Below are 96,855 nucleotides of genomic sequence, written 5' to 3'. Positions count from 1 at the left end.
GCGACCGCCGCTTGCTCCTTCGTCGCGGACGCGGCGGCCGCGCAAACGCGAGCCGGGCCGCGAACGGCGGATGCTCGGTCTCGCTTCGCTCGAAAGACGTGGTTGGGGTGCGCTGGGCGCGTCGGTGTAGGAACTCGCTACCAGGTGCACGCGGTTGTAGTGCTGGCTGCGGGTCCGGCGGTCTGTTTCTCCTTTCGTCGTGTACGCGGCGGCCGCGCAAACGCGAGCCGGGCCGCGAACGGCGGATGCTCGGTCTCGCTTCGCTTCGAAGGCGTGGGTGCGTCGGGGTCGAGGCTTGCTACCGGGTGCGCGCGGTTGGTGGTAGCTCTGGTGTCGGCTCGATCGGTTCGGCGAGTTGTCGGGTACGAGTCGGCTGTGTTGGCCGCCGGCGCGTGTGACTCGGCCGGGACTGCCCGGAGGGGCAGGCGTGTTGGCCGTTCGGGCTGTGGCGGGGCGCGTGCGACTCGTGGGGCGAATTCGAGACGTTGTGCATGAGGCCGCAGTAGTTGCCGGTCCGCCGGGGTGTTTTGCCCTGCCTGGGCGGCTGCTCGGTCTCGGTTCGGTCGCAATTGTGCTGGGTCTGATGAGGCGATCCGGTCGTTGTGGCGGCGGGGTTGTGAGTGCGGGAGTGTGCTGTTGTGTGGCTCACTGGGCGGTGGGGACGGGTCGCCGCTCGGCTAGGGTTGGGATTGTTACCGACGAGTAGGACGGGGCGACACGGGCCGGGGCGCGGGCGGTCGATTCGCGGCGGTTCGCCTAGCCTGGATCTGAACGCTCGATCGGACACATCCGCTGGAGGAGTCGAGCATGGCGAAGAAACCGGAATCGCAGCTTCTCGGGCCAGAGCAGCGCAGTGCGGCCTGGGAGCGCTTCGGCAAAGATCATTTCGATGTGGTCGTCGTCGGTGGGGGCGTGGTCGGGGCCGGCATCGCGTTGGACGCGGCGACCAGGGGCTTACAGGTCGCTTTGGTCGAAGCCCGCGATTTCGCGTCCGGGACGTCCAGCCGGTCGTCGAAGATGTTCCACGGCGGACTGCGCTACCTCGAGCAGCTGGAGTTCGGATTGGTGCGCGAGGCGCTGCGCGAGCGCGAACTCGCGCTGTCCATGCTGGCGCCGCACCTGGTCAAGCCGCTGCGCTTCCTGTACCCGCTGACCAACCGCGTGTGGGAGCGTCCGTACGTGGCGGCGGGCCTGGTCCTGTACGACACCATGGGCGGGGCGAAATCCGTTCCCGGGCAACGGCATCTCACGCGCGCGGGCGCGTTGCGGCTGGCGCCCGGGTTGCGGCGCGATTCGCTGATCGGCGGTGTCAGCTACTACGACACGGTCGTCGACGACGCACGCCACACCATGATGGTGGCGCGCACGGCCGCGCACTACGGTGCGGTGATCCGCACGTCCACCCAGGTCGTCGGATTCCTGCGGGAAGCCGATCGGGTGGTCGGTGTGAAGGTGCGCGACACCGAGGACGGCCGCGCGGGCGAGGTCCGTGGACATGTGGTGATCAACGCGACCGGCGTGTGGACCGACGAAGTCCAAGCTCTGTCGCATCAGCGCGGCCGGTTCCATGTGCGGGCCTCCAAAGGCGTGCACATCGTGGTCCCACGCGACCGGATCGTGAGCGACACCGCGATCATCCTGCGCACCGCCACATCGGTGCTGTTCGTCATTCCCTGGGGCGCGCATTGGATCATCGGCACGACCGACACCGAGTGGAATCTCGACCTCGCGCATCCGGCCGCGACCAAGGCCGATATCGACTATCTGCTGGAACGGGTGAACCAAGTACTGGTTCAGCCACTCACGCCGGACGACATCGACGGCGTGTACGCGGGCCTTCGCCCGTTGCTGGCCGGGGAGAGCGACGAGACCTCCAAGCTCTCACGTGAACATGCCGTCGCCCGGGTCGCACCCGGTCTGGTCGGCATCGCGGGTGGCAAGTACACCACCTATCGTGTGATGGCTCTCGACGCGGTGGACGAAGCGGCGCAGGACATACCGGCCCGGGTCTCACCGTCGATCACGGCGAAGGTGCCGCTGCTCGGCGCCGACGGCTATTTCGCGCTGGTCAACCAGACGGTGCAGCTGGCCGAGACCTACGGGGTGCATCCGTACCGGATCAAGCACCTGCTGGATCGGTACGGCTCGCTGATCGCCGATGTGATGGCCTTCGCCGAGGACCAACCCGAACTGCTGCAACCGATCACGGACGCGCCGTCCTATCTCCAGGTGGAGGCGGTCTACGCGGCGGCGGCCGAGGGCGCCCTGCATCTCGACGACATCCTGGCCCGGCGGACCCGGATCTCGATCGAGTACCCGCACCGCGGAGCCAATTGCGCAGAGCAGGTGGCCCGGCTGGTCGCGCCCGTCCTGGGCTGGGACGACGAGGAGATCGACCGGGAGGTACGCACTTATCAGGCGCGGGTCGAGGCGGAGATCCAATCGCAGACCCAACCGGACGACGCCTCCGCCGATGCCCTGCGGATCGCCGCGCCCGAGCCGCGCCCGCAGATCCTGGAGCCGGTGCCGTCGGAGGGCTGAGTGTGGTCAGTCGGGCGCTTCCATCGCCATGGCCCAGCCGACCAGCGAGCGCAGGTAGCGCAGCACCAGTTCGTCCGGATACGCGCTCGGGTCGGTGAGGTGCAGCCGGGCCAGTTCCTCCATGGCGGCCAACAGGATTCGCTCTGTCGGACCATTCGGATCCACGGTGACCCCGAGGTATCTGGACAGATGACGCGCGCCGATCGCCCGCGCGTATGCGCGACCGAGCGCGAGTCGCTCGCGCAGCTCCGGCGGCCCGCCGTCGAACGGGCTGAGCATGATCCGCCAACTGGTCGGCGCGGCGCGCAGGTAGGCGAGGATGCCGCGACCGACCCGGTCCACGTCACCGTGGTCCCAGTCCACGCTGCGCACACCGGCGAAGGCGATGGCCGACTCGCGGTCCAGCAGCGCCGACGTCAGCCCGGACAGGTCGGTGAACTGCTGGTACACCAGCGCACGGGCGACCCGCGCTTCGCGGGCCACCCGGTCGATGCTCACCGCGCCGAAGCCTTCGGTGGCGACGATGTCGCGCGCCACGTTCAGCAGCTGGGTACGGCGGTCGGCGGCGGACATCCGGCGCTTCGGCCGCGCCTCGCTGGTACCGCGCTCGGCCGTGGAGCGGTCGGTGGTCACGCCGTCGAAGGTAGCTCGAGCAGCAGCTCGACCGCCCGCGCCGCGCTCTGCGCCGCGCTTTCCATCGTCGCCGACCAGTCGGTGGCGGTCCAGTCACCCGCGAGGGTCAAAGTGGGCACCGAGGTGCGCTGGCTCGGGCGCAACGCGTGGTTGCCGACGACTTGGGAGAAGGTGGCTTTCGGCATGCGGACGACTTGGGCCTGTACCACGTTCGCCGCTCGCGCCGCCGGATAGTAGCGGCGCAGCAGCGCCATCTGCTCGGCGACGATCTCGTCGCCGGACTTGTGGATCTGTTCGTAGGCGCCACTGGTGGTCAGGCAGTACAGCCAGGCCTTCGCGGTACTGCGCCCGGTCATCCGCTGGCGATCGAAGACCTCGTCGATGACGCCGGTGCCGCCGATCAGCGCCTCGAACTCGGCCGTGGTCCCCAGTGGGCGATCGAGATAGAGGTTGGTGCTGACGATCGGCGTGTAGCCGAGTTTGTCGGCCGCCGCGTAGATCTCGGCGTGCTCGGGTAGATCGTCGAGCAGGCCGCCGATGTTCGAGTTGGGCACGGCGCACACCACCGCGTCGGCCGGGATCGTGCTGCCGTCCGCCAACGCGACGCCGCTGGCCTTCCCGTCCACGATGTGGATCCGGCGCGCCACGGCTCGATAGCGCACCTGCACGCCGTGCTTCTCGAAGACACGCAACGCCCCGGTGACATACAACGTGTCCAGATCGGTGGTCGGATAACCGATGTCGACGGCCTGCCGGTGCCGCAGGCCCAGCCGGATGCCCGTGGCCATCACATCGGCGAACACCTTCGCCGACTCCCGCTGGACCGGCTCCGCCGCGATGCCGAGCGCCAGCCAATCCCACAGTGCTTCCCGGGCTTTGGCGGGCATGCCGACCCGGTCGAACCATTGCTCGGTGGTGAGGCCGGGCAGGTCGGCGGGCTGACGCAGGCACTGCCAGCCGAGCCGGAGCGTGGCGATCGTCGCGCGCACGCGCTCCAGCGGGTTCGCATCGGGATGCGCGCCGGAGAGCGTGCGCAGCGCGGCGATTCCTTTGGTGCGCATGGTGACGCTGCGGCCGTCGGGCCAGCGCAGTGTGCCGCCATGTGGGAAAGCGACGTACTGCCGTGTGCCGACGCTGTTCAGATAGCGGAACAGGTGGTCGTATCCGCTGGCGATCACGTGCTGGCCGTTGTCCGGTGGATCGTCCACCGCCGCGGCGCGCATGGCGTGGGTGCGTCCGCCGAGCCTGCCTCTGCGTTCGAGCAGGGTGACCTGCTTGCCCGCTTCCGCCAGCCAGACCGCCGAGGCGAGTCCGGCCAGGCCGCCCCCGATCACCACGTATCGCCGTGGGTCGCCCATGCTGCCTCCCGCCATAACTGACAAATTGTAAGTTAGGTGGGCGGGAAGTGCTCGTCAAGAGTTGTCGGCCGATATCGGCTGTAAGGCAGCGAATTAGCGCGCGGCGTGGCGGATCGCCGTGTCGGAAACCGGGACTCGCGGCATCGGATCAATCGGCCGGGATGGGCTGACATCGAGGGCAGAAGAAGATGCCCCGCTCTCGCTGCACCACGCGGTCGTGATCCGGTGCGGTGTCACCGAGTAGGTCGGCGACGAGTGGGGTGCCGCAGCGCTGGCACGGACGGTGTGTTCGGCCGTAGGCCAGAGCGCGCCGCGGCGGCTTGGCCACCGATTCGGCGAGGATGCGGTGTGCTTCGTTGACCATGGCCAACAGGTCCGGGACGTCGCCGACCCTGGTCGCGGGGTGGACGCGGCGCAGGAAACACACCTCGCTGCGGAAGATGTTCCCGATACCGGCGAGATTGCGCTGATCCAGCAGCGCGACGCCGATGGGTTGATCCGGATACCGCGCCAATCGCCGGACGGCTTCCGCCGCATCCCAATCCGGGCCCAGCAGATCGGGTCCGAGATGGTCGACGATGCGGTGCTCGTCGCCCACCCGCACGACCTCGACGGTGCCCAAGGAGAACCCGACGGCTTCGACGTCCGCGGTGCTCAAGACGACTCGTGCGGCGACGCGCGGTTTCGTCCAGCGCTGTCCGCAGTGGAACACGCGCCAGCTGCCCTCCATCTTCAGGTGGGTGTGAACGCTCACGGTGGGCGTGCGGATGAACAGGTGTTTTCCGTAACTGCCGACGCTTTCGATCACCTGTCCGCGCAGATCCACCGTCGCGTATCGCGGTACGCGGAAGTCGCTGCGCGTCAGTTCTTTGCCCTCCAGCGCGGTGCGAAGCCGTTTCGCGGCGAGAAAGACGGTGTCCCCCTCAGGCATACGACAGCTCCGCCGAGTCGGCGCGGAATCGCGGGCTCACGGGCGGCTCCGGAGGCGCAGGCCGCGTGGGGTGGCGGAGAAGCCGGCTTCGGTGAGGAACCCGGCGAACGTGTTGCCATGCACGGTGTCTCCGTTGACCCGGTCGATGACCAGCGAGTCCACCCGGCGGCGGTGGACCAGGTCGGCGAGCGCCGCGGCGGCGGCGCGGCGGGCGCCGGGGTCCTCGGTGAAGGTGAGCAGGGTCTTGCCGCCCCGCTCCAGATACAGCACCAGTTCACCGTCGACGAGCACGACGAGCGCTCCGGCTTTACGTCCGGGGCGATGCCCGCCCTCCACGTCGCTCTTCGGCCAGGCCAGAGCGGCGCCGTATGGGTTCGCCGGATCGGACGCGGCCAGTGCCAGTACCGTGCCGGTCGGCTCCCTGGACTCGGGACGGGCCCGTTCCGGATCGAAGGAGCGCAGCCGGTCCACCACGTCGGTGGTGGAGAACTGCGCGCCGCCCAGCGAATCGACGAAATAACCGCGGCGGCAGCGTCCTCGGTCCTCGAACTCGGTGAGCACCCGGTACATCAGCGCGAACCCGCCCGGCACGCCCTCGTTCTGCACCGAGCCCCTGGTCAGCACGCCGTACCGCTCCAGGAGCAGATCCGCGGTCGCGTGGGCGCGCAGCGTGTTGTCCGAGACCCGCTCCGGGAGCAAAGACCATCTCCCGGCGACCGAGGGCGGGCCGGAACGGGTGGGCATGCTCGGCCGGGGCAGGTAGGCCCGTCCTCGCGGGGCGCGGCGGGGCGTGCGGTGGGCCGTCGTGGTCCGGGCCGTGCCGGAAAGCAACGCCCGTACCGGCGCGAACGTGTCACCGGAAACCATTCCGGCCCAAACCAATTCCCACAGCGCTGCGGCCGCAGCGGTGTCGTCGAGCAGGCCGGTGGCATCCGAGAGTTGCCGGAAGAAGTACGCGCCGCCGCCCTGCGGCACGGGTATCAGTCGTTCCGCGGGAGCGCCGGAGATCGAATGTCCCGCACCGGCTGCGTCTTCCGAGCCGACCGGTGATCGTCGGCCACGTCGGCCGTTGTCCGACTCGTTCGGTGTGGCGCCACCGGCCGTCTCGGCGGATCGCCTGCGCGCGCCGTGACCGTCGGACGCACTGCCGGTCGGCGGATCCGGCTCGTCCAACGGCACGGGCGGTCGATCCGGCACGGTTTCCGCGGGGCCGGGTGGCGTCCATGGCACGAAGGTCGCGCCGAGCGCGGCGAGCAGGCGTAATTGGACATCGGTGAGATCGACCTCGTCCGGCGGCGCGAGGGTGAACGGCGCCTGCTCGGCCGGATGCAGGGCGATCCAGCCGTCCTTGGCGGTGATGGCGCCGTGCCCGGACCAGATCACCTCACCCGTCGCCATGAGCTCGTCGAGCATGGCCGGGGTGTAATCACGCACCCGCGCGGGCAGGACGAGCGATTCCCAGGCGGACGCCGGGATCGGCACGCCCGCGAGCTGTTCCACGACGGCCGCCACGCCGTCGACGCCGCGCAGTTCGCCGCTGCCGACGTGCTGCCAGGACGGGAGAAAGCGCCCGAACGCTGCGGTCGAGACCGGCTCGACCTCGTGCCTGGCGGCGGCGAGCGATCTGCGGCGCAGCCGGCGCAGCACCTGCGCGTCGCACCACTCCGCCCCGGCGGCTCCGGGCGTGAACTCCCCCTCGACCACCCGTTTTTCGATGGCGAGCCGGTGTAGTGCGGTGGCGGCGACCGCGGTGCCGAGCCCGAACCGGGCTGCCACCGCCTCCGTGCCGAACGGGCCGTGTGTGCGGGCGTAGCGGCCGACCAGATCGCCGAGCGGATCGGCCACCGGCTCGATGAACGCCGATGGTGTGCCGATCGGCAGCGGAACCCCGAGCGCGTCGCGCAGCCGGGCCGCGTCCTCCACCGCGACCCACCAGCTGCGCCCCGCGAAGGAGACCTCCAGCGCACGGCGTGCGGACACGAGGCTCTCGAACCAGGCGACGGGATCCTCGTCGGAGCGCTCGGCGGCTTCGGCGGCGGTGAGCGGCCCGAGCAGCCGCAACAGATCCGCCAAGCCCTCGGCGTCGCGCGCGTGCCGCTCCGGAGTGAGCCGCTGCAGTTCTCGCTCGGTTTGCTCGATGACCGCGGCGTCGAGCAGTTCGCGCAGCTCGACCCGGCCGAGCAACTCGGCGAGCAGACCGGAATCGAGCGAGAGCGCGGCGGCGCGCCGCTCGGCCAGCGGGCTGTCGCCGTCGTACATGAACTGCCCGATGTAGTCGAACAGCAGGGCGTTGGCGAACGGTGACGGCGTCGCGGTCTCCACCTCGACCAGCCGTATCCGGCGCCGCCCCACCTGTCCGAGCAGGTCGCGCAGCGACGGCAGGTCGTAGACGTCGCGCAGGCATTCGCGCACCGTCTCCAACAGAATCGGGAATTCGGGGAACTTGCGCGCCACGTCCAGCAACTGGGCCGAGCGCTGCCGCTGCTGCCACAGCGGCGCTCGCTTGCCCGGGTCGCGGCGCGGCAGCAACAATGCGCGGGCGGCGCATTCGCGGAACCTCGAGGCGAACAGCGCCGAGCCGCCCACCTGCTCGGTGACGATGTCATCGATCTCGTCGGACTCGAAGACGAACAGTTCGGCGCCGGGCGGATCGTCGGTGGTATCGGGCAGCCGCACGACGATGCCGTCGTCGGAGGCGTTCGGCGCGGCGTCCACACCGAACCGTTCGCGCAGCCGCGCCCCGATGGCCAGCGCCCAGGGAGCGTGGACCGGAAGACCGTAGGGGGAGTGCAGCACCAGCCGCCAGTCGCCTAGTTCGTCGCGGAACCGCTCCACCACCAGCGTGCGGTCGGTGGGCAGATGTCCGGTCGCGGTGCGCTGTTCGTCCAGGAGTGTGAGCAGGTTGGCGGTCGCGTTGTCGTCGAGACCGGCGGAAAGCATGATATCCGCGACGCGCTCCGGTACCGCGGGCGCGCGACCCGTGCCGTTGGGTATCGAATCCGCCTGCGCGCGAGTCTGTTTCGATGCCTTCGGAGGTGTGCCCGCATCGCGCCGTGCGGTCTTCCCGGCACCCGTGGACGCCTCGGCGGCGAGGTCCTGCGCGACCGTGCGCACGAATTCACCGAGCGCAGCGCCGAGTTCGGCGGGCCGACCGAGCCCGTCGCCGTGCCAGAACGGCAACCGCCCCGGCTGTCCGAACGCGGGCGTGACCAGCACCCGATCGAAGGTGATCTCCTCGATCCGCCAGCTCGTCGCCCCGAGCGCGAACACGTCGCCGACCCGGGACTCGTAGACCATCTCCTCGTCGAGTTCCCCCACCCGGGAGGCCTTCTCGCCCACCATGTACACCGCGAACATGCCGCGATCGGGGATCGCTCCGCCCGAGGTCACGGCCAGCCGTTGCGCGCCGGGCCGCCCGGTGAGCGTGCCCGCGTCGCGATCCCAGACCAGCCGGGGACGCAGTTCGGCGAACTCGTCGGACGGATACCGCCCCGAGAGCAGGTCCAGCACCGATTCGTAGGCCGAGCGCGGCAGCGACGCGTAGCTGCCGGTGCCGCGCACGACGTCGAACCACGCGTCGACGTCGATCGGGTCCAGCGCGCACGCGGCGACGGTCTGCTGCGCGAGGATGTCCAACGGATGCGCCGGGATCTGGATCGCCTCGATCTGTCCGGCCGTCATCCGCCGCGACGCCACCGCGCAATGGATGACGTCGGTGCGGTGTTTGGGGAAGATCACCCCGCGGGAGATCTCGCCGACCTGGTGCCCGGCCCGCCCGATCCGCTGCAATCCGCTGGCCACCGAGGGCGGCGCCTCCACCTGGACCACCAGGTCGACCGCGCCCATGTCGATGCCGAGTTCCAGGCTGCTGGTCGCGACGACGCAGCGCAGCCGCCCGCTCTTGAGATCGTCTTCGATCAGCGCTCGCTGCTCCTTGCTGACCGAACCGTGGTGCGCGCGCGCCAGCAGGGGCCCGGCGCCGTGGATCACCTCGGTGGACGGGCCGAGCTGGGCGGGCGGCTTGTGCTCGGTCTCCACCGGCTCGCCCAGCCGCGCCGCGTAGGCCTCGTTCAGCCGGGCGGTGAGCCGCTCGGCCAGCCTGCGGGAGTTCGCGAACACGATCGAGGACCGGTGCTCCAGCACGAGTTCGACGATCGCCTCGTCCACGTGGGGCCAGATCGATCCAGGCTGGTCGGAGTCGCCGGGCTCGGTCATGTCCGCCACCGGCACGCGCACCGACAGGTCGAACGTCTTGGGCGCGGGCGGCGCGACCAGGGTGATCGGCGCGTTGCCGACCAGGAACCGGCCGACTTCCTCCGGCGGCCGGACGGTCGCCGACAGCCCGATGCGCTGGGCGGCCCGCTCGGTCAGCAGATCCAGCCGGGCCAGCGACAGCGCCAGGTGCGAACCGCGCTTGGAACCGGCGATCGCGTGCACCTCGTCCACGATCACCGTGCGCACGTCCCGCAGCGTCTCGCGGGCCGCCGAGGTGAGCATGAGGAACAGCGACTCCGGCGTGGTGATCAGGATGTCCGGCGGGGTGCGCAGCATGGACCGCCGATCGGACGCGCTGGTGTCGCCGGAACGGACCCCGACGGTGATCTCCGGCGGCTCCAGTCCCAGGCGTTTCGCCGTCTGCGTGACGCCGACCAGCGGCGCTCGCAGATTGCGTTCCACGTCCACCGCCAGCGCCTTCAGCGGGGACACGTACAGCACGGAAGTGCCTGCCCGCTCCGGCCGCCGTTCCCGGCCGGCCAGCTGGTCTATCGCCCACAGGAACGCCGAGAGCGTCTTGCCGGACCCCGTGGGCGCGACGACCAGAGTGTGCTCGCCCGCCGCGATCGCCTTCCACGCGCCCAGCTGAGCGGAGGTCGGCGCGGGGAACGCGCCGTCGAACCACTCCTGGGTCGCGCGGGAGAACGGGGCCATGGATTCAAGTGTGCACCGGCCCACCGACAAGCACGCCCGTACCGTTTCACGAGCGAAGCGGGAGCAATCGAACAACGGCCGTCGACGCCGGGCCGTACGCTTCGACAGGTGCAAAAAGTGCTCAGACTCGACCTGGTCAGCCATGGGATGACCGAGGCGATGCGGAAGGCACGGTTCCCGGTGGACGAATCGCTTACCGAGGCGGGCAGGCGGGCGGTGGCCGGATGCGGGCCGCTCACCGCCGCGCGCGTGCTCACCGGCCCGGAACGCCGGACGGTGGAGACCGCCGCGTTGCTGGGGCTGCTGCCGGATGAGGAGGACAACCGGCTGCGCGACCTGGACGCGGGCGCGTGGCGCGGCGGCGAACTTATGTCGGTGCCCCAGGATGAGCTGTACGCCTGGTTGACCGACCCGGCGTTCCGCGGGCACGGCGGCGAGTCCGTGCTGGACGTGATCGAACGGACCAGGCTCTGGATGGCCGAGGTCGCCGCGCGGTCGGTGTCCACGATCGCGGTCACCCACCCGGCGGTCGTCCGGGCCGCGCTGCTGGTGACGCTGGACGCTCCACCGAAGTCGTTCTGGCGCATCGATATCCCGCCCGGCAGCGTCACCCGCCTGCACTATCGCGGCGAATGGACGCTGCACTTCACGGCCTGAGCCGGGATACCGACCGCTCGAGGGGGTGGCTTTCGGGCCGAGCCGGGCTAGTGTCTGAGACTATGAGTAACAACAAAGGGTCGCAGCGGCGCGGCCTGGCCATCGGATGCGGTGGCACCGTGGGGGCGGCCTGGATCGTCGCCGCCCTCGTCGCCGCCCGGGACGTGCTCGACTGGGATCCGCGCGAGGCGGACGTGCTGCTCGGCACGTCGGCGGGTGCGGAGACGGTGACGATGCTCGGCAGTGGCGTTTCGGTGGACGACCTGGTCGCGTTGCAGCGCGGCACCGCGACCGACCCGATCCTGCGCGAGCACCGCGCCGCCGAGCCAGGCCGGTTTCCGCCGCTGCCGCGCCCGCGGCTCGGCTCGCCCCGACTGCCGCTGCGTCGCCAGGAGCCGGGCCAGGCGCTGTTGGCCGCGGGCAGCGGACTGCTGCCGGTCGGCGGTGGCGACCCGGGCTGGCTGCAACGGCTGGCCGAACGACTGAACCCCGGCCGCGACTGGGTGCCGCATCCGGCGACCCGGCTGGTGGCGATGGACTACGCGACGGGCGAGCGCGTCGCGTTCGGCGCGCCCGGTGCGCCCGCCGCGACCATCGGCGCGGCACTGCGGGCATCGTGGGCTGTGCCCGGCTGGTTCCCTCCGGTCACCATCGGGGGCCGCCGCTTCGTCGACGGCGGCGCGGGCTCCACGGCCTCGGTGGACCTGCTCGTCGCCGAGAACTTGGACGAACTCCTCGTGCTGGCTCCGATGGCCTCCGCGGCCCGGATCCCGGCGACCGGCCCTGGGCACCTGCTGGAACGGCAGCTGCGCAACCGGATGAGCGACAAGCTCCGCACCGAGATCGCACGACTGCGCGCCGCGGGCACGAAGGTGCTGTTCGTTGGCGCGACCGCCGATGACCTCGCGGTGACGGGACCGAACTTCATGGACGGCCGCCGCCGTCTCGCCACCTTCGAACACGGCCTGCGCAGTACCCGTCGCACGCTCGAACAAGGAGCATTCGTATGAGAATCCTCGGATCCGGTTACCCCGCGATCGACCTGCGCGAGGCGACAGTCCTGATCACCGGAGGCGGGCGGGGAATCGGCCGGGCCACCGCGGAATTATTCGCCGCGAAAGGATCCCGGGTCGTAATCGCCGACGTGGACAAACCCGCCGCCGAGGAGACGGCCGCCGCGATCGGGGCGAGCGCGTTCGAACTCGACGTGCGTTCGCGCGGGCAATGGGACGCGGTGACCGCTGCGGTCGGCGGAATCGACGTGCTGGTCAACAACGCCGGTGTCATGCCTGCGGGCGCGTTCCTGGACGAACCGGACGTGGTCGGTCAGGCCACGCTGGATATCAACGTCTGGGGTCTCATCCACGGCATGCGCGCCGTCGCGCCGGGCATGATCGAGCGTGGTCGCGGCCATGTCGTCAACGTCGCCTCGCTGGCGGGCAAGGTCCCGATTCCGGGGCTGGCCGTGTACAACGCGAGCAAGTTCGCCGCGGTCGGTCTCTCGGCGGCGACCCGCCTGGAATTCGCCGGGCATGGCGTCAGTGTCAGCTGCGTCCTGCCGTCGGCCGTGCGAACCCGCCTTTCCTCGGGATTGACACTCGGCCACGGCATGCCGACCGTCGACCCGGAAGACGTCGCCGGCGCGATCGTGCGCACCTGCGTCACCCGCAAAGCCGAGGTGGCCGTGCCGAATTACCTCGGCCCGCTCGACATCGCATTGGCGGCCGCGCCGGAACGCGCGGTGCGCCTGATCCGGGGCCTGTTCGACGGGGATCGCGCGTTGCACCCGGCCGACGAGAAGGTCCGCGCGCAGTACGAGAAAGAGGTGCGTTCCATCAGCTGATGCAACGAAAAGCGGCCCGGGAGAAGCACTCCCGGGCCCGCTTGTCTTCTGGGTTCAGCAGCTGGTCGGTGCGGGTTCGCCGCGGAACCTGGCCTCGACGTAGTTCCACGCGTCCGCGAATCCGGCGGCGGCCGCGGTCAGGTGCTCGGAGATGTCGACGGTATGGAACGTCAACCGCGCACCCGCCTTGCAGTACCGGTCGGCGACCTCGGCGACCGGGTTGTAGAAGGTGAGGGTGTCGAAGCGGCCCTGCCACATGTAGGTCGGCACAGTCGGAACGCCGTCGAAGTACTTCAGGCTGTTCTCCCGCAGGACGGCGTGCGCCTCCGGGCTGTCCATCAGGCTCTTGGACGCCGCCATCTGCTCCGCGCTGCGGAAGGCGCCGTGGAAGAGCAGGAATCGGCGGCAGGCGTCGTGGGTGAATTCCCGGAACCACAAACCGTTCTCGTTGAGCTGATCGGAGATCGGCAGCCGGTCCGGGTACTCCCGCTCCAGCCCCATGGCGGCGGCGAATGCGAGGCCGAATCCGGGGTGCGGCTCGAAGCCGAGCGCCATCGCCATCTCCTCCAGGTCGGCGGGGATGCCACCGGCCACGGCGGTGGTGAGTTTCAGATCCGGCGCGTAGGTGGGTTGCATGGCGGCAGCCCACGCGGTGGCCATGCCGCCGCCGGAGTAGCCCGCGATGGCGACGGGGGAGTCGGACAGCCCCAGTTCGGCGACCTTGCGGACGGCCTTCACGCTGTCGAGGGTCATCATTCCGGCCAGGCGCGCGGCGCCGTAGGCGGAGGTGGGGCCCAGATAGTCCGGCAGCGAGATCGCCCATCCGCGTCCGATGGGCAACATCGCGCCGACCGCGTCCTGTAGTTCGCCGTTGAACAGCGAGCGCGACGGATTGCACTGGGTGCCGAGGGAATTGATCAGCGCCTGGTAGGAGACCAGCGGCGGATTCTTCACCCCGGCGGGCATCAGGACCGTTGTGATGCCCATGACGGGCTTGCCCTGCGAATTGGTGGAGCGGAACGCGACTTGCCAGCCCTCGGTCCCGACATACATACCGGTGTCGATCCTGCGGCTCCGTACGACGTCGCCCGGGGTGAGCGCCCCCAGGTCGGGCGGCGCGGTGTAGAAGGGATCGGGATCGGGAGTGGGATAGAGGGGTTGCGCAGTAGCGGGCAGGCCGAGCAGGCCGAGCGAGACGATGCTCACCAGCAAGATCGCGATCCTGAACGGAACTCTGGACACGGGTTTCCTTCGAAAGTCAGCCGTCACCGACCCACCGCCCCGCGGGCACGCCGCGACGTCGGTGCTTCGGACGCACCGGCACTACACGAGAACCGCAGCGAACCTTCACTGCGGGGCGGAGCAGAAGGAACCGCCGCCGTGGGCACCCTGAGTCGATCATGGCGGACTGCCGCACCTCCTTCGACTCCGGGACCGCCGGTAGCCGCGAAGGCGGCACCATCCGCTGCGAAGATAGCGCCCGACATTCTCCGGACGCCGCTCCGGAACAGGCGAACCGGACAAGTCACAAAGCCCGCGGCCCGCCATTCGACAAGATCACTAACGGAGGTGGCCTACCCGGTCGCGCGCTGATCCGGCTCATGTGAAGCTGAGCACCGCCCGTCCGCCCAGCGGGCGTTGCAGGTCGACGACGACCACGCCGTACTCGCGCTTCTGCTCCGGGTTCGCGCCCTGACACGGCGGCATGCCGCGATGCAGGCCATGGATCAATCGCACGCTCACCAGGTCGGCCGATTCCTCCACCCGCGCGGTGAATCCTATGCTCGGGCAGCCGACCGGGCCGGGGATGTGGATCCCGAGCTTGTCCGTCCCGTCCTCGACGTCGTACTCCGAGAAGGGTAAGGCGGAACTGGATTCCAGGTCCGCGGCATGCGGGATGACGACCATCGTCCCGCCCGCGTATCGCCGGGGACCCGGATCGGCCCGCATCCCCGCCGCCGCTTCCGCGGTGCGCTCCGGAGTGGCGGGCACGGCCGGGTCCGCCTGCTGCCCGCACGCGGTCAGCGTTCCGAACGTGATGGCGGCGACGATCGCCGTACCCATCCTGCGCAGTGCCACCTCTCCACCTTCACACAGGTAGGCGCGGGCGCGGCGGAGGATGCGCGGTGTGGCACCGGTGCGGCTCGCGGAAATGACCGGACGCCTCGACGCGAGAGTGTGCGCGTCGTCACAGCGACCTCGCACAGTGCTTAGCCGGTGCCCATCTATGACACGTCGAATTGAGCAGATTGCTCAACCTAGTATTCAAAGGTTGTGCGTTCAGATCTTCGGAGACACGATATCGGCACCAAGTGCTCAACAATGCGAAGCGCCGGATCGGCGCCGAGCGGACGGGTGGATCCGGATGACCGAGCTCGCCGACCGCGATCTGATCGCAGCTCCCTACGACCTCGCCGACCGTTACCGCGTCGGCTCGGGGACCGTTGTCCTCACCGGCGTGCAGGCCATCGCGCGGCAGCTGGTGGAGCAGCATGTGCGTGATCTGCGCGCCGGGCGGCGAGTGGGCACGTTCGTGTCCGGGTATCAGGGCAGTCCGCTCGGCGGCGTCGACAAGATGCTGTCCGGCATGCCGGAGGTGCTCGCCGAGCACGACATCTCGTTCGTCCCTGGATTGAACGAGGAACTGGCCGCGACCTCCGTGTGGGGCAGCCAGGCGGAGCTGCCCGCGGGCGCGGCGACCCACGACGGCGTCGTCGGTGTCTGGTACGGCAAAGGCCCCGGCCTGGACCGCGCGACCGACGCGCTGCGCCACGCCAACATGTACGGCGTGCATCCGCGCGGCGGCGTCCTGCTGCTGGTCGGCGACGATCCGGGGGCCAAGTCCTCCACCGTGCCCGCGGTGAGCGAGCGCTCCTTGGCCGCGATGAACATTCCGGTGCTGTTCCCGCGCAACGCCCGCGAGATCATCACCATGGGCCTGCACGGCGTCGCCCTGTCGCGCGCCTCGGGTTGCCTCGTGGCGCTGAAGATCGTCGCCGACGTCGCCGACGGCGCGTGGACCGTGGACGGTTCGGTTGCTGACATCGACATCGTGGTGCCCGAAATCGACTGGGAAGGTCAGCGGTTCCACTACCGGCAGCGTCCGATGGCCGCGCCCGCCGACAGCTTGCTCGCCGAAGCGGACCTCTACGGTCCCCGCTGGGAGATGGTGCGCGCCTACAGCACGCGCAACGGTCTGGACGTGATCGAGGTGAACCCGGCCCGCGCCACGATCGGCATCGCCGCCACCGGGACCACCTTCGACGCGGTCCGCCAAGCGCTGATCGACCTCGGCGCCGACGACGAAGCGCTGTACAGCGCGGGGATCCGCCTGCTGCGCATCGGAATGCCGTTTCCCCTCGCACCCGACCGGGTCGGCGAGTTCGCCGCCGGGCTCGACCAGCTGATCGTCGTCGAGGACAAGACCGCCTTCATCGAAACCCAGATCCGCGACATCCTGTACGGGGTCGCGGGCGCGCCGGAAATCCTCGGCAAGCGTGACGAGGCGGACCGCCCGCTGTTCGGCGCCGACGGCGAACTGACCTCCGGGCGCGTCGCCGCACCGCTGCGCCGCGTGCTCGACGGGCACCTCGAACTGAAACGTCCGCTGCCGCAGCCGCTGTCGCTGTCGGTGCTGCCCGCCAAGCGCGCGGCCTACTTCTGCAGCGGTTGCCCGCACAATCGTTCCACCGCCGTTCCGGAGGGCTCACTGGCGGGCGGCGGCATCGGCTGCCACACCCTGGTGACCATGTCCGGCCGCGCCGACAGCAAGGTCACCGGGCTGACCCAGATGGGCGGCGAAGGCGCGCAGTGGATCGGTCAAGCGCCGTTCACGGACGTGCCGCACCTGTTCCAGAACATCGGTGACGGAACGTATTTCCACTCCGGCCAGCTCGCCGTGCAGGCGTGCGTCGCCGCTGGCGTGAACATCACCTTCAAGCTGCTGCACAACGATGTGGTCGCGATGACCGGCGCGCAGCACGCCGAGGGCGCGCTCACGGTGCCGATGCTCACCCACAAACTCGCCGTCGAGGGCGTCCGGCGGATCATCGTCTGCGCGGACGAGCCCGAGCGCTACCGCAAGCGCGATCTCGCTCCCGGCGCCCTCCTATGGCACCGCGACCGCCTCGACGAAGCGCAACGCACACTGCGCGAGATCCCCGGCGTCACCGTGCTGATCTACGACCAGCACTGCGCGGCCGACGCGCGGCGGCAGCGCAAGCGGGGCGCCCTGCCGGTGCGCCGCACCCGGGTGGTCGTCAACGAGGCGGTGTGCGAAGGCTGCGGCGACTGCGGGGTGCAGAGCAACTGCCTGTCGGTGCAGCCGGTGGACACCGAGTTCGGGCGAAAGACGCGGATCGACCAGACCTCGTGCAACACCGACTACAGCTGCCTGAAGGGCGACTGCCCCGCGTTCGTCACGGTCGAACTGCCCGACCCGGCCGCGCGGAAGCCGCGCCGAGCCGTTCGCGCGCCGCAGCCGCCGCGGCTGCCGGACCTGATGCACGAACCGCCGACGACCACGCAGAACGTCTTTCTCGCCGGTATCGGCGGCACCGGCATCGTCACCGTGAACCAGGTCCTGGCGACCGCCGCGATGCGCGCCGGGTACGAGGTGGCGAGCCTGGACCAGATCGGCATGAGCCAGAAGGCCGGGCCGGTGGTCTCGCATCTGCGTTTCGCCGCCGGGGCGCTGGAGCCGGCCAACCGGCTGGCCCCGGCCTCGGCCGACTGCATCGTGGCGTTCGACCTGCTGGCCGCCACCGACAACAAGAACCTGGCCTACGGCTGCGCCGAGACGACCGTCTCGGTCGCCTCCACCAGCGAGACCCCGACCGGGGACATGGTCTACGACCGGTCCGTCACCTACCCCGGCGAGGCGACGTTGCTGCGGCGATTGGAACAGGTCTCGCGCTCGGTGCGGTCCTTCGATGCTCTCGCCGCCGCGGAGGCGCTTTTCGGCAACACTGCCGCCGCGAACTTCCTCCTGGTGGGCGCAGCCTACGAACTCGGTGGCCTGCGGCTGCCGGGCACGGCGATCGAGGAGGCCATCGAGATCAACGGCGTGGCCGTGGACGCCAACCTCGCGGCCTTCCGCTGGGGCCGGGTCGCGATAGCTCGGCCGGAGGAGTTCGCCGCCGCCACCACGCGTCGCACGGCCGAACGCACTCCGGTACCGGTGCCAGCGGACCTGTTCGACGAGCTGACCGCGACGGGCGAGACGCGGCGGCTGGTCGAGCTGCGGGCCGTCGAGCTGATCGGCTTCCAGAGCGTTGCGATGGCGCGCGACTACGTGGCCACGATGCAACGAGTCTGGGCTGCCGAGCGCGAGGTGACCGACCGTACCGAGTTCAGCGAGCAGGTCGCGCGCGGGCTGTACAAGTTCACGGCATACAAGGACGAGTACGAGGTGGCGCGACGGCTCACCGATCCGTCGTTCCTGGCCGAGGTCGCCGCGCAGGTACCCGAGGGGGCGAACCTCACCTATCGGCTGCACCCGCCGGTCCTGCGTGCGCTGGGACGGAAGGACAAGATCGGAATGGGGCCGGGCAGCCACTTCGCCCTGCGCTTGCTGGCCAAGGGAAAGCGGCTGCGCGGCACGAGATTCGACCCGTTCGGATACGCGCACGTGCGACGCGTGGAACGTGAGTTGCGCACTCACTACACCGCGATGGTGACAGACCTCGCCGAGGGGCTGGACCGGTCGGGCTACGACCGCGCCGTGCGGGCGGCCGCGCTCGCCGACGTGGTGCGCGGATACGAGGAGATCAAACTCGCCGGCGTGGCGGTCTACATCGAACGTCTGCGGGAGCTCGGCATCGAGCCGCCGCGCTGTTAGTGGGCTCCGACGCCGGTGGCCGGTCGGAGCGCCGCGCGGGCGTTGCCGGGACCAACGCCTCAGCAGGTCTTCGCCGCGAACCGAGTCCGGTGTGCCACCTGTGACCCGGCGAGCTCGTGGAAAGGCCACCCGTCGGCGAACGCCTCAGCCGGTGTAGCCGGTCACCTTGCCGATCCACGCGACGAAATCCGCGGCGTCCTCGTTGCTGCCGTGCCCCGCGTCCCAATACATCGCGGCGTCGACCTGGTCGCCCAGATTCGCCAGGCTCGCGGCGAGATTGCCCACGATGGTCAGCGACGCATCGGTGTCCTTGGTGCCGACGCGAATCCACCAGTGCTTCGCCCGGGCGGGATTGCGTTGGCGGAGAAAGAACATGGGGTTCATCATGCTGATCTTCTCGGGCAGGTCGCTGTCGAGTTGCGCGCCCGGGTCGCCCGTCGCTCGCCGCAGGCTGAACGGGGTGAAGTGCCTGGCCTTGACGGTGCCGGCACCGAACAGGTTGTTCTCCGGAGAGGACAGGTCGAAGGCGTCGAACGCGGGCACGCCCTTCTTCCGCTCGCCCACGTGCGCGAGGAAGTTCGGCCAGGTGAACTCCGCCCGGTCGCCCGACCAGGTGATCCACGTGTTGGCCGCCAGGTAGCTCGAACGCTCGGAGTCCTGCAAAGCGGTCAAATACCTGGTCGCCGCCGGTTCGAGGTAGGTCCGCACGAGGTAGTTGCCGTAGTTGTCGGCCGTGATCGGCCCGAATCCGTCCGCCCCTTGCAGTTCCAACGATGCCTGATAGTCCACGAACGCGGTGCTCAGTTCGCGCGAGGCCGTCGCGTCCAGTTCGCCGGAGCGCAGCGGGTTGGCGCCCCAATTCCACTCGTAGGCCATGTCCGCGTGGTCGAGATCGGTCACGGGACAGTAAGAAGCGGCGGCGAAAACGGCGTCGCTCGCGTCCGCCGCGCCGAGTTCGGCGAGATACCGGTCGTACATCCGGTTGTCGGCGGAGGCAGCCAGCAGCGCGGTCAGCGCGCCGCCCGCGCTGACCCCGGTGGCGACGATCCGGTCGGTGTTTCCCGGAACCCGGCCGGAGTTGTGCCGCAAGTATCGGACCGCGGCCTTGAGATCCACGATGGCGGCGGGCGCCACGCCGTAGTACGTGCCGTCCGGGGCGACCAGGTCGCGCCCGCGCGCACCGGGCTCGACGACGACATAACCCGCCGCGAGGGCGAGCTCGCGGTTCCTGTCCCGATCACCGCCGTCGTCCGGCTTGCCGCCCTCGGCCGCCGACGACAGATAGCCGCCGATGGAGTTGCTCAAGAGAATCGGAGCCTTGCTCGCGTCGACGGTGTTCCCGTCGATCTCGACGGGAACGCTGACGTTCAAGCTCTGATACGTCTTGTTCACCGGTTTCGCCACGTAGACAACGCTGTCGTAGAACCGGTAGGTCACGTTCTTGTCCCGCTCGAAGGTGGCGACGGTCTTCTTCCGCACCGTGAATTCGTCCGGGTCGAAAGCCAACTCGTCCGCCGGTTGCGCGTCGCTTTTCAGCAGGCCGCAGGCGGCGAACATCGGTGCGGCAACCGCCGCCACACACCCCTCGAGCATCGCCCTGCGCCGCACAGCGCTCTCCTTCGCCTTCGTGGCAAGCGTTCGGCGTCGCGGCCGTAGCGGCGTCGGTAGAACTCTTGCCCGGAACGAATCAGCTGGTCATCGGGTCGCTGAGATCGAAGGATAGCGGTAGGAGACGCCGCGCTGGCATACCTGCGCGGCTGCGCCCGACGCGTCCGCCGAAAGGCGGGCGTCGGGCGCAACCTGCCGGTCGGCGGTCAACGACCGCCCGGTGGCGCGTCGGTCGGGTCATCTACTCCCAGCACTCGCTCGGCCCGTCGCAGGACGAGGCAGCGCGAGGAACAGATGACGTGGATTTCGAGAGCGCGCCGGGCTTGTCCCTCGGTGAGTTCGCCCGGATCGGTGAAGCAGTCGCCGATATTGGAAGTGACCGATCGCATGCGAGATCAGCCGACTTTCACTGGGACGACCGCGACGGCGGCGAATCGAGCACGACCGACGGTAAGGGCGACCAAACCGGCATTGCCCGCCGTGGAAATCATCGGACCGGCGATCGAAACGAATTCGAACCCGCTCACCAGGAGCACGCCGAGCAGGCCGAGGCCGTTCGCGAGTGCGTTCGCCGCGAACGTTTGCCACGTTTCCTCGTGCGGTTTGGACCACACATGCCGGAGCGTTGGAATGGTGGCGATGAGATTGGCGCATATCGCGAACAGCGCGCCGAATGCCTTTTCCTGTACGCCGACCGTCACCAGCACGCATGCGATCGAGGAGACCAGGCAGGCCCAATCGATATTGTCTTCCGGCCGCAGGCCGGACCCGCGGGTGATGCCGACGACGATGACCGCCGCGTTCATCGCCGCCGCGGCGGCGTTGATGGCTGCGGCCAGATAGCCGCCCTCGAGGTACGCCACCACCGCGAACACCGTGTTCGCGGTGCACCAGGCCGCCCACGACGCGATGCGCGGCCGGGTGTCCCCTTCCAGTATCCCCGCCAGATACGCGATGACGCCGAACAATGAAATGCCGACGCTGAGACACGCCAAAGACGAGCTCACATTCCAGAAATCACTCACGCGGAACTTTCCTCACAGATTGTTGTCGTTGCACGCAGAGATGGCCGACATTGGCGATCGAATCATTACGAACACGCCGAAGGAGACAAGGCGGGTGCGGTGATGGGAACCGGGGGTTGCCTGCGGGAAAACACTTCGGGATGATTTGTCCAGGTGACTCGAAAGTATCGTGACATGACAACTCGGACGTCACCAATCCAGGACGGTGCCGTAACCATCTTTTAACCGCCGATTCGCAACCGCGATCGACGGCTGGTCATTCTGCCGGAGATTCGGATGTGAGCTACGGAACAGGCAAGCGTCGAACCGTATCGTAGGATTGCGCACGTCGGAGTAAGCGACATCAGCAGTCAAAGAATCTGCACTTCGACTGTCGGGGTTCCCGACGTCAGCGGCAAGGGTCTACGCGATGCGCCCAGCGTCGGATCCTCGCCGACCACCTCGCTGGACCGCCGGCTCTCCGTGCATCGCTGAGACCTCGCCGGATCCGGAAGCCGCGGCGTTTAAGAGGTGTAGTGCTCGGACGACCCGCTGTGCGTGGACCATGGTCGCGACTCGACCCGGCAAAAGAGAAACGGCCCGGAGCGTGTGCTCCGGACCGTTCCGCAGTAGCGGGGACAGGATTTGAACCTGCGACCTCTGGGTTATGAGCCCAGCGAGCTACCGAGCTGCTCCACCCCGCGTCGGCTTTTCCAACAGTACACATGGTGGGCGCGAATAGCCCAATCGTGCTGGTGAGAGGGCATGTTGCGGGTGACTCGGCGAGGCCTGGGCAATCTTTTGCGCACGGGTGGAACCGAATGCGCCGACGCCGCGTCCAACCATGTGACGAGAAGTATCCGACGCAGATTGCGAGACGAGGAGTGGAAGGTGACGTCCAGCGTGCGGTCGGTGGCACGAGCCCGGGTGGCCCGCTGCAAGAGCGTGGTGCGTCAGCGGCGCGGCCGCAGGATCCGGCCGATGGGCCGCGGTGTGGTGGTGGTCCCGGCGACCGGCGTGGCTGCGCCGAAGCACCATCGCGCCTATTGTGACGGTACTCGAGGTACAGGGTCGAAGGCTTGCCGCTCGGTCGGGGGCTCGAGTACTGCCCGTCCTGCGCGTAGCGCCGGCGGATAGGTAAGAGGCGCGCGAAAGCGCGCTGATCGAAGTGAAGGGGGCTTTCTTGAACGCCGTTCGAACCAGTAGGGATTCCGAACAAGCAACCGGGCGTGTCGCATTCGTCCATCCGGGCTTGCGCGACTATCTGGATCCCGCGGATGGGTCGTGGGGGAGCGTGTTCGGGCCGCATTTCGAGTTGGAGTTCGCCGACTACGACCAACTGGCCATGCGCAGGGACGCCGGCGGCGCCCCGATCGTGCTACCCGTCAACAGTGAAACCCAAGCCGAAAGCCTGCGGTCGGTTCGCGCCCGGCACGCCATGGGGCTCATCGTCGCGGTCACCGATGACGTCGGTGGTTACTCGACCTATGCCGCGATACGCTCCGGCGCCAACTTCGTGATCAACGTCGCGATATCCGTCGAGCGTCAGGCCGACCTCGTTCGCGCGCAACTCCTCGACCGCACGCGCTCGGCACCGGGGAAGCCGCTCCCGGCGGTGCTCGGTGCGGTGACCGGCCGCGAACCGAACGAACCGGCACGGCAACGCCTGCGCGGCCGGTCCGCTACACCGGCCACCGGCGCGGATCAGTCCGGCCGAGATGGTCTGACCGAGTCGGACACCCGGCTGCTGCGCATGCTGCGCACGTCGATGACCGTCGCCGAGATCGCGCGCCTGAACTATCTTTCGGAGCGGTCGATGTATCGACGCATCCGCAGCCTGTACGACACCTTGGGTGTGGGCAGCCGGGCAGAATTGGTCGGTTCGGAACATCGAGCGGACGTGTCCTTTCCGCTCACCGTGCTGCGCGGCTGATCGGTAGCGACGGTGCTGTCGAATTCGCCCGCAAAAGTGAGCCGTCGTATCGCATTGCGCACGTTCGGAGTGGTTGCCGCCGTGGCTGTTCCGTCTGCTTGCCGTCCGGCCGCACCACCCGGCGTGCCCGGCCCGGATGGGCTCGACGAGACTGTCCGTCCGCAGGACGACCTCTACCGGCATGTCAACGGGAGGTGGTTGCGCGACTACCGGCTGCCTCCTGATCAATCGGTGAGCAGCCCGATAACCGAAGTGATGCGGCGCGTCGAACAACAACTCTCGACCGTCATCCAGGAAATCCGCGAACCCGGGCTCGGTACGTCCGAGCAGCAGGTGCGCGACCTGTACGCGGCCTGCCTGAACACCGCGGCTGTCGAACGCCTCGGCACGACGCCGCTCGCCGACCTCTTCGCGGCGATCGACGCGGCCGCGTCCAGATCCGAGTTGGCCGGCGTCATGGGCATGCTGCCGATTCCGGGAGTCATCTCTCTGTATGTCGACATCGATGCCAGGGATGCCCGCCGATATGTCGCCACCCTCGCGCAGTCCGGTCTCGGGATGGACAGCCGGTACTACCGGAACTCCGATCTCGGCGCGCACCGTGACGCGTACCGGGCATTCTTGGCGCGAGTCGCGGCCGTCGCGAATTTCGCGGATCCGGCGGGCATGTCCGACCGAGTGTTCGAACTCGAGCGGCAGCTCGCCGTCGCTCACTGGGACGCGGTGCGAGACCAGGACGCCACGGCTACCTACAACCCGATGCGCTGGTCCGAAGTATGCGGTCTGGCAGATGATTTCGACTTCGACGCGTGGCGCGCCGGACGAACGTCGCGGCCACCGGAACTGTTCGCCCATGTCGTGGTGCGGCAGCCCGACTTCATCACCGCGGTCGGCCGGCTGTGGGCCGATACGGATATCGCGCACTGGCGTGACTACCTACGATTGAGTCTGCTCCAGGAGTTCTCTCGTTTCCTGCCCTCCGGAATCTCCGACGTCAATCTCGAGTTTCGCCGCAAGTTCCTCGGCGGTGCGGGCCGGCCGGCCGAACCCTGGCAACGAGCGGTCGCCACGGTGAATGCCGAGTTGGGCGGCCAGCTGGAAAAACTCTATGTGGCGAAGCATTTTTCGGCCGCGGCCGAGGCCGCGCTGCGCGAGCTGGTCGACGATCTGTTCGCGGCCTACCGTGTGGCATTGCTCGACTCGCTATGGATGTCGCAGTCCACGCGTTCGGCCGCCGTCGCCAAACTCGACAAGATCACGATGATGATCGGCTCCCCGCGGCACCGACCGGACTGTGCGGGCGCGTCGGTCGATCCGGACAAGTTGATAGATTCGCTGCGCAGCATCCGCGATCTCGCCAGGCGGCGGGAGTTCGACCGACTTGCCACTGCGGTCGACAAGGGCGAGTGGACAACCACCGCGCAGACCGTCAACGCCTTCTACAACCGATCGACGAACCAAGCCGTCTTTCCCGCCGCCTTCCTGCAGGCGCCATACTTCGACAAGGACGCGGATCCGGCGGTGAATTACGGCGCGATCGGTGCGATCATCGGGCACGAGATCGGCCATGCGTTCGATGACCAAGGCGCTCGATACGACGGTGACGGCAGGCTGCGCGAGTGGTGGACTGCCGAGGACCGCGCCGCGTTCGACGCTAGGACCAAGCAATTGGTCGATCAGTACGACAGCCTCGTTCCCGAGGGTTTCGGTGCCACACACCGGGTGAACGGGCGGCTGACCGTCAGCGAGAACATGGCGGATCTACGCGGTCTCCAGGTGGCGGTCGCCGCCTACCGACGGGCCGCGCTCCGCCGGGGCACCGTGCCGGACTTTCGCACACTGTTCTTATCGTGGGCGCGGTGCTGGCGGGTAAAACAGACACAACAGTTCGCCGCCGCGGCGCTGGCCGCGAACAGCCACGCACCGAGTGAGTTCCGAGCCAATCAAGTTGTCCGCAACGTATCGGAGTTCTACTCGGCCTTCGACGTCACACCGCGAGATCGACTGTTCCTTCCACCAGAGCAGCGAGTCGTTCTGTGACGAAGCGCCACCTGAATTTTGCTTTTCCAGAAGTAACGACGACAAGGAATACGATATGCAACTCGACTATCTCGACTACCTGACCTGGGACGAACAGCACAACATCGCCTATCTTGCGCTTCGGCAGAACAACAAGGGGCCGCGCCACGCTGCCCGCACCCTGCGCGTACGCGACGAGGACAGCGGCGAGATCGTCGCCGCCCTCGACTTCGGCGACGACGGCGAACTCATCGGCATCGAGTTGCTGAACGCGGACGTCCAGCTCGGCGCGGCGTTGAAGAGGAGGGCCCGCGCGGGGGAAGGCGAGTGACCCGATCGCGCCGGACGTGAACCGCATCGCGTTCGACAGCTACAACCTCGATGGAACCGAACGACTCGAGGAGAGATATGGCCGCCACCGTGGCACGCTACGGGCCCGACCTTCGCCCACGGCGAGACCAGCCGAGTTTGTGGGACGTCACCGCGACAGAACTGGCGAGGATGCGTCGCGGCTTCATCGGCTGGTTCGCCATCCTGGTACCTGTCGTCATCACCGTTCCGCTGTATCCCATGTCGTTGGCATCGCCAGAAGGCCGGTCGGGCCATACCTGGACGGTGTTTCGCGACGTGGTTCTCGAAGGCTGGGGCGTCCTGATCCCCATGACGGCCGCATTGCTGGCCGCCCTCTCGGTGCGAGCTGATCAGGACGCCTGGCGGTTGCTCTTCTCGTACGCGGTGCCGCGCAACAAGTACCTGCTCGCCAAGTATCTCGGGCTGGCCGCGCTGACCGCGGTGTCCACTACGCTGCTCGCGTTGCTGCTCAGCGTCGGGGCAGCATTGAGCGGCCGGTTCGGGACCAGCGTCGCGACTATCGTCGCCGCGTCCTACCTGCCTTGGCTGGCCGGGCTCGGTACCGCGGCAGTGGCCCTGGTCGTCTCGGTGGTTTGGGGCCTGGGCCCCACCATCACGACCGGTGTCGTCGGCATGATGTCGGGCATGCTCATCGCGGACAAGAGCTGGTGGATGGCGGTGCCGTTCGCCTGGCCCATGCGCGTGATCCTGCCCTTGGCCGGGATCGGCCCCAACGGCGTTCCCCTACCGGCCGACAGTCCGGTCCGGGACCACGGTGTCATACTGCCGGCCATCGCGCTCTCGATCGGACTCGCGGTGCTGGTTCTGGCTCTTGGCTCGCTCCACATGACGCGCAAGGAGATCTGACCGTGTTTGCTTTGGAAGTGGCGCAGCTGCACAAGCACTACGGAAAACACCACGCTCTCGACGGCGTCGATCTGTCGGTCCGCACGGGAGAGGTCTACGGGCTGCTCGGCCCGAACGGCGCGGGCAAGTCCACCTTGATGAAAACCGTTCTGGGGCTTCAGCGGCCGACCAGCGGCGTCATCCAGTTGTTCGGCCGACCCTATGATCGGACGCTGCTGGTCGATGTCGGCGCATTGATCGAGACACCGGGATTGTGGCCGAAACTGGACGCGGTGACGCATCTGCGCATTCACGCCCGACTGCGCGGTGTGCCCGAGGAGTGGATCGAGGAGACCTTGGCCGTCGTGCAGTTGACCGAGGTCCGAACCCGCAAGGTGCAGGCATACTCCCTCGGAATGCGCTGGCGTCTGGGTATCGCGATCGCTTTGCTGGCGCGACCGAAACTCCTACTGCTCGATGAGCCGACCAACGGCCTCGACCCGGTGGGCATCCGAGAGATGCGGGAACTCATTCGTACTCTGGCCGCCAACGGAACAACGGTCTTCATATCGAGCCACCAGTTGTCGGAGATCGCTCAGGTGTGTGACCGGGTCGCCGTTCTGGTCGCCGGAAAGACGCGCTACGAGGGCACCGTTCAGGGGATCGCGGGCGACGGTGATCTCGAGGAGGGGTTTTTCCGCATCCTCGAATCGTGCGGTTCGCAGATCCGCTGAAGCACTTGCACGCAGCGCCGGGTGAGGGCGATTCGGATCGCCATGTCGGCGGGCTCCTCGGTCCCGGGCACGAATCCGAATCCGCCGTCGACCTGTTGCTGCGCTAGCAGGAAGCCCACTGCCCGCGCGGGAATCGGCTGCTGGGTCAGTCCGAACTCGGCGCAGCCCAGCAGCAAGGTGGCAAGCGCGTCGAGGTCGTAGCGGCGGATCGCCAGCACCAGAAGTGAGTCCAGGACGGCGGCCCATTCGGCCGCGGATGCGCCCGAGGCAGCTGCGGCGTCGACCGCGGCCAGCGCACGCCAGCGCGTCGGATCGGAGCACAACATGGTCAGCGGTTCTCGAGGCGGCGAACCGGACCGTTGCGCGTTGCGCTCCGGTGTTCGGGCGGCCGGATGCTCCCTTGACGTCTCGGCCGCCAACCACTTCCGCGCAGCCGCCAAAGACCGGTCGGCGAGCGCCGGACCGGAATCAGTGGATCTCATCGTGCACGATGCCGTTCTCGCTCCGCTGCGGCCATCGCCGCAACCATTGTCGTGTGATGGCATGTTCCGAACGTGTATGCCTCGGCGACCGGGCCGCTCAGTCCCGACAGTCGGATCGGGTCGAACAGGGGACCCGGCACCGCACCGTCGGCCAGCCTGCGGCGAGTCAGCGTTTGCCATCCGTGCGCGGTGATCGCGCTGTCGTCCTGCGTGACCGCCAATAGGCACAGCATCAGCTCGCCCGCCAAGTCCATGTCCCCGGCCGCGAGATAAGTCCCCAGCAGGGTCCGCATCGTGGCTACGAGCGCCGGTGCGGTACGCAGCGGCCGCGCTGCGAAATCCGTGGCATAGAAGACAACGTGGGTGAGCGCGTAGACCTCGTCGTCGCGCAGCCAGATCGGGTCGGGCTCCGCGGCGGCAATGGTCGCCCCGACCAACTCGTCCATCGGCGGCAGAGTATGCGGGAACCGGCCGAGCTCGAGCGCATACCGCAGCTCCAGACGGGACAGCGGCGGGTGCCAAGCGCCGTCCCGGCCACCGCATCCCGTTTCGAGTACCGTGCGCACCCGTTGCGCAGCACTTGGTATCGGGAAGCCGAGGTCAGCGAGCAAGGCCACCAAGTAGGCGCGATACGTGAACTTGTCGTCCGCACGCCCCAGTGCGTCGTGGAAGGCGGCCGCTTCCACCAGCGTGCGCGCCAGCCCGGTCGCGCCGTCGACGAGCGGGTGATCGCGCCATCGCCCACGACACAGCACACGGCACAGCACGAGCAGTTCGAGCGCAGCGCCCTCTGGGAACTGCCGGGCCGGCAGAAAACGATCCCACTGTGCTGGATCGAACCAGCGTAGGTTCGCGGCGAGCCAGTCCAGTGCCGCTTCCAGTATCGGAGTACTCGCTTCGTGATCGACCGCGGCCACTGCGGGCCATAGCGGAAAGCCGTGGACCCGGCCGCGCTGGTCCTCGGCGGGGTGCAGGCCGGTCGCCGACATCATCGCCCGATCCTGATGCGGATCGCGGCGGTGAAGAACAGCGCCAGGCACACCAGGACCAGCGCGTCCACGCCCATCGAAGCGAAGCCTGGCCCGCCGACCAATACCTGTCTGCCCATGTCGACCAGATAGGTCAGCGGATTGAGGCGAATCAACACCGAGAGCCAGGACGGCACCCCGGCGGGTTGGAACACCGAGCCCGAGAGAAACAGCATCGGCAGCATCGTGATCTGGACGCCGGCCTGCAACGTCTGGATCTGCCGCAGCGCGGTGGCCAGGAACAATCCGAGCAGGCTGAAGACCGCCGACCCGAACAGGTAGATCGCCGCGGCTGCCGCGATCTGCGCAGCTGTCGGTGACAATCCGAATACCGGCGCGCACAACAGCAACAGCGAACTCTGCGCCCCGACAACCACCCCGGTGCCGGCGACTTTGCCCATCGGCAGACACATCCGGGGCACCGGCGCGACGGTCATCTCGCGCAGCACGCCGAACTCTCGATCCCAGGCGTACGACAATCCGGTGGCGATTCCGATCGTCGCCACTTGGATGGCGATGATGCCGGGCAGGATATAGGCGCTGAAGGAGACCGTGCCCACGTTGCCGACCATGGCGTCGAAACCAACGGCATAGATGACGATGAAGAACAGCAACTGGGCGGCATTGCTGATCAGTAGTCCCGGACGACGGATCTGGCGTTGCAGGTCCCGGTACGCGATCACCGCAACGGCCCTGATGCTGCCGACCATGACGCGTTCCGGCCGATGGTCGGTCGTCGCCTGCGATGCGGTCACGGCATGTCCTTCCCGGTATGTGTAGTCGCGGCGGCGTAGACGTCGTCCATCGACGGGTTGTGCACGGTGACACTCAGAATCGGCAGCTGGAGCACGCGCACGATGTCGGCGACCCGCCGATCCGGCTCGGCGCACCGGATCTCCAGCGTCGTGAGCCCGGTGACCACCTCGAACCCGGCCGCGCGTAATTGCTCACCGGCCGCGGCGTCGTCGTGGGTCCGCAGCCGCACACAGGAGACGTGCAAATCGTCTTTGAGGTCTACCGGCGATCCCGATCGGCCGATCCTTCCACCGGCCATGATCACGATTTCGTCCGCGTACTCGGCTTCGTCGAGGTAATGCGTGGAATAGATCGTGGTGATACCGAGTTCGTCGCGCATGCGAAGCAGATCGCGCCAGAAGACCCGGCGAGAACGCGGATCGAGTCCCGTTGTCGGCTCGTCCAGGATGAGCAGACCGGGACGATGCAAGAGGGCGCGCGCCAGTTCGACCCGCCGAGCGGTTCCGCCGGACAAGCGTTCGACGGTGGCGCGCCGTTGCTCGGTCAGATCCAACAAAGCGAGCAGCCGATCGATCTGTGCCGCGGCGTCGACGCGGCGCATACCGAAGAGCCGGGCGTGAAACCACAGGTTCTGCTCGATGGTGAGTTCTTTGTCCAGCGTTCGTTCCTGGAACACCAGACCCAGCTGCGCGCGGGCACGCATCGGAGCGGTGCGCGCATCGTTGCCGAAGATACGCACGGACCCGGATACGGGCCGGGCCGCGGTGGACAGCACATTGAGCAGGCTGGATTTGCCCGCACCGTTCGGCCCCAGCAGCGCGGTCAGGCGGCCGGGGGCCGAACTCAGCGACACCGAGTCGACGGCCGACGTGGCGCCGTACCGCACGACGATCTCGGTGAGTTCGAAGGCGTTGACCGTCATCGGAAGTGCACCTTTCAGCTCAATGCCAGGACGCGATCCCACGGACGCGCGGGAGCCTCGGCCGCAGTGCCGAGCATCCCGTCCGGAATCACCGACAACAGCGCGCACGCCACCCCCGCGGAGCCCTCGAGGATCCCGGCGACATCCAGCAACTTGAACTCCGTAGGCCCCGGCGCCGACCGCGGATACCGCATCGGATGCCGGAAGCCGAATGGCGCGTCGGCATCCGCCATGGCCAAAATGGTGGAGGCGAGACGGGTTTTCGCGCCGAGCAGCACGTCGTCCCGCTCTGCCGTGCCGATTCGATGGACGATCTGCAGCAAGCCCGCGTAACCGTGGCATACCGTCGGCCCCGCGAGGGTCCAGCGCGATTCGTCCCTGGCGAGGGCATCGTGTAGAGCACGGACAGCGTGCAGGCGCCACTCGGCGATGTCGAGGGTTTCGCCCGCATGGTGTACCGCCGCCGCGACTCCCGGCGCGCCGTAGCACCAGGCGGTCCGCGTGAACAGGCTGCGCGGCGGTGCGGCGGCGACTTCGTCATCGAATCCGACTCGGCAGGGCCAGTACGTGCCCTGGTCGTCGGTGCGTATCCACCGGATCAACCACGTGACCATTCGCACCAGAGCCTCTCGCAGTCCCGGCACCTCGTGGCCACGGCGCAGGGCCAGCGACATGATCATGACCGGCCCTGGAATTCCATGCGCGAGACCTAGATTGAAGTCACCACGCGGGTAGTCGCGGCGGTCCTGCTCGACTGCTTGCCGTGCTGCGGGGACCCACCAACCAGGTACTTCATGGCCATCGACGGTGATCGGCCGGCTGATGGTCACCAGGTAACCGAGCGTCTCCCTCAGGGCGTGCTCGACCTGCGTGTCGTTCTCGACGGGATCCTCGACCGAATCGAGCAGCAGCCGTGCCGTGCCGGACAAGCCGTTGACGATGTCGTAGCACTCCCAGGAGATGCCGGGTCCCGGCGCGGCTCGGCACTGCCGCAGCCGGGTCAGTTGATCAGCGGCGAGCCACGCGGCGAGCCTGCGCCGCAGACCGGGATAGTGGTCGCGGCAGGTCTGGGTGGCCGCCAGCAAGGAAGCCGGTCCCGCGTACAGGCCCCGGCTCGGTTGATCGGGCAGCACGGCCCCCGCCGCTTGCACATGCCGATGAGTGACGCTGAACCAATCGGGAATTCTCGCGGCCAACTCCGCGTAGAACAGCGCCGTACCCGGCAGGCCGTTGGACAAGGTCGTCGGGCCCCACATGCCGGCGCCGTAGATGGGATCGCGGTTGTCCGGACGGCCGGCTATGCCGGCGACGGCGGCGGGGTCGCGGAGACGGGCGGCAACGAGCGACACTATTTCGGCGGCCCGCTCGGCCACCGAGCCGACCTGCCGCTGATCGACGTTGCTCATCGCGCGTAGTTCCTCCTGTTGAAGTTGTCCTGCACCGCTCCGCGGGCGATGGCGACGGCTGCCCGCTCCCGATCGCTGTCCCCACCGAAGAGCCGATTGCAGGTCATGTGCATCAGGCTGCCGATGAGCCGGTGGGGCCGTGTCCTGCTGCCCGCTGACGCGAGGCGCAGTTCGCCGACGGCCGCGTCTCGTGGCCGGAGTGCCTCGAGCGCCGCCGCCCCGTGCGGGTCGGCGCGCAGCGTGCTCCACCCGCCGTAAGGGTCGACGATCCCGCGCCAGCGCTGCGCATCCACCCGGTATGTGCCGGGCAGGGTCTTGCGTGAGCCCGTCAGCGACAGCCAGGCCATCGCCGCGTCGTCGCTCCGGGCGCCGTGACCTGCCGGGTCCGCCTCTGGCAACCCGAAAGCGTCAGCGATCGCAGCGACGGAAACCGCCGCGAATGCGTCGAGCGAATGGGTGCACGTAGGCTCCTCGACCAGATCCAGGAAGCGGATCGCGGCCTCGCTGTCGGCTTCGAACACCCGCTCGGCTGCGGCCATCGCCGCCGCACCGCCGTATCGTTCGGTTTCGGCGTCGTACTGGTCGAGGCGATGAGCTCGGATCAGACCGCCGCGGTGCAAGTCGTCGAGTCGCCTGCCGAGCGGGCGTACGACGGCGCCCCAGATCTCGTCCGGCACGCCGTGGAAGCGAACCCGTAGATGCGGCCCGTCGGGGTCGGTGTACCGGATGAAGAACCAGCGGTCGCAACCATGCCCGCGTGCCTGCTCGACCAGTTCCGGCAAGTGAACGCGGAGGAAGTCGCTCTGGCGCGACGCCGGCAGGTACAACGCGAGAGACAGCCAGTCGCTTCCGAGTCCGGCCGGTCGGCGGTCCGGTTCCAGGTACCCGCCGTGCGGCGATCGGGCCGGTCGTGCATCGCGGCGCGACAGCGGGACGACCACCTCCATCGCGTGTCCGTGGATTCCGTCGGTGAAGTCGTCGTCGCCGGGCACCTCGTGGGCGACGATGGCCGGGTCCTTGCGCAGCTCGTCCCACAGCAGTTCCAGATGCGCCGGATCGGTCAGGTCGAACAGCAGCCGTTGATCCATCTGTACGGCCAGGATTCGATCCGGCACCCGCCATTCGCGGCGCCACTGATCGACCGCGGCGGCGAATTCCGATTCGGGCACATCGATCAGCGCGTCCATACGCCATACCGCGGGCGCGAGGACGAGGCGGCGGTGCCGGACGCGCGGCACGAACGGCAGCTCCGACAAGCCGGCCCAGGTCCACGGCTCCCACAACCGTTGGCCTTCGAGCCCGATCTCCCAGAGCAGCCGGGAGACGTTGGGCGCTTGCGTCATCGGGCTGATCATGGTGTTGAGCACTGGAACGATCTCGCGGCCGGTAGGCAAATGTATCGCGCATATTCGCTCCGTCGTCGCGCCGATGGCCACGTCGGCGAGCGGGATCTCGTCGATACCGGGAGCATCGGGCAGACCGACGCTGATCCGGACACCGCTGTGCGCCGTGGAATGCGCGAGGTTCGCGGCCTTGCCGGACCGGGGCATGAAGGACAGATCGACCCGGGCCGCATTCGTGACATGGACCGGAATCGCGCCGGACTCCGCCGCGACGTCCGCGCGGAGGTCCGGCGGCAGCAGGTCCGCGAACCGGGCCAGGGTCGCTCCGGCGTGGTGCGAGCCTGGACTCGGGGCTACCACGACACGGAAGTCACCGGCGGACAACGCGTCCAGCGATCGTGCGATGACGTGGAAGGTGATCTCGCACGAGTTCGGTACGTCGGCGGCTGGCTCGTCGCCGGGAATCAGCTCGTCGAGCAGCTCGTCGGACAGCTCGATCTCACGGGCGCCATCACGCAGGGCGGTGCCGATCAGGCGGTGCAACAACCGAATCCGGGACGCGTCACGGTCGATCGCCCGCTCCGCCGCCTCTTCACTGTTCGGCCAGCTGTATCCGGCGGGCGCACCCAGGCCCCGGGCGGGATCGAGGAGTTCACGGATGCCGATGATCCGATCGGTACCGTAGCGCTCCAGGAACTTCTCGTGATAGTCCCGCAGCGCTGCGAGCCCGAGCTTGGGTGCCGACATCCGCCACATCAGCGCCGCCGCCCGCTCGACTTCGGTGCGTACCTCGTCGGGGAGCTGAACCTCGACATCCAAGGCGGTGTCGATGTGCAGTGGCGTCTCGTGGGCGTGGAATTCGCGCGCCAAGTCGGCTGTCTCGATCAGCCGTGCGGTACCGGGACCCAGTGGTAGCCGGTCGCTCGACCGCCGGTGCTCGTCGATGTCGCGCAGTGCGCGCAACGCGTTCGCGATCGGCGCCGCAGGCTGGTCGATCTCGGCGAGAACCTCGATCACATGGCACAGCGGATCGCCGCCGTCCAGCGGCGGCCGCAGATCGGTAAGCAGGAATTCCTGCTCCACCAGCATTCGGATCAATTCGGCGACACGTGTCGGCGGGGCGCCGAACCGCGTCGCGGTCGTCGCGGTGAGCTCACCTACCGCGACGGTGCGCGCGGCCGCGTTGAGCACCACCTCCACCACGGGCGAGTCGCGTATCGAGACGTCCGATCGGGTCGCTCCGTCCAGTGGCGCACCCAGCGGGGACGGACAATCGAGCACGACCCGCTCGCCGCGGCGGGTCAGCGCGGGGTGGGCACGAACACTCAAGCGGGGCAACAACTCCGGAAGGTCCTGCAAGTCGTGCACGACACCGAGGAGCCACTGCATGTCGAGGTGCGTCCTGGTGCGGTGGGCGGTGCCGCGATCGAGCTTTGCCGACGAGCCGAAGCGCCCGCCCGCCACACCGGAGAAAACCCCGAACGGAGTCGGTCGCGTGCGTGTTCTGATGTCGTAGCGCAGCACCGCCAGGGCGGCGCGACGCAACTGGCTCGCCTTGATCTCCGCGTGCTCTCCACGGTGGACGCGATCGAGCAGGCGGCCGAGACTCGGCGTCGCCAGCATGATCGCGGCGCGCAGCTCGTGGTCCGCCACCGCGGCTCGCACGATGTCGAGGTGGCTGCCCGTCGTCGGCAAACCGCTGCCCCCGACGCGCAGCGGAGCCCGGAGCAGGAAGACGTCCCATGCGCGGAAGATCGAATCCGACACCAGCCCAATTCCTTCGAAGTGTTCGACGATGTGGGGTGTCCGGGCCGAGCGGCGGTGCTCGACCCGGACCTCCGGATCAACAGCAGTGGCTGCAGCCGCTGCCGCCACCCGAGCTGGTGCAGCCGGGGGTGCAGTACGACCAGCTGGTGACCGCCGCGTTGCCCTGGATGTTGCCGACACCCACACGGATGTCGAGATCGAACAGGTCGACGGTTTCCACTGTCTCCACCGGTTCCACGGACGCCGTACTCACGGTGTTCTCCCTTCTGAGGCGAGTGCCCGGCCGATCGAACGACTCGGCCGAGGGAGGCCCAGCGATCCCACCGGGCCCTGCGGCCGGTGCTGTCCCCCCCGGGTATCGAGAAAAGCAGCGCCCCTGCGGCGGTACAACGTCGCGATCGGTATCTGGCAGCCGCGCCGTGGGCTGCCAACATGCGCCGGGCACCGCCGCGCGGATGTCGCCTCCGCCGCGGTTGAACCATTCGGAACCCGACCGCTACACAAGTGGGTGTGGACTCGGACGAAGCGCTGCTGGCCGCGGTGGCAAGGGGGGACCAGGCATGTTTGCGCGTGCTCTACGAGCGGCACGCGCCGACGATGCTGCGGTTGGTTCGCAGGATGACGACGCAGAGCGGGGTCGCCGAGGAGATCCTGCAGGAGACTTGGCTCGCCGTCTGGCGCTCGGCGGACAGCTTCCGCGGCGAGTCGTCGGCGCGCGGCTGGCTGTTCGGCGTCGCGAAGCGTCAGGCCCACAACTACTTGCGCAAGTCCGTGCTGGTGACGGTCGACCTGGACGAGACCGCGGAACTGTCCGACCGGACCGGCACCGTCGAAGACATCGTCCTGGCCAATGCCGCCAGGGCCGATCTCGTCGCGGGAATCCGCGAACTGCCCGAGCATCTGCGTGAGGTGTTGCTGCTCGTCCTGGTCGACGACCTGTCCTATCCGGACGTCGCCGCGATCCTCGGTATCCCGGTCGGCACGGTGAAGAGCCGGATGTCCCATGCCCGTAAGCGGTTGGCGCTGGCGTTGGCCGGCACCACCGCCGACCTGTCCACCCGATATGGAGGTGAGAAGTGACTTCCCCGATCTCATGGGGGCCGCATCTTTCGGATGACCAGTTGGTCGGTGGACGCGACGATGCCGCCGCCGCGCACCTGAGCGCCTGTCCTGATTGTCAGGCCCGCGCCGAGGGCTGGCAGAACGTGGCAGTCGCCGCGCGGCAGGTCTCCGCCGCATCGGCCGGTGTGTTCCGCACCCCTTCCTTCGATGCGCTGCTCGGCGATGCCCTCGGCATGCCGTGGTCCACGCCGAGGCGAGCGCGGGCCCTCGGATGGCCCGGGGCGCTGTCGGTGGCCGCGGCGCTGGTGCGCGCACAGCTGCGCCTATTGCCGCGCGCGCTGCTCGTGCTGAGCGTGCTCGGCTTCGTGGGGTGCGTCGTCGGGGCCGTGCTGACGAAGCGAAGCGAGTCCGCGCCGACCGTGTTCGGCCTTGCGGTAACCCTGGTGTTCCAGGCCGGAACCCTGACCGCGTGCCGATCGCGATCGGATCCGCGGCTGGAGTTGTTCAGCACTCTGCCCATCCCGCCCGCCGTGGTGTTCGCGTGCAGGCTGGTGCTGGTTCTGCTCGCCGACACCGCGCTCGCGCTGTTCACCTCCGTGCTGGCGAACCGCCTGGGCGCGGCGTCGGACGTCTCGGCCATGATCGCGGGCTGGCTCGGTCCGGCGATGTTCGCCTCGGCGGTCGGTGTCGTCTGCGCGGTCTGGAGTTCCGCGCAGATCGGGGCCGTGGCCGGGGCAGTCGTATGGCTGCTCGGCGCCGCCGCGTCCTCGGATGCCGGTCCGGCGCGACGAATCGGCGCGCTGATCGAGCCACTGTGGTCCACCTCGACGGCATCGCTCGTGCTCGCGGCGCTGCTGCTGGTTGTCGCCGCGGTCGGGATGAGCAGGCCGCGATACGACGCGGTGGTCGGATGAACCCATTCGCGCCGACCCGCTACCACCACGATATGAATCCGATCTGGCTGTACGAAGCTCGCCGCTGCGGGGGAGGTGTGCTGGCCCTTCCGCTGCTGGTGGCCGCGTTGATCGCCCTCGCGTCGGCCGTGTTCGGCGCCGACGAAGTGTTGTGGAGCGCCGCGTTCGAAGCCATCCCGCTGGTGGCGGGACTGGCTTGTGCGACAGCCGTAGGGCGAGAGCGGTCGATCGAGGTGCAGCTGAGTGTGCCGACGCCGTACCCGGTGACCGTCGGGCGGCGGGTCGCACTCGTCCTCGGTACGACGGCCTGCGCCGTGGTGCTGAGCGGCCTGTCCGCGATGATCACCGATGGGCCCGCCGTCCTGGCGGGCAATCTGGTCTTCGCGCTCGCGCTGATCAGCATCGCGACTTGGGTCGGCGCCGGTTTCGGTTCCACCAGTGGAGCCTCCGCCGTCGTCACGACGGTGTGGTTGGTCAAACTATTGCTGCTGAGCGAGGTCGCGCGGCACACTCAGGCGGTGCTACTGCTCGCCCTCGCGGCGTCGTGCGTCCGGCCGACCCTCCTGCGCGTCACCGACAGCGCGGCACAGTTGCGCGGAGCACACCGATGAGCGCCTTCCTGGGGCTGGGCGCGACCATCCGCTATGAGGCGACGCTCGCACTCCGGCAGCGGGTGTTGTGGTTGTCGCTGCTCCCGCTCACCGCGTTGATCATGGTACTCGGCGGCTTTCCGCACGGCCGGAACCGAAGCGGGGAGATGGCCGCGATCGGTGACACCGCTCTGCTGATCAATTTCCTCGGTTCCCTCGGCATCGCCATCGCGCTGGCCGACCGCTTGGCCGGGCAGCGCAGACCCGGTCTGCGTGAATTGTTCGGGGCCACCCCAGCAGGCGGTGGGATCAGGTCTCTCGGTGTCCTTCTCGGGCCATGGCTGGTCGCGTCGATTCCCAGCGCGCTCGTCTTGTCGGCCATGGGCGCGTGGCTGACTATCACCACCGGCGAGCCGGAGCTGTCGGTTGCGGCGGCAGTCGGACTGCTGACGATCGTGGCGCCGGGATCGCTGCTGCTCACCGTCCTGGCCAACGTCGCGAGCCTGCTGCTGCCCAGCACCGTCGTCCGCGTGCTGCTCTTACCGTTCTGGTACTGGGCTACGGTGCTGACGCCACTGATCCCTCTCCCGACGGTGGCCAGGACAGTGCTGTCCCCGCTCGGCGACTACCAAGCGGCGCAATGGCTGGACGTCACGCTGGCCCGTCAGGACGGCGGCTGGCTGCATCCGGCGCCCGGTTTCCTCCATGGAGTCGCCGCGCTCGGAATCACCCTCGCGACCACGGCACTCGCCTTTCTCGTCGGCCATCTGCTGCTGGCCGAGAACCGTTGAGCTGGAATGGAGTTCGGATGACCATCACCCTGCGCAACGTCACCAAGGTCTATCGAGGCGGCACGGTCGCCTTGCACGAGATAGACCTGACCGTCCTCGAGGGCATGACCGGACTGCTCGGCACCAACGGAGCAGGCAAGACCACCCTGATCCGGATCCTGACCGGAACCATTCGGCCGACCTCGGGGACGGTATCGGTCTGCGGCCACGACCTGTCCACCACCGCGGGACGCACCGCCGCGAAGCGGCTGCTCGGTTATCTGCCGCAAGAGCTCACGCTCTACGCGGACTTGACCGGACGAGAGTTCCTCGACTACGTCGCTCTGCTCAAAGGCATCGACGACAAACGGAACCGGTGGTCCCAGATCGACAGCTTGCTGGAGCGGGTCGGATTGGATTCGGCCGGTGCGCAACGGATCGGCCGGTATTCCGGTGGCATGAAACGCCGACTCGGTATCGCGCAGACACTGCTCGGGGACCCGAAGCTGATCATCGTGGACGAACCGACGGCCGGACTCGACCCCGAGGAGCGGATTCGCTTTCGCGCTCTGCTCGGCCGGCTCGGCGGCGATCGGATCGTCGTCCTCTCCACCCACATCCTCGACGACGTGGCGCACAGTTGCCCGATGGCGGCCGTGCTGACCGAAGGCCGGATGGCCTATCACGGCACGACGCCCGGATTGGTTGCCCTGGCCGAGGGCCGGACGCATTTGGTGCGCGCCTCCCACGAGCCGCGCGGCGACTTCACCGTGGTGAACGTCACCAGCACCGCCGAGGGACCGGAGTACCGGATCGTCGGACCGACGCCGCCGCCCGGCTCGCGTCCGGTTGCTCCGACCTTGGACGACGGCTATATCGCTCTGCTGCGAACCGCCAGGGCGGGGACGCCGTGATCACGCCGTCGCGCCGCCGGTGAGTGTCCTCAGGTAAGCGTGCTGACGTGGGAACCGGGCACGCAGCACACCACCGATCGCTTGTGCGTGCTGGTCGGTGGCGCACCACAGCGGAAGCAGGATGGCGTATCGGCCGCCCACGGCCGTGCTAGCCAGCTCCTCCAGCAGACAGTGTTTCCCCTGTTGAACGAAGAACTCGCGTAGCTTGTCGTCGACCTCGTCGCGGACTATGCCCTCTGCCGTGCGGTAGCGGCTGGAATCAGCAAGAGCCGCATACCAATCGCGGAGTTCGGTGAGATGAATCGCGCGGGCGGCACTGCGGTGTTCGTCCGTTCCGATGGCCTGCAGAACCGCTTCGGCCTCGGCCTGGCTGTCCACCCACTGCAGTACGACCGCCTGCGGCGGGCGAAGTCCGTTGCGCCTCGTGTGCGGGCCGACCGTGAGGAGCGCGGTGCGCTCGGCGGCGACCGCGAAGTCGAAGCCGTGCCGGGCCGAGCGAAACCACAGATCCCAGTCCTCGTATCCGGCGTGTTCGGTCGTCCAGTAACCGACCTCCGCCAGCAGCTTTCGCACGTGACCGACGCGGGTCGGCTCGAACATGGCATTGGTGGTCTGCAATTCGGGATGCCAGATCAGATCGGTGAAGCCACTGCGATCCAGCTCCGCGTCGGACTCGTCGACCCGTATGCAGCCGGTGGCGGCGAGTGCGGCGCCGCCGTCGAGCAGCCCGAGCAGTGTCGCGAGGTGGGTCGGTGACCACCGATCATCGTGGTCCAGGTACGCGACATACGGCGCCGTCGCTGCCGCGACCCCCGCATTGCGCGGCCCTCCGGGGTGCCCGTAGGGGCCGACGCGCAGCAGTTGTATCCGCGGGTCGCGATAGGCGCGGACGACGTCGTCGGTGTCGTCGGTGGAGCCGTCCGAGACGACGAGCAGCGTCCAGTCGGCGACGGTCTGCGCCAGTACGCTGTCTATCGTTGCCCGGATCGCCGTGGAACGGTTGAACGTCGCGCACACGATATCGATCCGGGACGGCCGGTGAACGGACAACAACTCTCCTGGGTCGGGTGGGGCCTGTTCTCGACCTTATTCGCCGCGGCTGCCATCGCCGCTCATGAACCGAAAGATGGCAGTGCGCAACGTTATGGATAGAAGAATTCCACTGTGCTCGGAGGAGGGGACGATGATTCGGCGTCTAGTGATCGGTGTGGTTTCCTGCGGTGTATTGGCCGTCGCGGCGTGTGGTGGCGGTTCGGGGGCCAAGGACCCGGATCATCCGAATCCGGTTCCGGTGCCCGAGCCGACATCCAACAGCCAAGCGGTGGCCAGTGAGAACCTCGGCTACCTGTGGCCGTTCACGATCGCGCACGGCACCATCGAATGCCGCGCGGGCGAGGTTGCGGTGTTCGTCGCTCCGGACGGAAAGGCGTACGCGCTCAACGAAAGAGCAGAACAAGCCGGGCTGGCCAGTATCGAACCCCTTCGCGCGAACGGTGCCGGGGGCGACAAGATCAGTCTCGGCGCCCTGCGCAGCCGCGCGCTGGCGCTTTGCAAGTTCGCGGGCTAGGAAGTCGGGTGGCTCAGCGGCTGTTCGGGTTGTACGGGTAATCCTGCACCCAGTGGAACCGGCGGCTCAGCAATGGAAATGTGCCTGTGTCGAGATGCCGAAGCCCGATCTCCACGCGGTGACCCTCGAGCGTGCCGGACAATCGCGCGCTGTCCGCTGTCGGGATTTCGAGCGTCAGCGTCGAGATGACGTTCGGCGAGTCGTACCGGCTCAGATCCAACCGATGGTTGGCCACGTCGACGGTTGCTCGGTAGACGGTGATGGAGTCGTCCATACGCTGCACCTTGAACTCGCCGGGGTATTCGAAGAACACGCGCCGCCAGCGTCGGTCATCGGTGACGAGCGGCGGCACCTCACGGCCGTCCGATACCAGCCGATCCACCTGCCATATTCCGTACATCGGAGGCTTCGGTCGCCCTTCGCCATGTTCGCTCCACGCGGCCATACAGTCCTGCGCAATGGGGATCGCGATCCACAGCCCCAGCAGTATCTGTCCGAGCAATGCCATGCGGTTCAACCGGCGGGTCTCGAACAGTGCAGGCAGGGTCGACAGCCCGACCGGTCGATGGGACAAGAGCACGTTCAGCAGCCTGCCGAGGTCTGGCGCCAGCAGGAAGACACTCATCGACAACAGATGTAACGACATCGACTTGACCGGTACGTCGTAGGTCAGATTCAGCACGAAGACCTGGGTCAAGCCGATGGTGCCGAGCAGCGCGCCGAGGGTCGTCGTACGCGGCAGCACGAGCAGCATGCCGCCGATGGCTTCGAAACTGCCGATCATGATCTCGTAGGCAGGTGCGGCGCCGACCGACGACCAGAGCAACCCCATCGGCGTCAGCTCGCCGAACGGCGTCACCAGCGTGGTCAACGGTGGTGACGGCATCTGCGTCAACAACACTTTCGCTGTGCCGTACAGCATCAGCTGCCCCGCAAGCGTGAACCGCAGAAACAGCCGGAACCAGACGAGCAGCGCCGGGTAGGCAGCTCGGTGGCGATCCAGAACGGACCAGACGAGGGTGGCCACGGCAGCGATGACCAACAGACAGCACAGCAGCACCCAGTCGTAGGTCCGGTCGCTACTCGCGGTCGCTTCGTGCACCAGCGGTTCGTGCACGCCGAAGACATGCGCGGCGGCCCAGTCCACGAGGGGAGCGGGCAGCAGTCCTGCGCTCAGTCCCGCGGACGGTCTGCTCACGAACCCGAGCAAGGGGCTGATCACCTGGGTGCACAAGCAGTAGAGAGCGAAATAGCCGAAACAGAAGCGGAATGCGATGCGCGTCAGTGGGTGCCACGCGCGCACCGCCGGGGCATCGTCTTGTTCCTGACGCGGCTGCGCAGCGATGATCACCGTCATTCGATCTCGATCCTGCGCTCGCCGGTGCCGACGAGCGCGGTCAGCGCCCGCGGGGCGGGCGAGTCAGTCCGGTGCGATGGACGCCGTGCGCCAGTCGTCGAGTTCCGCCAGGAAGTCGATGAGAACGAGCTGATTGCTCGCGGTGAGTGCGGCGCCGTCGAGGACTTTCTGGAAGATGTGGCGGTACAGCTCGACCGTCGCCCGGTCGTAGTCATAGCGGAACGTCGCCCGGTCGTCGATGCCGTGCATCGGCTCGTCGATGCCGTTGTCGGCCGCGAACCGGGCCAACCGGGCCACCTGCCCTTCGGTCAGGCCGTCCGGGAAGAGGATCTGCCACCGTTGCGCTGCGGGCTCGGCCATGATGGTGCTCCAATCGTGTCAGTCGAAGTCGAAGAAACTGTCGTCCGCGTCATAGATTTCCTCGCGCGGATACGCCAGGTCTCGCAACCAGTCGTCGAACCGTTGGATGAGCCCGCGGATCGGTGCCAGGTCCTGGTCGGCCGTCGGCTCGTTGTTCACCACCTTGCGCAAGACCTGGCGGCAAGCATCCACTTCGGTGCTGTCGAGGACGCCCGAAAACCAGAACCGCGGGTCTCGCCCCGTCCGGAGGAAAGCCGCCGAGTCCGCGGGGGCCATGCCCTCTGCGACCGCGTAATCCGCGATACGCTCGACGTTCTCCTTCGTGATCCCCGGTTCGAAGCGTATTTGCCACGTTCCGGCGGCGGCCGGAGCAGCCGGGATCCGGTCGTTCGGACGATCCAAGTCAGTCACCAATCCGGTTGAGGTTTTCGTCGTACGTCCCCATCCGGGTGTCCTTCGAGGCGAGCCTTTCCGGGGAACTCGCCATCGGGTGCCGCGAGCGCCACACACATGCGGGCTGTCATCGGCAGTTGCCGGCTCGGAAGACCGCTACATCACCGTGACGATGTAGGCGTCCTCGTTGATCGCCACGGAGACTCCGCCCCAGGTCACCAGCCAGGTGCGGTGCTCGGGCTGCCATTGCCCCTCGTAGTGGCTGTAGATGGCGGACTCGACCTGATCCTCGTTGATCCGGCGCTCGGCCATTCGCTGGCGTGCGTGATCGGTGTATCCCGCGATGTAGTGGGGGCGGCGCCCCGCCACCGCGTCGAAGTCGATCTCGGTCACCGTCGCGGGCCGCTCGCTCAGGACGACGGCGGAACTCGCGCCCGGAACGACGGCGGAAGCCGCCGCCGCGAACGGTATGCCGGACAGCAGAATGGCGAAGCCGGCCAACGGTGCCGCGGCCGCGCGGATGATGGATCGCATAGTTCCCCTCCTGAATGACTTCGGGCGCGCTACCGCCCGGTGGCCGGGTGGCGTCCGAACCGGGCTGCCCACCCACAGCGGATCCCATAGTGCCCCCGCTGGGCTCGGGAAACGTCGGCCCATGCGGTTTATGGCACCCGCATGGCAGCCGAGCCGGTCAGGATGTGGCAGCCGCCGCAGATGTGGCAGCCGGGGAGGGGGTGTGGCGTTCAGCCGAACTCGATGCCTTGGGCGAGGGGGAGTTCGGTGGAGTAGTTCACGGTATTGGTGGCTCGGCGCATGTACGACTTCCAGGAGTCCGAGCCGGATTCGCGGCCGCCGCCGGTCTGCTTCTCGCCGCCGAAGGCGCCGCCGATCTCGGCGCCCGAGGTACCGATGTTGACATTGGCGATCCCGCAGTCAGATCCGTCGGCGGCGAGGAAGCGTTCGGCCTCGCGCTGGTCTGTGGTGAAGACGGCGGACGAAAGGCCCTGCGGCACTTCGTTGTGCAGGGCGATCGCGCGATCGAAGTCGTCATAGGTGAGCACGTAGAGGATCGGCGCGAAGGTCTCCTCCCGCACCACCGCGGTCTGGGCGGGCATGCGCACGATGGCGGGCCGCACGTAGTAGGCGTCGTCACCGAACCCATCGACTCGCTCGCCGCCGCAGACCAGTTCGCCACCGTCGGTCACGGCCTTGTCGAGCGCCGCGCGCATTCCGGTGTATGCCTTGCCGTCGATCAGCGGCCCGACCAGCACCCCGTCGTCGAACGGATCGCCGACGGACAGTTGCCGGTACGCCCGTTCGAGTCGGTCCAGCAGCGGGCCGGCCACGCTTCGGTGCACGATCAGCCTGCGCAGTGTCGTGCAGCGCTGCCCGGCCGTGCCCGCCGCCGCGAACACGATGGCTCGCGCCGCGAGGTCGAGGTCGGCGGACGCGGTGACGATCGCGCCGTTGTTGCCGCCCAGTTCCAGCAGGCAGCGCCCGAGCCGCTCGGCCACCCGTGGCGCCACCAGCCGACCCATCCGCACCGAGCCGGTCGCGCTCACCAGCGCTACCCGCTCGTCGTCGACCAGGCGGGAGCCGACGGCGCTCGCACCCTGGATCAATTGATGGATCTCGGGGTCCGCGTCCACTTCGCGGGCCGCCCGTCGCAGCAGCGCGTGACAGGCCAGCGCGGTCAGCGGCGTCGTCTCCGACGGCTTCCACACCACGGTGTCGCCGCAGACCAGCGCGATCGCCGTATTCCATGCCCAGACCGCGACCGGGAAGTTGAACGCCGAGATCACCCCGACCACGCCGAGCGGATGCCAGGTTTCCATCAACCGGTGGCCAGGACGTTCCGAGGGCATGGTGTGGCCGTACAGCTGCCGGGACAGGCCGATGGCGAATTCGCAGACGTCGATCATCTCCTGTACCTCACCCGCGGCCTCGGCGGGGATCTTGCCCGCCTCGAGCGTGACGAGCTCGGCCAGGTCGCTCTTGTGCGCGGTGAGCAGCCGACCGAGGCTGCGCACGACCCCGGCCCGGACGGGCGCCGGAACCCCGCGCCAGGCGCGGAAGGCGGTAGCGGCCCGGCCGATCGCGGCGTCGACCTCGTCGAGCGAGCTGGATCGCACGGTGGTCAGCTGCCCTCCGGTGATCGGAGTGCGTGCGGGCAGATCGCCGGGTTCCGATGGCGGCGCGCCCAATTGGCGCAGCACCGCTTCCGCGCGGGCGGCGAGTCGCTGGGTGGCCTGGTCGTCGAGTACATCGGTCATCTGTTGTTCCGCCATACCTTTCGGCCGCGTCGCGGCGTGTCTGTCCCACATAGCGGGAGGGTGGAGGTCAGGTTCCGGACACGAGGCGGGCTGCCTGAGTTAGCCTTCGCTGATGGCGGATACACCGGCAAGACCCGTACTCGATGACATCGATCGCCTGCTGATTCGTGAACTGATGGCCGATGGACGGGCCACTCTGTCGAACCTGGCCGAAAAGGCGAGTCTGTCGGTGTCCGCGGTGCAGTCACGGGTCCGCCGATTAGAGGCGCGCGGTGTGATCCGCGGGTACACCGCGCACGTCGATCCGGAAGCCCTCGGCCAGCTGCTGTCTGCATTCGTCGCGATCACTCCTCTCGACCCGTCGCAACCCGATGACGCGCCGGCGGTGTTGCAGCACATCCCCGGCATCGAGGCCTGCCACTCGGTGGCCGGTGAGGAGAGCTACATCCTGCTGGTGCGCGTGGCGTCCCCTCGGCACCTCGAGCAGTTGCTCCAAGAGATCAGAGCCACCGCCAATGTGCGCACCAGGAGCACCATCATCCTGCAGACATTCTACGACAGGTGACGATTCGGTGTAATTAATCCGCCATGTTGTAGAGGTTCCGTAAATTTTTACGTACCCTCAGGGCGTGACCATCGAACTGGAACGCACCCGCCCGGCGGTCACCCCCGCCGCCCGGGTCCACGAGATCTTGTCGGCGAGCATCCTGGCCGACGGCTTCGACTTGGTACTCGACCTCACCCGTTCCCGTGGCTGCCGCCTCGTCGACGAACGCGACGGCAGCCCCTACCTGGATATGTTCGGCTTCTTCGCGTCCAACGCGCTGGGCATGAACCACCCCGCTCTGAGCGAGGACGCCCAGTTCCGGGCCGAGCTGCTCACCGCGGCGGTGAACAAGCCGAGCAACTCCGACATATACACCGTCGAGATGGCCCGCTTCGTCGAGACGTTCGTGCGGGTGCTCGGCGACCCGCGACTACCGCACCTGTTCTTCATCGATGGCGGCGGACTCGCGGTGGAGAATGCCCTCAAGATCGCGTTCGACTGGAAGAGCAGGCACAACGAAGCACACGGCCGCCCAGCGGAACTCGGCGCCAAAGTGCTGCACCTGACCGGCGCGTTCCACGGCCGCACCGGTTACACCATGTCGCTCACCAATACCGATCCGGTGAAGACCGCGCGTTTCCCGAAATTCGACTGGCCGCGCGTCAAGTCGCCTTATCTCACCGACGCGTTCGACGTCGAGGAGGCGGAGGCCTGCGCGCTGACCCAGGTGCGGCGGGCATTCGAGGAAAGCCCGCACGACATCGCGTGTTTCATCGCCGAGCCGATCCAGGGCGAGGGCGGCGACCGGCATCTGCGTCCACAGTTCCTGCAGGCCGTGCAACGGTTGTGTCACGAGAACGACGCGCTGTTCGTGCTGGACGAGGTGCAGACCGGCGTAGGCATGACCGGAACGGCCTGGGCCTACCAGCAACTCGGCTTGGCGCCGGACGTCGTCGCGTTCGGTAAGCGGACCCAGGTGTGCGGCGTCATGGCGGGCGGGCGGGTGGACGAGGTACCCGACAACGTCTTCGCGGTCAGCTCCCGGCTCAACTCGACCTGGGGCGGCAACCTGGCCGACATGGTGCGCAGCAGGCGCACCCTGGAGGTGTTGGAGCAGGACGCGCTGATCGAACGCTCCCGGCCGTTGGGGGCGCACCTGCTCGAACGGCTCGGCGCGCTCGCCGCCCGGCACGCCGATGTCAGCGAGCCGCGCGGGCGCGGCCTGATGTGCGCGATCACCCTGTCGTCCTCCCGGCTGCGCGACGAGGTACTCACCGCGCTGCGTGAGCGCGAGCACGTGCTGATCCTCGGCACCGGCGAGCGGGGCATCCGGTTCCGTCCTCCGCTGACGGTCACCGGCGCCGAACTGGACGAGGCCGTCGACGCGCTGGATCGGGTGCTGACCAGCCTCGCATAACGCACGGAGGTTCGATCCGGACATTCCGGTGCACTCCGGCGCGGGCGCGCCGGAATTCCGGATTCGGCTCCTAGGCTTCGCACCCATGTCATCTCGTCTTCACCACGCTCCGACAAGGTGCAGCAGGTGAACCGACAGCGGATGTTTCGGCGTTGCGCGCCCCACCTCGTCGTCTCCATGCTGCTGCTGTCGGCGCCGGCCGGCTGCGCGGCCGGTGACGCCGGCACGGTGGGCGACGAGCAGAGCCGGACCGCCCAGATCACCGTCGCGACCCCGGCCGCCGCGGCGGCCCCCACTACAGGCGTGCTCCCACCGCACATGACCGATCCGCTGCCGGGGATGCCGCCGCCGCTCTCAGCCACCGACGTGTACGTGGCCGACCGAGAGCTCAGCCCCACCGTGGCCGACCACCGCCCGCTCGTCTACGTGCCCAACAGCAAGTCGAATACGGTCTCGGTGATCGATCCCGAGACCTTTCGAGTGATCGACACCTATGCGGCGGGCGGCTCGGAACCACAACACGTCGTCCCGTCGTACGACCTGCAGACGCTCTACGTCACCAACGATCTGCCGATCGGCGCGGGCAGCCTGTTGCCGATCGACCCGAGGACGGGCAAGCCGGGCGAACCGTTTCCCGTGCGCGATCCCTACAACATGTACTACACGCCGGACGGCCGGTACGCGCTCGTGGTCGCGGAGGCGGACAAGTCGCTGGATTTCTACGATCCGCGAACCTGGCAGAAGACGCACGCCATGGCGGTGCCCGACTGCGCCGGAGTCGACCACATGGACTTCACGGCCGACGGCCGTTTCGCCCTGGTCTCGTGCGAATTCAACGGCCGCATGCTGGTTTTCGACGTGGCCGAGCGCAAAGTCGTCAAGCTGGTCGATCTGCCCGGCGGTCGCTCGGGCATGCCGCAGGACGTGAAGCTGTCCCCGGACGGCCACACTTTCTTCGTCGCCGACATGACCGCCGACGGCATCTACCTGTTCGACGCGCACACTTTCGAGAACACCGGATTCGTGCCGACCGGCAAGGGTGCCCACGGCCTCTACATCACCCGCGATTCCGCGCAGATGCTCATCACCAACCGGCACGAAGGCAGCGTCTCGGTGTGGGACTTCGCGGCGAACGGGCTCGTGCGCAAGTGGTTCGTGCCCGGCGGCGGCAGTCCCGACATGGGCAACATCTCCGCGGACGGCCGCGTCTTCTGGGCGTCCGGCCGGCACCACGACGAGGTGTACGCCATCGACATCGTCAACTGGAATCTGCTGGCTCGCATCCCGGTAGGGAAAGGGCCACACGGACTCACGATCTGGCCGCAGCCGGGCCGCTACTCCACGGGCCACACCGGCGTCATGCGCTGACCCTCGGCCCGGCCGGCGCAGCGGTCAGGACCTGACCGGACGCAACCCCAGACCGCCTTCGACGAAGCGCTGAACGGACGTCAGCCCGGCGTCCAAAGCGGCCTCGTAGCCGGGGCGCGCCCATCCGCTCACCTTCGCGGTGCCGTCGGCCTCGGGCGTCACCCCGATTTCGGCGACCAGCTCGGCTGTGGTCGGTTCGCAGACCGCCCAGGAGAAGTGCGTCTCCTCCGCCCAGCCCGCACCGCGCCGGGCCACGTAGTCCGGTTCGGTGATGCCGCCCGCGGCCAGGGCGGGGCGGTCGTCGATGCGGTCGTCGGCGCGCAGGGCGCGCAGATACCAGGCGCCCGCGTTGATTTCGATCGGCTCCATCAGCGTTCGGCCGTTCCGCCGCGCGAGTCGTCGGCGGGCACTCCGCCGAATTCCGCGACGCCGAACGGCCTCGCTGCGACATGATCGGATGGCCGCCACGTCGCTTTTGCGCGTTTCGCGGTAACGAACCGGATTTGGGGTAGCTCGATCATGAGGAAGAGGCTAGCGGGAGGTTCTATCGATATGGGCGAGCTATGGTTCGGCCATTACCGCCTCGATCGGTTGCTGGGCAGCGGCGGCATGGGTGAGGTCTGGCTCGCGCACGACACCACGACCGACCGTGCGGTCGCGTTGAAGCTGTTGACCACCGCGTACGCGGCGGACCCGAAATTCCGGCAGCGGTTCACCAGGGAGGCTCGGCTCGCCGCCCAGGTGCGCGGGCCGCACCTGGTGCCGATCCATTCGTTCGGCGAGCTCGACGGCCGCCTGTACATCGATATGGAGTTCATCGAGGGCTCCGACGTGGCCGCGCTGCTGCGGCGTTCGGGGCGGCTGGACCCAGAGCGGGCGATCGAGATCATCGCGCAGACGGCCGCCGCGCTCGACATCGCACACCGTGCGGGCCTGGTGCACCGCGACGTGAAGCCGTCCAACATCATGGTGACGCCCGGCGACACGGTCTATCTGATCGACTTCGGCACCGCGCACCGCAGCGACCAGCCCGCGATCACCGCCACCGGCAACGTGGTGGGCACGCTGGCCTACATGGCGCCGGAGCGGTTCGACCGGGCTACGGGCCCACGTTCGGATCAGTACTCGCTGGCCTGTGTGCTGTTCGAGTGCCTGACCGGGTACCGGCCGTTCGACGACGGCGAGCCGCCACGCCTGTTGCGCGCCCACCTCATGCAAGCCCCGCCGTCGGCATCGGCGCTGAATCCGGCCCTCCCGCCCGCACTGGACGCGGTGATCGCGCGCGGCATGGCGAAGGACCCGGACCAGCGCTGGTCCAGTGCGGGGGAACTGGCTTCGGCCGCGCACGTGGCGCTGACCGGCCGGGACGTGAACACGGTCGAACTCGCCTCCGCGGTGCCGACCGTCGTACTGCCGCCGCTCCGTGCGGTGGCCACCTCCGGCGTCTCGCCCCGGACCGGTGTCTCGCCCCGGATCGGTGTCTCGCCCCGGATCGGTGTCTCGCCCCGGATCGGTGTCTCGCCCCGGATCGGTGTCTCGCCCCGGATCGGTGTCTCGCCCACGACCGGTGTCTCGCCCACGACCGGTGTCTCGTCCGGTACGCGTACGTCCCTCGGACCGCGCCTGGCGCTGGCGTCGTTCGGGGCGCTCGCCGCGGCGGTCGCCGGGGCGTTGTGGCTGGGACGGCCGGACGTGGCCGACGCGGGACCGGCGACAACGCCGCTGCCGTCGTCGAACCAGGACCACGGGACACCGTCGAACCCGCCGTCGCAAGCCCCGGCCGCGCCTGCGCCGATCTCGGCGCCGATCGTGGTCCTGCCCGGCGCGGGCCAGCCGTGCGATCCGGCGGTCGACGTGCACAGCGTCGTTGTGGACGGCCTGGTGCTCACCTGTACTCCGTCGGCGGGCCGCCCCAGCTGGCTTCCCGCGTCGCCCGCGTCCGGCGGTGTCGCCGTGCGGAACGCCGACGACTCGAACGGACCCGGGCAGCAGTATTCCGGCGACAAGCACGACCGGGGCAAGCCGGATCACGCGAACCAGGGACATGGCAGGGACAAGCCCAAACCGGGCAAGTAGGCGGGCCGTTGCCGGACTGTCGTCGAGCCCACAGTGGTGTGTGACGCGGGGCGGGGTTACGCTCCGAAGAAGGCCATTCTTACGGCATTCGCGCGGTGACCTGCTGATTTTCGTTCCGCGCCGCGGGGAGGCCGGATCGGCCAGATGTCAACGCTGACTGGAGGTTCGCGATGGGGGAGGTGCGATTCGGGGGCTACCGGCTGGAGCGACTGCTCGGCAAGGGCGGTATGGGGCAAGTGTGGCTCGCCTACGACACGGTGGCCGCGCGGCGGGTGGCGTTGAAGCTCCTGCCTGCCGAACTCGCCGCCGCCGCGGGATATCGCAAGCGATTCGAGCGTGAAGCCGAAGCGGTGGCGCAACTGCGCGATCCGCACGTACCCCGGATCCACCGGTTCGGCGAGATCGACGGCCGGCTCTACATCGACATGCAGTTCGTCGAGGGCACGGATCTGGCGGGCAAACTGCTGGCCGAGGGAGCGCTGCCACCGGCCGTCGCGGTCGGCGTCATCGGCCACGTCGCCGCGGCGCTCGATGTGGCGCACCGGCGCGGACTGGTGCACCGCGACGTCAAACCGTCGAACATCGTCGTGCACCCCAGCGGCTTCACCTACTTGATCGACTTCGGCATCGCGCACGGGCTCGGCCAGACCGCCGTGACCACCACGGGCATGGCGATCGGCACCCTGGCGTACATGGCTCCGGAGCGGTTCACCGGGAAGGTGGACGGACGCGCCGACGTCTACTCGCTGGCCTGCGTGCTCTACGAGTGCCTGACCGGCTGCCGGCCCTACGGCGACACCGACCCCGCACAGCAGATGCACGCCCATCTGATGGCGACGCCCCCGCGAGCCGGTTCGGTGTGCGCCGCTGTCCCCGCCGCTCTGGATGCCGTCATCGCCCGCGGTTTGGCCAAGGAGCCGGACGAAAGATTCGCGACCGCCGGGGAATTCGCCGCAGCCGCGCGGTCGGCGATCGGCGTTCCCGACTCGCGAGCCGTGCCGCCGCCAGCGCCCCGTGCTGGTGGCGACGGCGGTCTCCCTGGGCAAGAGAGCCTTTCGCCGCGTCCGTCAGCTGGAGCCTCTGCGGCAGAGCGTTTTTCGGAAGCGCCGAGTGCACCGCCACGGCGCACGCCTACCCCGACCAAAGTCATGCCCCAGCCAGGCCCGACGCCGACGCTCGTGGCGACCAGGCTCGACTGGTCCACGGTCACCCCTGGGCCGATTCCCACCCCGGGCAAGGACGTTCCGCAATCGGGTCCGCCGGTGCGGGGATATGCCGGTCGGTCGGCCGTCCCTGGTCACCCCGCTGCGGGGCAGCCATATTCAGCAGGCGGGTATCGAAACGCGCCGTACGCCGCTGGAGGCGGACAGCCAGGTTGGCAGGGCAGACTGCTCGCCCTGCAAGCACGCGTGCTGTCCCCGAAGCCCGGCCCGGTCGCGCCGCCGTACCGGGCGCAGGCGCGCAAGGTCTTCCCGGCGGTCCCGCGTCCGGGTCGGCGGTCGGTTCCCCAGCGGCCGGGCGCCGCGATCCCCCGACGTCGGCGGAGCTTGCTGTCGAAGCTGATCGGCGCGCTGATCGTGGTGTTCCTCACGCCGTTCGCGTTCGCGGCCGGTTGCGTCGCGTTGATCGCGGCGGGAACCAGAGCCGGCGACTCCGGCACGCCCGCACCGACCCTGCCGCCCGCGGCGGTGGCGGTGGAACAACCCGGACCGTCCCGGGACGACCCCGTGACCGATCCGGCTGCCGTGGCGCCGATGGGCACTCCCGTTCGCGACGGCAAATTCGAATTCGTCGTCACGAAGGTCGACGCGGGCGTGTCACGCATCGGATTGCAGACGGCCGCCGGTTCGTTTCTGATCGTCACGCTGGCCGTCCGCAATATCTCCGACGAATCGAAGTGGTTCCTGCCGCTGGGCCAGCGCCTGCTGGACACGCAGAACACGCTGTTCGACCACAACGCCACCGCCACCATGTGGCAGAACACCCAACGGCGCCTCGGCTACTCCTTCGAGCTGCGCCCCGGGCAATCCGCCACGACCCAACTCGTCTTCGACCTCCCGCCGACGGTCACTCCCGACCATTTGGAACTCCACGACTTCGTTCTGTCCAACGGCGTCCGAGTCGCCCTCGGCTGAACGTCTTCGCGCGGCGATGCCGGTGCCGATCCGGAAACGGATGCTCTCCGCCCGAACACCTCGCTACCGGGGTGACTCCGTTGCACGGCGCGGCGAGCGCGGTGTCGAGCTCGGCCACCTGTATGCGGGTCCGCGATGCTTCGGCTTGCCCGCTGTGGATGGGAAGCGGCGAGCCCGCTCAGGCGGCTGGGAGGACGGCGGACAGCGCGGTGAGGACGGCTTGGCGGCCGATTCGCAGGCCCGCGGCCAGCAGCGTGGTGTCGCGGGCGGCGCTGTCGATGTCGGGAGAGCCGAGGGGCGGGTGGATTTGCAGTACCGAGTCGCCGAGTTCGGCGAGCGCGCGATCCTCGATGTCCTGTTGGCGGGGGCGTTCGAGCCACGCCCGGTACGCGCCGGGGGCCACCGCGCGCATATAACCGCCGCCGACGAGCTGGTGCAGGCGCGACGCGGCCGGGCGCCGTTCGTCCACGCGCCGGGTACGCAGGACCAAGGCGAGGGTGGCGCCCGCTCGGACCGCGGTGCGGATCGGCACGGTCTCGGAGAGACCTCCGTCGAAGAAGGCCGAACCGCCCAGGGCGACCGGAGGTCCGGCCAGAATGGGCAGGCCCGCCGACGCGCGCAGCGCGCGCATGAGCGTCCGCTTGTCGGTGATGTGCGGATGCAGGTCGACCGCCTGCCCGGTCCGGATATCGGTGGCGATCGGATGGAACGTCGTGGAGTTGGCGAGGATCGCTTCGAAGTCCATCGGTTCGATGCCGTCGTACACCTGATGCACGAGATACCGCAGATCGAACGCGGGGCGCCCGCGCAGCAGCCGAGCCGGGTCGATGGCACGGCGCATGATGGCAGGATCGGTCCACGAGCGCATGCCGGGGATCGCGCGCCCGCACAACAGCCAGGCGCCGTTGATCGCGCCCGCCGACGTGCCGTACACGGCATCGAATATCCCGGCGAGTCCGAGTTCCTCCAGCGCGGACACCATGCCGCTGGAGTACACGCCCCGGCTGCCGCCTCCCTCCACCACCAGCGCCAGGCGGTGACCGTCGGCACGGCCGCCCGTGGCACGACGCGCGCGGATCACTTCCGCGACAGGAGAGAGACTTGTCGAGCTGGTCACCGGATCACGATACGACACCACGGTATGCGTATCGGTCCAGCGGCGTGACGACGGAGGGACCGCCGCGTGAACAAAGGAGCGGGCGCGAACCTCCAGGTCCGCGCCCGCCCGTTTCCCGGTCTGCGCCGGGTACTACTTGATCTCCGCCAGAACGGTGCCCTGCGTGATCGCCGCGCCCGCCTCGACGGAAAGGCCGGTGACCACACCCGCCTTGTGCGCGTTGACCGGGTTCTCCATCTTCATGGCCTCGAGCACCACGATCAGATCGCCCGCCTCGACCGACTGGCCCTCTTCCACGGCGACCTTGACGACGGTGCCCTGCATCGGAGCGGTGACCGCGTCACCGGAGGCCGCGCCGCCGCCCGCGCCGCCACGCTTGCGCGGCTTGGGCTTCTTGCGGATCACGCCCGCGCCGTTGCCCGCTGCCCCGCCCGCTCCGGCGCCAACGGTGAAGTTACCCGGCAGCGAGACCTCGACCCGGCGTCCGCCGACCTCGACGACGACCTTCTGCCGCGGCGCTTCCTCCTCCTCGTCGGCCGGGGCGCCCGCGCCGGTGAAGGGCTCGATGGTGTTGACCCACTCGGTTTCGATCCACTTGGTGTAGACCTCGAACTTCTCGCCGTCGCCGATGAACGCCGGGTCCTCGACGATGGCCCGGTGGAACGGGATGACCGTGGCCAGTCCATCGACCTCGAACTCGGCCAGCGCGCGCCGCGCCCGCTCCAGGGCCTGCGTACGGTTCTCGCCGGTGACGATCAGCTTGGCCAGCATCGAGTCGAACTGCCCGCCGATCACGCTGCCCTGGACCACGCCGGAGTCGACGCGGACACCGGGGCCGGTGGGCTCCTTGTAGACGGTGACCGGGCCGGGGGCGGGCAGGAAGTTGCGGCCCGCGTCCTCGCCGTTGATGCGGAACTCGAAGGAGTGGCCGCGCGGCGTCGGGTCCTCGGTGATCTCCAGCTTCTCGCCGTTGGCGATGCGGAACTGCTGGCGCACCAGGTCGAGGCCCGCGGTTTCCTCGGTGACCGGGTGCTCGACCTGCAGACGGGTGTTCACCTCGAGGAAGGAGACCGTCTCGCCCTGCACCAGGTACTCGACGGTGCCCGCGCCGTAGTAGCCGGCTTCCTTGCAGATGGCCTTGGCCGAGGCGTGGATCTTCGCGCGCACTTCGTCGGACAGGAACGGCGCGGGGGCCTCCTCGACGAGCTTCTGGAAGCGCCGCTGCAGCGAGCAGTCGCGGGTGCCCGCGACGATGACGTTGCCGTGCTTGTCGGCGATGACCTGAGCCTCGACGTGGCGGGCCTTGTCCAGGTACTGCTCGACGAAGCACTCGCCGCGACCGAAGGCGGCGGTCGCCTCACGGACGGCCGAGTCGTACAGCTCCGGGATCTCCTCGATGGTGTGCGCGACCTTCATGCCGCGGCCACCGCCGCCGAACGCCGCCTTGATGGCGACCGGCACGCCGTAGGTCTTCGCGAATTCGACGACCTCGCTCGCGTCTTTGACCGGGTCCTTGGTGCCCGCGGCCATCGGCGCCTTCGCGCGCTCGGCGATGTGCCGCGCGGTGACCTTGTCGCCCAGGTCGCGGATGGACTGGGGGGAGGGGCCGATCCAGATCAGCCCGGCGTCGATGACGGCCTGGGCGAAGTCGGCGTTCTCGGAAAGGAAGCCGTAGCCAGGGTGGATGGCGTCGGCGCCGGACTTGGCGGCGGCGTCGAGGATCTTGTCGAAGACGAGATACGACTCGGCCGAGGTCTGCCCGCCCAGGGCGAACGCCTCGTCGGCGAGCTTGACGAACGGGGCATCGGCATCCGGCTCCGCGTAGACGGCGACGCTGCCGATACCGGCATCCTTGGCCGCCCGGATCACGCGCACGGCGATCTCGCCTCGGTTAGCTACGAGTACCTTTGTGATCCGCGCGCTGGCATGGCTGGGCACTGAGCCTCCTGTGTGCATTCTTCTGGTCGCTTCGCCGGGGGTGGGGTCGCTGTGCGGGCTCCGCTCCCATAATCGACAAACTTACGTCTCGGGCGAGTGTAGGCAGTCTGCCAACAGTCGCCGAACTCGGCTAGGCCTACTGAACAGTAGGTCGCGGATCACAACGTACGCGTCCTGTGTTTGGGACCGCGCCCCGCCTACCTGCTCCGCGTGCGTCGCGACCCGCCGCGCGCGGGCGCCTCGCCGGGTTCTTCCCCCGTGGCGATCGGCATGCGCACCGAGTTGCCCCACTCGGTCCATGACCCGTCGTAGTTGCGTACGCCGTGGCGCCCGAGCAGGTAGGTCAGGACGAACCAGCTGTGAGCGGACCGCGCGCCGACTCGACTGTAGACGATCACCTCGTCCGCGCCTGCCAACGCGCGGTAGACGTCGTCGAGTTCGGTGCGGGAGCGGAAACGCCCGTCGGCGGTGAGCGCCTCGGACCACGGGATGTTCGACGCGCTGGGAATATGGCCGCCGCGCAATGCCGCGTCCTCGGGGTTGGCCGGTTGGAGCACATCCGCGCCGGAGTACTCCTCGGCCGAGCGCACGTCGAGCACCGGTTTGCCGAGGTGGGCGAGCACGTCCTCGCGGAAGGCGCGGAAGGTGCTGTCGTCTCTGCGCACAGCCGGATAGCCGCTGCGCACCGGGTAGTCGGGTTCGAAGGTCGTGTCGCGCCCTTCGGAGATCCACGCCGCGCGGCCGCCGTCGAGCAGGCGCACGTCCTCGTGCCCGAACAGGGTGAACACCCATGCCGCGTGCGCCGCCTGCGCGTTCCCGCGATCCCCGTAGATCACAACCGTGTCGTCACGATCTATACCTTTCGCGCGCATCAGTTCGGTGAATCGCGTTCCGTCGATATAGTCGCGCGTGACCGGATCGTTCAGATCGCTTCGCCAATCCAGTTTGGTGGCGCCCGGAACGTGCCCGATGTCGTAGAGCAGCGTGTCCTCGTTGGCCTCGATGATCTTGAGTCCCCGCGCGCCTATGTTTGCCGACAGCCACTCCGTGGTTACTAGTCGGTGTGGGTGTGCGTAGGAACCGAGCGAGGGATGAGGGTCCGGAGCGACGGGCACGGTGTTTGGGTCCTTCACGCATGGGTGGACGGTGGTGGCAGCGGTTCGAGGCCTCACAGCGATGGTAGGTGTGAGGCGACAGTGGCTCTCGTTTCAGATCACAAATCGGATGAGGGCCGAATAAAGGGCACCTACATCCGATAAAGTCTCCCGGGAGGAGGGGTGAGCTATGTCCGATTCTTGGCCGCGGCGGCGACTGCTCGCGATCCTACGTGGCGCCAGCGAGCCTCTCGACGCCCAGGAACTGGCCAGAATCACCGGACAGCACGTCACCACGGTCCGGTTCCATCTGGACGTGCTCACCAGGGAATCCCTCGTCCGGCAGTTCCAGCAGCCGCCGCGTGGCCGCGGGCGACCGCGCATCGGATACAGCGCGGTGCAGCGATCGGTGGGCTACCAAGATCTCGCCCAGGTGCTCGCCGACCAGCTCGGCCCGGATCCCCGGCGCAGGGCGGAGGCGGCGAATGCGGCGGGCCGCGCCTGGGGCAGCAGACTCGACGTCGGTGACCATCGGGTCGAGTCGCTGGAGGACGCCAAGGATCTCACGATGACGTTGATGTCGGAACTGGGTTTCGCGCCCGAGCGCGACTCTTCCCCGGAGAACGAGGGGAAGGTGCTGATCCGGATGACCGCGTGTCCGCTGCGCGAACTCGCGCGAACGCATTCCGAAGTGGTCTGCGGCGTGCACCTCGGGCTGCTCGAAGACGTCCTCCGCCGGGGCGGCGCGCAGGGGACCATCGACGTGCGGATGCATCCGTTCGTGGAGCCGGAGCTGTGCGTGGCCCGTCTGGAACTCATCGCGGCGCAGCGCGCCGAGGCCCAGGAGACCGCGAAGGTGCCCGGCGGTGACGCCGAGGCGTTCACCACGCCGTCAGGCCGTGTGGCCCCACAGCTGCGTAACGCCGATCCCAACATCGCCAAGCAGTCGGCGCAGCAGTGGTAGCCCGATGCCGATGACGCTGGACGGGTCGCCATCGATGCGGTCGACGAACCAGCCGCCGAGCCCGTCGAGGGTGAACGCGCCCGCCACCTGGAGCGGCTCGCCGGTCGCGATGTAGGCGTCCAGCTCGTCCGGCTCGGGCTTGGCGAAATGCACGGTGGTGCTGCTGCAGTCGACCGCTTCGGCGATGATCCCACCGTCCCGCATCCGCAGCACGCAGTGCCCGGTGACGAGATCGGCGCTGCGTCCGGCCATGTCGCCCCAGCGCGCGCGGGCGACCTCGGGGGTGTGCGGCTTGCCCTGCAACTCGCCGTCCACGAGCAGCATGGAATCACAGGCCACCACAACGCAGTCGGCGGCGAACTCCGGAACCGCGGTGGCGACGGCCGCCGCTTTGGCGCGCGCCAACTCCACCACGACCCCCTGCGGAGGGGTGCCCTCGGGGAGGGCGGCGGCCACCGCGTCCTCGTCCACGGCGGAGACCCGGACGATCGGGTCGATGCCCGCCGAGCGGAGCACCTCCCGGCGGGCCGGGGACGCGGAGGCCAGGATCAGCCGCGTCACCCGCGCAGGTGGGACAGCTGTGGGAAGGAGTACGGGGAGAACGGGGAAGCGCCGCGATGCATCAGCGTCGGGTGGCCCCACAGGTCGGGCGGGCCTGCGGGCCCGCCCGACGCGGCGCTGTTCGCGGCGGCGGACAGGACGCACACCAGTGCGGCGAGTTCCTCGTCGGTCGGCGAGCCCTTCACGACACGGAAGAACGGCTCCGGGGTGGCCTCTGCGGATTGCGCTGTCGCGGTCGAACCGGTGGACGCACCGGCCTCGTCTGCGATCGGGTCGACTGTGAGATCCAGTTCGACGGCGCTCAACACATCTTCTTCTGCCACGGTCGTCACAGTGCCAGGTCCTCTCTTCGCCCTTATCAGCGGAACTGATCAGGCTGTTCCCGTTTTCCGACAAGTTATGGATGAAGCAATCGTCCTCGGACGCACTCTTTGCTTCTCTGCAACAAGCCGGTACACGCCAGCGTAAGTGTTACCGAGGCCGATGCCCCACCCTTTGTGCGCGGCCTATCGAGGGTATCGCTCGATCACAGCGGGATGTTGCCGTGTTTCTTCGGCGGCAGGGTGACCATCTTGCGTTCGAGCAGTCGCAGCGCGGAGACGATCTGGCCGCGGGTGTGCGACGGCGGAATGACCGCGTCCACGTAGCCTCGCTCGGCGGCGACGTACGGGTTCACGAGCGTGTCCTCGTACTCGTTCTGGAGCTCGAGCCGCAGCGCATCGACGTCTCCGCCGTCTTTGGCGGCCTGCTGGAGCTGCTTGCGGTAGACGAAGCCGACGGCGCCCGAAGCGCCCATGACGGCGATCTGGGCGGTCGGCCAGGCGAGGTTCACATCGGCGCCCATGTGCTTGGAACCCATGACGTCGTAGGCGCCGCCGTAGGCCTTGCGTGTGATGATCGTGATTTTGCCCACAGTGGCCTCACCATAGGCGTAGAGCAGCTTCGCGCCGCGCCGGATGATGCCGTTGTACTCCTGCCCGGTGCCGGGCAGGAAGCCGGGCACGTCGACCAGGGTGATGATCGGGATGTTGAACGCGTCGCAGGTGCGCACGAAGCGCGCGGCCTTCTCCGAGGCGTCGATGTCCAGGCAGCCCGCGAACTGGGTGGGCTGGTTGGCCACGATGCCGACGCTGCGGCCGTCGATCCGGCCGAAGCCGACGATGATGTTCATCGCGCGCTCGGCCTGCACCTCGAGGAACTCGTCGTCGTCGAGCAGGCGACGGATCACGTCGTGCATGTCGTAGGGCTGGTTCGGCGAGTCCGGGATGATCGTGTCCAGCTCGAGATCCTCGTCGGTGAGCGAGTCCTCGATCGCGCCGTCGATCGGGTCGGTGGCCGGGAAGCGCGGCGCCTCGGCCCGGTTGTTGCTCGGCAGGTAGGACAGCAGGTCCTTGACGTAGTCCAGGGCGTCCTGTTCTCCGGAGGCGACGTAGTGCGCCACACCGGACTTGGTCATGTGCGTGTGCGCGCCGCCCAGGTCCTCCATGGTGACGTCCTCGCCGGTGACGGTCTTGATGACGTCCGGGCCGGTGACGAACATCTGGCTGGTGCCGTCGACCATCACGACGAAGTCGGTCAGCGCGGGGGAGTACACGTGGCCACCGGCGGCCGGGCCCATGATCAGCGAGATCTGCGGGATCACGCCGGAGGCCTGGATGTTGCGGTGGAAGATCTCGCCGTAGAGACCGAGCGAGACCACGCCCTCCTGGATGCGCGCGCCAGCGCCCTCGTTGATGCCGATCAGGGGGCGGCCGGTCTTCAGGGCCAGATCCATCACCTTGACGATCTTCTCGCCGTAGACCTCGCCGAGGCTGCCGCCGAACACCGTGACGTCCTGGCTGAAGATGCACACATCGCGGCCGTCGATGGTGCCGTAACCGGTCACCACGCCGTCGCCGAGCGGGCGGTTGTGCTCCAGGCCGAAGTTCACGCTGCGGTGGCGGGCCAGGGCGTCGAGTTCGACGAAGGAGCCTTCGTCCAGCAGGGCGAGGATGCGCTCGCGGGCGGTCATTTTGCCCTTCGCGTGCACCTTGTCGACCGCGGCCTCACCCATCGGGTGCTTCGCCTCTTCCAGCCGATTCCGCAGGTCAGCCAGCTTCCCGGCGGTGGTGTGGATATCGGGGGAACCCGCGGGACCTGATGCGGGCTGCTGCTGGACACTCGTCATGGCATCGGAGTGTAACCAGTACCAGTGCGTCTCTCTAACCCAGGCGGGGGCTACCGGCGAGTAGAAAACCGCAGCTAGATCAATTTTCGGACGCAAACTTCCTGGTCGGTAGCGACGTTGGGGAGGCGGAAAATGAGTATCGCCCACCGGTCGGGTCCGGATAGCCTGAGGGCGAAACATTTTCGGCTCAGGGGAGGAGCGCGTCATGTGGGAATGGGGTAGGACTTTCGCCGAATACGCTGCCGCCGCGGCGTGGACACGGACCACGGAGACGGCTCCGAAGTACGGCGAGCCCGAGTGCTGGACCGAGACCGCCGAGGGCGAGCCGGAGAACGACCGCGCGGGCATGGCGGCGCGCGACCCGCTCGTCTCCTGGTACGACCTGGCCGGGTAGCGCCCGCGCGGCGAGTAGCCTGCCGGTGTGCAGAGGCCACCGTTGGATGCAGAGCAGTTGCGGCGCAGTGCCGTCGACTCGCCGGAACTGTCGTTCTTCTCGCGGATCGACGTGGTCGAGTCGACCGGGTCCACGAACGCGGATCTGATCGCGCTGGCGGCCGATCCGGACGCCGACCACGTCGTTCTGCTGGCGGAAACCCAAGTGCAGGGCCGTGGCAGGCACGCGAGGACCTGGGTCAGCCCGCCTCGGGCGCAACTGGCGATGTCGGTGCTGGTGCGTCTGCCCGGGATCGGCCCCGCCTCGCTCGCCTGGCTGGCGCTGCTCACCGGCGTCGCCGTGGTCGACGCGCTGCGGACCACGGCGGGCGTCGCCGCGGAACTCAAGTGGCCCAACGACGTGCTGATCGACGGACGCAAGGTCGCGGGCATCCTGGCCGAGGTCGCGGCGAGCGGGGGCGGCGCGCCCGCCGTCGTGATCGGGCTCGGGCTCAACGTGAGCCTGACCGAAGAGGAACTGCCGGTGCCGCACGCCACGTCGCTGACCATCGCGGGTGCGCGGCAGACCGACCGCACGGTGCTCGTGCGGTCGCTGTTGACCGAGTTCGCCCGTCGCTTCACCGCGTGGCGCGACGCGGATTGGGCGACCGACGAACTGGCCGCCGCCTACCGCGAGCGGTGCGCCACCATCGGCACGGAGGTCCGCGCCGAACTACCCGGCGGCCGACAGCTCACCGGCATCGCCGAGGGCGTCGACGACTACGGCCGCCTGCTCATCGGTGGCGAAGCGGTGTCCGCGGGCGATGTCACGCATCTGCGCGCCCAGTACTGACCGCCTCTCCGGGCGGCCTCAGACGTGCTGGGCGACGTCGCGCGCGGCGTCCCGGGCGAGTGCGCGATCGCGCTGCTCCTCGAACTTGATCACGTCTTTGGCCAGCTGCTCCACGAACGTGCCCAGTTCGTCGCGCGCCTGCTCGCCGCGCGGCCCGAAGTCCGAGCGGTCGAAGACGTTCCACTGTTTGAGCACCGGCTCGATGACCTCTTCCAGGTGCTGGCGCAGGTCGTAGATGCCGTGCTTGGCCATCAGCACGCCGTAGCGGCGGAAGTTGGGCATCCCGGCGCCTGGCATCAGGAAGTTCGTGATGATCCTGGTGATCGCGGGCAGCGCCTGGTCGGGCACCAGGTCCAGCGCCGCGCCGCACAGGGAGCGATAGAAGATCATGTGCAGGTTCTCGTCGGCGGCGATGCGCTGGAGCAGGCGATCGGCGACGGCGTCGTTGCATGCCTTGCCGGTGTTGCGATGCGACACACGGGTGGCCAGTTCCTGGAAGGTGACGTAGGCGACGCTCGCCAGGAACCCGCCCCACCCGTCCGGCGATCGGACCCCGTTGCTCATGTGGATCATCCGGGCCTCCTCCAGGGCGACCGGATCGACGGCGCGGGTGACGACCAGGTAGTCCCGCATGGCGATGCCGTGGCGGTTCTCCTCGGCGGTCCAGCGGTCGACCCAGGTGCCCCACGGTCCGTCCTCGGAGAAGTTCTGCGCGATCTCCCGGTGGTAGGAGGGCAGGTTGTCCTCGGTGAGCAGGTTGGTGATCATCGCGACCCGGGCGACCTCACTGAGGTGCGATTGCTCCGGTTGCCAATCCACGCCGCCAAGGGCGGCGAAGTTGCGGCCCTGGCTCCACGGCACATAATCGTGCGGGTTCCAGTCTTTCGCCATGGACAGGTGCCGATTCAGGTTCTCTTCGGCGACGGGTTCGAGTTCGGCCAGGATCTGCAGCGGGGTCAGGTCTTTGGTCACGCGTTCCTCCACGGTCGGAATCGGCGATGATGGTGAGCCGGGCGTTGCGCGATACAGAGAGCCACTGCGCGGAAATGGTCACACGCAGGGTGCCGATTGTGCAGCATGACGCGCTGCGGTGTCAGCCGTTCGGGCATCTTGACGCGGTACTGTTCCTGACATGGGTTATCCCGAGGATGTGCTGGCGCCCGACGAACGGTTGCTGCTGCATCGCCACCCGCATTGGAAGATGCTCTTCTGGCCGATCGTGACGCTGATCGTCGCCACCGCTCTCGCGGGTTTCACGGGGGGACTCATTTCGCAGAAGGCCACGGGCACCACCGCCTCGGCGCTGCTCATCACGGTGCTCGTGGTGTATGTGGCGATTCTGCTATGGCGTTGCGCCGTACCGGTTATCAGCTGGAAGTCGACGCATTTCATCGTCACCGACCGGCGGGTGCTGGTGCGCCAGGGCGTCATCACCCACAGCGGCATCGACATCCCGATGAGCCGGATCTCCAGCGTGCAGTTCCGGCATGGGCTGTTCGATCGGTTGCTCGGCACCGGGACGTTGATCATCGAGTCGTCCTCCTCGGAGCCGCTGGAATACGACGACATCCCCGCGGTCCAGCAAGTGCATTCGTTGCTGTACCACCAGGTGTTCGAGGTCGAACGCCATCGGGACGGGCGCGACGAGCGCTGGGACGACCGCCGCAGCTACCGGTGAGCCCGTAGCCTGGGCGTATGACCGCTGTACTGCTGGCCGAGGACGACGATGCCATCGCGGCCCCGTTGTCGCGCGCGCTCGGCCGCGAGGGCTACTCGGTGACTGTCGAGAGTTTCGGCCCCGCCGTGCTGCAGCGAGCTCTGGAAGGCGGGCACGACCTGCTCATTCTCGATCTCGGCCTACCCGGCATGGACGGGCTGGAGGTCTGCCGTCAGGTGCGCGCCCGTGGCGCGGATCTGGCCGTGCTGATGCTCACCGCGCGCACCGACGAGGTGGATTTCGTGGTGGGGCTGGACGCGGGCGCCGACGACTACGTCGGCAAGCCGTTCCGGCTCGCCGAGTTGCTCGCCCGGGTGCGAGCGCTGTTGCGGCGCAGCGGAATCGGCGACGACACGGTCGAGGTGGGCGGCATCCGCCTGGAGCCGGCCGCCCGGCGCGTACTGGTCAACGGCGTCGAAATCGGTTTGGCCAACAAGGAATACGAGCTGCTCAAGGTGCTGATCGACCGGGCCGGTCAGGTGGTGGCGCGCGAGACCATCCTGCGCGAGGTGTGGGGCGACGCGGAGTTGCGCGGTTCCAAGACGTTGGACATGCACATGTCCTGGCTGCGCCGCAAGATCGGGGACGAGGGCCCCATGGCCGAGCGGCGCATCGTCACCGTCCGCGGTGTCGGATTCCGGCTGAACACCGACTGACGTGCGCCGCCGGATCTTGCGTTCCATGCTCACCGTGCTGACCCTCACCACGGTGGTGCTCGGCGTGCCCCTGATCTACACGGCGTGGTTGTGGGTGGAGGACATCACGCGCAACGACCTGCAGAACCGGCTGGACCGGATCGCGACGGAGATCATCGCGCAGGAACGCGACGGCACGGTGTCCGGCGAGCTGGACATCCGGTCGGTGGCGCCGTTGGTGCCGGAGAACGGCAGGCTCACCATCGTCTACCCGTCGCAGCGGGACAACGCCGTCCGCCGCGACGTGGGGGTGGCCGACGTGTCCGACCCGCTGGTCGAGTCGCTTTCGATGGGCAAGTCCGCTTCGCTGCGCCTGGAGGTGCCGTCCGCGCCGATGCACGCCATGCAGCGCCAGGCGGTCGCGGTGGTCGCGCTGGCGGTGCTCGCCTCGCTCGGCGCGGCGGTCTCGGTCGCGGTGGTCACCGCCCGGCGGGTGGCCGATCCGCTGCGGGACGTGGCGGCGCGCGCGGCCCGGCTGGCGATGGGGGATTTCCGGCCCGATCCGCGCAGGCACGGCATCGCGGAACTGGATCGCGTATCCGACGTGCTCGACTCGGCGACGGTGGAGATCGCCGGACGACTCCAGCGCGAACACGCCCTGGTGGCGGACGTCTCGCATCAGCTGCGCAGCAGGCTGACCGCCGTGCGGTTGCGCCTGGACGAGTTGTCCGCGCATGCCGACCCGGAGGTGGTGCACGAGGCCGAGGAGGCGATGGCTCAGGTCGACCGGCTCACCGACGCGATCGACGACCTGGTCCGCGCCTCCCGCGACGAAGACGCGGCCGACCGCGATCCGGTGCCCGTGATGGACGAACTGCGCGGTGTCGTCGCCGAATGGAAACACCCGTTCACCGAGGCGGGACGGTCGCTGACACTCACCGGCGACGAGTCGTTGCGCGCCCCGATCACGGGTTCGCGGTTGCGTGAGGCGGTGACGGTGCTGGTGGACAACGCGCTCATGCACGGCGGCGGGACCTGCACGGTGTCGGTGCGCTCGGTGCGGCCGGGAGCCGATCGCGAGCCGCTGGTGTGTGTCGAGGTGGCCGACGAGGGCCACGGAGTGCGCGACGAGCTGGCGCCGCACATCTTCGACCGCGGTTTCTCCGCGGGCGGCTCCACCGGTGTCGGGCTGGCGCTCGCGCGGGCGCTGGTCGAGGCGGACGGCGGACGGCTGGAATTACAGCGGCGCAGGCCCGCGCTGTTCGCGGTGTTCCTCGGGTCGAAGGCCCGTCCGGCCAACTCGGTGGTGCCCGAGCCGAGGTGACTCAGCCGCGGCCGAGTTCCTCTTCCACGAGGTCGACGAATTCCGCTTCGAGTTCGCTCATTTCGTCGGGGAAGACCCAGCGGCGCATCGACCAGAAACGGAACGCCATCTGCAGCAGATTGCCGATGATGAACGCGCTGATGAAGTCGGCGACGTTCTCGACCGTGAAGCTCACGTTGGGCTGGCGCAGGTCGAAGACGTAGCTGGAAATCCACAGCGGGGTGAAGGCGAGGACGACGCCGACGCCGCTGACGGCGAAGAACAGCAGCGCTTCGTGATGACGTTCCCGCCCGCCGCGATTCTTGAACGACCATTCCCGGTTCAGGATGTAGGACGCGATCACGGCGATGACGCCGGAAATGATCTTGGCCGTGACCGGTTTCTCCGCGAGCACCGTCCACTTGAGTATGTAGAAGATGCCGCTGTCGATCACGAACGTGGTCGCGCCGACGATCGCGAACTTGATCAATTCCCGCTGCCGGTACGCGATATCTTGCAGCGGCTTGGGGAGGACGCTGACCACGTCGTCGACGAATGACACAAGACCGGAGTGTACCGGTAGCTGTCATTTGCGCCGGACATGACAATATTGTCCGACGTGAGCGCACGTTCCTTCGATCCTTCGGCCATGCCCACCGTCACCATGATCGGCGGCGGCCAGTTGGCGCGCATGACCCACCAGGCGGCGATCGCGCTGGGCCAGCGGCTGCGCGTGCTCGCCGAGAACCCCGAGGACCCGGCCGCCCAGGTCAGCCCCGAGGTGGTGCTCGGCAGCCATACCGACCTGACCGCACTGCGCAAAGCGGCGGTCGGCTCGCACGCGCTGACCTTCGACCACGAGCACGTGCCGACCGAGCACCTGGAGGCGCTGGTCGCCGAGGGCGTCAACGTGCAGCCGCCGCCGCGGGCGCTGGTCTACGCGCAGGACAAGTTGGCGATGCGCACCAAGCTGAGCGCGCTGGGGCTGCCCGTGCCCGCGTTCACGCCGGTGACCTCGGTCGAGGACGCGGTGCGCTTCGGCGACGAGCACGGCTGGCGGATCGTGCTGAAAGCGGTACGCGGCGGCTACGACGGGCGCGGCGTCTGGATGCCGGAGTCCGCCGACGCGGCCGCGGCGATCGTCGCCGACCAGCTCGCCGGCGGCGTCCAGCTGCTGGCGGAGGCGAAGATCGACCTGAAACGGGAGCTGTCGGCGATGGTGGCCCGTTCGCCGTTCGGGCAGGCGGCGACCTGGCCGGTGGTGGAGACCGTGCAGCGCAAAGGGCAGTGCGCGGTCGTCATCGCGCCTGCGCCCGAGCTGCCGGAGGACACGGCGGCCGCGGCGGAGACGATGGCGCTGAATCTCGCCAAGGAACTCGGCGTCGTCGGCGTCATGGCGGTGGAGCTGTTCGAGACCACCGACGGCGAGCTGCTGGTGAACGAGCTGGCCATGCGCCCGCACAACTCCGGGCACTGGGGCATGGACGGCGCCCGCACCGGGCAGTTCGAGCAGCATTTGCGCGCCGTGCTCGACTACCCGCTCGGCGACACCGCGCCGCTGGCTCCGGTGACCGTGATGGCGAACATTCTCGGCGCGCCGCAGGCCCCGGCGATGTCGATGGACGAGCGGCTGCACCACCTGTTCGCCAGGATCCCTGAGGCGAAGGTGCACCTGTACGGCAAGGGCGAGCGTCCCGACCGCAAGATCGGGCACGTCAACATCCTCGGCGACGACGTGGCCGAGGTCAGGGAGAAGGCCGAGCGGGCGGCGCACTGGATGTCGCACGCGATCTGGACCGACGGATGGGATCCGCATGAGTGAGGAACTGGCCATCGCCCCCGCGGTCGGCCTGATCATGGGCAGCGACTCGGACTGGCCGACGATGGAGGCCGCCGCGGAGGCGCTGGCCGAATTCGGGATCCGTTTCGAGGTGGGCGTCGTCTCGGCGCACCGCACGCCGCAGCGCATGCTCGACTACGCGCGTTCCGCGGCGGGGCGCGGGTTGAAGGTCATCATCGCCGGCGCGGGCGGCGCTGCCCACCTGCCCGGCATGGTCGCCTCGGCCACTCCGCTGCCGGTGATCGGCGTGCCGGTGCCGCTCAAATACCTCGACGGCATGGACTCGCTGCTGTCCATCGTCCAGATGCCCGCCGGCGTGCCGGTCGCCACCGTCTCCATCGGCGGCGCCCGCAACGCGGGCCTGCTCGCCGCCCGCATCCTCGCCGCCCACGACCCGTCCCTGCGCACCCGCATGGAACAGTTCCAGGCCGGGCTCGAGCAGATGGTGCTGGAAAAGGACGACGCGCTGCGCACCAAACTTCTGGGCTGAGCGACGCACGGTCAGCGGTCGCGCCTGCCTGCACGCAAACTTGCGACCGCTTCCACCAATCCGGCGTTCTCCAAGGCGTCCAGCACGTCTTCAGTGGTCTCCGGTGGGTTGGTGCGTGAATCGGCGATCTGCTGGATGCACGCCCAGACCACACGGTCGTCCAGATCGATCTGGTCGAGCACGAAATCATCGGGACTTTTCGCCTCGATGTGCCAGGGTTCCAGCGCGTCATCCGGAAAGTCCGCCAGGTTGGAAGTCACGATGACTTGTGCCCGAGCAGCGATGGCGGCTGCGAGGACATGCCGATCATCTGGGTCGGGGAGCTTCACCGCGTCGATCAGTGGTTCGTATCCGTAGATGCGGCAATCCGGCACGGCATCGTTTATCAATGCGCGCAGTCGGGTCAGCCGGTCCGTCGGAATGTCCGGCCGTTTCGCGGCTAGGTTGTTCAGCGCCTCGTCCAGGATGCGATCAGTCCACTTCGCCTGCACGGCACCCGATCGCGCAAGGCGGATGAGTAGATCCCGCAGTGTGTTGCCATACAGCACATTGGCGTCGTAGACGACAACGAAAGCCATGGTCAGATGCCGAGATCTCGGCCGAGTTCCGCCAATTCATCCATCGCGGCTCTGCTCTTGGCCTCGGCTCGCCGCTGGTACTGCTTCAAGTCGTCGTATCGGATCCGACGGTGCCGCCCGACCAGGCGAAAGGGAATCTCGCCTGCTTCCAACAGCGTCACGACGTAGGGGCGCGACACGTTCAGCATGTCCGCCGCCTGCTGCGTAGTGAGTTCGGCATGCGAGGGCACGACGGTGACACCACGTCCCTCGGCCGCCTGCGCCAGGATGAATGCCAACATGCTCACGGCCTGGCGGGGCAGTACCAAGGCGTCATCGCCCGGATGCTCAGGGGCCACCTGGATGGTTTGCTCGCCGGGGTGCCGCATCAGATAGTCCTTGATCCGGCGCATGGCCCGAGCTGCGACATCGGCATCGATCGCTCCTGGCTCGGCGCGCATTGCGTCTCGGATGTTCGCCACGCTGATCACCTCCTAATCGCAGTATACGAAATAATCAAAATATTCGAAACGTTCCCCCGGCATCGCAACCGAGTCGCTGGCCGGTGCCGCGGATCCGCGGCCAGCCCCCGCGATGCCGGTGCGCACCCCGCGGCGCTTGAATAGTGATCTACGTCACCTAGTGTCAGGATGTTCGGGGCTGCGGTGTCTTGTTTTCGAGCCTCTCGGAGCGAAGGAGACACCATGAGCAAGAAGATCGACGTGGTCGTGATCGGTGGCGGGTATGCCGGTGTGATGGCGGCGAACCGGCTGACGCAGCGCGATGACGTCGCGGTGACCGTGATCAATCCGCGCTCGGCGTTCGTTCCCCGGCTGCGTCTGCATCAGCTGGTGGGCGGGACGCACGATGCGGTCGTCGACTACACCGAAGTGCTGGCCGAGGGGGTCCGGCTGGTGGTCGACAGCGTGACACGGATCGACGCGGCCGGGCGCAGCGTGACGTTGGCCGAGGGGGGCACGGTCGGCTATGACTACCTGGTCTACGCGGTGGGTAGCGGCAGCGCGGGCTCGCGGGTGCCGGGCGTGGACGAGTTCGCTTATCCGATTGCCACTTTGGAGGCGGCGCAGCGGTTGCGGTCGGTGCTTTACGACACGCCGACGACGGCGGCGGTGACGGTCGTCGGGGGTGGTCCGACGGGCATCGAGACCGCTGCGGAGCTGGCGGAGCAGGGTCGCGCGGTCACGTTGGTGTGCGGCGGCGTGGTCGGCCCGTACCTGCACCCGAGGGCCCGGCGGACTGCCCGCAAGTACCTCGCCAAGTTGGGGATCACCGTGCTCGAAGGCCCTGATGCGGCGGTCACGGCGGTGACGCGGGAGGCCGTGGAACTCGGTGACGGCCGCACATTGGCGAGTCGGGTGACCATCTGGGCCACCGGGTTCGGTGTGCCGGATCTGGCCGTCACCAGCGGACTGAGCACCGACGCTACGGGACGGCTGCGCACCGACGAGACGTTGACCAGCGTCGACGACGAGCGCATCGTCGCGGCCGGGGATTCGGCGGCGCCGTCCGATCTGCCGTTCCGGATGAGCGCCTATGCCGCGGGGTGCCTTGGCGCCCATGCCGCCGACACGGTGCTGAACCGGATCGCGGGTGAGAGGCCTGCGCCGATCGACCTGTCTTTCCCCGCGATGTGCATCAGTTTCGGCCGGGGCGCGGGAATCTTCCAGCTCGGCCACAAGGACGACACCGCGATGCCGCTCTACTTCAGTGGACTCGCGGGCAAGAAGTTGAAGGAGTTCTCCTGCGCCGCCAGTGTCGAGCACCTGGTGAACGAAGCGCGCAAGCCCGGCTCGCATCACTGGCCCAAGGACGGCAAGCACCGGCCCCAGCTGCTGCGGGAGCAGCGCGGCGGCGCGCCGGTCGCCGCCGAACCGGCTGTGTAGCAGCGCCGGTGGTCTCCGGTCGACTACTTCGCCCGCACGGGGTGTGGCAGCGCTGTTCTTGCCGTCGCCGCCGCACCCGCCCGGCCGTCGGCGCATCGCCGGATGCGAGCGCATCGTCCGGTGTGCGCCGGACTGGGCATCGACGATCCAGCGAGTCGGATCGAATGTCTGAGCAACAGAAGAGGACCTCATGGAAGCAGCCAGTGGAGCCGATGAGAAACGGTGGACCGACCAGAAGGCAGAAGGCCGGGACGGCGGCGACCACACCGCCGCGGCGGCGACCGAGACGTTCCTCGCCCACCGCAACCTGCTGTTCACCGTCGCCTACGAAATGCTGGGATCGGTGGCCGACGCCGACGACGTCTTGCAGGAGACCTGGTTGCGCTGGGTCGGCGTCGACGCGGCGCACGTCACCGAGCCGCGCGCCTACCTGGTCCGGATCACCACCCGGCAAGCGCTCAACCGGCTGCGCTCGGTGAAGCGCCGCAGGGAGGCATACGTGGGCTCCTGGCTGCCGGAGCCGCTGCTCACCACACCGGATGTGGCCGCAGACGTCGAGCTCGCCGAAAGCGTGTCGATGGCGCTGATGCTCGTGCTCGAGACATTGACCCCGATCGAACGGGCGGTGTTCGTGCTGCGCGAAGCTTTCGGGTTCGGCTACGACGAGATCGCGGCCGCGGTCGACAAGACGCCCGCCGCCGTCCACCAGATCGCCCACCGCGCCCGTCGCCACGTGGAAGCTCGCCGTCCACGCCGCTCGGTCACGGCGCGCCAGGCCGAGGCGGCTGCCGAGGCGTTCCGGCGCGCGCTCGAGACTCGCGACGTGCAAGGACTGCTCGCCGTGCTCGCCCCCGACGTCGTCGCCATCAGCGACGGCGGAGGTATCAAACAGGCCACGCCACGGCCGGTCTTCGGTGCCGAAAAGGTGGCGCGCTTCATCGTCGGCGGCCTCACCAAGCACGATGTCGCGCTCACCGTCGAATCGACCACGGTCAACGGCAGCCCCGCACTGGCTCTGCGCATGGACGGCGAACTGGACGGCGTCCTCGCGATGCGCGTCGAGGACACCCGTATCACCGGCCTCTACTACGTGCGCAACCCGCAGAAACTGACCCACGTCGATTCGCAGACCCCGCTCACCCTGCGATGAACACCGACCCCACCGTTCGAGGAGTAGACATGACCACGCTGGCACCGCTTGCCGACACTTTCCCGTCGCGATGGCCGACGGTGGCCGGAGCGGTTGCCCTGCTCACGGCGATCGTCAGCGTGCTGCTCGTCGCCTTCGCCTGGCCGTCGGCGCGGTCGTCGGTACACGATGTGCCGATCGCCGTCGCCGGTCCGGCCACCGCGGTCGCTCAGGTCCGCACGGCACTCGAGCAACGGCTGCCGGGCGGCTTCGAGATCACCGAGGTCCCCGACACCGCGGCCGCGGAAACGCTGATTCGCGACCGGCGGGTGTACGGGGCGATCGCCGTCGGCTCCGGTGCTCCCGAGGTCATCGTCGCCTCCGCCGCGAGCACCGCGGTCGCCCAGACCTTGCAGGGCATCGCGAGCGGCCTCGCGCAGGAGGGCAAGCCCGGCACGGCGGCCCGCGACCTCGCCGCCCTGCCCGCCGACGACCCGCGCGGCGCTGGCTTGTCGGCAGGCGCCCTGCCCCTGGTCATGGGCGGTCTGCTGGCCGCGGTCCTGCTGACCCGGCTCGTGCGCGGCACCGCCCGTCGGCTCACCGGAGCGCTCGCCTTCGCGGTCACCGGCGGCCTGGCCGTCGCCGCGATCCTGCAGTTCTGGCTCGGCTCGCTCAGCGGCTCCTACCTCGCCAACTCCGGCGCCGTCGCTTTGTCCATCGCGGCCACCGCTGCGGCCGTCCTCGGGCTGGAGGCGCTGCTCGGATACGCCGGGATCGGAATCGGCGCCGTGCTCATGATGCTCATCGGTAACCCGCTCTCGGGTACCGCGACCGCACCCGAAATGCTGCCCGGCTGGTCCGGCGCGCTCGGCCAGCTGCTGCCGCCCGGTGCCGGTGGCCGGTTGCTGCGATCCACTGCCTTCTTCGACGGTCGAGGGGCCACCCACGCCGTCCTCGTCCTGCTGGCCTGGCTCGCGCTCGGCGTCACGCTGTGCCTGGTCAGCGGGCTGCGCGCACGCCGTGCCGCCACCGGCGCGGCGGGACTTCGGGGTACCGCAACACCGGCCGACATGTCGGCGACCCTCGGCAGCTGACCGGACGAAGGGGCATGCTTCCGCACGCTGATCGGGCTGTGCGCGGACGAACAGGGTGTTCGCACCCAGCGCACCCAGCAGGGGCAGCCCGGCGGCGCGATCGGCCGGGAATCCAGCACGGCAGCGTTGCGGCAACGCGCGTCGCACGCCCTGGTCACCGCGACGATCGCGGCAACGCCGGTTGGGAGCACGGTCGGTCTCGCCGAGCCGCGGCAACTGCGGTCGAGCCCCGTCGACCTGGTGATACGGCGGCGGACCGCGAAAGCTTCCGGTGTCGGGGACTCGCGCTCTCGGCCGCTGACTACGGTGTGAGGTCGTGACTACAGGGGATATCGCTCGAACGCGGGGAGGCGACGACACCGCGCATTTTCGGCTCACGGTGGTGGATCAGGCGCTGCGGTTGTTCGCCGAGAAGGGGTATGAGGCGACGACCGTCGACGAGATCGCGGAGGCGGCGGGCATCTCCCGGCGCACGTTCTTCCGGCAGTTCCGGTCGAAAGAGGACGTGATCTTCGCCGACCACGAGTCCCAGCTGGCGCAAGCGGAGGAGTTTCTGGCCGCGTCGCGAGAGGATCCGTGGGAGGCGGTGTGCTCGGCGGTGGTGCAGGTGTTCGAGCGGTTCACGCAGTGGCGGGAGATCGCGGCCCGGCGTTACCAGGTGGTCCGGCGGGTGCCCGCGCTGCGGGAGCGCGAGATCGTCACGGTGTTCCGCTATGAACGGTTGTTCACCGACTACCTGCGTGAGCGGCTGCCCGACGTCCCCGATCTGGCCCGGGTGCAGTTCACCGCCGCGGTGACGGCGACGCACAACTACCTGCTGCGCCGCATGGTGCGCGGCGAGTCGGACGCGGGCGCCGCGGACCTGCGGATGGAACTGGCCGCCATCCCGCGCGGCGCCGGGCGTACCGCGAGCGCGGACGAGCTGGTCGTGGCGGTGTTTCCCCGTGACGTCGCGCCGAAGCAGATCGCGGACCTGCTGGTCCGCAAGCTCGGCAACCTGTGAACCCGGATCGAAGTGCGACCTACCTGACACTGAGTGCCACGTCATCTCCCCACGTAAGCCGCATCAGTATGGGTATACTCGACTCATAGATGGCACTGAGTGCCGAGATGCTGCTTTGTTGGACGGAAAGCGGCGCCGACCACCGACGATCAGGAGTGAAGGCCCCATGGCGGGAAACCCCGATTTCGACCTGTTCAAGCTCGAGGACTTCCACGACGAACTACGCGAGGCGATCCGCGCCCTCGCGGAGAAGGAGATCGCCCCGCACGCGAAGGACGTCGACGGCAACTCCCGCTTCCCGGAGGAGGCGCTGACCGCGCTCAACGCCTCCGGCTTCAACGCCGTGCACGTGCCAGAGGCCTACGGCGGCCAGGGCGCCGACTCGGTGGCCACCTGCATCGTGATCGAGGAGGTCGCGCGCGTCTGCGGTTCGTCCTCGCTGATCCCCGCCGTCAACAAGCTCGGCACCATGGGCCTGATCCTGAACGGCTCCGAGGAGCTGAAGCAGAAGGTGCTGCCGGACATCGTCAACGGCGAGATGGCCTCCTACGCGCTGTCCGAGCGCGAGGCGGGCTCCGACGCGGCAGGCATGCGCACCCGGGCCAAGCAGGAGGGTGACGACTGGATCATCAACGGCTCCAAGTGCTGGATCACCAACGGCGGCAAGTCCTCCTGGTACACCGTGATGGCGGTCACCGACGCGGACAAGGGCGCCAACGGCATCTCGGCCTTCCTGGTGCACAAGGACGACGAGGGCTTCGTGGTCGGCCCGCTGGAGCACAAGCTCGGCATCAAGGGCTCGCCCACCGCCGAGCTGTACTTCGAGAACTGCCGGGTGCCGGGTGACCGCATCGTCGGCGAGCCGGGCACCGGCTTCAAGACCGCGCTGCAGACCCTCGACCACACTCGCCCCACCATCGGCGCGCAGGCCGTCGGCCTGGCCCAGGGCGCGCTGGACGCGGCCATCGCCTACACCAAGGACCGTAAGCAGTTCGGCAAGTCGATCGCCGACTTCCAGAACACCCAGTTCATGCTCGCCGACATGGCGATGAAGATCGAGGCCGCCCGCCTCATGGTGTACACCTCGGCCGCCCGCGCCGAACGCGGCGAGAAGAACCTCGGCTTCATCTCCGCCGCCGCCAAGTGCTTCGCCTCCGACGTCGCCATGGAAGTCACCACCAACGCCGTCCAGCTGTTCGGCGGCGCCGGCTACACCACCGACTTCCCGGTGGAGCGGATGATGCGCGACGCCAAGATCACCCAGATCTACGAGGGCACCAACCAGATCCAGCGCCTGGTGATGAGCCGCGCGCTGCTCAAGTGAGGTTGTCGTAGATCGCCGGATGTTCGGGCGCGCCTGAAACCGTCTCTCGAGACGTCGAGGCATAAGCCGCCCGAACATCCTGTCGATCGCACCGCGCGCCCGCTGTCGGCTCGACGGCACCGAATAGGTGCGCAACCTGAAACCCGGATCACCGGGACGTCCTGATGCCTGCGCTTCGCCAGGACCCAGAGTCGGCCCCATCCCAGGCGCCCCCTCTCTCGAAGCGATGCAGCCACGAGTGGCACATGGTTGCGGCAAAACGCGAGTGACCTTCTCGCTGGTGTGCCACTCGTGGACGCATGTCGCGGACTTTGCCGGGGCGACGTCGGTAAGGCGCTGTCAGGGCTCCAGGTAGAGGCGTTCGCACGGGAGTCTGGGGTAGTCGTCGGTGGTGTCTGTGGATACTTCCACTGCGTCGTGCCAGTGCCGGGCGCGCCATTCCTGGACGAAAAGGCATGCGGCCGTTACGCAGGCGACGAAGTCGAGGCGTGCTCCGTGCCAGAACACCGACAGGTGCACATCCGGCTCCGACGGGATCGGGGAGACTGCGCGGTCAGGCATATGCGATCACCCGTCGACCGCGCGCGAGCTTCGCGGCCACGCAATGGCGGATCGCCGCGACGACCACGCAGCCGGAAGGGCGAAATGCCGTGTCCGGGCGTAGTATCCACGCGCGGAACTTGGTCCCTCGGTCGGCAGGGCTCGGCAGCGCGATCATGCCGCCGTAGCGGATGATCGACACGTTCAAGCGGAACATCTCGGCGAACAGCGGCACGTCGTCCGGTAGGTCAGGGCGGATGATGAACGTCCACCGCTTCGAGCGTGGATGCGACAGGATCGGCCCCAGCTCGTGGCCCTGGTCCTGCATCCACACCTTCACGTGATGTCCCAGTACAGCGGGCATGGTTATGCCCCAGACCATTCCGGTGCGGACGATGATCCGCCCGATCTGGGGAGGGTCCACGACCGCGGGGAGGCCGCACACTCGGCGGTAGTAATGGCATCGAGACAGCGGGGTGTCTCCGAACGCTATGGGTTCATCCATCAGAAGACCTCGGGTCACATCGACGGGTAAAAGGTGCGTCCGGTCCGCCATCGCTGTAGGTGGAAGGGGATTGCACTGCGAGCCTTGCAATCCCAGCCGGGCGCATCGTGATCAGACGCCGACCGAGGGACGCGGGCACTCCGAATCGGGTACACCGAAAGAAGTTCTTCGAAAGCCCAGCACGCGCACCGCAAACGGTGTGAGGATGTATGCGAGACGGGTAACCCGATGTGCCCGTGACGGGGTGAGGGGGAGGTCGACTTGTCAGAAAACGGCTCGACGCTGCCGCGTCGTCAGCTCGGGAGGTACCTGACCGAGTGGCGCACGCGTGCAGGCATGACCCAGGCGAAGGCCGCGAACCTGCTGGAGATCGGAGCGAGCAGCCTGCAACGGCTGGAGAAGGGGCAGAACTCGCGGATCAGGTCTCGCGATATCCAAGCAGCTTGCGATCTGTACGGCATTCCGAAGGAACTGGCGGTCGCGCTCGTCGGCCTAGCCAAGCAGGCCAATGTCAAGAGTTGGTGGCATCAGTACGGCGACCTCATTCCCAAGACCTTCGACGTGTATGTCGGACTCGAAGCCGCAGCGGTGAAGTTGGTGTCATACCAACCAGATTTGGTACCGGGTCTGCTCCAAACTGCTGACTACGACCAGGCGCTCATCGGGCTCGCGTGGCCGGAGGAAACGCCGGGGCAGTGGAAGCAACGTGGGCAGATCAAGGCCCAGCGACAGAATATCGTGACCCGTAGGACGCAGCCGGTCACGCTCGATGTGGTAATCGGCGAAGCGTCCCTCTGGCGGGTGGCTGGCAGCCATGCGGTGATGGCGGCTCAAAACCGCTATCTGGCGGACATCTCCACCAAGGACAATGTCACGATTCGCGTGCTGCCTTTTCATGCAGGTTTTCCTGGTGGAGTGTCCATGCCCCCGTTCGTCATCCTCTCCTTCGGAGAAAGTGGTGCCCCTGAGGACAGAATTGAGCCGCCTGTGGTCTATCTCGAAGGCGCAGTAGGCGATATGTATCTCGAGGATGCAGACGACGTTCGGTTCTACACTCAGCGGTACGACCGCATCAGGGAAGCAGCTTTGGACGCCAATTCGAGTAGAAGTCTGTTGCGGCAGGTAGCGAGGGAGCATGAGCAGCGTGGACGTTGACCTATCCGCGGCAGAGTGGTTCAAAAGCAGCCGTAGCCAGGCCGGTAAGGAGTGCGTGGAGGTTGCTTTTCTCGGCGAAGGCTTGGTCGGCGTACGCGACTCGAAGAACCCGACCGGCCCAGCGCTGGTCTTCACGCCCGGCGAGTGGAACACCTTCACCACTGGCATCACCGCCGGAGACTTCAAGCGACCCTGAACCCACCATCAGCCCGCTGGCACACTTTCGCGAGTGGCACATGGCTGTGGCAAAACGCGAGTAGACCTCTCGGTGGTGTGCCACTCGCGGCGCTCGGGTGTGTTTACTTCACCAAGTCGGCGTATTCGCTGTGTTGGGTGATGTACTGCTCCACGTACCAGCAGGTGGGGATGACCGAGAAACCCGCTGTGCGGGAGTCGTTGAGGGCGTATTCGACGACTTGGGCGGCTACGCCTCGGCCTCGGAATTCGGGGAAGGTCAGGGTGTGGTGGAAGTCGCGGACCTTGGGGTTTTCGCGTTCGGCGTAGTCGGCGTACCCGGCTAGGGTGTCGTCGATGTAGATCTCGAAACGGGTATCGGCGACGTTGTGTTCGAGCCTGGTCGTCATGTCGGGGTAGAACTCCTTGTGCGTGGGGAATGTTCCGTCGCGGTGGTTACAGGATCGTGCCGGGGTTGAGGATGCCGTCGGGGTCGAGGGCGTCCTTGATGCGGCGGGTCAGGGCCATGACGTCGGGGCCGAGTTGGTCGGGCAGCCATGCCTTCTTCAATCGTCCGACGCCGTGTTCACCGGTGATGGTGCCGCCGAGGGCGATGGCGAGGTCCATGATCTCGCCGAAGGCGCGGTTCGCTCGCGCGGTGTGGTCGGCGTCGGTGGGGTCGTGCACGATCAGCGGGTGGGTGTTGCCGTCGCCCGCGTGCGCGATCACCGACACTGTGACCTCGTTGCGCTCGGCGATTTCGGCGACGCCGCTCACCAAGTCGCCGAGCCGGGGCAGCGGAACGCCGACGTCCTCGAGCAGCAGCGGCCCGAGCTTCTCCACGGCCGGGATCGCCAGACGTCGGGCGGCCGTGAACGCTTCACCCTCGGCCGGGTCCTCGGTGTGGAAAACCTCTGTCGCTCCTGCTTTCTCGCAGGCCGCCGCCATGATCTCGGCCTCGCGGTGGGCGAATTCGCCGGGGGCGTCGGAGCGCGCGACCAGCAGCGCGGCCGCCTTCCGGTCCAACCCCATCCGCAGCTCGTCCTCCACGGCGTTGATCGACACCGAGTCCATGAACTCGAGCATCGACGGGCGCAGTTCGCCGGTGATGGTCAGGATGGCCTCGGTGGCGGCGGTGAGCGTGGCGAAACTGGCGACGACCGTGCTCTGCGGCGGTTGGGCGGGCAGCAGCCGAAGCGTCAGCTCGGTGATCACGCCCAGCGTGCCCTCGCTGCCGACGAACAGCTTGGTCAGCGACAGCCCGGCCGAGTCCTTCAAACGCGGACCGCCGAGCCGCACGACGGTGCCGTCGGCGAGCACGACCTGCATGCCGAGCACGTAGTCTGTGGTGACGCCGTACTTCACACAGCACAGGCCGCCCGCGTTGGTCGCGGCGTTGCCGCCGATCGAGCAGATCTCGAACGACGACGGGTCCGGCGGATACCACAGCCCGTGCTCCGCGACCGCGCGCTTGACCTCGGCGTTCAGCAGGCCGGGCTGCACCACGGCGGTCCGGGTCACCGGGTCGACGGAGATTTCCCGCATCCGCTCGGTGGTCAGCACGATCGCTCCGTCGACGGCCGTCGCGCCGCCGGACAACCCGGACCCGGCACCGCGAGGAATCACCGGGACGCGATGCGCGCTGGCCCACCGCAGCGTCGCGGCCACGTCGTCGGTGCTGGTGGCACGCACCACGGCCAGGGCGGTGCCCGCGCCGGGATCGCGCGCCCAGTCCTGGCGGTAGCTCGCCAGCAGGTCGACGTCGGTGAGCACCGCGCCGTCGGGGAGGGCGGCGATCAAGTCATGCAGGTCCACCACCTCACGCTAGCTCCCCGTGCCCGATATTTGCTGATCGGTCGACCGTGCGTGTGTGGCGAACGGACGGCCTGGAATGTGATGTCAGCCGCCACAGTGGTATTACCGCCTACGGGAGACCAGAATGCCGACAGGGGCTTGACTGCTCGGGGCATCGAGTTCTCCTGGCGCCGCCACGTCGTGGCGCCGGCAGTCCATGCGGTTCGCCGCGGAGCACTTGGAGGGATGGAACGGATGCAGGGCGAGCAACCGAGTCGCCGGGAACTGGTCGCCGCGATGTTCTCCAGCGAGTTCGTCGAGGACGGTATAGACCCCGACGTGCTGCGCCGGGTGCACGCGGGCGAGCACGAGGAATGGCTGACCGCGCTGGACCGCTCCGGTGTCTTCGACAAGGAGACCCGCGCCGAGCTGGCCGACCTCTGGCGGCGCGAGCCCCGCGAGTTGCTGGAGGCGCTGCTGGCGGACGCGGACGATGTCGCGCGACGGCGATGCCTGGCGGCATGGGCGAGCCTGGACCACGCCGCGGACGACCCGGGCCAGGCACAGATCGGCTGAGCCACCCCGCGGTCGCCGCCCGCTCATCTGCCGGACATCTGCCGCTGGCACGCTGGTCGCGTGCACGAGCTGTCCGAGACCGCCGACACCATCGCCGACCGGTTCACCCGCTGGTGCGAGTCGGTCGTGCACCGGATGCCGTTCGGGCTGAACCGTCTCGTCCCGCCGACCTTCCTCGGCTTCGCACTGATCAACAGCGGCACCTTCGCCGCCGACTTGGCGCTGCTCACCGTCCTGCACGGCTGGTTCGAACTGCCGGTGTGGTCGTCGGTGACGGTGGCATACGTGTGCGCGTTCGGGCTCAGCTTCGTGCTCAACCGCACGTTCAACTTCCATTCCCACGCGCCGGTCGGCAGGCAGGCCGCGGTGTACGTCGTGGTGGTGGTGGTCAACTACCTCGCGTTCATCCTGGGCATCGGCAGCGGGCTCACCGCGCTCGGCGTGGAGTACCACGTGTCCCGGTTGCTGGCGGGCGCGTGCGAGGCCGTCTACATGTACAGCGCCATGCGCTGGGTGGTCTTCCGCCGCGCGGTCGAGCCGGAACCGGAGCTGGCTCCCGACGCGATGTGAGGTGTCGGCGGTGGAGATGTGCTGCGGACACCTGTATCGCGCTATGAGGAGGCCGCGACCCGGCTGAGTGGCCGCCGGTCTGGACGACTCGCCCTGAATCGACGGACATCGATCGCCGAGGTCGATCGCCGCTCGGCTGTCGGAAAACGGCTGGGGGTCATCGGCGGCGGGAGATCACGACGCCACCGGACTGATCAGCACTTCGGTGCGCGCCCCGTCGACGACGATCACGTCGTCGTCGGTCAGCGCCCAGTGCGCGACGCCTTCGGCGCGGTAGCGAGCCGCGAGGCGAGTGCAGTCGCCTTCGGGGTCGGTGGCCGAATCGATGTGCGGCACGATCCTGCGGTTCACCAGACCCAGTCCGTCCCACTGCGGTTCGACGCCGCAGGCGGGAGCGACCTCGGCCGGATCGTCCACCGCATCCAGGCCGTGCAGGTCCGGGGTCAGCACGCAGGCCCCGGCGCTGTAACCGGCGTAGACGAGCGCGTCGGCGGCGAGTAGCCGGGGCAGAACATGATCCGCGCCGCTGCGGGCGAACTGCGCGCGCAACACGAACGTGTTTCCGCCGCGCACCCACACGAGCGGGAACTCCGCCAGCTTCCGTTCCAGCTCGGCTTCCCGGCCGACGTACTCGCGCAGGTCGAGCACCTCGGGCTGGTAGCCGAGTTTGCGCAGCGGCGCCAGGTCGCTGGTCACCGCACCCGCCCACGCCTGCGGCCAGGCGTCGCAGGCATTGGGGATCAGCGCGACCCGGCCGGGCGGCCCCGCGAGCGTGACGAGCCGGTCGTAGTGCGCGCCGAACCGGTAGCTGGACAGGAACAGTCGCACCGGCGGCTCAGATGGTGAAGGCCAGGTGGCGGACGAGGCGCTGCCCGAGTTCGTCGTCGCCCTCGACGGTGATCTCGCTCGAATGCTCCTCGGCGCTGGTCCGACCGCCGCCGAGACGCACGAAAAGCCGAGAGTCCAAGCCGACCTCGACGGTGGCGGGTCCGTCGAACGCGTCCACGTAGTTCGCCCGGCCCGCCACCTGAATACGCAGGGTTCTGGCCAGCGGACCGGTCAGCGCGAAGGCGATCCGCGCGCCCTCCGGCGCTTCGCCCTTCTTCGCCACCACGCGCGGAATGCCGGCCGCGAACTCGTCGAAGGCCAATTCGCCGCGGGGACCGCCTTCCTCGACCCGCACCCCGAGCGCGTCGGCGATGTCGAGTTCGTGCATCCAGCAGTCGAACAACCGCACCCGCATGAACCTGCCGTAGGTCACCTGCCCGATCGGCGTGACCGTCTCCTTCTCCCATTCGGCGTCGCCCATGGCCGCGAGCGCCGCGCGCCTGCGGTCGATGACGTCGCGATAGAACGCGAGCAGGCGGGCCCCGGACAGCGGGCGCAGCCGGTCGACCCAGATCTCGTTGAGCACCGCGGTCTCGTTGCGCACGTAGGGCAGCGTGCGCACGTCGGTCTTGGCCTTGGTCGGGTCGTGCGCGGGCGGCCGGTCACCCAGCAGGAAGGATTCGGTGCCGATGATGTGGGCGACGACGTCGAACACGCTCCAGCCCGGCAGCGACGACGGGGTGCGCCAGCGATCCTCGTCCAGCGGAGCGACCAGCGCGTCGATCGCCTCCCACTGCCGTGACAGCAGGTCGATCAGCGTGGCCCGATCGAACGTCTCGGTCATCCCTCGGTTTCCTTTTCCGGGCTTGTGCCCTCGTTGTCCAATGCCGCGATCCCTTCCCGGATGGCCGCGGCGGTGGATATCGGATCGTGCGGGCGGCGCAGGAGAAAGCCCTTCGCGAATCGCAGCGTGTCGCCGTGTCTGCGCGGGATCACGTGCAGGTGGACGTGCGGGACGGTCTGGAACGCCGCCGTTCCGTCGTTGAGCACCAGATTGGCGCCGTCGGCGGCGAGGCGGCTGCGCCGGATGGCCAGGGCGAGCCGATGACCGGTCCGGAAGATCTGCGCACCGAGCTCGGCGTCGAGGTCCTCCAACTCGGCGGCGTGCCGCTTCGGTATGACCAGCGTGTGCCCGCGGGCGACCGGCCGGACATCGAGAAACGCGCACAGCGTGTCGTCCTCGTACACTTTCGCCGCCGGTGCCTCGCCTGCCACGATGCGGCAGAAGACGCAGTCGTTCACACGCTGGACCATACGGCGTACGAGCCGAGCGGAACACCCCGGATCGCCGATCGGCATGACGCATGTCACTATGCCGCTGTGGGCCGGGCGTCCCACCAGGTGCCCAACCTCGAGGTTGGTAACGAACTTCTCCGTACGGTCTTGCCGTGTTCACCTGCGGAGACCACGATCACACAGCGAAAAGGAAAAACGGTGGACGCCGCTCGGCGGTCGGCGGCTCCCTCGGTGGCGACCGAGGAACTCCGGCGTCCTAGCGCGATCCGTCCGGCGTGTGTGATGGGCATCTCAGCTAGGCTCACGGCGGGCCAGGTACAGTTGCGAAGATTTGGGCGAACTTACTCATCGGTAACATCGTCCGGTCGTCTGCCCGTTGCCTGAAGCTCAGTAAGAGAAGGAAGTCTGACAAGTGGAGACAACGCAGAGCGTAGGCGATCTGTCGCCGCGCGGCGCGCGTGTCGGTGTCGTTCGCGAATCCAACGCGGGCGAGCGACGTGTCGCTTTGGTGCCGAAAATCATTCCGAGCCTGGTGAAACAGGGTGTGGAAGTTGTCGTCGAGCCCGGGGCCGGGAAAGGCGCGCTGATTCCCGACGAAGCCTATGTGGAGGCGGGTGCGTCGATCGGCGATCCGTGGTCGGCGGATGTGGTGGTGAAGGTCGCCCCGCCCAGTGACGCCGAGGTGGGCAAGCTGTCGTCGGGGCAGACGCTGATCGGTTTCCTCGCGCCGCGCAATGCCGAGAATCAGATCGGTGCGCTGAAGTCGGCGGGGGTGCAGGCGTTCGCGGTGGAGGCGATTCCGCGGATCTCGCGTGCGCAGGTGATGGACGCGTTGTCCTCGCAGGCGAATGTGGCGGGTTACAAGGCGGTGTTGCTGGCGGCGTCGGAGTCGACGCGGTTCTTCCCCATGTTGACCACGGCGGCGGGCACGGTGAAGCCGGCGACGGTGCTGGTGCTCGGTGTGGGTGTGGCCGGTCTGCAAGCGCTGGCCACCGCGAAGCGTCTTGGCGGACGGACCACCGGTTACGACGTGCGCCCCGAGGTGGCCGATCAGGTGCGGTCGGTGGGTGCGCAGTGGCTGGATCTGGGCATCGATGCCGCCGGTGAGGGCGGGTACGCCCGTGAGCTCACCGACGAGGAGAAGGCGAAGCAGCAGCAGGCGCTCGAGGACGCGATCAAGGGCTTCGACGTGGTGATCACGACCGCGTTGGTGCCGGGCCGTCCCGCGCCCCGGTTGGTGACCGCGGCCGCGGTGGAGGGTATGAAGCCCGGCAGTGTGATCGTGGACCTGGCGGGAGAGACCGGCGGCAACTGCGAGCTGACCGAGCCGGGTGAGGTCGTGGTGAAGCACGAGGTGACCATCGCCTCGCCGTTGAATCTGCCCGCGACCATGCCCGAGCACGCTTCGGAGTTGTATTCGAAGAACATCGCGGCGTTGCTGGAGTTGATGCTGGTGGACGGCAAGCTCGCGCCCGACTTCAGCGACCAGGTGCTGGCGGATTCCTGCGTCACCCGTGAGCCGGACGCGCCCGAGGCGACGGGGGCAGCGGAGTCCGCCGAGGCAGCGGCTGTGTCGGAGCCGACCGAGGCGAAGGTGGAGAACTGATGTATACCGAACTTCTGGCGAATATCGCGATCCTGGTGTTGTCGGGGTTCGTGGGTTTCGCCGTGATCTCCAAAGTCCCGAACACGTTGCACACGCCGTTGATGTCGGGCACCAACGCTATTCACGGCATCGTGGTGCTCGGTGCGCTGGTCACCTTGGGCAACGTGCAGGATCCCTCGATCCTGACCCAGATCATCCTGTTCGTCGCGGTGGTGTTCGGAACCTTGAACGTCATCGGTGGTTTCGTGGTCACCGACCGCATGCTGGGCATGTTCAAGAGCAAGAAGCCCGCTGCTCAGAAGGCCGGTGAATGATGCATACCTTCGACAACGTGACCTATCTGGTCAACGGTCTCTACATCGTGGCGTTCTCGCTGTTCATCTACGGTCTGATGGGTTTGACCGGCCCGAAGACCGCGGTGCGCGGCAACTTGATCGCCGCGGTGGGCATGGTGATCGCGGTGATCGCGACGTTGATCTCGATCCGCCACACCAGCAACTGGATTCTGATCGTCGCCGGTCTGGTGGTCGGCGTCGTGCTGGGTGTGCCGCCGGCGAAGTACACGAAGATGACCGCGATGCCGCAGCTGGTGGCCGCGTTCAACGGTGTCGGTGGTGGCACGGTCGCGCTCATCGCGTGGTCGGAATTCATCAACTCCCAGGGTTTCTCGCATTTCGACGAGGAGCCGACGGTGCACATCGTGATCGGGTCGCTGCTCGCGGCGATCATCGGTTCGGTGTCGTTCTGGGGTTCGTTGATCGCGTTCGGCAAGTTGCAGGAGATCCTGCCCGGCCGCCCGATCGGGATCGGGAAGTTGCAGCAACCGTTGAACTTGTTGTTGCTGCTGGGTGCGGTGGCCGCGGCGGTGGTGATCGGTGTCGGCGCCACGGGTGAGGGGGTGTCGCAGCTGTGGATGATCGCGGTGCTGGTGCTCGCGGGTGTGCTGGGGTTGATGGTCGTGCTGCCGATCGGTGGCGCGGACATGCCGGTGGTGATCTCGCTGCTGAACGCGTTGACCGGTCTGTCGGCCGCCGCGGCGGGTTTGGCGTTGAACAACACCGCGATGATCGTGGCGGGCATGATCGTCGGCGCGTCGGGCACCATCCTGACCAACCTGATGGCCAAGGCGATGAACCGGTCCATTCCGGCGATCGTCGCGGGCGGCTTCGGTGGCGGCGGGACCGCGCCGGGCGCCGGTGATGGTGAGCAGAAGCAGGCCAAGGCCACCTCCGCCGCGGACGCCGCGATCCAGATGGCGTACGCCAACCAGGTGATCGTGGTCCCCGGCTACGGTATGGCGGTCGCGCAGGCGCAGCACGCGGTCAAGGAGATGGCTTCGCTGCTGGAGGCCAAGGGTGTGGAGGTCAAATACGCCATCCACCCGGTCGCCGGTCGCATGCCCGGCCACATGAACGTGCTGTTGGCCGAGGCGGAAGTGTCCTATGACGCGCTCAAGGAAATGGACGACATCAACGGCGAATTCAATCGCACCGACGTCGCCCTGGTGATCGGCGCCAACGACGTCACCAACCCGGCCGCCCGTGAGGACTCCTCGAGCCCGATCTACGGCATGCCCGTGCTCAACGTCGACCAGGCCAAGTCGGTGATCGTGCTCAAGCGCTCGATGAACTCCGGCTTCGCCGGAATCGACAACCCGCTGTTCTACGCCGACCACACCTCCATGCTGTTCGGCGACGCCAAGAAATCCGTCGGAGCAGTCACCGAAGAACTCAAGGCCTTGTAGGCCAAGCGTTTCCGCGCAGTGCCCCCTCCGCTGTGGTGTGGAGGGGGCACTGTCGTAATTCGATGGACACCGTGCCCCGCCGCCCCGGATCATTCTCGAAGTGTCCGCACGTCATGAGTCTCTTCGGTTGATCGGTCCCGGGGAGCCCTCGGCCGATCCGGCCGAGCGGCTGCCGTGGACCGTCGTAGTCGATTCCACCTACTCCATCCGCGACGCGATCGATGCCCTCGCGCTCGGTCCGTTCCTGCGCGGCGATCATCCATGCGCGCGCACCGCGCAGCTGGAACGGGTGCGACCGGACGCACCGTTGCGTCCCGCCCGCGGCCGCGTGGTGCGCACCGTACGCGACAACGACAGCGGGGCCGCGCTGGTCGTGGGCCCCGGCTGGTCGCTGCGGTCCGTGCGCTGGTCGGGCGGCTCGGCGATGGTCGAGGTCACCGCCGTCACCGACGCGCTCGCGGACGAGTTGCTCGCCGAGGCCATCCGGGACGCGGCGGCGCCGCCGGAGGTGGGCGAGACCGTCGAAATGGGCTTCTGGCACATGCACAACCACGGTCCGCAGCGGCGTGCGCGCTCGATCACGGCGCCCGAGTGGTCGACGATCCGTGGCAACTACGCGGGGCAGGTCGCCACCGCGCTGGACCGCCTGATGACGCTCACCGCCGACGACGTACGCGGCAGACTGGTGCTGCTGCACGGACCGCCCGGCACCGGCAAGACCACCGCGCTGCGCGCACTGGCACGGGCCTGGGGCGGCTGGTGCCAGCTCGACTGCGTGCTCGATCCCGAGGTGATGTTCGGCAAGCCCGGCTATCTGATGGAGGTGGCCGCCGGTGTGGACAACGCCGAGGAGGGCGTGCCCCGCTGGCGGATGCTGGTGCTGGAAGACTGCGACGAGTTGATACGCGGAGAAGCGAAGGAAGCTGCCGGGCAGGGTCTCTCGCGGTTGCTGAACCTCACCGACGGCATGCTCGGCCAGGGCAGGGACGTGCTCGTCGCCATCACCACCAACGAGGATCTGTCCCGCCTGCATCCGGCGGTGACGCGGCCGGGCCGGTGCCTGGCGCGGATCGAGATCGGGCGGCTGTCCTCCGGCGAGGCGGCGGCTTGGCTGGATCGCGAGCGGCCGGGCGCGGCCACCGCGTTTCCGGACGGCGCGAGTTTGGCCGAACTCGTCTCGGCGCGCGACGGCGAGGCACGGATCGATGCCGTCGCTGTGGACGCGGTGAACCCAGGGCTGTACCTGTGAGAACTCTGGCGAACCGAAGCCTTTGCGCCGGTTGGCGACTCGGTGCGGCGAACCGGGCGGTATCCCACACGGCGGTACGCGCACCGATCGGCTAGATTCCATGGGTTCGCCCGTCGCTTCTGTGCACACGGAATCTAGCGAGACCCGGGGAGGGGATCCATGACCACACCACCGAATCAACCGTATCCAGGCCAGCCCGGCTATCCGCAGCAGCCGCCTGCCGGTGCGCCGCAGGGCTTTCCGGGCCAGCCGGGAAATCCCGGTCAGCCGCAGGGTTATCCCCAGCCCGGCTATCCCGGTCAGCCGCAGCCGGGCTACCCGCCGCAGGGTGGTTTCCCGCCGCAGCCGGGTTACCCCGGCGGCGGGTTCCCGCCGCCCGGACCCCCGCCCCGACAGAATCGGGGCGGGAGCGGCATCGGCAAGATCCTCGGCATACTCGGCGTCGTCCTGGTGATCGGGTTGCTGATCGTGGGCGCTCGCACCGTGTTCCGCTCGGACGGCGAGAAGATCGAGATCGGTCAGTGCGCGAAGCTGTCGGGCACCACCGTCAAGGCCGAGTTCGAAACCAAGGAATGCTCCGACGCCGAAGCCAATTACGTGGTGGCGCAACGGCTCGACGGGGCGAACGCGGACTGCGCCACCAAGGATTACGCCAGCTACTACCAGACCGGCGGCGACGAGTACACGCTATGCCTGCGGCTGAACGTAAAGGAGGGCGACTGCATCGACGGCGGTTTCCTCGGCGCCAGCACCAAGGTGGCCTGCGGGTCGACGGCGGACTTCAAGATCGGCCGGATCGTGCGGGGCACCGCGGACAAGTCCGCGTGCGGAGCGAAGGCGACCGAGAACGACACCATCGTCTACCCCAAGCCCGAGCCGATCACCATGTGCCTGGTGCCGCCCAAGTAGCGGTTGGGGCTAGCTTGGAAACGATGACGAGCATCGGCGCGCGTTTGCTGCGGACCAGATGGTTCGTGCGCGCGCCGATCGCCGTGTTCCGGGCTCGGCTCGGCTTCCTGTTCGGCGGAGCCTGGACTTCGTGATCCGGTCAGCGTGGCGTGGCGACGACGCTCGCGTACGCGCAGCACAGCAGTACGGCGAGGATCGGCACGACCATCGCCGTGGTCAGCGACATCACGGCGGTGAGCCAGCCGATGACCGTGGGCCCGGCGAGCAAGCCGAGGTAGCCGACGCTGAACACCCGTGACATGTCGGTCGCGGCCGTGCGGGAGCCCAGATTCCCCGCCGCGCTGAAGATCTGCGGGATGCCCCCGGCGAGTCCGAGGCCGGTCAAGGCCCAGCCGAGCAGCGTCAGCGGAATCCACGGCGAGACGACGATCACGGCCAGGCCGATGGCCGCGAGGAGCGAGCCGTAGCGCACCACCGCGACCCCGCCGAAGACGTGGCTGACCCGGTCGGTGGCGAACCGCCCGACCGTCATCGTGGTGGAGAAGGCGCCGAAGGCCAGGGCCGCGGTAGCGGCGTCGGCGGCCAGATGGTCGCGCAGCTGCAGTGCGCTCCAGTCGGCGGCCACGCCTTCGGCCAAGAGCAGGGAAAAGGCGAGCACGGCCAGCGCGAGCACCTTTCGGCCGCGAGCGCGAGTATCGAGGGAGGTCGTGGCGGGAGCGCGCGATGATCGGTCTCGGTCGAGCCGGTCCGGCGACTGTGCGGTGGACGCCGCATCGGTCCCTGTCGGCATGACGTCGTGCCCGGACGAATCGCCCTGACGCAGCGACACCGTCGCGTCGTGTTCCAGTGGTGCGGCGCCGAATTCGGTCGCGTGGACGGACGAGGCGACGCCGGGGGACTCCGCCGTTTCCGATGCCGTCTCCCGCAGCAAACGCGGCACCAGCGTCAGGACCAGAGCGACGCAGCCCACCGCGGCGACGACCAGGGTCACCCGCACATCCCAGCCCGCCCGGAGCGCGGCGGCTCCGAGCAGGGACCCGAGCAGTCCACCGCCGGAGAACAACGCGTGGAAGGCGGCCATGATCGGACGCCGGTAGGCCCGTTCCACATGCACCGCTTGGGTGTTCATCGACACGTCCAGCGCTCCGTTGCCGAAACCGAAGCAGGCCAGCGCGAGCGCCAAGGTGAACGGCCCGGTGGCGAAGCCGGGGCCCACCACCGCGACCGACCCGAAGCACGCCGCGGCGCCGACCAATGTCCTGCTGCCGAACCGATCGGCGAGCGGACCCGCCAGTCGCATCCCGACGATGCCCGCGCCCGACATCAGCAGGATGAACATGCCCAGCGTCGATTTGGCGACCCCAGTGCGGTCGGTGACGACCGGAATGTGCACCACCCACATGGCGAGCAGGAAGCCGTTCAACGCGAAAACCGTGAATACCGCGGCACGCGCCACACGGAACTGACGATCGACCGTCGGGCTCAACACCATTTCGACGGTACCGAGAAAATCCCCACCCCGACCGGACTCGCTCGCGGAACCGGCCCAGGGCGCCGTTGACCTGGTCGTGCGGCCGTGCGGGACGCTCGACACTGCGCGTCACGTCCGCGAGCGAGTCCTTTTCACCATGTGAAACGCGTCACGATGCCGGGACATTCCGGATTCCGCTGACAGCCGTCGCCATGACGTAGTCGGCGAAATCCTTCGGGCTCCGGCCGAGCGCGCGCCGCACTACCTCGGCGGGCTCGGCGTTGCGACCGTCGAGCACCGGTGCCGAACAGGCACGCCATGGCGGCGGGTAGCCCGGAATATCCGGCGCAGTCGAGACGGAACCTGGCGCACCGGCCTGTGACCATGCGTGATCGTCTACTGTGGACGGGTGGATGCGCTCGCCAGTCTGCTCGAAGGCCCTCGCGCTCGCGGCGCGTTCCTGATGTGTTCGCTGCTGGATCCGCCGTGGTCGCTGCGTATCCAGGACGAGGCTCCGCTCACCGTGCTGTCGATGATTCGCGGCGGCGCGTGGATCGTCACCGACGAGGGCGCGCCGCGGCAGCTCGGCGCGGGGGACGTCGCGATCTTCCGTGGGCCCGCGCCGTACACGGTGGCCGACGACCCGGCGACCGAACCGCAGATCATCATTTATCCCGGTCAGGTGACGAAGACGCCGCAGGGTGAAGTCCTCTGCGAGACACTGAGCCTCGGCGTCCGGCAGTGGGGAACCGACCCGGACGGCGCGACCTTGATGGTCACCGGAACCTATGAGTCCGCGGGCGCGGCCAGCCGTCGCCTGCTGCGCGCGCTCCCGCCGGTGCTGGTTTTGCGGCGCGGCGAGTTCGACAGTCGGGTGCTCGACCTACTGGTCGACGAGGTGATCAAGGACGAGCCCGCGCAGAGCGCGGTGCTGGACCGCCTGCTGGATCTGGTGCTGATCGCCGCGTTGCGCGCCTGGTTCTCCCGCGCCGACGCGCCCGGCTGGTACCACGCCTACGGTGACCCGCTGGTCGGCAAGGCTCTGCGCCTGTTGCAGCACAATCCGGCGCACGGATGGACGGTCGCAGGCCTGGCCGAGGCGGTGGGGATGTCGCGGGCCGCGCTGGCGCGCCGGTTCACCGATCTGGTGGGTGAGCCGCCGATGGCGTTCCTCACCGAATGGCGGCTGGCGCTGGCCGCGGACCTGTTGCAGGAATCCGATGCCACCATCGAGGCCATCGCCCGTCAGGTCGGATACGGCAGCGCCTTCGCGCTGAGCACCGCGTTCAAACGGCACTTCGGGATCTCCCCGCGCGACCACCGGTTGGGCGTGACCGCCACTGAGCTATCGTCGGCCGGGTGACGCAGCAGTATCCGGTGCTCTGGCCGGTGCCGACCCGGTGGGCCGACAACGACCACTACGGGCACGTGAACAACGTGACCTACTACTCGTACTTCGACACCGCGGTCAACGCATGGTTGATGCACGCCACCGGAACCGACATCCGTGACCTGCCCGCGCTCGGCGTGGTCGCGCAGACCTCCTGCCAGTACCTCGGCTCGATCAGCTTCCCGGATCAGTTGCGGGTCGGCCTGCGCGTCTCCCGGCTCGGCCGCTCCAGCATCACCTACGACCTGGCCATCTTCCGCGAGGCCGACGGCGCGTTGGAACTGGCCGCCACCGGTGTCTTCGTGCACGTCTACGTGGACGCCGAGACCCGCAAGCCGGTCGAGATCCCGGAGGTCATCCGCACCGCCGCGGCGGAGCTCGTCACGGACTGACCGGCGGGCGCGTCACACGCGGCTGAGCAAGGTGAGCGGGTCCTCCAGGAATCCCGCGACAGTGGCCAGGAAGCGGGCGGCGAGTTCGCCGTCGACCATGCGATGGTCGAAGCTGACGCCCAGGGTGGTCACCCACCGGATCGCGATCTCGTCGCGCACCACCCACGGCCGCTTGCGAATCGAGCCGAGACACAGGATGGCGGCCTCGCCCGGATTGACCAGCGGGACTCCGGCGTCCACGCCGAAGACGCCGACGTTGGTGATGGTGAACGTGCCGCCGCGCAGCTCGGCGGGCGTCGCGCTGCCCGCGCGCGCGGTGTCGGCCAGCCAGCCGATCTCGCGGGTCAGGTCGCGCAGGCTCAGGGTCTGCGCCTCTTTGATGTTCGGTACCAGCAGCCCGCGCTCGGTGGCCACCGCGATACCCAGGTTGACGTAGTGCTTGGTGACGATTTCCTGAGCCGCTTCGTCCCAGCAGGCGTTCATGCCGGGGAAGTCGGCGAGCGCGGCGAGCGCCGCCTCGGCGACGAGCGGCAGCGGCGTCAAGGCCAGGCCCGCGAAGGATTTCGTACTGCGTAGATGATCGAGTAGTTCCATCGAGGCGGTGCAGTCCGCGGTGACGAACGTGCTGGCCTGCGGGATGGTGCGCGCGCTGGTCAGCATCGCCGCCGCGGTGCGTTTGCGGATGCCGCTGACCGGGGTGCGCTCCTCGCGGGCGGACGGGCGCGCTCCGGCGTCCGCGACGGCGGGCGCGGTGGCCGGACGCGGCTGCGAGACTGGCACCGCGCCGCGCACGTCCTCGACGGTGACCGCGCCGCCTGGGCCGGAACCCGCGATGAACCACAGGTCCAGGCCGAGTTCGCGAGCCAGTTTCCGCGCGGCGGGTGTCGCCGCCGCCCGCGGCGCGCCGAGTACGGTGCCCGGTGGCTGTTCGTGAACCTCCTCCACCAGGCTCTCCGTGCCGTCGTACCGTGCGACGGCGGGTGCCTCTGCCTGGCTGTCCGCGTGGTCGGTCCGTGAGACGGCGGGTGCCTCTGCCTGGCTGTCCGCGTGGTCGGTCCGCGAAACGCCCTGCGCCTCTGCCTGGCTGTCGGCGTCGTCGGACCGCGAAACGCCGGGCTGTGCGGGAGGACGCCGCCGAGACGTCGCCTCCGCCTCAGGGCCGTAGCCGACCAGGACCGACGTGCGCCCCGTGTCGCTCGGCGTCTCTTCCGCTCCGGCCGCCTGTATCCGAATGAGCGGCGACCCGACCGCGACGGTGTCACCCGGCCGCGCCAGCAATTCGACCACGCGGCCCGCGAACGGCGACGGTAACGAGACGACCGCCTTGGCCGTCTCCACGTCGGCGATGGCCTGGTTCAGCTCGACCGTGTCGCCCTCGGCCACCGCCCACGACACCAGTTCGGCGTCGGTCAGCCCTTCGCCGAGGTCCGGCAGCCGGAATTCCAGCACGGACGCCGGAAGATCATGGCCGACCGAGTTTTCCACGCGGCACCTCTCACTACGACGAGCCCGCCTCACGCGGCGAGGGAACGGTCGACCGCGTCGAGAATGCGGTCGGGGTCGGGCAGATGGTGCTTCTCGAGCTTAGCCGGGGGGTAGGGGATGTCGAATCCGCCGACGCGCAACACGGGCGCTTCCAGGTGATAGAAGCAGCGCTCGGTGACGCGGGCGGCGATCTCCGCGCCGAGCCCGGCGAATACCGGCGCCTCGTGCGTGACGATCAGCCGCCCGGTCTTCGCGACCGACTCCTCGACGGTGTCGAAGTCGATCGGCGAGAGGCTGCGCAGGTCGATCACCTCGAGTGCGTGTCCCTCCCGCGCGGCGATCTTCGCGGCCGTCAGCGCGGTCGCCACGGTCCCGCCGTAGGCGACGACGGTCGCGTCCGCGCCTGTCGTGCACACGCGCGCGCGATCCAGCGGCAGGCCGCCGTCGCGGTCGAGCGCGGCGAAATCGACGTCGGCCTTGTCCCAGTACCTGCGTTTGGGTTCGAAGAAGATCACCGGATCGTTCAGCGCGATCGCCGCGCGAATCATCGAGTACGCGTCGGCCGGGTTGCTCGGTGTCACGACGCGCAGCCCGGCGGTGTGCGCGAAATACGCCTCGGGTGATTCGGAGTGGTGCTCGACCGAACCGATGCCGCCGCCGAACGGGATGCGAATGGTCAACGGCGCGTTGACCTTTCCCTGGGTGCGGTAGTTGATCTTGGCCACGTGCGAGACGATCTGGTCGAACGCGGGATAGACGAATCCGTCGAACTGGATCTCGCACACCGGCCGGTAGCCGCGCAGCGCCATGCCGAAAGCCGTTCCGATGATGCCGGATTCGGCCAGCGGCGTATCGATGACGCGATTGTCGCCGAAGTCCTTCTGCAACGTGTCGGTCACCCGGAACACTCCGCCGAGGCGCCCGATGTCCTCGCCCATCAGCAAGACCTTCGGATCGTCCTCCAGCGCGCGGCGCAGGCCGGTGTTGAGCGCGGCGGCGAAGGTGGTGATCATCGCGGGACTCCTTCTCCTCGTGCGGAGGGCCCGCCGGGATCGCCGGCCAGGTACTCCGCGTACGCCCTCCGCTGTTCGGTGATCAGCGGATGCGGGGTGGTGTAGACGTGCTCGAACAGTTCGCTCGGCGCGGGATCGGGCATGTCGATGGTCGCGCGGCGCACCACTGCCGCCATCTCGTCCGACCGCTGGGCAACCCGCGTGCCGAACGCGTCGTCCCAGTGGCCCTCGCGCTCGAGCAACCTGCGGATACGGTCGATCGGATCGCGCCGCGCCCATTGCTCGGTCTCGGCGGCCGAACGGTAGCGGGTGGGATCGTCCGCCGTGGTGTGCGGACCCATCCGGTAGGTGAGCGCCTCGATGAACGACGGGCCGCCGCCGGTGCGCGCCCTGGCGATCGCCTGCCTGGTCACGGCGAGGACGGCGAGCACGTCGTTGCCGTCGACCTGCCTGCCCGGCATGCCGTAGCCGTACGCGCGGCGGGCGATCGGCGTCGCGCTCTGCACCCGCACCGGTGCGCTGATCGCCCACTGGTTGTTCTGGCAGAAGAACACCACGGGCGCGCTCCAGGTCGCGGCGAACCCGAGCGCTTCGGCCAGATCGCCCTGGCTGCTGGCGCCGTCGCCGAAGTAGGCGATGGTGGCTGTCTCCGCGCCGTCCATGTGCGCCGCGAACGCGTAGCCGGTGGCGTGCAGCCCTTGGGAGCCGACGACGATGTTGGGGTTGGTCATGTTCACCGCGTGCGGATCCCAGCAATGATGGGCGGCGCCGCGCCACAGCCGGGTGAGATCGGTGGGCGGCACGCCACGGCAGTAGGCGACCGCCGTTTCGCGGTAGCTGCAGAACACGTAGTCGTCGGGATGCAGCGCGTGCGCGGAGCCGACCTGGGCGGCCTCCTGCCCGAGCATGGGCGCCCACAGGCCGAGCTGACCTTGCCGTTGCAGCGCGGTGGCCTCGATGTCGATCCGACGGGCCACCACCATGTCCTCGTACAGCGCCCGCAGGTCGTCCGGCCCGATGTCGGCGACCAGCGCGGCGTGCTCGCGATCGAGGACGCGACGGCCGTCCGGCTGTACCAGTTGCACCGGATACTCGGATTTGCCCGGCATGAGTGATCGCCTCCTCGCCAGGTGTTCGACAGGTCGGATTGTGTCCTATCTCACAGCATCCACCCGAATGCGAACTGCGCAAGTGGTCGGCCGTCGGATGGGCAGAATGCTCAATTGCGACCCACACGGTGGTGTCATACTGCGTGGTATGACCAGAGAAACCGCCGGCGTGAGCCTGGACGCCACCGACGCCAGGCTGTTATTGGAACTGGTCGCCAATCCCCGGGCGACAGGTGTCGAGCTGGCTACTCGGCTCGGCCTGTCCCGCAACACCGTGCAGGCTCGATTGTCCCGCTGGGAGGCCGGTGGCGTGCTGGGCAGCTTCGAGCGGCGCGTCGAGCCGCGCGCGCTCGGCTATCCGCTCGCGGCGTTCGTCGCGGTCGTCGTGGACCAGCACCGGCTGGATTCGGTGGTGGACGAACTGGCCGAGGTGCCCGAGGTGACCGAGGTGTGCGGCATGACCGGACTCACCGATCTCACCGTGCGGGTGGTCGCGCAGGACGCCGACGACCTGTATCGCATCGCCGGGCAGATCCTCAAGATCCCCGGCGTCGAGCGGACGAACATGGCGCTGGTGATGCGCGAGCTGGTCGGTCCGCGTACCGCCCCATTGCTCGACCGCTTGGCGAAATCGGGCTGAATATCCTTGACCTCGAGTGCGATCGAGGTTTCAGGATGGCGGCATGACGCATGACGGAATGACCGTGATCGATACCATCCGGCTGCCGCTCGACGGGGCGAACGAGTACATCGCGCAGTGGCGCGAGCGCGCCGGTAAGGTCAGCCGGGCACCGGGCTTCCGTTCCGCCCGTATGCACCGCGCGACCTCCGCCGACGCGCCGCTGCCGTTGGTCATGGTTGCGGAGTGGGACAGCGTCGCCGCCAGGGACGCGGCGCTGCGCGACTCCGCGTTCCGCGCGTCGGCCCGAGCCGCCGGTGCCAAGGCCGAGGTCGTCGGCAGCGAGTACCGGGTCGCCGCCGAATATCGCTCCGCTGTGCACTCGGACGGACCCGGCATCACCTTCGTCAACGTCTTCGAACTGCCCGCCGAACACTTCGAGGAATTCCTGGCCCACTGGCGAACCAGGGCCGAGCTGATGAGCGCGGCCCCCGGCTTCCGCGACAATCGCCTGCACCGTGCGCTCGACCCCGCCGCGCGGTACACGGCGGTGAACGTGGCGCACTGGGACAGCGCCGCCGCGTGGCGCAGCGCGACGGAGAATCCGGCGTTTCAGCGGCGGCTCGCCGCCGCGCCCGGGTTCGCCACCGCACACCCGCAGCTCTACGAGGTGGTCGCGGACTTCCCGGCGGAAGACCGGTGATGTCCCGTTAGGGTGCGGGGATGGAGATTTCGGGCAAAGTTGCCATTGTCACGGGGGCGGGCGCGGGGATCGGGGCGGCATTGGCCGCCCGGCTCGTCGCCGCCGGTGCGCGCGTGGTACTCGCCGACCTCGACGGTGCGAGCGCGGCGCGGGTCGCGGAGTCTCTCGGGGCGGATGCCGTCGCCGTCGGCGGGGACGTGGCCGACGAGGCGGTGATCCGCGCGTTGATCGAGCGCGCCGAGGCGCAGTTCGGGCCGGTCGACCTGTACTTCGCGAACGCGGGCATCGGCGGCGGCGCGGGTCTGGACAGCACCGACGAGCAATGGGCGGCGGCGCTCGAGGTCAACGTGATGGCCCACGTCCGCGCCGCGCGGCTGCTCGTCCCCGGGTGGCTGTCCCGTGGTGGTGGTTATTTCGTCGGCACGGCGTCGGCGGCAGGGCTGCTCACCCAGCTCGGCTCGGCCCCCTACGCGGTGTCCAAGCACGCGGCCGTCGGTTTCGCGGAATGGCTGTCGGTCACCTACGGCGACCGCGGAGTGCGGGTGAGCTGCGTGTGCCCGATGGGTGTGGATACGCGGCTGCTGCGCGGCGGCCTCGTTCCGCCGGAGCACGCCGCCGAGGCGGAACTCGCGGTGAAGGCCGTCACCAGCGCGGGCGAGGTGCTGTCCCCGGAGGAGGTCGCCGAGATCGTGCTCGCCGGGGTGACCGACGAGCACTTCCTGATCCTGCCCCACCCCGAGGTGCTGAAGATGTACCGCCACAAGGGCTCCGACTACGACCGCTGGATCGACGGCATGCGGCGCTTCCAGGCCGCGCTCCAGGCCTGAGCAGCTGCCTCGCCTTCGCTCGGCCCGGTGCGGGCTGTGGACGGACTGCGTCCGGCTGCGCCTTTTGTGCAGCTGCCTCGCCTTCGCTCGGCCCGGTGCGGGCTGTGGACGGACTGCGTCCGGCTGCGCCTTTTGTGCAGCTGCCTCGCCTTCGCTCGGCCCGGC

The 96,855-nt window shown here is 68.5% G+C and carries 92 protein-coding genes, 1 tRNA gene and 1 pseudogene; 49 read left to right on the top strand and 45 right to left on the bottom strand.

The features are described from left to right. Positions 1–807 precede the first annotated feature (807 nt). Positions 808–2,541 (top strand): glycerol-3-phosphate dehydrogenase/oxidase, encoded by a 1,734-nt coding sequence (locus AB0L97_RS24195; protein ID WP_364433314.1) that lies wholly within the window; start codon positions 808–810, stop codon positions 2,539–2,541. Between the two features lie 6 nt (positions 2,542–2,547). Here the strand turns inward: AB0L97_RS24195 and AB0L97_RS24190 are convergent, their stop codons facing one another. From AB0L97_RS24190 to AB0L97_RS24175, 4 genes are all read right to left on the bottom strand, one after another. Further along, positions 2,548–3,114, bottom strand: coding sequence for a TetR family transcriptional regulator (locus AB0L97_RS24190; RefSeq protein WP_355073766.1), 567 nt, complete (start codon positions 3,112–3,114; stop codon positions 2,548–2,550). 56 nt (positions 3,115–3,170) lie between these two features. Next, entirely contained in the window at positions 3,171–4,532 is a 1,362-nt protein-coding gene (hpnE, locus tag AB0L97_RS24185) for a hydroxysqualene dehydroxylase HpnE (protein ID WP_364433311.1), read from the bottom strand. Between the two features lie 148 nt (positions 4,533–4,680). Then, positions 4,681–5,463: a DNA-formamidopyrimidine glycosylase family protein gene (locus tag AB0L97_RS24180; protein WP_355073459.1), complete on the bottom strand. Its 783-nt coding sequence runs from the start codon at positions 5,461–5,463 to the stop codon at positions 4,681–4,683. A gap of 36 nt (positions 5,464–5,499) precedes the next feature. Further along, positions 5,500–10,392 carry an ATP-dependent helicase gene (locus AB0L97_RS24175; RefSeq protein WP_364433307.1) on the bottom strand — a complete coding sequence of 1,631 codons (4,893 nt, stop codon included), beginning with the start codon at positions 10,390–10,392 and terminating at the stop codon, positions 5,500–5,502. A gap of 108 nt (positions 10,393–10,500) precedes the next feature. Between AB0L97_RS24175 and AB0L97_RS24170 the strand changes: the two genes are divergently transcribed. The 3 genes from AB0L97_RS24170 to AB0L97_RS24160 all read left to right on the top strand — a co-directional run bounded on the left by AB0L97_RS24170 (position 10,501) and on the right by AB0L97_RS24160 (position 12,892). Next, positions 10,501–11,049 carry a histidine phosphatase family protein gene (locus AB0L97_RS24170; protein WP_039796212.1) on the top strand — a complete coding sequence of 183 codons (549 nt, stop codon included), beginning with the start codon at positions 10,501–10,503 and terminating at the stop codon, positions 11,047–11,049. A gap of 62 nt (positions 11,050–11,111) precedes the next feature. Next, complete coding sequence (locus AB0L97_RS24165; protein WP_364433303.1) at positions 11,112–12,059, top strand: patatin-like phospholipase family protein; 948 nt, start codon at positions 11,112–11,114, stop codon at positions 12,057–12,059. Continuing rightward, positions 12,056–12,892, top strand: a complete 837-nt coding sequence (locus AB0L97_RS24160) for an SDR family oxidoreductase (RefSeq protein ID WP_364433300.1) — start codon at positions 12,056–12,058, stop codon at positions 12,890–12,892. The genes AB0L97_RS24165 and AB0L97_RS24160 overlap by 4 nt, the downstream gene beginning before the upstream one ends. 54 nt (positions 12,893–12,946) lie before the next feature. On the opposite strand, the gene AB0L97_RS24155 is transcribed toward AB0L97_RS24160, so the two are convergent. Together AB0L97_RS24155 and AB0L97_RS24150 are read right to left on the bottom strand one after the other, a co-directional pair. Further along, on the bottom strand, positions 12,947–14,104 hold the full coding sequence (locus AB0L97_RS24155) for a lipase family protein (protein WP_355073767.1): 1,158 nt from the start codon (positions 14,102–14,104) through the stop codon (positions 12,947–12,949). Between the two features lie 387 nt (positions 14,105–14,491). Then, positions 14,492–14,971: a hypothetical protein gene (locus AB0L97_RS24150; protein WP_355073468.1), complete on the bottom strand. Its 480-nt coding sequence runs from the start codon at positions 14,969–14,971 to the stop codon at positions 14,492–14,494. A gap of 286 nt (positions 14,972–15,257) precedes the next feature. Here AB0L97_RS24150 and AB0L97_RS24145 point away from each other — a divergent pair, with 286 nt between their 5' ends. Then, on the top strand, positions 15,258–18,731 hold the full coding sequence (locus tag AB0L97_RS24145; RefSeq protein WP_364433297.1) for an indolepyruvate ferredoxin oxidoreductase family protein: 3,474 nt from the start codon (positions 15,258–15,260) through the stop codon (positions 18,729–18,731). A gap of 144 nt (positions 18,732–18,875) precedes the next feature. Here the strand turns inward: AB0L97_RS24145 and AB0L97_RS24140 are convergent, their stop codons facing one another. The 3 genes from AB0L97_RS24140 to AB0L97_RS24130 form a co-directional block, all read right to left on the bottom strand. Further along, positions 18,876–20,339, bottom strand: coding sequence for a subtype B tannase (locus AB0L97_RS24140; RefSeq protein ID WP_364433294.1), 1,464 nt, complete (start codon positions 20,337–20,339; stop codon positions 18,876–18,878). 395 nt (positions 20,340–20,734) lie between these two features. Further along, the gene (locus AB0L97_RS24135; protein WP_355073472.1) at positions 20,735–21,364 is read right to left on the bottom strand and encodes a hypothetical protein; all 630 of its coding nucleotides are present in this window, start codon (positions 21,362–21,364) and stop codon (positions 20,735–20,737) included. Between the two features lie 609 nt (positions 21,365–21,973). Next, positions 21,974–22,047 (bottom strand) — tRNA-Met (locus AB0L97_RS24130). Between the two features lie 548 nt (positions 22,048–22,595). Here AB0L97_RS24130 and AB0L97_RS24125 point away from each other — a divergent pair. The 5 genes from AB0L97_RS24125 to AB0L97_RS24105 all read left to right on the top strand — a co-directional run bounded on the left by AB0L97_RS24125 (position 22,596) and on the right by AB0L97_RS24105 (position 27,226). After that, positions 22,596–23,276 carry a hypothetical protein gene (locus AB0L97_RS24125; RefSeq protein WP_364433290.1) on the top strand — a complete coding sequence of 227 codons (681 nt, stop codon included), beginning with the start codon at positions 22,596–22,598 and terminating at the stop codon, positions 23,274–23,276. An 81-nt stretch (positions 23,277–23,357) separates the two neighbouring features. Beyond that, a complete protein-coding gene (locus AB0L97_RS24120) occupies positions 23,358–25,316 on the top strand; it encodes a M13 family metallopeptidase (protein WP_364433287.1) in 1,959 nt (652 codons plus the stop codon). 55 nt (positions 25,317–25,371) lie between these two features. Beyond that, entirely contained in the window at positions 25,372–25,626 is a 255-nt protein-coding gene (locus tag AB0L97_RS24115) for a DUF2283 domain-containing protein (protein WP_364433284.1), read from the top strand. Positions 25,627–25,703: 77 nt separating this feature from the next. Further along, a complete protein-coding gene (locus AB0L97_RS24110) occupies positions 25,704–26,513 on the top strand; it encodes an ABC transporter permease (RefSeq protein WP_364433281.1) in 810 nt (269 codons plus the stop codon). Positions 26,514–26,515: 2 nt separating this feature from the next. Next, the gene (locus tag AB0L97_RS24105; protein ID WP_364433278.1) at positions 26,516–27,226 is read left to right on the top strand and encodes an ATP-binding cassette domain-containing protein; all 711 of its coding nucleotides are present in this window, start codon (positions 26,516–26,518) and stop codon (positions 27,224–27,226) included. Here the strand turns inward: AB0L97_RS24105 and AB0L97_RS24100 are convergent. The 7 genes from AB0L97_RS24100 to AB0L97_RS24070 form a co-directional block, all read right to left on the bottom strand. Continuing rightward, positions 27,148–27,708, bottom strand: coding sequence for a hypothetical protein (locus AB0L97_RS24100; protein ID WP_364433275.1), 561 nt, complete (start codon positions 27,706–27,708; stop codon positions 27,148–27,150). The genes AB0L97_RS24105 and AB0L97_RS24100 overlap by 79 nt on opposite strands. Beyond that, on the bottom strand, positions 27,705–28,700 hold the full coding sequence (locus AB0L97_RS24095; RefSeq protein ID WP_364433272.1) for a hypothetical protein: 996 nt from the start codon (positions 28,698–28,700) through the stop codon (positions 27,705–27,707). Before AB0L97_RS24095 ends, AB0L97_RS24100 begins: the two co-directional genes overlap by 4 nt. Next, positions 28,697–29,491 carry an ABC transporter permease gene (locus AB0L97_RS24090; RefSeq protein ID WP_355073488.1) on the bottom strand — a complete coding sequence of 265 codons (795 nt, stop codon included), beginning with the start codon at positions 29,489–29,491 and terminating at the stop codon, positions 28,697–28,699. Before AB0L97_RS24090 ends, AB0L97_RS24095 begins: the two co-directional genes overlap by 4 nt. After that, positions 29,488–30,414 carry an ABC transporter ATP-binding protein gene (locus AB0L97_RS24085; protein ID WP_364433268.1) on the bottom strand — a complete coding sequence of 309 codons (927 nt, stop codon included), beginning with the start codon at positions 30,412–30,414 and terminating at the stop codon, positions 29,488–29,490. Before AB0L97_RS24085 ends, AB0L97_RS24090 begins: the two co-directional genes overlap by 4 nt. 14 nt (positions 30,415–30,428) lie before the next feature. Further along, the gene (locus tag AB0L97_RS24080) at positions 30,429–31,820 is read right to left on the bottom strand and encodes a lanthionine synthetase C family protein (protein ID WP_364433266.1); all 1,392 of its coding nucleotides are present in this window, start codon (positions 31,818–31,820) and stop codon (positions 30,429–30,431) included. Beyond that, positions 31,817–34,930: a lantibiotic dehydratase gene (locus tag AB0L97_RS24075; RefSeq protein ID WP_364433264.1), complete on the bottom strand. Its 3,114-nt coding sequence runs from the start codon at positions 34,928–34,930 to the stop codon at positions 31,817–31,819. The genes AB0L97_RS24080 and AB0L97_RS24075 overlap by 4 nt, the downstream gene beginning before the upstream one ends. Positions 34,931–35,006: 76 nt before the next feature. Next, positions 35,007–35,183 carry a gallidermin/nisin family lantibiotic gene (locus AB0L97_RS24070; protein ID WP_281875328.1) on the bottom strand — a complete coding sequence of 59 codons (177 nt, stop codon included), beginning with the start codon at positions 35,181–35,183 and terminating at the stop codon, positions 35,007–35,009. 257 nt (positions 35,184–35,440) lie between these two features. Here AB0L97_RS24070 and AB0L97_RS24065 point away from each other — a divergent pair, with 257 nt between their 5' ends. Genes AB0L97_RS24065 through AB0L97_RS24045 form a run of 5 tightly spaced genes read left to right on the top strand, consistent with a single transcriptional unit; the run spans position 35,441 to position 39,180 of the window. Then, on the top strand, positions 35,441–36,010 hold the full coding sequence (locus AB0L97_RS24065; RefSeq protein ID WP_364433261.1) for an RNA polymerase sigma factor: 570 nt from the start codon (positions 35,441–35,443) through the stop codon (positions 36,008–36,010). Beyond that, positions 36,007–36,906 (top strand): hypothetical protein, encoded by a 900-nt coding sequence (locus AB0L97_RS24060; protein WP_355073498.1) that lies wholly within the window; start codon positions 36,007–36,009, stop codon positions 36,904–36,906. Before AB0L97_RS24065 ends, AB0L97_RS24060 begins: the two co-directional genes overlap by 4 nt. Next, the gene (locus tag AB0L97_RS24055) at positions 36,903–37,517 is read left to right on the top strand and encodes a hypothetical protein (RefSeq protein ID WP_364433257.1); all 615 of its coding nucleotides are present in this window, start codon (positions 36,903–36,905) and stop codon (positions 37,515–37,517) included. The genes AB0L97_RS24060 and AB0L97_RS24055 overlap by 4 nt, the downstream gene beginning before the upstream one ends. Beyond that, positions 37,514–38,287 carry a hypothetical protein gene (locus AB0L97_RS24050; RefSeq protein WP_364433254.1) on the top strand — a complete coding sequence of 258 codons (774 nt, stop codon included), beginning with the start codon at positions 37,514–37,516 and terminating at the stop codon, positions 38,285–38,287. Before AB0L97_RS24055 ends, AB0L97_RS24050 begins: the two co-directional genes overlap by 4 nt. Positions 38,288–38,304: 17 nt before the next feature. Further along, positions 38,305–39,180 (top strand): ATP-binding cassette domain-containing protein, encoded by an 876-nt coding sequence (locus AB0L97_RS24045; protein ID WP_355073504.1) that lies wholly within the window; start codon positions 38,305–38,307, stop codon positions 39,178–39,180. Here AB0L97_RS24045 and AB0L97_RS24040 read toward each other — a convergent pair whose 3' ends face one another. Next, a complete protein-coding gene (locus AB0L97_RS24040) occupies positions 39,181–40,230 on the bottom strand; it encodes a glycosyltransferase (protein ID WP_364433249.1) in 1,050 nt (349 codons plus the stop codon). A gap of 133 nt (positions 40,231–40,363) precedes the next feature. Between AB0L97_RS24040 and AB0L97_RS24035 the strand changes: the two genes are divergently transcribed. Continuing rightward, positions 40,364–40,747 carry a DUF2511 domain-containing protein gene (locus AB0L97_RS24035; protein ID WP_355073508.1) on the top strand — a complete coding sequence of 128 codons (384 nt, stop codon included), beginning with the start codon at positions 40,364–40,366 and terminating at the stop codon, positions 40,745–40,747. A gap of 13 nt (positions 40,748–40,760) precedes the next feature. Here the strand turns inward: AB0L97_RS24035 and AB0L97_RS24030 are convergent, their stop codons facing one another. From AB0L97_RS24030 to AB0L97_RS24005, 6 genes are all read right to left on the bottom strand, one after another. Then, entirely contained in the window at positions 40,761–42,104 is a 1,344-nt protein-coding gene (locus tag AB0L97_RS24030) for a DoxX family protein (RefSeq protein WP_364433245.1), read from the bottom strand. Positions 42,105–42,167: 63 nt separating this feature from the next. Further along, complete coding sequence (locus AB0L97_RS24025) at positions 42,168–42,464, bottom strand: hypothetical protein (RefSeq protein WP_355073512.1); 297 nt, start codon at positions 42,462–42,464, stop codon at positions 42,168–42,170. Positions 42,465–42,482: 18 nt separating this feature from the next. Further along, a complete protein-coding gene (locus tag AB0L97_RS24020) occupies positions 42,483–42,866 on the bottom strand; it encodes a hypothetical protein (protein ID WP_364433241.1) in 384 nt (127 codons plus the stop codon). Between the two features lies 1 nt (position 42,867). Next, on the bottom strand, positions 42,868–42,951 hold the full coding sequence (locus AB0L97_RS24015; protein ID WP_364433334.1) for a toxin C-terminal domain-containing protein: 84 nt from the start codon (positions 42,949–42,951) through the stop codon (positions 42,868–42,870). 62 nt (positions 42,952–43,013) lie between these two features. Further along, entirely contained in the window at positions 43,014–43,391 is a 378-nt protein-coding gene (locus AB0L97_RS24010) for a DUF4258 domain-containing protein (protein WP_355073518.1), read from the bottom strand. A gap of 209 nt (positions 43,392–43,600) precedes the next feature. Beyond that, positions 43,601–45,130, bottom strand: a complete 1,530-nt coding sequence (locus AB0L97_RS24005) for an aldehyde dehydrogenase family protein (protein ID WP_364433237.1) — start codon at positions 45,128–45,130, stop codon at positions 43,601–43,603. Positions 45,131–45,242: 112 nt separating this feature from the next. Here AB0L97_RS24005 and AB0L97_RS24000 point away from each other — a divergent pair, with 112 nt between their 5' ends. From AB0L97_RS24000 to AB0L97_RS23990, 3 genes are all read left to right on the top strand, one after another. After that, a complete protein-coding gene (locus AB0L97_RS24000) occupies positions 45,243–45,695 on the top strand; it encodes an Lrp/AsnC family transcriptional regulator (RefSeq protein ID WP_039796222.1) in 453 nt (150 codons plus the stop codon). A gap of 64 nt (positions 45,696–45,759) precedes the next feature. Further along, positions 45,760–47,094: an L-lysine 6-transaminase gene (lat, locus tag AB0L97_RS23995; RefSeq protein WP_364433233.1), complete on the top strand. Its 1,335-nt coding sequence runs from the start codon at positions 45,760–45,762 to the stop codon at positions 47,092–47,094. A gap of 126 nt (positions 47,095–47,220) precedes the next feature. Further along, the gene (locus AB0L97_RS23990) at positions 47,221–48,462 is read left to right on the top strand and encodes a YncE family protein (protein WP_364433230.1); all 1,242 of its coding nucleotides are present in this window, start codon (positions 47,221–47,223) and stop codon (positions 48,460–48,462) included. Positions 48,463–48,486: 24 nt separating this feature from the next. Here AB0L97_RS23990 and AB0L97_RS23985 read toward each other — a convergent pair whose 3' ends face one another. Then, the gene (locus tag AB0L97_RS23985; protein WP_355073528.1) at positions 48,487–48,831 is read right to left on the bottom strand and encodes a hypothetical protein; all 345 of its coding nucleotides are present in this window, start codon (positions 48,829–48,831) and stop codon (positions 48,487–48,489) included. Between the two features lie 183 nt (positions 48,832–49,014). Here AB0L97_RS23985 and AB0L97_RS23980 point away from each other — a divergent pair, with 183 nt between their 5' ends. Then, the gene (locus AB0L97_RS23980) at positions 49,015–50,538 is read left to right on the top strand and encodes a serine/threonine-protein kinase (RefSeq protein WP_364433226.1); all 1,524 of its coding nucleotides are present in this window, start codon (positions 49,015–49,017) and stop codon (positions 50,536–50,538) included. A gap of 170 nt (positions 50,539–50,708) precedes the next feature. Continuing rightward, a complete protein-coding gene (locus tag AB0L97_RS23975) occupies positions 50,709–52,673 on the top strand; it encodes a protein kinase (RefSeq protein WP_364433223.1) in 1,965 nt (654 codons plus the stop codon). 178 nt (positions 52,674–52,851) lie between these two features. Here the strand turns inward: AB0L97_RS23975 and AB0L97_RS23970 are convergent, their stop codons facing one another. From AB0L97_RS23970 to AB0L97_RS23960, 3 genes are all read right to left on the bottom strand, one after another. Continuing rightward, positions 52,852–53,790: a patatin family protein gene (locus tag AB0L97_RS23970; protein WP_355073534.1), complete on the bottom strand. Its 939-nt coding sequence runs from the start codon at positions 53,788–53,790 to the stop codon at positions 52,852–52,854. Between the two features lie 132 nt (positions 53,791–53,922). Beyond that, on the bottom strand, positions 53,923–55,728 hold the full coding sequence (locus AB0L97_RS23965) for an acetyl/propionyl/methylcrotonyl-CoA carboxylase subunit alpha (protein ID WP_364433218.1): 1,806 nt from the start codon (positions 55,726–55,728) through the stop codon (positions 53,923–53,925). A gap of 197 nt (positions 55,729–55,925) precedes the next feature. Further along, positions 55,926–56,843, bottom strand: a complete 918-nt coding sequence (locus tag AB0L97_RS23960) for a sulfurtransferase (RefSeq protein ID WP_364433215.1) — start codon at positions 56,841–56,843, stop codon at positions 55,926–55,928. Between the two features lie 169 nt (positions 56,844–57,012). Between AB0L97_RS23960 and AB0L97_RS23955 the strand changes: the two genes are divergently transcribed. Then, positions 57,013–57,786, top strand: a complete 774-nt coding sequence (locus AB0L97_RS23955; RefSeq protein WP_355073540.1) for a transcriptional regulator — start codon at positions 57,013–57,015, stop codon at positions 57,784–57,786. Here the strand turns inward: AB0L97_RS23955 and AB0L97_RS23950 are convergent. The 3 genes from AB0L97_RS23950 to AB0L97_RS23940 form a co-directional block, all read right to left on the bottom strand. Further along, the gene (locus AB0L97_RS23950) at positions 57,715–58,347 is read right to left on the bottom strand and encodes a Maf family nucleotide pyrophosphatase (RefSeq protein WP_355073542.1); all 633 of its coding nucleotides are present in this window, start codon (positions 58,345–58,347) and stop codon (positions 57,715–57,717) included. The two genes, AB0L97_RS23955 and AB0L97_RS23950, sit on opposite strands and share 72 nt — an antisense overlap. Further along, on the bottom strand, positions 58,344–58,679 hold the full coding sequence (locus AB0L97_RS23945; protein ID WP_364433210.1) for an acyl-CoA carboxylase subunit epsilon: 336 nt from the start codon (positions 58,677–58,679) through the stop codon (positions 58,344–58,346). Before AB0L97_RS23945 ends, AB0L97_RS23950 begins: the two co-directional genes overlap by 4 nt. 194 nt (positions 58,680–58,873) lie before the next feature. After that, the gene (locus AB0L97_RS23940) at positions 58,874–60,514 is read right to left on the bottom strand and encodes an acyl-CoA carboxylase subunit beta (protein WP_355073546.1); all 1,641 of its coding nucleotides are present in this window, start codon (positions 60,512–60,514) and stop codon (positions 58,874–58,876) included. Between the two features lie 205 nt (positions 60,515–60,719). On the opposite strand from AB0L97_RS23940, the gene AB0L97_RS23935 reads away from it, so the two are divergent. Beyond that, positions 60,720–60,908, top strand: a complete 189-nt coding sequence (locus AB0L97_RS23935) for a hypothetical protein (protein WP_364433205.1) — start codon at positions 60,720–60,722, stop codon at positions 60,906–60,908. Positions 60,909–60,935: 27 nt separating this feature from the next. Then, complete coding sequence (locus tag AB0L97_RS23930; protein ID WP_355073550.1) at positions 60,936–61,739, top strand: biotin--[acetyl-CoA-carboxylase] ligase; 804 nt, start codon at positions 60,936–60,938, stop codon at positions 61,737–61,739. A gap of 18 nt (positions 61,740–61,757) precedes the next feature. On the opposite strand, the gene AB0L97_RS23925 is transcribed toward AB0L97_RS23930, so the two are convergent. Then, positions 61,758–62,711 carry an acyl-ACP desaturase gene (locus AB0L97_RS23925; protein ID WP_355073552.1) on the bottom strand — a complete coding sequence of 318 codons (954 nt, stop codon included), beginning with the start codon at positions 62,709–62,711 and terminating at the stop codon, positions 61,758–61,760. 160 nt (positions 62,712–62,871) lie between these two features. Between AB0L97_RS23925 and AB0L97_RS23920 the strand changes: the two genes are divergently transcribed. From AB0L97_RS23920 to AB0L97_RS23910, 3 genes are read left to right on the top strand one after another with little or no spacing between them, the layout of a single operon-like run. Further along, entirely contained in the window at positions 62,872–63,417 is a 546-nt protein-coding gene (locus AB0L97_RS23920) for a PH domain-containing protein (protein WP_355073554.1), read from the top strand. 17 nt (positions 63,418–63,434) lie between these two features. Further along, positions 63,435–64,112 (top strand): response regulator transcription factor, encoded by a 678-nt coding sequence (locus AB0L97_RS23915; RefSeq protein ID WP_040865082.1) that lies wholly within the window; start codon positions 63,435–63,437, stop codon positions 64,110–64,112. Between the two features lies 1 nt (position 64,113). Continuing rightward, positions 64,114–65,415 (top strand): HAMP domain-containing sensor histidine kinase, encoded by a 1,302-nt coding sequence (locus AB0L97_RS23910; protein WP_355073558.1) that lies wholly within the window; start codon positions 64,114–64,116, stop codon positions 65,413–65,415. A 1-nt stretch (position 65,416) separates the two neighbouring features. Here the strand turns inward: AB0L97_RS23910 and AB0L97_RS23905 are convergent, their stop codons facing one another. Beyond that, entirely contained in the window at positions 65,417–65,956 is a 540-nt protein-coding gene (locus tag AB0L97_RS23905; RefSeq protein WP_355073560.1) for a GtrA family protein, read from the bottom strand. Between the two features lie 87 nt (positions 65,957–66,043). Between AB0L97_RS23905 and AB0L97_RS23900 the strand changes: the two genes are divergently transcribed. Further along, the gene (locus AB0L97_RS23900; RefSeq protein WP_364433331.1) at positions 66,044–67,216 is read left to right on the top strand and encodes a 5-(carboxyamino)imidazole ribonucleotide synthase; all 1,173 of its coding nucleotides are present in this window, start codon (positions 66,044–66,046) and stop codon (positions 67,214–67,216) included. Beyond that, complete coding sequence (gene purE, locus AB0L97_RS23895) at positions 67,209–67,724, top strand: 5-(carboxyamino)imidazole ribonucleotide mutase (RefSeq protein ID WP_195045335.1); 516 nt, start codon at positions 67,209–67,211, stop codon at positions 67,722–67,724. The genes AB0L97_RS23900 and purE overlap by 8 nt, the downstream gene beginning before the upstream one ends. An 11-nt stretch (positions 67,725–67,735) precedes the next feature. Here purE and AB0L97_RS23890 read toward each other — a convergent pair whose 3' ends face one another. Further along, positions 67,736–68,302, bottom strand: a complete 567-nt coding sequence (locus AB0L97_RS23890; RefSeq protein ID WP_364433195.1) for a PIN domain-containing protein — start codon at positions 68,300–68,302, stop codon at positions 67,736–67,738. A 2-nt stretch (positions 68,303–68,304) separates the two neighbouring features. Then, positions 68,305–68,763 carry a helix-turn-helix domain-containing protein gene (locus AB0L97_RS23885; protein WP_364433192.1) on the bottom strand — a complete coding sequence of 153 codons (459 nt, stop codon included), beginning with the start codon at positions 68,761–68,763 and terminating at the stop codon, positions 68,305–68,307. Positions 68,764–68,985: 222 nt separating this feature from the next. On the opposite strand from AB0L97_RS23885, the gene AB0L97_RS23880 reads away from it, so the two are divergent. From AB0L97_RS23880 to AB0L97_RS23860, 5 genes are all read left to right on the top strand, one after another. Further along, positions 68,986–70,185 (top strand): FAD-dependent oxidoreductase, encoded by a 1,200-nt coding sequence (locus AB0L97_RS23880; protein WP_364433189.1) that lies wholly within the window; start codon positions 68,986–68,988, stop codon positions 70,183–70,185. Positions 70,186–70,375: 190 nt separating this feature from the next. Next, positions 70,376–71,335, top strand: coding sequence for an RNA polymerase sigma-70 factor (locus AB0L97_RS23875; RefSeq protein ID WP_364433186.1), 960 nt, complete (start codon positions 70,376–70,378; stop codon positions 71,333–71,335). 29 nt (positions 71,336–71,364) lie between these two features. Further along, complete coding sequence (locus tag AB0L97_RS23870) at positions 71,365–72,408, top strand: hypothetical protein (RefSeq protein WP_364433183.1); 1,044 nt, start codon at positions 71,365–71,367, stop codon at positions 72,406–72,408. 316 nt (positions 72,409–72,724) lie between these two features. After that, positions 72,725–73,411 carry a TetR family transcriptional regulator gene (locus AB0L97_RS23865; protein WP_355073571.1) on the top strand — a complete coding sequence of 229 codons (687 nt, stop codon included), beginning with the start codon at positions 72,725–72,727 and terminating at the stop codon, positions 73,409–73,411. A gap of 166 nt (positions 73,412–73,577) precedes the next feature. Next, on the top strand, positions 73,578–74,735 hold the full coding sequence (locus tag AB0L97_RS23860) for an acyl-CoA dehydrogenase (RefSeq protein ID WP_355073573.1): 1,158 nt from the start codon (positions 73,578–73,580) through the stop codon (positions 74,733–74,735). Positions 74,736–75,074: 339 nt separating this feature from the next. On the opposite strand, the gene AB0L97_RS23855 is transcribed toward AB0L97_RS23860, so the two are convergent. Further along, positions 75,075–75,296, bottom strand: coding sequence for a hypothetical protein (locus AB0L97_RS23855; RefSeq protein ID WP_364433178.1), 222 nt, complete (start codon positions 75,294–75,296; stop codon positions 75,075–75,077). Continuing rightward, entirely contained in the window at positions 75,289–75,831 is a 543-nt protein-coding gene (locus tag AB0L97_RS23850) for a DNA-directed RNA polymerase subunit beta (RefSeq protein WP_364433175.1), read from the bottom strand. The genes AB0L97_RS23855 and AB0L97_RS23850 overlap by 8 nt, the downstream gene beginning before the upstream one ends. A gap of 210 nt (positions 75,832–76,041) precedes the next feature. Here AB0L97_RS23850 and AB0L97_RS23845 point away from each other — a divergent pair, with 210 nt between their 5' ends. Beyond that, a complete protein-coding gene (locus AB0L97_RS23845) occupies positions 76,042–76,935 on the top strand; it encodes a helix-turn-helix transcriptional regulator (protein WP_364433172.1) in 894 nt (297 codons plus the stop codon). After that, entirely contained in the window at positions 76,925–77,131 is a 207-nt protein-coding gene (locus AB0L97_RS23840) for a DUF397 domain-containing protein (RefSeq protein ID WP_364433328.1), read from the top strand. The genes AB0L97_RS23845 and AB0L97_RS23840 overlap by 11 nt, the downstream gene beginning before the upstream one ends. 103 nt (positions 77,132–77,234) lie before the next feature. On the opposite strand, the gene AB0L97_RS23835 is transcribed toward AB0L97_RS23840, so the two are convergent. Further along, entirely contained in the window at positions 77,235–77,519 is a 285-nt protein-coding gene (locus AB0L97_RS23835) for a GNAT family N-acetyltransferase (RefSeq protein ID WP_356964592.1), read from the bottom strand. Positions 77,520–77,565: 46 nt separating this feature from the next. Continuing rightward, positions 77,566–78,924 (bottom strand): FAD-linked oxidase C-terminal domain-containing protein, encoded by a 1,359-nt coding sequence (locus AB0L97_RS23830; RefSeq protein WP_355073585.1) that lies wholly within the window; start codon positions 78,922–78,924, stop codon positions 77,566–77,568. 225 nt (positions 78,925–79,149) lie between these two features. Between AB0L97_RS23830 and AB0L97_RS23825 the strand changes: the two genes are divergently transcribed. Together AB0L97_RS23825 and AB0L97_RS23820 are read left to right on the top strand one after the other, a co-directional pair. Beyond that, on the top strand, positions 79,150–79,479 hold the full coding sequence (locus AB0L97_RS23825) for a hypothetical protein (RefSeq protein WP_356964590.1): 330 nt from the start codon (positions 79,150–79,152) through the stop codon (positions 79,477–79,479). 60 nt (positions 79,480–79,539) lie between these two features. Then, positions 79,540–80,049 carry a GtrA family protein gene (locus AB0L97_RS23820; RefSeq protein ID WP_364433166.1) on the top strand — a complete coding sequence of 170 codons (510 nt, stop codon included), beginning with the start codon at positions 79,540–79,542 and terminating at the stop codon, positions 80,047–80,049. A gap of 174 nt (positions 80,050–80,223) precedes the next feature. On the opposite strand, the gene AB0L97_RS23815 is transcribed toward AB0L97_RS23820, so the two are convergent. The 3 genes from AB0L97_RS23815 to AB0L97_RS23805 are packed head-to-tail and all read right to left on the bottom strand — an operon-like array spanning position 80,224 to position 82,179. After that, the gene (locus AB0L97_RS23815) at positions 80,224–80,877 is read right to left on the bottom strand and encodes a Type 1 glutamine amidotransferase-like domain-containing protein (RefSeq protein WP_364433163.1); all 654 of its coding nucleotides are present in this window, start codon (positions 80,875–80,877) and stop codon (positions 80,224–80,226) included. A 7-nt stretch (positions 80,878–80,884) separates the two neighbouring features. After that, entirely contained in the window at positions 80,885–81,721 is an 837-nt protein-coding gene (locus tag AB0L97_RS23810; protein ID WP_356964585.1) for a maleylpyruvate isomerase family mycothiol-dependent enzyme, read from the bottom strand. Then, positions 81,718–82,179, bottom strand: coding sequence for an HIT family protein (locus tag AB0L97_RS23805; RefSeq protein ID WP_355073595.1), 462 nt, complete (start codon positions 82,177–82,179; stop codon positions 81,718–81,720). Before AB0L97_RS23805 ends, AB0L97_RS23810 begins: the two co-directional genes overlap by 4 nt. Positions 82,180–82,585: 406 nt before the next feature. Between AB0L97_RS23805 and AB0L97_RS23800 the strand changes: the two genes are divergently transcribed. The 6 genes and pseudogenes from AB0L97_RS23800 to AB0L97_RS23775 form a co-directional block, all read left to right on the top strand. Further along, complete coding sequence (locus AB0L97_RS23800; RefSeq protein ID WP_364433158.1) at positions 82,586–83,779, top strand: Re/Si-specific NAD(P)(+) transhydrogenase subunit alpha; 1,194 nt, start codon at positions 82,586–82,588, stop codon at positions 83,777–83,779. Next, positions 83,779–84,093 (top strand): NAD(P) transhydrogenase subunit alpha, encoded by a 315-nt coding sequence (locus AB0L97_RS23795; protein ID WP_063023007.1) that lies wholly within the window; start codon positions 83,779–83,781, stop codon positions 84,091–84,093. The genes AB0L97_RS23800 and AB0L97_RS23795 overlap by 1 nt, the downstream gene beginning before the upstream one ends. Before the next feature lie 17 nt (positions 84,094–84,110). Continuing rightward, on the top strand, positions 84,111–85,523 hold the full coding sequence (locus AB0L97_RS23790; protein WP_364433325.1) for an NAD(P)(+) transhydrogenase (Re/Si-specific) subunit beta: 1,413 nt from the start codon (positions 84,111–84,113) through the stop codon (positions 85,521–85,523). A gap of 100 nt (positions 85,524–85,623) precedes the next feature. Then, positions 85,624–86,772, top strand: a complete 1,149-nt coding sequence (locus AB0L97_RS23785; RefSeq protein WP_364433154.1) for a DUF5925 domain-containing protein — start codon at positions 85,624–85,626, stop codon at positions 86,770–86,772. 159 nt (positions 86,773–86,931) lie between these two features. After that, positions 86,932–87,681 (top strand): hypothetical protein, encoded by a 750-nt coding sequence (locus tag AB0L97_RS23780; protein WP_356969366.1) that lies wholly within the window; start codon positions 86,932–86,934, stop codon positions 87,679–87,681. 23 nt (positions 87,682–87,704) lie between these two features. Further along, positions 87,705–87,800: pseudogene (locus tag AB0L97_RS23775) on the top strand (nitroreductase family deazaflavin-dependent oxidoreductase); the annotation flags it as partial. A 20-nt stretch (positions 87,801–87,820) separates the two neighbouring features. Here AB0L97_RS23775 and AB0L97_RS23770 read toward each other — a convergent pair. Continuing rightward, on the bottom strand, positions 87,821–89,173 hold the full coding sequence (locus AB0L97_RS23770; protein WP_364433149.1) for an MFS transporter: 1,353 nt from the start codon (positions 89,171–89,173) through the stop codon (positions 87,821–87,823). 388 nt (positions 89,174–89,561) lie between these two features. On the opposite strand from AB0L97_RS23770, the gene AB0L97_RS23765 reads away from it, so the two are divergent. Next, positions 89,562–90,515 carry an AraC family transcriptional regulator gene (locus AB0L97_RS23765; RefSeq protein WP_364433146.1) on the top strand — a complete coding sequence of 318 codons (954 nt, stop codon included), beginning with the start codon at positions 89,562–89,564 and terminating at the stop codon, positions 90,513–90,515. Next, positions 90,512–90,934, top strand: a complete 423-nt coding sequence (locus tag AB0L97_RS23760; RefSeq protein ID WP_364433143.1) for a thioesterase family protein — start codon at positions 90,512–90,514, stop codon at positions 90,932–90,934. Before AB0L97_RS23765 ends, AB0L97_RS23760 begins: the two co-directional genes overlap by 4 nt. A 12-nt stretch (positions 90,935–90,946) precedes the next feature. Here AB0L97_RS23760 and AB0L97_RS23755 read toward each other — a convergent pair whose 3' ends face one another. From AB0L97_RS23755 to pdhA, 3 genes are read right to left on the bottom strand one after another with little or no spacing between them, the layout of a single operon-like run. Then, complete coding sequence (locus AB0L97_RS23755; RefSeq protein ID WP_364433140.1) at positions 90,947–92,419, bottom strand: dihydrolipoamide acetyltransferase family protein; 1,473 nt, start codon at positions 92,417–92,419, stop codon at positions 90,947–90,949. A 29-nt stretch (positions 92,420–92,448) separates the two neighbouring features. Then, positions 92,449–93,432, bottom strand: coding sequence for an alpha-ketoacid dehydrogenase subunit beta (locus AB0L97_RS23750; RefSeq protein WP_355073611.1), 984 nt, complete (start codon positions 93,430–93,432; stop codon positions 92,449–92,451). After that, positions 93,429–94,541, bottom strand: coding sequence for a pyruvate dehydrogenase (acetyl-transferring) E1 component subunit alpha (gene pdhA, locus AB0L97_RS23745; protein WP_356969376.1), 1,113 nt, complete (start codon positions 94,539–94,541; stop codon positions 93,429–93,431). The genes AB0L97_RS23750 and pdhA overlap by 4 nt, the downstream gene beginning before the upstream one ends. A 148-nt stretch (positions 94,542–94,689) precedes the next feature. Here pdhA and AB0L97_RS23740 point away from each other — a divergent pair, with 148 nt between their 5' ends. Genes AB0L97_RS23740 through AB0L97_RS23730 form a run of 3 tightly spaced genes read left to right on the top strand, consistent with a single transcriptional unit; the run spans position 94,690 to position 96,690 of the window. Further along, the gene (locus AB0L97_RS23740; RefSeq protein ID WP_355073615.1) at positions 94,690–95,181 is read left to right on the top strand and encodes an Lrp/AsnC family transcriptional regulator; all 492 of its coding nucleotides are present in this window, start codon (positions 94,690–94,692) and stop codon (positions 95,179–95,181) included. A 43-nt stretch (positions 95,182–95,224) separates the two neighbouring features. Next, complete coding sequence (locus AB0L97_RS23735; protein WP_364433134.1) at positions 95,225–95,863, top strand: antibiotic biosynthesis monooxygenase; 639 nt, start codon at positions 95,225–95,227, stop codon at positions 95,861–95,863. A gap of 20 nt (positions 95,864–95,883) precedes the next feature. Continuing rightward, entirely contained in the window at positions 95,884–96,690 is an 807-nt protein-coding gene (locus AB0L97_RS23730; protein WP_364433131.1) for an SDR family oxidoreductase, read from the top strand. Positions 96,691–96,855 lie beyond the last annotated feature (165 nt).

Origin of the sequence: Nocardia sp. NPDC051911 (assembly GCF_040681035.1) — a bacterium.
Lineage (GTDB): Bacteria > Actinomycetota > Actinomycetes > Mycobacteriales > Mycobacteriaceae > Nocardia > Nocardia sichangensis.
Note: the sequence above shows the minus strand (reverse complement) of the source record. Positions and strands in the feature narration are given on the sequence as shown.

Coding starts and splice junctions, on each gene's coding strand:
- AB0L97_RS24195 (WP_364433314.1), top strand. CDS start 808: ATGGCGAAGAAACCGGAATCGCAGCTTCTCGGGCCAGAGCAGCGCAGT.
- AB0L97_RS24190 (WP_355073766.1), bottom strand. CDS start 3,114: ATGTCCGCCGCCGACCGCCGTACCCAGCTGCTGAACGTGGCGCGCGAC.
- hpnE (WP_364433311.1), bottom strand. CDS start 4,532: ATGGGCGACCCACGGCGATACGTGGTGATCGGGGGCGGCCTGGCCGGA.
- AB0L97_RS24180 (WP_355073459.1), bottom strand. CDS start 5,463: ATGCCTGAGGGGGACACCGTCTTTCTCGCCGCGAAACGGCTTCGCACC.
- AB0L97_RS24175 (WP_364433307.1), bottom strand. CDS start 10,392: ATGGCCCCGTTCTCCCGCGCGACCCAGGAGTGGTTCGACGGCGCGTTC.
- AB0L97_RS24165 (WP_364433303.1), top strand. CDS start 11,112: ATGAGTAACAACAAAGGGTCGCAGCGGCGCGGCCTGGCCATCGGATGC.
- AB0L97_RS24160 (WP_364433300.1), top strand. CDS start 12,056: ATGAGAATCCTCGGATCCGGTTACCCCGCGATCGACCTGCGCGAGGCG.
- AB0L97_RS24145 (WP_364433297.1), top strand. CDS start 15,258: ATGACCGAGCTCGCCGACCGCGATCTGATCGCAGCTCCCTACGACCTC.
- AB0L97_RS24115 (WP_364433284.1), top strand. CDS start 25,372: ATGCAACTCGACTATCTCGACTACCTGACCTGGGACGAACAGCACAAC.
- AB0L97_RS24110 (WP_364433281.1), top strand. CDS start 25,704: ATGGCCGCCACCGTGGCACGCTACGGGCCCGACCTTCGCCCACGGCGA.
- AB0L97_RS24100 (WP_364433275.1), bottom strand. CDS start 27,708: ATGAGATCCACTGATTCCGGTCCGGCGCTCGCCGACCGGTCTTTGGCG.
- AB0L97_RS24095 (WP_364433272.1), bottom strand. CDS start 28,700: ATGATGTCGGCGACCGGCCTGCACCCCGCCGAGGACCAGCGCGGCCGG.
- AB0L97_RS24085 (WP_364433268.1), bottom strand. CDS start 30,414: ATGACGGTCAACGCCTTCGAACTCACCGAGATCGTCGTGCGGTACGGC.
- AB0L97_RS24080 (WP_364433266.1), bottom strand. CDS start 31,820: ATGAGCAACGTCGATCAGCGGCAGGTCGGCTCGGTGGCCGAGCGGGCC.
- AB0L97_RS24055 (WP_364433257.1), top strand. CDS start 36,903: ATGAACCCATTCGCGCCGACCCGCTACCACCACGATATGAATCCGATC.
- AB0L97_RS24050 (WP_364433254.1), top strand. CDS start 37,514: ATGAGCGCCTTCCTGGGGCTGGGCGCGACCATCCGCTATGAGGCGACG.
- AB0L97_RS24045 (WP_355073504.1), top strand. CDS start 38,305: ATGACCATCACCCTGCGCAACGTCACCAAGGTCTATCGAGGCGGCACG.
- AB0L97_RS24035 (WP_355073508.1), top strand. CDS start 40,364: ATGATTCGGCGTCTAGTGATCGGTGTGGTTTCCTGCGGTGTATTGGCC.
- AB0L97_RS24030 (WP_364433245.1), bottom strand. CDS start 42,104: ATGACGGTGATCATCGCTGCGCAGCCGCGTCAGGAACAAGACGATGCC.
- AB0L97_RS24025 (WP_355073512.1), bottom strand. CDS start 42,464: ATGGCCGAGCCCGCAGCGCAACGGTGGCAGATCCTCTTCCCGGACGGC.
- AB0L97_RS24015 (WP_364433334.1), bottom strand. CDS start 42,951: ATGGCGAGTTCCCCGGAAAGGCTCGCCTCGAAGGACACCCGGATGGGG.
- AB0L97_RS24010 (WP_355073518.1), bottom strand. CDS start 43,391: ATGCGATCCATCATCCGCGCGGCCGCGGCACCGTTGGCCGGCTTCGCC.
- AB0L97_RS24005 (WP_364433237.1), bottom strand. CDS start 45,130: ATGACCGATGTACTCGACGACCAGGCCACCCAGCGACTCGCCGCCCGC.
- AB0L97_RS24000 (WP_039796222.1), top strand. CDS start 45,243: ATGGCGGATACACCGGCAAGACCCGTACTCGATGACATCGATCGCCTG.
- AB0L97_RS23985 (WP_355073528.1), bottom strand. CDS start 48,831: ATGGAGCCGATCGAAATCAACGCGGGCGCCTGGTATCTGCGCGCCCTG.
- AB0L97_RS23980 (WP_364433226.1), top strand. CDS start 49,015: ATGGGCGAGCTATGGTTCGGCCATTACCGCCTCGATCGGTTGCTGGGC.
- AB0L97_RS23975 (WP_364433223.1), top strand. CDS start 50,709: ATGGGGGAGGTGCGATTCGGGGGCTACCGGCTGGAGCGACTGCTCGGC.
- AB0L97_RS23955 (WP_355073540.1), top strand. CDS start 57,013: ATGTCCGATTCTTGGCCGCGGCGGCGACTGCTCGCGATCCTACGTGGC.
- AB0L97_RS23940 (WP_355073546.1), bottom strand. CDS start 60,514: ATGACGAGTGTCCAGCAGCAGCCCGCATCAGGTCCCGCGGGTTCCCCC.
- AB0L97_RS23935 (WP_364433205.1), top strand. CDS start 60,720: ATGTGGGAATGGGGTAGGACTTTCGCCGAATACGCTGCCGCCGCGGCG.
- AB0L97_RS23920 (WP_355073554.1), top strand. CDS start 62,872: ATGGGTTATCCCGAGGATGTGCTGGCGCCCGACGAACGGTTGCTGCTG.
- AB0L97_RS23915 (WP_040865082.1), top strand. CDS start 63,435: ATGACCGCTGTACTGCTGGCCGAGGACGACGATGCCATCGCGGCCCCG.
- AB0L97_RS23900 (WP_364433331.1), top strand. CDS start 66,044: ATGCCCACCGTCACCATGATCGGCGGCGGCCAGTTGGCGCGCATGACC.
- purE (WP_195045335.1), top strand. CDS start 67,209: ATGAGTGAGGAACTGGCCATCGCCCCCGCGGTCGGCCTGATCATGGGC.
- AB0L97_RS23890 (WP_364433195.1), bottom strand. CDS start 68,302: ATGGCTTTCGTTGTCGTCTACGACGCCAATGTGCTGTATGGCAACACA.
- AB0L97_RS23880 (WP_364433189.1), top strand. CDS start 68,986: ATGAGCAAGAAGATCGACGTGGTCGTGATCGGTGGCGGGTATGCCGGT.
- AB0L97_RS23875 (WP_364433186.1), top strand. CDS start 70,376: ATGGAAGCAGCCAGTGGAGCCGATGAGAAACGGTGGACCGACCAGAAG.
- AB0L97_RS23870 (WP_364433183.1), top strand. CDS start 71,365: ATGACCACGCTGGCACCGCTTGCCGACACTTTCCCGTCGCGATGGCCG.
- AB0L97_RS23860 (WP_355073573.1), top strand. CDS start 73,578: ATGGCGGGAAACCCCGATTTCGACCTGTTCAAGCTCGAGGACTTCCAC.
- AB0L97_RS23855 (WP_364433178.1), bottom strand. CDS start 75,296: ATGCCTGACCGCGCAGTCTCCCCGATCCCGTCGGAGCCGGATGTGCAC.
- AB0L97_RS23850 (WP_364433175.1), bottom strand. CDS start 75,831: ATGGCGGACCGGACGCACCTTTTACCCGTCGATGTGACCCGAGGTCTT.
- AB0L97_RS23835 (WP_356964592.1), bottom strand. CDS start 77,519: ATGACGACCAGGCTCGAACACAACGTCGCCGATACCCGTTTCGAGATC.
- AB0L97_RS23825 (WP_356964590.1), top strand. CDS start 79,150: ATGGAACGGATGCAGGGCGAGCAACCGAGTCGCCGGGAACTGGTCGCC.
- AB0L97_RS23810 (WP_356964585.1), bottom strand. CDS start 81,721: ATGACCGAGACGTTCGATCGGGCCACGCTGATCGACCTGCTGTCACGG.
- AB0L97_RS23795 (WP_063023007.1), top strand. CDS start 83,779: ATGTATACCGAACTTCTGGCGAATATCGCGATCCTGGTGTTGTCGGGG.
- AB0L97_RS23780 (WP_356969366.1), top strand. CDS start 86,932: ATGACCACACCACCGAATCAACCGTATCCAGGCCAGCCCGGCTATCCG.
- AB0L97_RS23770 (WP_364433149.1), bottom strand. CDS start 89,173: ATGGTGTTGAGCCCGACGGTCGATCGTCAGTTCCGTGTGGCGCGTGCC.
- AB0L97_RS23750 (WP_355073611.1), bottom strand. CDS start 93,432: ATGATCACCACCTTCGCCGCCGCGCTCAACACCGGCCTGCGCCGCGCG.
- pdhA (WP_356969376.1), bottom strand. CDS start 94,541: ATGCCGGGCAAATCCGAGTATCCGGTGCAACTGGTACAGCCGGACGGC.
- AB0L97_RS23740 (WP_355073615.1), top strand. CDS start 94,690: ATGACCAGAGAAACCGCCGGCGTGAGCCTGGACGCCACCGACGCCAGG.
- AB0L97_RS23735 (WP_364433134.1), top strand. CDS start 95,225: ATGACGCATGACGGAATGACCGTGATCGATACCATCCGGCTGCCGCTC.
- AB0L97_RS23730 (WP_364433131.1), top strand. CDS start 95,884: ATGGAGATTTCGGGCAAAGTTGCCATTGTCACGGGGGCGGGCGCGGGG.